The organism is Haladaptatus halobius (assembly GCF_020618475.1).
GTDB classification, from domain to species: Archaea; Halobacteriota; Halobacteria; order Halobacteriales; family Haladaptataceae; genus Haladaptatus; species Haladaptatus halobius.
The window spans coordinates 1,235,924-1,351,266 of sequence record NZ_CP085336.1 but is presented as its reverse complement, the minus strand read 5'-3'; the positions used below and the strand labels follow the sequence as shown (position 1 = coordinate 1,351,266).

Annotated in this window: 101 protein-coding genes and 4 pseudogenes (2 of these 105 running past the window's edge); 53 read left to right on the top strand and 52 right to left on the bottom strand. The window is 55.0% G+C overall.

From position 1 onward, the window contains the following. Together LIW51_RS23765 and LIW51_RS23760 are read left to right on the top strand one after the other, a co-directional pair. Window positions 1-1,077, top strand: partial view of a formate--tetrahydrofolate ligase gene (locus tag LIW51_RS23765; protein WP_227377558.1) — the 3' portion only. It extends 651 nt beyond the left edge of the window; 1,077 of the gene's 1,728 nt are visible here — the last part of the coding sequence; its start codon lies beyond the left edge, outside the window; its stop codon occupies window positions 1,075-1,077. A 58-nt stretch (window positions 1,078-1,135) separates the two neighbouring features. Beyond that, window positions 1,136-2,047 (top strand): DMT family transporter, encoded by a 912-nt coding sequence (locus tag LIW51_RS23760; RefSeq protein WP_227377557.1) that lies wholly within the window; start codon window positions 1,136-1,138, stop codon window positions 2,045-2,047. An 11-nt stretch (window positions 2,048-2,058) separates the two neighbouring features. Here the strand turns inward: LIW51_RS23760 and folE are convergent, their stop codons facing one another. From folE to LIW51_RS23745, 3 genes are all read right to left on the bottom strand, one after another. Beyond that, window positions 2,059-2,706: a GTP cyclohydrolase I gene (gene folE, locus LIW51_RS23755; RefSeq protein ID WP_227377556.1), complete on the bottom strand. Its 648-nt coding sequence runs from the start codon at window positions 2,704-2,706 to the stop codon at window positions 2,059-2,061. A 215-nt stretch (window positions 2,707-2,921) separates the two neighbouring features. Beyond that, entirely contained in the window at window positions 2,922-6,209 is a 3,288-nt protein-coding gene (fdhF, locus tag LIW51_RS23750; protein WP_227377555.1) for a formate dehydrogenase subunit alpha, read from the bottom strand. After that, complete coding sequence (locus LIW51_RS23745; protein WP_227377554.1) at window positions 6,206-7,729, bottom strand: NADH-ubiquinone oxidoreductase-F iron-sulfur binding region domain-containing protein; 1,524 nt, start codon at window positions 7,727-7,729, stop codon at window positions 6,206-6,208. Before LIW51_RS23745 ends, fdhF begins: the two co-directional genes overlap by 4 nt. A 184-nt stretch (window positions 7,730-7,913) precedes the next feature. On the opposite strand from LIW51_RS23745, the gene LIW51_RS23740 reads away from it, so the two are divergent. Next, entirely contained in the window at window positions 7,914-8,186 is a 273-nt protein-coding gene (locus LIW51_RS23740) for a DUF8113 family protein (protein ID WP_227377553.1), read from the top strand. A 32-nt stretch (window positions 8,187-8,218) separates the two neighbouring features. On the opposite strand, the gene LIW51_RS23735 is transcribed toward LIW51_RS23740, so the two are convergent. The 3 genes from LIW51_RS23735 to LIW51_RS23725 form a co-directional block, all read right to left on the bottom strand. Further along, complete coding sequence (locus tag LIW51_RS23735; protein WP_227377552.1) at window positions 8,219-8,599, bottom strand: Rid family detoxifying hydrolase; 381 nt, start codon at window positions 8,597-8,599, stop codon at window positions 8,219-8,221. A 156-nt stretch (window positions 8,600-8,755) separates the two neighbouring features. Further along, on the bottom strand, window positions 8,756-9,328 hold the full coding sequence (locus LIW51_RS23730) for an anthranilate synthase component II (protein ID WP_227377551.1): 573 nt from the start codon (window positions 9,326-9,328) through the stop codon (window positions 8,756-8,758). After that, the gene (locus LIW51_RS23725; RefSeq protein ID WP_368411812.1) at window positions 9,325-10,833 is read right to left on the bottom strand and encodes an anthranilate synthase component I family protein; all 1,509 of its coding nucleotides are present in this window, start codon (window positions 10,831-10,833) and stop codon (window positions 9,325-9,327) included. Before LIW51_RS23725 ends, LIW51_RS23730 begins: the two co-directional genes overlap by 4 nt. A 339-nt stretch (window positions 10,834-11,172) precedes the next feature. On the opposite strand from LIW51_RS23725, the gene LIW51_RS23720 reads away from it, so the two are divergent. Continuing rightward, window positions 11,173-12,066, top strand: coding sequence for a bifunctional methylenetetrahydrofolate dehydrogenase/methenyltetrahydrofolate cyclohydrolase (locus LIW51_RS23720; protein WP_227377549.1), 894 nt, complete (start codon window positions 11,173-11,175; stop codon window positions 12,064-12,066). A 160-nt stretch (window positions 12,067-12,226) separates the two neighbouring features. Here the strand turns inward: LIW51_RS23720 and LIW51_RS23715 are convergent, their stop codons facing one another. After that, a complete protein-coding gene (locus tag LIW51_RS23715; protein WP_227377548.1) occupies window positions 12,227-12,427 on the bottom strand; it encodes a hypothetical protein in 201 nt (66 codons plus the stop codon). A gap of 529 nt (window positions 12,428-12,956) precedes the next feature. Between LIW51_RS23715 and LIW51_RS23710 the strand changes: the two genes are divergently transcribed. Both LIW51_RS23710 and LIW51_RS23705 read left to right on the top strand, forming a co-directional pair. Next, complete coding sequence (locus tag LIW51_RS23710; RefSeq protein WP_227377547.1) at window positions 12,957-13,862, top strand: tetrahydrofolate dehydrogenase/cyclohydrolase catalytic domain-containing protein; 906 nt, start codon at window positions 12,957-12,959, stop codon at window positions 13,860-13,862. Between the two features lie 1,160 nt (window positions 13,863-15,022). Beyond that, on the top strand, window positions 15,023-15,214 hold the full coding sequence (locus LIW51_RS23705) for a helix-turn-helix domain-containing protein (protein WP_227377546.1): 192 nt from the start codon (window positions 15,023-15,025) through the stop codon (window positions 15,212-15,214). A gap of 322 nt (window positions 15,215-15,536) precedes the next feature. Here LIW51_RS23705 and LIW51_RS23700 read toward each other — a convergent pair whose 3' ends face one another. Continuing rightward, window positions 15,537-16,739 (bottom strand): cation:proton antiporter, encoded by a 1,203-nt coding sequence (locus LIW51_RS23700; RefSeq protein WP_227377545.1) that lies wholly within the window; start codon window positions 16,737-16,739, stop codon window positions 15,537-15,539. A 492-nt stretch (window positions 16,740-17,231) separates the two neighbouring features. Here LIW51_RS23700 and LIW51_RS23695 point away from each other — a divergent pair, with 492 nt between their 5' ends. Further along, window positions 17,232-19,520 (top strand): cation:proton antiporter domain-containing protein, encoded by a 2,289-nt coding sequence (locus LIW51_RS23695; RefSeq protein WP_227377544.1) that lies wholly within the window; start codon window positions 17,232-17,234, stop codon window positions 19,518-19,520. Between the two features lie 137 nt (window positions 19,521-19,657). After that, complete coding sequence (locus LIW51_RS23690) at window positions 19,658-20,842, top strand: inorganic phosphate transporter (protein ID WP_227377543.1); 1,185 nt, start codon at window positions 19,658-19,660, stop codon at window positions 20,840-20,842. A gap of 248 nt (window positions 20,843-21,090) precedes the next feature. Here LIW51_RS23690 and LIW51_RS23685 read toward each other — a convergent pair whose 3' ends face one another. From LIW51_RS23685 to LIW51_RS23640, 10 genes are all read right to left on the bottom strand, one after another. Beyond that, complete coding sequence (locus tag LIW51_RS23685) at window positions 21,091-21,390, bottom strand: type 2 periplasmic-binding domain-containing protein (RefSeq protein ID WP_227377542.1); 300 nt, start codon at window positions 21,388-21,390, stop codon at window positions 21,091-21,093. Window positions 21,391-21,416: 26 nt separating this feature from the next. Continuing rightward, window positions 21,417-22,145 (bottom strand): type 2 periplasmic-binding domain-containing protein, encoded by a 729-nt coding sequence (locus LIW51_RS23680; protein WP_227377541.1) that lies wholly within the window; start codon window positions 22,143-22,145, stop codon window positions 21,417-21,419. A gap of 559 nt (window positions 22,146-22,704) precedes the next feature. Then, window positions 22,705-23,859: an ABC transporter ATP-binding protein gene (locus tag LIW51_RS23675; RefSeq protein WP_227377540.1), complete on the bottom strand. Its 1,155-nt coding sequence runs from the start codon at window positions 23,857-23,859 to the stop codon at window positions 22,705-22,707. A gap of 2 nt (window positions 23,860-23,861) precedes the next feature. After that, window positions 23,862-24,788, bottom strand: coding sequence for a carbohydrate ABC transporter permease (locus tag LIW51_RS23670; protein WP_227377539.1), 927 nt, complete (start codon window positions 24,786-24,788; stop codon window positions 23,862-23,864). Then, window positions 24,785-25,780 (bottom strand): carbohydrate ABC transporter permease, encoded by a 996-nt coding sequence (locus LIW51_RS23665; RefSeq protein WP_227377538.1) that lies wholly within the window; start codon window positions 25,778-25,780, stop codon window positions 24,785-24,787. Before LIW51_RS23665 ends, LIW51_RS23670 begins: the two co-directional genes overlap by 4 nt. 23 nt (window positions 25,781-25,803) lie before the next feature. Further along, complete coding sequence (locus LIW51_RS23660; protein ID WP_227377537.1) at window positions 25,804-27,111, bottom strand: ABC transporter substrate-binding protein; 1,308 nt, start codon at window positions 27,109-27,111, stop codon at window positions 25,804-25,806. Window positions 27,112-27,448: 337 nt separating this feature from the next. After that, complete coding sequence (locus LIW51_RS23655) at window positions 27,449-27,880, bottom strand: TIGR03668 family PPOX class F420-dependent oxidoreductase (RefSeq protein WP_227377536.1); 432 nt, start codon at window positions 27,878-27,880, stop codon at window positions 27,449-27,451. 40 nt (window positions 27,881-27,920) lie between these two features. Then, on the bottom strand, window positions 27,921-29,069 hold the full coding sequence (locus LIW51_RS23650; RefSeq protein ID WP_227377535.1) for a pyridoxal phosphate-dependent aminotransferase: 1,149 nt from the start codon (window positions 29,067-29,069) through the stop codon (window positions 27,921-27,923). Window positions 29,070-29,247: 178 nt separating this feature from the next. Then, window positions 29,248-30,408, bottom strand: coding sequence for a M20 family metallopeptidase (locus LIW51_RS23645; protein WP_227377534.1), 1,161 nt, complete (start codon window positions 30,406-30,408; stop codon window positions 29,248-29,250). After that, window positions 30,405-31,514, bottom strand: a complete 1,110-nt coding sequence (locus LIW51_RS23640; protein ID WP_227377533.1) for a mandelate racemase/muconate lactonizing enzyme family protein — start codon at window positions 31,512-31,514, stop codon at window positions 30,405-30,407. The genes LIW51_RS23645 and LIW51_RS23640 overlap by 4 nt, the downstream gene beginning before the upstream one ends. 117 nt (window positions 31,515-31,631) lie before the next feature. Between LIW51_RS23640 and LIW51_RS23635 the strand changes: the two genes are divergently transcribed. Continuing rightward, the gene (locus LIW51_RS23635; protein WP_227377532.1) at window positions 31,632-32,786 is read left to right on the top strand and encodes a hypothetical protein; all 1,155 of its coding nucleotides are present in this window, start codon (window positions 31,632-31,634) and stop codon (window positions 32,784-32,786) included. Between the two features lie 125 nt (window positions 32,787-32,911). Here the strand turns inward: LIW51_RS23635 and LIW51_RS23630 are convergent, their stop codons facing one another. Then, entirely contained in the window at window positions 32,912-33,886 is a 975-nt protein-coding gene (locus LIW51_RS23630; protein WP_227377531.1) for an LLM class flavin-dependent oxidoreductase, read from the bottom strand. 142 nt (window positions 33,887-34,028) lie between these two features. Between LIW51_RS23630 and LIW51_RS23625 the strand changes: the two genes are divergently transcribed. After that, complete coding sequence (locus tag LIW51_RS23625; protein ID WP_227377530.1) at window positions 34,029-35,336, top strand: purine-cytosine permease family protein; 1,308 nt, start codon at window positions 34,029-34,031, stop codon at window positions 35,334-35,336. Between the two features lie 203 nt (window positions 35,337-35,539). Here the strand turns inward: LIW51_RS23625 and LIW51_RS23620 are convergent, their stop codons facing one another. Together LIW51_RS23620 and LIW51_RS23615 are read right to left on the bottom strand one after the other, a co-directional pair. Then, window positions 35,540-36,310 carry an ATP-grasp domain-containing protein gene (locus LIW51_RS23620; RefSeq protein ID WP_227377529.1) on the bottom strand — a complete coding sequence of 257 codons (771 nt, stop codon included), beginning with the start codon at window positions 36,308-36,310 and terminating at the stop codon, window positions 35,540-35,542. Window positions 36,311-36,358: 48 nt separating this feature from the next. Then, window positions 36,359-36,646, bottom strand: coding sequence for a hypothetical protein (locus LIW51_RS23615; protein ID WP_227377528.1), 288 nt, complete (start codon window positions 36,644-36,646; stop codon window positions 36,359-36,361). Window positions 36,647-36,798: 152 nt separating this feature from the next. Here LIW51_RS23615 and LIW51_RS39470 point away from each other — a divergent pair, with 152 nt between their 5' ends. From LIW51_RS39470 to LIW51_RS23595, 6 genes are all read left to right on the top strand, one after another. Then, window positions 36,799-36,957: a hypothetical protein gene (locus LIW51_RS39470; RefSeq protein ID WP_368411835.1), complete on the top strand. Its 159-nt coding sequence runs from the start codon at window positions 36,799-36,801 to the stop codon at window positions 36,955-36,957. Then, on the top strand, window positions 36,954-37,184 hold the full coding sequence (locus LIW51_RS40060) for a DUF7576 family protein (RefSeq protein ID WP_438267383.1): 231 nt from the start codon (window positions 36,954-36,956) through the stop codon (window positions 37,182-37,184). The genes LIW51_RS39470 and LIW51_RS40060 overlap by 4 nt, the downstream gene beginning before the upstream one ends. 932 nt (window positions 37,185-38,116) lie before the next feature. Then, window positions 38,117-39,220: a branched-chain amino acid ABC transporter permease gene (locus LIW51_RS23610; protein ID WP_227377527.1), complete on the top strand. Its 1,104-nt coding sequence runs from the start codon at window positions 38,117-38,119 to the stop codon at window positions 39,218-39,220. Between the two features lie 135 nt (window positions 39,221-39,355). After that, window positions 39,356-40,729 (top strand): branched-chain amino acid ABC transporter permease, encoded by a 1,374-nt coding sequence (locus LIW51_RS23605; RefSeq protein ID WP_227377526.1) that lies wholly within the window; start codon window positions 39,356-39,358, stop codon window positions 40,727-40,729. A 77-nt stretch (window positions 40,730-40,806) separates the two neighbouring features. After that, entirely contained in the window at window positions 40,807-41,631 is an 825-nt protein-coding gene (locus LIW51_RS23600; protein ID WP_227378256.1) for an ABC transporter ATP-binding protein, read from the top strand. Then, window positions 41,628-42,392, top strand: coding sequence for an ABC transporter ATP-binding protein (locus LIW51_RS23595; protein WP_227377525.1), 765 nt, complete (start codon window positions 41,628-41,630; stop codon window positions 42,390-42,392). The genes LIW51_RS23600 and LIW51_RS23595 overlap by 4 nt, the downstream gene beginning before the upstream one ends. Before the next feature lie 38 nt (window positions 42,393-42,430). Here the strand turns inward: LIW51_RS23595 and LIW51_RS23590 are convergent, their stop codons facing one another. Continuing rightward, on the bottom strand, window positions 42,431-43,696 hold the full coding sequence (locus LIW51_RS23590; protein ID WP_227377524.1) for an ABC transporter substrate-binding protein: 1,266 nt from the start codon (window positions 43,694-43,696) through the stop codon (window positions 42,431-42,433). Between the two features lie 383 nt (window positions 43,697-44,079). On the opposite strand from LIW51_RS23590, the gene LIW51_RS23585 reads away from it, so the two are divergent. After that, a complete protein-coding gene (locus LIW51_RS23585) occupies window positions 44,080-44,577 on the top strand; it encodes a right-handed parallel beta-helix repeat-containing protein (protein ID WP_227377523.1) in 498 nt (165 codons plus the stop codon). Between the two features lie 154 nt (window positions 44,578-44,731). On the opposite strand, the gene LIW51_RS23580 is transcribed toward LIW51_RS23585, so the two are convergent. After that, window positions 44,732-45,871, bottom strand: a complete 1,140-nt coding sequence (locus tag LIW51_RS23580) for a glycoside hydrolase 5 family protein (RefSeq protein WP_227377522.1) — start codon at window positions 45,869-45,871, stop codon at window positions 44,732-44,734. 571 nt (window positions 45,872-46,442) lie between these two features. Between LIW51_RS23580 and LIW51_RS23575 the strand changes: the two genes are divergently transcribed. Together LIW51_RS23575 and LIW51_RS23570 are read left to right on the top strand one after the other, a co-directional pair. Continuing rightward, window positions 46,443-48,272 carry a hypothetical protein gene (locus LIW51_RS23575; protein ID WP_227377521.1) on the top strand — a complete coding sequence of 610 codons (1,830 nt, stop codon included), beginning with the start codon at window positions 46,443-46,445 and terminating at the stop codon, window positions 48,270-48,272. A 104-nt stretch (window positions 48,273-48,376) separates the two neighbouring features. After that, window positions 48,377-49,237, top strand: a complete 861-nt coding sequence (locus tag LIW51_RS23570; RefSeq protein WP_227377520.1) for a Rieske 2Fe-2S domain-containing protein — start codon at window positions 48,377-48,379, stop codon at window positions 49,235-49,237. A gap of 59 nt (window positions 49,238-49,296) precedes the next feature. On the opposite strand, the pseudogene LIW51_RS23565 reads toward LIW51_RS23570, so the two are convergent. Further along, window positions 49,297-51,420, bottom strand: a pseudogene (locus LIW51_RS23565) (adenosylcobalamin-dependent ribonucleoside-diphosphate reductase). Between the two features lie 396 nt (window positions 51,421-51,816). Then, window positions 51,817-52,851, bottom strand: coding sequence for an RNA 3'-terminal phosphate cyclase (gene rtcA / locus LIW51_RS23560; RefSeq protein WP_227377519.1), 1,035 nt, complete (start codon window positions 52,849-52,851; stop codon window positions 51,817-51,819). A gap of 148 nt (window positions 52,852-52,999) precedes the next feature. On the opposite strand from rtcA, the gene LIW51_RS23555 reads away from it, so the two are divergent. Next, a complete protein-coding gene (locus LIW51_RS23555) occupies window positions 53,000-53,314 on the top strand; it encodes an MTH1187 family thiamine-binding protein (protein ID WP_227377518.1) in 315 nt (104 codons plus the stop codon). Window positions 53,315-53,431: 117 nt separating this feature from the next. Here LIW51_RS23555 and LIW51_RS23550 read toward each other — a convergent pair whose 3' ends face one another. Then, window positions 53,432-53,872 (bottom strand): ester cyclase, encoded by a 441-nt coding sequence (locus LIW51_RS23550; RefSeq protein ID WP_227377517.1) that lies wholly within the window; start codon window positions 53,870-53,872, stop codon window positions 53,432-53,434. A gap of 386 nt (window positions 53,873-54,258) precedes the next feature. On the opposite strand from LIW51_RS23550, the gene LIW51_RS23545 reads away from it, so the two are divergent. From LIW51_RS23545 to LIW51_RS23525, 6 genes are all read left to right on the top strand, one after another. Beyond that, window positions 54,259-54,543 (top strand): hypothetical protein, encoded by a 285-nt coding sequence (locus tag LIW51_RS23545; RefSeq protein ID WP_227377516.1) that lies wholly within the window; start codon window positions 54,259-54,261, stop codon window positions 54,541-54,543. Between the two features lie 175 nt (window positions 54,544-54,718). Then, the gene (locus tag LIW51_RS23540) at window positions 54,719-55,060 is read left to right on the top strand and encodes a DUF2267 domain-containing protein (RefSeq protein WP_227377515.1); all 342 of its coding nucleotides are present in this window, start codon (window positions 54,719-54,721) and stop codon (window positions 55,058-55,060) included. Between the two features lie 20 nt (window positions 55,061-55,080). Continuing rightward, on the top strand, window positions 55,081-55,299 hold the full coding sequence (locus LIW51_RS38715) for a DUF2267 domain-containing protein (RefSeq protein ID WP_255767533.1): 219 nt from the start codon (window positions 55,081-55,083) through the stop codon (window positions 55,297-55,299). After that, a complete protein-coding gene (locus LIW51_RS38710) occupies window positions 55,296-55,472 on the top strand; it encodes a DUF2267 domain-containing protein (RefSeq protein ID WP_255767532.1) in 177 nt (58 codons plus the stop codon). Before LIW51_RS38715 ends, LIW51_RS38710 begins: the two co-directional genes overlap by 4 nt. After that, on the top strand, window positions 55,469-56,341 hold the full coding sequence (locus LIW51_RS23530) for a CBS domain-containing protein (protein ID WP_227377514.1): 873 nt from the start codon (window positions 55,469-55,471) through the stop codon (window positions 56,339-56,341). The genes LIW51_RS38710 and LIW51_RS23530 overlap by 4 nt, the downstream gene beginning before the upstream one ends. After that, window positions 56,338-56,607, top strand: a complete 270-nt coding sequence (locus LIW51_RS23525; protein ID WP_227377513.1) for a hypothetical protein — start codon at window positions 56,338-56,340, stop codon at window positions 56,605-56,607. Before LIW51_RS23530 ends, LIW51_RS23525 begins: the two co-directional genes overlap by 4 nt. An 84-nt stretch (window positions 56,608-56,691) precedes the next feature. Here the strand turns inward: LIW51_RS23525 and LIW51_RS23520 are convergent, their stop codons facing one another. The 3 genes from LIW51_RS23520 to LIW51_RS23510 form a co-directional block, all read right to left on the bottom strand. After that, a complete protein-coding gene (locus LIW51_RS23520; RefSeq protein ID WP_227377512.1) occupies window positions 56,692-58,485 on the bottom strand; it encodes a ribosome biogenesis/translation initiation ATPase RLI in 1,794 nt (597 codons plus the stop codon). A gap of 381 nt (window positions 58,486-58,866) precedes the next feature. Continuing rightward, window positions 58,867-59,271 carry a DUF7548 family protein gene (locus tag LIW51_RS23515; RefSeq protein ID WP_227377511.1) on the bottom strand — a complete coding sequence of 135 codons (405 nt, stop codon included), beginning with the start codon at window positions 59,269-59,271 and terminating at the stop codon, window positions 58,867-58,869. 238 nt (window positions 59,272-59,509) lie between these two features. Continuing rightward, entirely contained in the window at window positions 59,510-60,460 is a 951-nt protein-coding gene (locus LIW51_RS23510) for a TIGR03557 family F420-dependent LLM class oxidoreductase (RefSeq protein ID WP_227377510.1), read from the bottom strand. 407 nt (window positions 60,461-60,867) lie between these two features. Between LIW51_RS23510 and LIW51_RS23505 the strand changes: the two genes are divergently transcribed. The 5 genes from LIW51_RS23505 (at window position 60,868) to LIW51_RS23485 (ending at window position 66,773) form a co-directional block, all read left to right on the top strand. After that, window positions 60,868-61,752 (top strand): NAD-dependent epimerase/dehydratase family protein, encoded by an 885-nt coding sequence (locus LIW51_RS23505; RefSeq protein ID WP_227377509.1) that lies wholly within the window; start codon window positions 60,868-60,870, stop codon window positions 61,750-61,752. A 183-nt stretch (window positions 61,753-61,935) separates the two neighbouring features. Beyond that, window positions 61,936-62,250: an MTH1187 family thiamine-binding protein gene (locus LIW51_RS23500; RefSeq protein WP_227377508.1), complete on the top strand. Its 315-nt coding sequence runs from the start codon at window positions 61,936-61,938 to the stop codon at window positions 62,248-62,250. Further along, entirely contained in the window at window positions 62,237-63,421 is a 1,185-nt protein-coding gene (locus LIW51_RS23495) for a thiolase family protein (RefSeq protein WP_227377507.1), read from the top strand. Before LIW51_RS23500 ends, LIW51_RS23495 begins: the two co-directional genes overlap by 14 nt. Before the next feature lie 822 nt (window positions 63,422-64,243). Further along, a complete protein-coding gene (locus LIW51_RS23490) occupies window positions 64,244-65,563 on the top strand; it encodes a carboxylate--amine ligase (RefSeq protein WP_227377506.1) in 1,320 nt (439 codons plus the stop codon). Between the two features lie 229 nt (window positions 65,564-65,792). Beyond that, the gene (locus LIW51_RS23485; RefSeq protein ID WP_227377505.1) at window positions 65,793-66,773 is read left to right on the top strand and encodes a polysaccharide deacetylase family protein; all 981 of its coding nucleotides are present in this window, start codon (window positions 65,793-65,795) and stop codon (window positions 66,771-66,773) included. A 440-nt stretch (window positions 66,774-67,213) separates the two neighbouring features. Here the strand turns inward: LIW51_RS23485 and LIW51_RS23480 are convergent, their stop codons facing one another. Beyond that, complete coding sequence (locus LIW51_RS23480; protein ID WP_227377504.1) at window positions 67,214-67,825, bottom strand: hypothetical protein; 612 nt, start codon at window positions 67,823-67,825, stop codon at window positions 67,214-67,216. 378 nt (window positions 67,826-68,203) lie between these two features. On the opposite strand from LIW51_RS23480, the gene LIW51_RS23475 reads away from it, so the two are divergent. Together LIW51_RS23475 and hpt are read left to right on the top strand one after the other, a co-directional pair. Further along, on the top strand, window positions 68,204-69,520 hold the full coding sequence (locus tag LIW51_RS23475) for an ATP-grasp domain-containing protein (RefSeq protein ID WP_227378255.1): 1,317 nt from the start codon (window positions 68,204-68,206) through the stop codon (window positions 69,518-69,520). Window positions 69,521-69,767: 247 nt separating this feature from the next. Beyond that, window positions 69,768-70,316, top strand: coding sequence for a hypoxanthine/guanine phosphoribosyltransferase (gene hpt, locus LIW51_RS23470; RefSeq protein WP_227377503.1), 549 nt, complete (start codon window positions 69,768-69,770; stop codon window positions 70,314-70,316). A 58-nt stretch (window positions 70,317-70,374) separates the two neighbouring features. Here hpt and LIW51_RS23465 read toward each other — a convergent pair whose 3' ends face one another. Continuing rightward, window positions 70,375-71,619, bottom strand: a complete 1,245-nt coding sequence (locus LIW51_RS23465) for a hypothetical protein (RefSeq protein ID WP_227377502.1) — start codon at window positions 71,617-71,619, stop codon at window positions 70,375-70,377. Window positions 71,620-72,382: 763 nt separating this feature from the next. On the opposite strand from LIW51_RS23465, the gene LIW51_RS23460 reads away from it, so the two are divergent. Further along, window positions 72,383-74,041 carry a putative glycosyltransferase family protein gene (locus tag LIW51_RS23460; RefSeq protein ID WP_227377501.1) on the top strand — a complete coding sequence of 553 codons (1,659 nt, stop codon included), beginning with the start codon at window positions 72,383-72,385 and terminating at the stop codon, window positions 74,039-74,041. A 57-nt stretch (window positions 74,042-74,098) separates the two neighbouring features. Here LIW51_RS23460 and LIW51_RS39465 read toward each other — a convergent pair. Next, a pseudogene (locus LIW51_RS39465) lies at window positions 74,099-74,256 on the bottom strand (YjiH family protein); the annotation flags it as partial. 191 nt (window positions 74,257-74,447) lie between these two features. On the opposite strand from LIW51_RS39465, the gene LIW51_RS23455 reads away from it, so the two are divergent. Then, window positions 74,448-74,948 (top strand): hypothetical protein, encoded by a 501-nt coding sequence (locus LIW51_RS23455; protein ID WP_227377500.1) that lies wholly within the window; start codon window positions 74,448-74,450, stop codon window positions 74,946-74,948. A 1,065-nt stretch (window positions 74,949-76,013) separates the two neighbouring features. Here LIW51_RS23455 and LIW51_RS23450 read toward each other — a convergent pair. Continuing rightward, window positions 76,014-77,651, bottom strand: coding sequence for a potassium channel family protein (locus LIW51_RS23450; protein WP_227377499.1), 1,638 nt, complete (start codon window positions 77,649-77,651; stop codon window positions 76,014-76,016). 343 nt (window positions 77,652-77,994) lie between these two features. Here LIW51_RS23450 and LIW51_RS23445 point away from each other — a divergent pair, with 343 nt between their 5' ends. From LIW51_RS23445 to LIW51_RS23425, 5 genes are all read left to right on the top strand, one after another. Beyond that, complete coding sequence (locus LIW51_RS23445) at window positions 77,995-79,026, top strand: NAD(P)-dependent alcohol dehydrogenase (protein ID WP_227377498.1); 1,032 nt, start codon at window positions 77,995-77,997, stop codon at window positions 79,024-79,026. Between the two features lie 102 nt (window positions 79,027-79,128). Further along, a complete protein-coding gene (locus LIW51_RS23440; RefSeq protein WP_227377497.1) occupies window positions 79,129-79,908 on the top strand; it encodes an SDR family NAD(P)-dependent oxidoreductase in 780 nt (259 codons plus the stop codon). Window positions 79,909-80,059: 151 nt separating this feature from the next. Then, window positions 80,060-80,314: a helix-turn-helix domain-containing protein gene (locus tag LIW51_RS23435; RefSeq protein ID WP_227377496.1), complete on the top strand. Its 255-nt coding sequence runs from the start codon at window positions 80,060-80,062 to the stop codon at window positions 80,312-80,314. 108 nt (window positions 80,315-80,422) lie between these two features. Next, entirely contained in the window at window positions 80,423-80,854 is a 432-nt protein-coding gene (locus LIW51_RS23430) for an MOSC domain-containing protein (protein WP_227377495.1), read from the top strand. Beyond that, window positions 80,851-81,126 carry a hypothetical protein gene (locus LIW51_RS23425; protein WP_227377494.1) on the top strand — a complete coding sequence of 92 codons (276 nt, stop codon included), beginning with the start codon at window positions 80,851-80,853 and terminating at the stop codon, window positions 81,124-81,126. The genes LIW51_RS23430 and LIW51_RS23425 overlap by 4 nt, the downstream gene beginning before the upstream one ends. A gap of 575 nt (window positions 81,127-81,701) precedes the next feature. On the opposite strand, the gene LIW51_RS23420 is transcribed toward LIW51_RS23425, so the two are convergent. Together LIW51_RS23420 and lipP1 are read right to left on the bottom strand one after the other, a co-directional pair. Further along, the gene (locus LIW51_RS23420) at window positions 81,702-82,862 is read right to left on the bottom strand and encodes a PrnB family protein (RefSeq protein WP_227377493.1); all 1,161 of its coding nucleotides are present in this window, start codon (window positions 82,860-82,862) and stop codon (window positions 81,702-81,704) included. A gap of 189 nt (window positions 82,863-83,051) precedes the next feature. Beyond that, window positions 83,052-83,978 (bottom strand): LipP1 family hormone-sensitive lipase, encoded by a 927-nt coding sequence (lipP1, locus tag LIW51_RS23415; protein ID WP_227377492.1) that lies wholly within the window; start codon window positions 83,976-83,978, stop codon window positions 83,052-83,054. Between the two features lie 85 nt (window positions 83,979-84,063). On the opposite strand from lipP1, the gene kynU reads away from it, so the two are divergent. After that, window positions 84,064-85,350, top strand: coding sequence for a kynureninase (gene kynU, locus LIW51_RS23410; protein WP_227377491.1), 1,287 nt, complete (start codon window positions 84,064-84,066; stop codon window positions 85,348-85,350). Window positions 85,351-85,473: 123 nt separating this feature from the next. After that, window positions 85,474-86,457: a BtrH N-terminal domain-containing protein gene (locus tag LIW51_RS23405; protein WP_227377490.1), complete on the top strand. Its 984-nt coding sequence runs from the start codon at window positions 85,474-85,476 to the stop codon at window positions 86,455-86,457. A 126-nt stretch (window positions 86,458-86,583) separates the two neighbouring features. On the opposite strand, the gene trpB is transcribed toward LIW51_RS23405, so the two are convergent. From trpB to LIW51_RS23360, 9 genes are all read right to left on the bottom strand, one after another. Next, window positions 86,584-87,756: a tryptophan synthase subunit beta gene (trpB, locus tag LIW51_RS23400; protein WP_227377489.1), complete on the bottom strand. Its 1,173-nt coding sequence runs from the start codon at window positions 87,754-87,756 to the stop codon at window positions 86,584-86,586. Window positions 87,757-87,842: 86 nt separating this feature from the next. After that, complete coding sequence (locus LIW51_RS23395) at window positions 87,843-88,616, bottom strand: enoyl-CoA hydratase/isomerase family protein (RefSeq protein WP_227377488.1); 774 nt, start codon at window positions 88,614-88,616, stop codon at window positions 87,843-87,845. Window positions 88,617-88,715: 99 nt separating this feature from the next. Next, entirely contained in the window at window positions 88,716-89,483 is a 768-nt protein-coding gene (locus tag LIW51_RS23390; protein WP_227377487.1) for an SDR family NAD(P)-dependent oxidoreductase, read from the bottom strand. A 60-nt stretch (window positions 89,484-89,543) separates the two neighbouring features. Then, the gene (locus LIW51_RS23385) at window positions 89,544-89,999 is read right to left on the bottom strand and encodes a MaoC/PaaZ C-terminal domain-containing protein (protein ID WP_227377486.1); all 456 of its coding nucleotides are present in this window, start codon (window positions 89,997-89,999) and stop codon (window positions 89,544-89,546) included. Beyond that, window positions 89,996-91,144, bottom strand: coding sequence for an acyl-CoA dehydrogenase family protein (locus tag LIW51_RS23380; protein WP_227377485.1), 1,149 nt, complete (start codon window positions 91,142-91,144; stop codon window positions 89,996-89,998). The genes LIW51_RS23385 and LIW51_RS23380 overlap by 4 nt, the downstream gene beginning before the upstream one ends. Then, window positions 91,134-91,556: a RidA family protein gene (locus LIW51_RS23375; RefSeq protein ID WP_227377484.1), complete on the bottom strand. Its 423-nt coding sequence runs from the start codon at window positions 91,554-91,556 to the stop codon at window positions 91,134-91,136. Before LIW51_RS23375 ends, LIW51_RS23380 begins: the two co-directional genes overlap by 11 nt. 212 nt (window positions 91,557-91,768) lie before the next feature. Next, window positions 91,769-93,922, bottom strand: coding sequence for an oxidoreductase (locus LIW51_RS23370; protein ID WP_227377483.1), 2,154 nt, complete (start codon window positions 93,920-93,922; stop codon window positions 91,769-91,771). Next, entirely contained in the window at window positions 93,919-94,791 is an 873-nt protein-coding gene (locus tag LIW51_RS23365; RefSeq protein ID WP_227377482.1) for an LLM class flavin-dependent oxidoreductase, read from the bottom strand. Before LIW51_RS23365 ends, LIW51_RS23370 begins: the two co-directional genes overlap by 4 nt. A gap of 68 nt (window positions 94,792-94,859) precedes the next feature. Further along, complete coding sequence (locus LIW51_RS23360; RefSeq protein ID WP_227377481.1) at window positions 94,860-96,536, bottom strand: acetate--CoA ligase; 1,677 nt, start codon at window positions 96,534-96,536, stop codon at window positions 94,860-94,862. Window positions 96,537-97,783: 1,247 nt separating this feature from the next. On the opposite strand from LIW51_RS23360, the gene LIW51_RS23350 reads away from it, so the two are divergent. Next, a complete protein-coding gene (locus LIW51_RS23350) occupies window positions 97,784-99,379 on the top strand; it encodes an N-acyl-D-amino-acid deacylase family protein (protein WP_227377480.1) in 1,596 nt (531 codons plus the stop codon). Between the two features lie 39 nt (window positions 99,380-99,418). Here the strand turns inward: LIW51_RS23350 and LIW51_RS23345 are convergent, their stop codons facing one another. Then, on the bottom strand, window positions 99,419-100,543 hold the full coding sequence (locus LIW51_RS23345) for an alanine racemase (protein WP_227377479.1): 1,125 nt from the start codon (window positions 100,541-100,543) through the stop codon (window positions 99,419-99,421). 233 nt (window positions 100,544-100,776) lie between these two features. Here LIW51_RS23345 and LIW51_RS23340 point away from each other — a divergent pair, with 233 nt between their 5' ends. Then, window positions 100,777-102,297 carry a sodium:solute symporter family protein gene (locus tag LIW51_RS23340; RefSeq protein WP_227377478.1) on the top strand — a complete coding sequence of 507 codons (1,521 nt, stop codon included), beginning with the start codon at window positions 100,777-100,779 and terminating at the stop codon, window positions 102,295-102,297. Window positions 102,298-102,304: 7 nt separating this feature from the next. Here the strand turns inward: LIW51_RS23340 and LIW51_RS23335 are convergent, their stop codons facing one another. Further along, window positions 102,305-103,114: a creatininase family protein gene (locus LIW51_RS23335; RefSeq protein ID WP_227377477.1), complete on the bottom strand. Its 810-nt coding sequence runs from the start codon at window positions 103,112-103,114 to the stop codon at window positions 102,305-102,307. A 112-nt stretch (window positions 103,115-103,226) separates the two neighbouring features. Between LIW51_RS23335 and LIW51_RS23330 the strand changes: the two genes are divergently transcribed. Both LIW51_RS23330 and LIW51_RS23325 read left to right on the top strand, forming a co-directional pair. Then, a complete protein-coding gene (locus LIW51_RS23330) occupies window positions 103,227-104,516 on the top strand; it encodes an amidohydrolase (protein ID WP_227377476.1) in 1,290 nt (429 codons plus the stop codon). A gap of 43 nt (window positions 104,517-104,559) precedes the next feature. Then, on the top strand, window positions 104,560-105,936 hold the full coding sequence (locus tag LIW51_RS23325) for a CapA family protein (RefSeq protein ID WP_227377475.1): 1,377 nt from the start codon (window positions 104,560-104,562) through the stop codon (window positions 105,934-105,936). A gap of 307 nt (window positions 105,937-106,243) precedes the next feature. Here LIW51_RS23325 and radA read toward each other — a convergent pair whose 3' ends face one another. The 5 genes and pseudogenes from radA to LIW51_RS23305 all read right to left on the bottom strand — a co-directional run bounded on the left by radA (window position 106,244) and on the right by LIW51_RS23305 (window position 110,006). Next, on the bottom strand, window positions 106,244-107,272 hold the full coding sequence (radA, locus tag LIW51_RS23320; protein ID WP_227377474.1) for a DNA repair and recombination protein RadA: 1,029 nt from the start codon (window positions 107,270-107,272) through the stop codon (window positions 106,244-106,246). Between the two features lie 341 nt (window positions 107,273-107,613). Further along, window positions 107,614-108,021, bottom strand: a complete 408-nt coding sequence (locus LIW51_RS40055; protein ID WP_255767550.1) for a 3-keto-5-aminohexanoate cleavage protein — start codon at window positions 108,019-108,021, stop codon at window positions 107,614-107,616. Further along, window positions 108,013-108,285: pseudogene (locus tag LIW51_RS40050) on the bottom strand (3-keto-5-aminohexanoate cleavage protein); the annotation flags it as partial. The pseudogene LIW51_RS40050 and the gene LIW51_RS40055, both read right to left, overlap by 9 nt. Window positions 108,286-109,031: 746 nt before the next feature. Beyond that, window positions 109,032-109,577: a DNA starvation/stationary phase protection protein DpsA gene (gene dpsA / locus LIW51_RS23310; protein WP_227377472.1), complete on the bottom strand. Its 546-nt coding sequence runs from the start codon at window positions 109,575-109,577 to the stop codon at window positions 109,032-109,034. 276 nt (window positions 109,578-109,853) lie between these two features. Continuing rightward, on the bottom strand, window positions 109,854-110,006 hold the full coding sequence (locus tag LIW51_RS23305) for a hypothetical protein (protein ID WP_227377471.1): 153 nt from the start codon (window positions 110,004-110,006) through the stop codon (window positions 109,854-109,856). A gap of 555 nt (window positions 110,007-110,561) precedes the next feature. Between LIW51_RS23305 and LIW51_RS39450 the strand changes: the two are divergent. From LIW51_RS39450 to LIW51_RS23265, 7 genes and pseudogenes are all read left to right on the top strand, one after another. Then, a pseudogene (locus LIW51_RS39450) lies at window positions 110,562-111,098 on the top strand (DUF7437 domain-containing protein). Further along, on the top strand, window positions 111,095-111,463 hold the full coding sequence (locus LIW51_RS23290) for a PIN domain-containing protein (RefSeq protein WP_227377468.1): 369 nt from the start codon (window positions 111,095-111,097) through the stop codon (window positions 111,461-111,463). The pseudogene LIW51_RS39450 and the gene LIW51_RS23290 overlap by 4 nt, the downstream one beginning before the upstream one ends. Further along, entirely contained in the window at window positions 111,393-112,367 is a 975-nt protein-coding gene (locus LIW51_RS23285) for a Gfo/Idh/MocA family protein (protein ID WP_227377467.1), read from the top strand. The genes LIW51_RS23290 and LIW51_RS23285 overlap by 71 nt, the downstream gene beginning before the upstream one ends. A 157-nt stretch (window positions 112,368-112,524) precedes the next feature. Beyond that, complete coding sequence (locus LIW51_RS23280; RefSeq protein WP_368411834.1) at window positions 112,525-112,770, top strand: nucleotidyltransferase domain-containing protein; 246 nt, start codon at window positions 112,525-112,527, stop codon at window positions 112,768-112,770. Beyond that, on the top strand, window positions 112,700-113,209 hold the full coding sequence (locus tag LIW51_RS39445; RefSeq protein ID WP_227378252.1) for an AAA family ATPase: 510 nt from the start codon (window positions 112,700-112,702) through the stop codon (window positions 113,207-113,209). The genes LIW51_RS23280 and LIW51_RS39445 overlap by 71 nt, the downstream gene beginning before the upstream one ends. After that, the gene (locus LIW51_RS23270) at window positions 113,206-113,361 is read left to right on the top strand and encodes a hypothetical protein (protein WP_227377466.1); all 156 of its coding nucleotides are present in this window, start codon (window positions 113,206-113,208) and stop codon (window positions 113,359-113,361) included. The genes LIW51_RS39445 and LIW51_RS23270 overlap by 4 nt, the downstream gene beginning before the upstream one ends. Before the next feature lie 181 nt (window positions 113,362-113,542). After that, window positions 113,543-114,457 (top strand): alpha/beta hydrolase, encoded by a 915-nt coding sequence (locus LIW51_RS23265; protein WP_227377465.1) that lies wholly within the window; start codon window positions 113,543-113,545, stop codon window positions 114,455-114,457. A gap of 195 nt (window positions 114,458-114,652) precedes the next feature. On the opposite strand, the gene LIW51_RS23260 is transcribed toward LIW51_RS23265, so the two are convergent. Beyond that, window positions 114,653-115,343: the 3' portion of an alpha/beta fold hydrolase gene (locus tag LIW51_RS23260; RefSeq protein ID WP_227377464.1), read on the bottom strand. 113 nt of this gene lie beyond the right edge of the window; the window shows 691 of its 804 coding nt (coding positions 114-804); its start codon lies beyond the right edge, outside the window; its stop codon occupies window positions 114,653-114,655.

The window sequence follows — 115,343 nt, the reverse complement described above, 5'->3', positions numbered from 1 at the left end:
GTCCTCTGTTTAGCCAATGACCTCGCCGATCTCAAAGAGCGCGTTGCTCGCATCATCGTCGCATACAATGAGAATGGCGAACCGATCACGGCCGACGACATCGACGCGACCGGCGCCGTCACGATGCTACTTCAGGACGCGATCAAGCCCAACATCGTCCAGACTATCGAGGGCACGCCTGCGTTCGTCCACGGCGGACCGTTCGCGAACATCGCCCACGGGACGAACTCGCTCATCGCCGACAAGACTGCCTTCGGGATGGGCGACTACCTCGTAACTGAGGCTGGATTCGGTTCTGACCTTGGCGCGGAGAAGTTCATGGATGTCGTCTGCCGAATGGGTGATATGACCCCGAACGCGGTCGTGCTCGTCGCTTCTATCCGTGCGCTTAAATACCACGGACTGGATCAGTGGCCGGTCGACTACGACGAGATCGGCGAAGCTGGCGTCGACGCCGTCGAGGCGGGCTTCGAAAATATCGACAAACACGTTCGAAACCTCCAGAAGTTCGGCGTTCCGGTCGTCGTCTCGGTCAACCGCTTCCCCGATGATACCGACGAGGAGGTTCAGGCAGTCTTGGATCACTGCCGGAACGACCTGGACGTCAGAGCCGCAGAGTCGACCGTCTTCGCCGAGGGCAGTGAAGGCGGTGTCGATCTCGCTGAGAACGTCGTCGACGCAGTCGAGGTCAGCGACGAGGACGACTTCGAGATGCTGTACGATGACGATGACTCGATCCAAGAAAAGATACACACGGTCGCGACGGAGGTGTACGGTGCGGAGGACGTGAAATACACTGGGAGTGCGTTAGACGACATTGAGCGGATGAAGGAACTCGGCTTCGATAACTATCCCGTCGTCATGTCAAAGACGTTCCACTCACTGAGCGACGACTCAAGCCAGAAGGGTGCGCCGAAGGACTGGGAACTCGAAATCAGCGAGATATACCCCTCAGCAGGTGCCGGGTTCCTAGTCGCGCTCACGGCCGACGCGCTGACCATGCCGGGACTCCCGGCCGACCCCGCTGCTGCCGAGATGGACATCGACGAAGACGGCAACATCACTGGATTGTTCTGAGAGCCGAACAACACAGCCCTACCCGCGGTATCTCCAAAACCTCCCCCACAATTGATCAATGGCTCGGTTCCGTGATGCTGTAGCGTTCTTTACAGTCGCTTGTCTATGGGGCTTCGGAGTGGCCGCAGCTGAGGTAGGGTTTCGCTCGTTCCCGCCACTATTACTATCTGCGTTTCGCTATTATATAGCAGGTGGACTCCTCTTAGGCTACGTGGGCCTCGCGACCGACGTGTGGTACCCGAGGACGCGTGCAGATAAGGTCGCAATTTGTGGCGGCGGTGTCTTCTGGATCGCGGTCGGAAACGGTGTCTGGTTCGTCGGGCAGAACCTCACGTCCAGCGTACTCTCGGGGTTGATGATGGGTTTCACTCCCATCGTAACCGTAGCGATTTCCTGGATTCTGCTTCCACAGGATCGACTGACGACCGTTTCGCTGGTCGGATTGTTCATCAGCTTCGGTGGCACAATCCTGTTAGTCTGGCCGACCCAAACGGCCACAGTCACCACCGCGCTGATCGGAAAGGCACTCCTGTTTGTCGGTGTCTTCGGTCTAGCGGCCGGAAGCGTGCTGGTTCGGTGGGCTACCACGTCCCTCCCGAGCACCACGTGGACTGCGTGGTCGGCACTGGTTGGTGGGGTTATCATTCACGGATTGAGCGTCCTCTCCGGTGAGCAGTGGGCGATGAACGTGACGATGACTGGAATCGCGTCGCTGCTTTATCTCAGCGTCGGCGCAACTGCTGTCTCCTACATCCTTTTCTTCTTCTTGCTCGACCGGCATCCGGCAATCGAAGTCACGCTCATCACCTACCTCGTTCCCATAATCGCAGCGGTCACGGGGTGGGCACTGTTCGACGAACGGATTTCGTGGCGGATGGCCGCGGGTCTCCCCATCATCGTCATCGGATTCACCATTATGAAGCGGCACGAACTCCGCGCCGAAGTTGCTCGGATCCAGCGTCCGGACTGAACGGCCTTCGCCTAGAACGAACCGCCAGACTGCTCGGCGTCCCGCCGTATCGAATTTCGGAACCGCCTCCGGTCGACATCTGTAATATTTCCGACTGTTTCCCGCGTTGTCGTCGCCGTTTGTGTCTCGACGCCCCGCATCGCTTCGCACATGTGCGTTGCGGTGAGTTCGACGAGCACGCCGTTAGCATCCAATTCGGCTGCCAGTCCCGTGGCGATGTCCCGCGTCAGTTCCTCCTGCGTCGTCAGCCGACGTGACCGCCATCGAACGTAGCGAACGAGCTTTGAGAGGCCGACCATCTCCTCATCCGGGCGGTAAGCAACGTGTGCGCTACCGTGGAACGGCAGAAGGTGGTGCTCACAAAGGCTGTACAGTGGAATCCCCGTCTTGACGATTAGTTCGTCGCTCTCGGCGTCGAACATCCGTAGCATCGGTTTTTCCCCATCCCGCATGCCCTCGCTCAGCGTCTCGAGCATCTTGGGGACACGCCGGTTCCACGTTTCGTACAGCTCCGCCTCGTCAGGGTTCCGCCCGATCGCTTCGAGGAGGAGGCGTACACCGTTTCGAGCCTTCTGTTCGTCGAATCCACTGGGGGACTCGGATTCCGCGCCCATCCCGGACTCGTATCGATAGCTCGCTGGCTGTTCTTGTAAATCCATCTGTCAGTACTACATCGACGAACTTGAAAAAACTGCTGTTTCGGGGGTTCGACGGCCTATCTGAAGGTATCCACAGCCATCGGTCACAGTGATTGGGTGTTTGATACGATCTACTGAGCCACGACTGTTCGGATAATCTACATCATCTGTTTCATCGAATGTCGAAACGGGAGCAAACGCGACTGGACAGTGCCGTCCGGACGTAACTGACCTCGTCAGTTGTCGCGGATTACTCCACTCCCGCCGACGTCACGGGTGCGAAGAACCGACTCATCCGTCTCAGGGCCGAGACCCTCGATGCGGACGCTGGACACCTTGTATTCGGGAATGCCAGCCTGCGGATCGAATGTGTTCTGCGTGAGTTTGTTCACTGCCCCTGCAGCGAAATGCATCGGAATGAACAGCGTGTTCGGCCCGACTCGATCGGTGACCTGGGCCTTGACGACAATGGATCCACGCCGAGACTCGACGCGTATGTACTCGGCGTCTTCGACGCCGAGCTGCTTCGCCGTCTTGGGATTGATCTCGACGAAGCTCTCGCCGACGTGGCTCATCAATCCCTCGACACGACGAGTAATCTGGCCGGTATGCCAGTGGTAGAGCACACGACCACTCGTGAGTGTGTACGGGTATTCTTCGTCTGGGAGTTCACCGGGGTGGCCGCCATCGGCGGGGACGAACCGCGCACGTCCGTCGTCGAAGTTGAAGTTCCCCTCCTCGTAATCGTAGAGGAACGGTGTGCCTGGGTGTTCTTCGTCCCAACAGGGCCACTGTAAACCATGCTCGCTCCCTTCCTCCAAGCGGTCGTAGTCGACACCGCCGTAGATGGGAACGAGCGTGCGTATCTCGTCCATTATTTCACGCGGGTGGTCGTAGTGCCAGTTGTATCCGAGGCGATTGGCCAGAGCCTGGGTTATCTCCCAATCCTGTCGGGCTTCGCCTGGTGGCTCCGCACTTGGCCGTACCCGCTGGATGCGGCGCTCGGTGTTGGTGAACGTCCCGTGTTTCTCCGGCGATGTCGCTGCAGGAAGGACGACATCGGCATGTTCGGCAGTCTCGGTCATGAAGATGTCCTGCACGACGAGGAAGTCGATCTCCTTGAGTCCCTCGTCCGCATGTTGGATATCAGGTTCGGAGAGCGCGGGATTCTCGCCGACGATGTACATCCCGCGGAGGTTCCCCTCGTGTATCTCGGTGAACATCTCCGGCACCTTGAGACCAGGCTCTTCCGGCGGCCGCTCACCCCACGCTTCGGCGAACTTTTCACTGACCTCGTCGTCAGCCGGGTTCTGGTACCCCGGGAGACTCCCAGGTAGCGTTCCCATATCTCCACCGCCGCCTTGCACGTTGTTCTGGCCACGGAACGGGGAGAGACCAGAACCCTCTTTGCCGACCTGTCCGAGCGTGAGTGCGAGATCGGCCATCGCAATGAGGTTCTCGGTGCCGTGGCTGGACTGGGTCATCCCCATCGCCCATCCGAACACGACATTCTCGGCCGCTGCAAGCGTCTCGGCGGCCGTGATTAGTTCCTCTGGTGGGATGCCCGCCAACTCCTCGACTCTCTCCAGGGTGAACGCTTGAACCTTCTGTTTGACCTCCTCGAAACCTGTTGTGTTGCGCTCAATGAACTCCTCGTCGTGGAGGTCTTCTTGGATGAGGTACCGAATCATCCCGTTTAGCCAAACCACGTCGTAGCCTGGCCGCGTCCGCGTGTACTGGTCGGCGTGTTCGGCGATGCCGACCTTCCGGGGATCGAAGACGATCAGGTCGGCGCCGTCGTGGACGTTCTGCTTGATTCGAGTCGCCAGTACTGGATGGGACTCGGTCGTGTTCGACCCGCTGATGAGATAGGCGTCGGCTTGACCGATGTCTTCGTTGATGCGGTTGGACATCGCACCGAACCCGAGCGTCTGCTGGAGTGCCGCCACCGTCGAAGAGTGACAGAGACGGGCGCAGTTGTCGATATTCTTGGTGCCGAGCACTTGTCGGGCGAACTTCTGGACGAGGTACGCCTCCTCGTTCGTGCCCTTCGAGGACGCGAGACAACCCACCGCGTCGACGCCATGATCCGCCTGGATTTCGGCGAGGCGTTCCGCCACGTAGTCCAGTGCCTCATTCCACCCAGTCGGTTCGAGTTCGCCCTCCTTGTTGCGAACGAGCGGTTGCGTGAGACGCTTCTTGCTGTTCGCGAATTCGTGACCGAACTTCCCCTTCACGCAGGTCGAGAAGTTGTTCGCCGGCGCATCGTCCGGGTCGTCGACCGGGACGACACCGAGGGCTTGGCCATCTTTCCCCCACATCTCGAAGCGACACCCGACAGCACAGAATCCACACGTCGTCTCCGCTTTTTCGATCGAGTCCAACCGGTAGTCGCTGACTTTGCTGGCGATGTCGAACAGGTACCCCTCCGGGAGCGTATTCGCCGCGATGCCTTCGGCGGTGTGTTCGCCGACCAGCATCGCTTTCCGGCCAAGTTCGCCACCCCGGTGCTTTACCTGATCCATGAATCGGGCGAGACCGGTCTTCTCGTCGCGATCCCCGGTTTCGTTAACGCCGAACGACCTGTTTGGAGCGGTCGTGTCGTCTATCGTCTCGACATCTTCGTGTTCGATGACCTCCCCGACGGAGTTCCGTTGGGTGAACCCAGGAAGGGGAATCGTCCCGGCCCCGTCGATGCCCTTCTCGGTTAGCGCACCGGTCGGACAGACTGTCGCGCAGTGGCCACAGGAGACGCAGTCTGAGTCGTGCATCGTCTCAGCGTCGGACTGGAATCCGATTCGAGTGTCCTCGCCGTGCCCTTCGATTCGGAGAACACCTTCTACCTGGACGTCGTTGCACGCATCGACACACCGATTGCAGAGGATGCACTTGTTGCGGTCTATCTGGATGAACGACGAGGAGTCGTCGATCGGCTCGTACTGGTCGCGCTCGTCGAAGACACCGTACCGCGGATGGTCGACGTCCTCGCTGATGGCTGTGTCCTGCAGTTCACATCGGCCGTTGCCGTTACAGGTCGTGCAACGGAGATTGTGGTTCGAGAGGACGAGGTCGAGGTTGACACTACGACACTCCTCGGCGTCTGGCGAGTCCGTCCGCACAGTGAGGCCGTCTTCGGCCGGGAACGAACAGGCGGGGACGAGGCCGTGGGCTTCCGTCTCGACCATACACGTTCGACATTCGCTACGGGGGCCGATTTGATCGCTACAATCACCCTCGTGGTCGTAGTAACAGAGCGCTGGTACGTCGGCGTCATCGTCGACGCCGTCCGCGCCCGACGCGGTCGTCACAGTCTCGTCGCTGACGGATTTCATCGCATCGATGATGGTCGACCCTGCTGGGACGGTCACCGGTTCACCGTTGACTGTTACCGTCGTCGATGTATCGCCATCGGTGCCGACGTCTGGGTCGTTCGCAGTGCCTGTCTCGAACTCAGCCGTAACCGGCGTGTTCGGACGCGGGTCAGCAATATCTGGTACGCTTGGGAGTGGGTCTTCGGTACTCATAGTTTCTCCATACAGGTGCCGCTATCACAGCGGCCGTCGGTGTGTGCGCGGAACTCCGGTTCGAACTCGTCGATAGCAGTCGTCACGGGCCGAGGGGCGTGAGCCCCAATCTGGCAGTTGCTCGACCGGCTCATCACTCGGCCTAGTTCCCGAATCTCGTCGGTTTCGAACGACCCTCGGTAGACGTCGCGTAGTAGTTCGACGAGTTGTTTCGTGCCTTCGCGGCCAGGAACACAGCGACCGCTGTTCTCCGTTGCGGCGAATTTAGCGCGTTCGCCGGCAGTCGCGACCGCACACCGCTTTTCATTTAGGAGTTCGACGACTCCATCGGTGCCGAGGTCGGCGGCACGCAGGGATTGTGCGGTCGGAGCGATGTCGAGATCACGGGTGATGCCACCGAGGATGCCGCCGACACAGGCCAATTTGAACGTGCCCGTCATCTCGACGGCGTCCAGCGTCGCCTCGAGACTGCCGCCCGACGCCAGTTCGATAGTCGCGGGACTTGCTACGTCGCCGGCGACGGTGACCAGTCGGGTTCCGGGGTCGGCACATTCCGCATCGAACGCGTCCGGCTCCCGGATAGCACGCTGAACCTGGGCAAACGTCCGGGGCGTGTGAACCACCGTCGGGCGGCCGTAGAGTCCGTATTCGGCGGGGGGTGGCGGCTGAAGCCGCGGTTCGATGCGGTCTGCGCCCTCGAGCGCTTCGAGTGCGGCCGTCGGCGCACCAGCGCGGTACACGTCGGGTGCAGCCACCAACTGTGGAACGACCGGTAGCTCCTCAGCGGCCGCGTTGACGGCCTTTTGAAGGAATCGATGCAATTCGACGTCCGTCTCGTTTAGGTAGAGAACGGCGTCATCGGCGCCGACGTACTCTGCGACGGCTGCCATCCCGTCGAGGACTGCCATGGGCGCACCGGCGAGCAACGTCCTGTCGGCCCGTGGCGTATCGCTGGACTCGTTCGCGTTGACGACGATAACCGGATCTCCGTCCGTCCTCCGAGCCGCCTCCCAGACGTCGGTGACCGGCTTGTCCGCGGCAGCATCACCGCGTCCGCGGCCGAGGAGTCCAATGTCGGTTACCGCTTCGGCCGTCTGTTCAGTTGCGACGAAGGTCCACTCCGTCGAGTTCAGCGGGTCGAGCCATCCACACGGGCCGAGCACAGACCGTCGACCGACCGATAGCGGTCCAGTATCCGGAACTGGTAGCGACGTGGTTTCCGGGTCGTGGTCGACAATTGTATCCGCACCGACTGTCGGAATCGACCCTGTTTCCAGCGTGTCGACCAGATCACTGATTACGGATGGTTTCGGATCAGTAAAGAACGCTGTCTGTCCCGCTCTGCTTGCCATGACGAGCGGATCGCTCTCCGTGATACCGGTCGCCCCCGTCCTAATTACCGGTACCGAGTCGGCCGTGTCCCGTGCCGCGGTGATGATCTGCTTAGAGTTGTTCGTTGCTGCCTCGGTCGCGACGCGAACGACGGGCGAGCGGTCGACGGCATCTTTACCCCTTGTCATTGCTTCGAATGTGGAGCCGAGGGGATAAAAAATTCCGTACTAGTCCGATGCCGATGGTACGTGTCTCACATGACTGCCGAGTAGTCGCAGCGACCACAATCAAACACTATCCGACACGTCGGGGGTACGACTTGCGCACACTCCATCAAAGAGATTAGGGTTCTCTAGCTCGGTGTCTGATGTGATGGCGAACCCACGATTCGAGGAAGTTAAAATGGCGGCGGCGTCTGCAGTCACTGGCGAAGACTTGCATTCGGTATACACCGGCCTCGTTCACAAAGACGGCCGCCACGAGTACTATTTCGGCAACGATACTGAAGCGGCCTCTGAACTCCGCGAGGCCGCCGCGGTTCAACTCGGTATGCTGTTGCGTGTGCTCGCCGACTACTCCAACAGCGACATCGAGGAAATCACCGACCTCGCCGTCGAGCGCGCCGAGCAAATGAAGCAGCGGTGAGCGCACCTCGATGAGAACGAGCATCTCGGTGGCTACAGGGTCGTCACGACGGCCTCGATCTCCACCGCCGCACCCTTCGGCACCGCAGCAACGCCGACGGCGCTCCGTGCCGGGAAATCATTCTGAAAGAACTCGCTGTAAGCCTCGTTGAACTCGTCGAAGTCGTCTATGTCGTCGAGAAAGATCGTTGTCTTGAGTACGTCCTCGAGCGCTAGTCCTTCTGATTCGAGAATCGCTTTGACGTTTCTGAGACACTGCCGCGTCTGCTCACCGACGGGTTCGTCTGCGAGCAGCTCACCGTCGGTCGTCAGTGGCAGTTGCCCGCCCGTAATAAGAACCTCGCCGTTCGTCGTCGCCTGGCTGTACGCACCGACCGCAGTTGGTGCATCGTCGGTACTGACTGTGTGCTTCACATTCAACTCTTTCTACGCCCATCCCTTAAATCTCGGCCGTAATATCGATCCTGACACATTTTGACAGAATACTTTCCGATTATGGGACGTCACTATGATTCACTCATACGGATAGGCGATGCGAGTAGCGGGCGGTTGCCGGGTTCGCGTCGTTACTCAGGCGTTGGCAATGGTCGCACAGAAGTTCTTCACGATGCGCTTTCCGGCATCAGTGAGGATGCTCTCGGGGTGGAATTGCACGCCGACGTGCGGCAGATCGGCGTGCCGCACGCCCATCACGACACCCTGTTCGTCGTTGGTATATGCCGTCTCGGTCAGTTCGGCTGGCAGATCATCGTCGTCGATGGCCAACGAGTGGTAGCGCCCGACTTCAAACGGATCGTCTACGCCGTCGTACAGACCGGTTCCGTCGTGACGAATCTCGGACGGCTTGCCGTGAACCACCTCGGGAGCGTGCCTGACCGATGCCCCATTTGCTGCACACAGAGCTTGGTGACCTAGACAGACTCCGAGAGCGGGGTACTCCATTTCGGCGAAAATGTCGATCGAAACGCCGGCGTCGGCCGGCGTTCCCGGTCCGGGGGAGACGACGATACCGTCTGGATTCCGTTCCCGTATATCTGCCACGTCGATCTCGTCATTGCGCCACACCGTGACATCGTCGAACTCCCCGACGTACTGAACGAGGTTGTACACGAACGAGTCGTAGTTGTCGATGATGAGTATCATCTGACTCCCTCCATCGCGTCAGTGCTGGGTTCAACGGCGAACGACCCTTGTTCGCCTAGCGCCTCGTCGACGGCTGTCACGAGCGCCCGTGCCTTGTCCAGCGTCTCCTGATACTCCTTCTCTGGTATAGAATCGTGAACTACGCCGCTCCCGACGCGCAGTCGGTACTCGCCTTTGTGGCGAACTAACGTTCGAATGGTGATGTTCAGCGTCGCTCGGTCGTCGAACCCGAAAACGCCGATACTCCCCGTGTAGGGCCCACGACTGGTCGTCTCGACTTCGTCGATAATCTCCATGGTTCGGGGTTTCGGTGCACCGGTTATCGTCCCGCCCGGAAACATCGCCGCAACGGCGTCTGCCATACTTACGCCGTCACGCAACTGCCCTTCTACCAGCGAGACGAGGTGCATCACCTCCGAGTAGTGATCGATGCGGCGGTACTCCGTTACCCCGACGCTGCCGTACTCGCTTACCTTCCCGAGGTCGTTACGCTCTAAGTCGACGAGCATCGCGTGTTCTGCACGCTCTTTCTCATCGGTGCTGAGGTCACGTTCCAACTCCCCGTCCTCATCGGGATTGCCTCCACGTGGCCGCGTCCCGGCGATGGGTTCGGTGAGCAGTCGATCACCCTCGACGTCCAATAACAGCTCGGGACTGGCACTGACGAGATCAATGTTTGGGAACTCCAGAAGCCCGGAATAGGGCGCGGGATTCACTCGTCGCAGCGCATCGAAGGTCTCGACTGGGTTGACCGCCGCAGGTGCTACTAGCCTATGCGAGACGTTCGTCTGGAATGTATCGCCATCCTGGATGTATCGTTTAATCGTTTGAACGCGGTCAGCGAACGCTGCCTCACCGCACTCGCTCTCGAATGTCGCCTGGCGGTTCGGGGATGGAGGTGGCTGAACGTGCCTCTCCCCATACAGCGCTGTCTCGGCGAGCGCTATCGCTTTCTCTCGCCCTTCTTCATAGGCTGCCACTGGCGACTCTTCGACGATGGGGCACGCAGTTACGTGAACCTGGACGTCGCCGTCGTGTGGCTCCTCCCAGGCAGCAACACGGTCGAACACTCCGAGCTGGAGTCGGGGGAGTCCGTCGCGAATCGTCGTCGCCGGGAGTTCCTCCAATTCCCGAGCGATATCGTAGGCCAACCACCCGAATGCGCCACATGGGTAAGGGACATTACAGTCCCCACGAACGAGCTGTTCGCGGTCTAGTAATGAGTTAATAGCTTCGATGCTGGGACTTTTGGCGTCTAGAGGTATCGCGTCTGCGTTCACTTGCAGGCGCTCGACCGGCTTGACGCCAAAGTAACCCCACCCGGACTGCCCGCCGGTGGTTTCGAGATAGAACCCGTCGGTGTCGGACTTGTGAACGCGGCGATATGCGTCGAATGGATCCGAGACGGTAATGTAAACTTCGACCGGTATTCGAGCCTCGGATGGCGCCGACGTTGCGGTCTTCATGAACGATTCTTCCTTCGTAATGACGTTAATCCCTTTCATATGACGTGATGGCGCTTGCGAGAACCGGTGTGCGATTCTCTATGCTATCATATAGTCCTTGTATTAGTCCCGATAAAAACGTTATGTGGATCGTCGATACGGCCACTATGGTGTCGGTTCAGTCGCGAATAGATGGCGAATTCGAGATAATCACTCGTCTCTACTTCAAGGGGTTAACTATTCCTCATCTCCAACTATATCGTTCGAATCCGAGATTGGAATCTAGAGCGCGCCCGGCAGGAGACTGCCTCTGAACAGCGCATCGGCATCCGAGTCTCTACTCGAACGATGTAGAGAGCAAGCCCGATAGCGGCATTCACAACAGCAATAACACCAACAATGACTACGATAATCGATGGTAACGAGATTGCGGACCAAATCAGAGCCGACGTGAAAGAGTGTACGCAACACTTGGACGACGAGGGTGTGACGCCAGGGCTGGCGACAGTGTTGATGAGCGACGATGGGGGAAGTGAAACGTACGTCTCGATGAAACAGCAGGCCTGCAAGGAAATCGGTATCGAGGGAATCCACCACGAGATTGATCCAGACGAACCAGCGGAAGTTCTGTTCGACCGAATCGACCAATTGAACGAGGATCCAGTAGTTCACGGCATCCTCGTTCAGATGCCTGTTCCCGACCATATCGAGACGCGAGCGGTTTTGGAGCACATTGACCCGATGAAGGACGTCGACGGCTTTCATCCGGAGAACGTCGGGCGACTAGTGGCAGGAAATGCCCGATACAAACCCTGTACTCCACACGGGATTCAGAAGATATTGGCGGCCTGTGATATCGATACAGAGGGCAAGGATGCCGTCGTCGTCGGTCGGTCTGACATCGTTGGCAAACCGATGGCAAATTTATTCATTCAGCGAGACAAGGGTGGCAATGCGACGACGACAGTCTGTCACTCCCGGACGGACGATCTCGCCGAAAAAACTCGCAGTGCCGATATCGTCGTCGCCGCAGCTGGAGTCCCTGAAATGATAGATGGCGAGATGCTCTCGGAAGACGTAACCGTGATCGATGTTGGTATCACTCGCGTCGACGCCGACACGGAAAAAGGATACGAACTCGTCGGCGACGTCGACTTCGAGAGCGCAAAGGAGAAGGCGGGCGCCATCACGCCCGTCCCAGGTGGCGTAGGACCGCTCACCATCGCGATGCTTATGTACAACACCATCAGAGCGGCGAGCCTACAATCGGGTGTGCCTGTCGACCTCCCTTAGAGCCGGAGTTACATTGCAACGATGAGTCGTAGCAAAGGTAGTCTGATTCGCAGTATTGACGACTATTCAACGATCCACGTTAATCTCTCCCGTGAAGATCCCCGCGAAGATGGACTCCTCTATTAGAAAAGATTCGAAAACTATTGACGGACGGTGATTATCAGTGTATTTCGACGGCACCGCATTCCGGGCAGGTTATCTCGACTGTGGCTGTCGACTCTGTCCGTTCCTGAATAACGTTGTGACTCTCTCCGCACCGCTTGTGCATGTATACTTGGTGATCTGCGTGATCGTCCAGCAGGATGTCGTCGTCCTCGTCTGTAAGCACTATCCCGCGACAATAGTAACATTCACTCTCCATAAATTTGGTATCGCAGTTCACCGTGAAATAGGTATCACCGGTATAAGCAGGAGACCGGTCTCAGACGGTTCTGCCAATCCCCGACTTAAACATCCAGATTGCTGCCCACCACATCGGTAAAACAACCATGGGAGCCAACGGAAATAGCCGCTATACAGTACGTCTATGCCGGCGACGCACACCGTTCACTGATTCGGTGGAGTGCTCGCGCGCTCTACGAAGTGAAGGCGCCCGAGCACACCCGCGAACTGGTAAGTATACCAGGAAGGTGTCTAGTATCGATAGTCTTTCGGGCGCCAAAATCGGCGAATACTTCTTCACTAAACAGGCGACCGGCGTCGTCATCGGTGAGACGGCTACCGTCGGAAAGTAATTCGTATTTATCAAGATGTGATCCTCGGAGCGTTGTACTTCGAAGGGGACGAAAGATTCCAGTTACTTACGCGACATTGCTGGCAGTCCTCGCTGCTAGGCTTTCGTTCTGCGAAGGATATTTTTCTCCACCTTACCAAGGTTGCATTCGATACTTATGACAACCACGACGCTAATGTGGGGACAACCACTCGCGGAGGACTTGCGCGCAGGAGTCCGTGAGGATCTCGCCACCCTCCGAGACCAAGGCATCAGACCGACGCTAGGGACGGTTCTGATGAGCGATGACAATGCAGACGAGGCGTTCATGGATCGGAAGCATGAGCTCTGTGAAGCGGCCGGAATTCCGACCAAGCGGGTCGACATTCGGCCAGACGAACCAGCAGAGGTGCTCTATCGTACGGTCGAACGGCTGGGCGCCGACGACGACGTGACGTCGCTTTTCGTGCAAGTACCACTCCCCGACCACGTCAACGCTAGCGCGATAAGAGATCGTGTGCCACCGGTGAAGGATATTGACTGCTTCGCCCCTGAGAATCTGGGACGCCTCGTCGTCGGTGATTCATGGGTGACACCTGCCACTCCCGCCGCCGTTTTACGTCTTCTCGAAGCCTATTGTATTGAGACGGTGGGCAAGGATGTAGTCGTGGTTGGACGGAACACCGCTATCTGCAAGCCGCTCGCAAACCTGTTTCTTGCTCGTGGCCCAGGTGGAGACGCGACAGTTACGGTGTGTCACACGGCGACGACGGACTTGGCTGCTAAGACCCGTCGTGCCGATATCCTCGTAACGGCTGCCGGTGTTCCGCATTTAGTCGACGAATCAATGGTTTCAGCTGGCGTCTCGGTCGTCGACATCAGCGTTAACCGCATCAGGGCCGATACAGAGAAAGGGTACGAACTCGTCGGCGACGTCGACTTCGAGAGCGTCAAGGAGAAGGCGAGCGCCATCACGCCCGTCCCGGGCGGCGTGGGGCCACTGACACTAGTACTGATTCTGCGCAATATTGTCGACGTTACTGCAAGACAGGCGGGCATCAAGGTAGCGCTTGATCGAAATTGACGGAAAACGGTACAATCAGGCAGGTACGGTTTATAAACAAATCGTAGATGATATGAATGCAATGTCGGGAATATCCTCGTACGGAGGACCTCCAGCATTTTCTATCGATCGAATTCCGCAAATACGGGGTCCATAGCTTTGATACTATATTACACGAAGAGTCCTTCACTACTATTCTGATGGTCACGCACGCCTTCTGCAACCACTTTCGTTCTGCACTCTAACTTCAGTTGTTCTCCTCTCCCATTACTCAGAGGATATTTCTATGATCTCCACAAACAATAAGATACCCGACAATTTGAGTGTGATGAGCTGTAAGCGCTGGTCTTGGTTGAACAGCGCGCTCGCCACTCTATCCCCACGGTTGAACGACCGAAAGAGGAGAAATGAGTCCTTTTCCTGTTCTGCCCCGGTGAAATTCCTGCCTGAGGACGCTCTGCACAAACTCAACTTCTAAAGAAAAAACATAATGTGGAGATGGGCGGTGTGGATAGGAATAGAATCACTTGAAAATGCCGAGGACTCTCCCCTTGCACCCGTTAAATAGGTCAATTATATTTCCTTCGATTTTGTCAATGTAAATCTACGATCTTCGCGCTCCGCTTGAATCGTTTCCGGTTACGCTTCTAATGACTCTTATTCAGCGTCAAATCATTACAACAATAGGGTCGTAATGCAGTATGACGATTAAGAATGTGAAGGTGATACCTTCTAGTTAAATTTTCGATGAGGCGGAGTCGCAGAATATTTCGAATTTACTTCACCACCTCGCAGTCGCGGATACAGATCGAATGTCTTTCCAAGTTCAGAAATCAATTGTTCGATATTCTCTTATGTCGGCCATCGCCTGACTTGAATGTGACAACCTTTGCCCGACGAAATAGGACGTTGTCTATCATGGACAATATATTGTGGACATATTTACTTTTCCCTTACGATTTTGTGACTGTTCCAATTGTCTTGCTCCCCTAAGCAATGAGCTGAACTCTTCCACGACAGAAATACTACTATTGAAGGCCTAATTCATCACTGCATATTCATCAAACTATGACTTACTTCTTCTGCTTCCTTATTGTACTGCCGTCTTTGCCCAACTGACCAAAACTAATTACCCACTCTTTTCGTCTTCTTCCGTGATGTGATACCTAGAGAATGTCTTGATGACTGAACTCCAGAATACACCCGCTGAGGTGGATGATGTCCAAGCAACGAAGCAGCACATGGTCGTGATTGTCTATACACAGGGTAACTCACAAACGGACTTGGCCGAATGGTATGGATTCTCCCGCAAGACCGTATATTTCTGGCTCCAACGATTCGAGAAGAGTCGGTTCACGACGCAGTTCGTGTAAGTCCCGCCCAGGTCGCCACCGAACTCGGTCACGAAAGACCAAGCTGAGTCTCTCAACAACTGCATGAGATACCTTCGAACGCCAGCTACAACTCTGCAGAATGGGATATTCCACTTGTGCAACGCCTTTTAGTCGAATAGCTGTCACATATTCGTGAACGAGTACGTACCGTCTATGTTCGAAAGTCGAGTAGTTTATTTTGAAATATTTGTCTATCTCAGGAGAGTAGGGCATCGATACCATCAGTTTGTCGGTAGCAGACTCAAGCAATTGATGTTTTCACGCTGAATGACGTCAGCAGTAGCAAGTATAGTAAGGTAGTTCACGCGAAGGTATCGAGGCGGGACAGAAGCATTGGGATAAGCCATCCTTCTATGAGAAGGGTAATAAGAACCATACCGAAGACTGTTTCTGCTAGAATCGGTGCTGACTCCGGAGAGAGTCGTTGCAATCGTAAAACAAAGAGAGTAGCGACGCTAGTAGGAATTAGCCAGCGCGGAGCAATGAAACTCAAGACTCCGTTTTCCCGCCAAGAGAACTGACCGGCACCGGTTGAAGCGAAGACTGCAACTGGCCTGATTATGACTATACAGCCAATGACAAAGAGTAACACCTGAAATCCTCGTAATCGCATTGAATTAAACGAGATCAAGGACGTGAAAATGATGAAGATGAAAGAGAGGACAAGAAGCGTAATTTCGTCCTCAAAGTCACCAAATTCCTCTTTATAAAGAATATCGGTATTTCCTACCAATATCCCGGCTGTTACAGCGGCGGTGATACCGGCCTTCCCAGTAATCAATACTGCACTCGTATGAGCGACGATTGCACCAGCTATGAGTATCAGTCGGGTGTATTGAGGGGCATCGCGATATGGGTAATCAGAGGATTTGAATAATCTCCGTAAAAGCAGTGCGATAATTCCGCCGATAATGAGTCCTATCCCAATGCGGCTTAAAAGCGCCTCGATGAATGCGGTGAGCGTCGCCTCTGAAAGCGTAATGGCTTCGAATACCATTACTGCCACGATCGGTACCGTGACGTCGTTTATGAGACCTTCCTGCTCCAATATCGCTTTGACGTTGACGTCACTCGGAAGAGAATCTCCAAAAGAAATGATGATTGTTGGGCCAGTCGCCATTAGGATCGTTCCAACGAGGAGCGCAGTATCCCAGCGTGCGCGAAGTACCGCACGAACTAGGAGTGTCGTCCCGATAAGCGTGATTAGCGCACCAAACGTGACGAGGCGAAGGGTTGCTGGTCGAATCTGCCGGATTTGCTCGAAGTTTAGTTGGAACGCTCTCTCAAAGACGAGAATCGCAACGCCAGCACCGACGAGCGGAATGAGTGTACCAGAAAATAATTCCTGCCGGACAATAGAGAATCCTTGCGGCCCTACAATGAAGCCGAAGATAATAAGGAGAAGAGCGCTCGGAATCCGGAGGAAGGTAGCGAGTAGATATGCTGCAATTCCGGCGCTGACGATCGCGACAACCAGGAATAATAGCGTTGTGTGAGAACTCATTATCTGGTTAGGGTGTGGAAACTAACGACCGTGACGCGATGAATTTTCAGCCATATTACCATCGCCACAAACCCCGCCTAATCGGTGACTGCTCTTCAAAGACCATAGACAGAGAAGTACGCCAAACGATATTAATCCAGGCGACACTAAAGAAGCACCTCACTGTTCAATTTAGGATGATATCTAAAAGGTATACTCGTCGTAGAGTTCAAAAATAACGGAACCTCCAGTACGATTCACCATCTCGCGGGAAACTCAGTTAATTCGCGCGTTTCATCCGCCTATCAGAAGCCAATTACTTTATATTGATTCACAGCTACACTTCATATGCGCGGAATAGATTGGCATAGCTACATTATGGTGCCGATGTGGCGCTTTGGCATTCGATGGCGATGGCGTTGATGTGAGTTCCAACACCGGTTTAGAGTATGAGAAGACAGCCCACCCGTCAGCCTCACACGCCTGTAAACAGGAGAAATGATAACGTAAGGAATGGTGTCTGAAGTCCTTCCCCCGCTCAGCGAGCATCAACTGCTGCTATTATTCGCCGAACTGTTCTTGCTCCTGTTTACAGCGCGAGGACTCGGCGAGATAGCAAAACGCTTAAGTCTCCCGTCAGTGCTGGGCGAGCTGTTAGCCGGCATCGTGATCGGCCCGTCGTTGCTCGGCGTTTTGGCGCCGGGTGTATTCACGGCAATCTTTCCGCCTGAGGCGAGTCAGTACCACTTGATAGAAGCGGTATCGTGGGTCGGTCTCCTGATGCTTTTGGTTGTCACCGGTTTGGAAACCGATCTTGAACTCATCATCAGCCGAGCGAAACCTGCGACGTACACCGCATTCACTGGCATCGTGATTCCGTTCGCAATGGGCTTCGGACTTGCATATCTGTTGCCGGGGGAGTTCCTTGCGGCGGACAACCAGCGGTTCGTGTTCAGCCTCTTTCTCGGGACGGCGCTCAGCATCTCAGCGATTCCAGTAATCGCGAAGGTCTTGATCGATATGGACGTTATCGGGCGAGATATCGGTCAAATCACAATCGCATCGGGGATGCTTAATGACACGATCGGTTGGATTCTGCTAGCCCTCGTTGCTAGTCTCGCACGTGCTGGCAGCGATCAGGCGCTCAGTACCGCCGGAGAAACGATCCTTTGGCTCGTGATTTTTCTCGGCGTTTCGTTCACCCTCGGCCGTCGACTCGCCGAATGGAGCATGCGCTGGGTCGATACCAATTTCGGTAGTGACGACCTTGCGAAGACGACGGCGGTGATGATTCTGGCGTTGGGTGTCGGAACGATAACGCAGTATCTCGGATTGGAGGCAGTACTCGGAGCATTCGTCGTGGGCGTCCTCGTCGGTCAAGTACGGCGATTTGATCAGGCTGCACGGCACACGTTTGAGGTGATCACGATCGGCATCTTCGCACCTATTTTCTTCGCGACGGCAGGACTTAGGGTCGATTTGACAGCTATGGCCGATCCAACGGTCTTGCTTGGTGGTGTAGCCATTCTCGGCGTGGCTATCGCGGGGAAGTTTATCGGAACGTACGTCGGTGCGAGAGCCGCCGGATTATCACCTTGGGAAGGGATTGCAATGGGTTCCGGTCTCAACGCACGTGGCGCACTCGAAATCATCGTCGCGACGATCGGACTCAGCGTTGGTATTCTTACAACCACAACCTACACAATCATCGTAATGGTGGCCATCATCACGTCACTTCTCGCTCCGCCATTGCTTCGGGCATCGCTATCTAGGATCGAACTATCCGAGGAAGAAGCTATACGGTTGGAACGCAAAGAACTGGAACGCCGAAGCTTTCTCGGCGATGTCATCCGTGTTCTCTTACCTACTCGCTGTAGCACCAGTTCACAGCTCACGGCCCAACTGCTCGGTCATATCGCTCGAGAGCGTGACATCGAAGTTACGAGCATGTACGTCGATACCGCTGGAACTGCACCGAGCGGAACCTCACTCATCCGTCGTACGAAAAGGGCTATTGCTAGGCTTCGAACCATCGACGGGCGAGCACAGAGTGATGGTGGGATGCTAGCGGCGAGAAACAATCGTGAGAGTGCCGAGTCGTGTCTCGAAGTGATCGATTCCCAACTCGGACTCCCACAGAAATACATCCGAGATATCGTCCGGTCAGCCCGGCTGAGTACGAGCGAGACAGTGCTCGCCGAAGCCGGCGAAGGGTACGATTTACTTGCTCTTGGGGCGAGCGAACAGTCAGTTACCGAGGACGGCCCGTTGTTCAGCCTAGCAATCGACGATCTCATCCGGCGAACGCCATGTCCGATGATGGTCGTCGTATCGGATATGGATCCCCGTCCACGTCCGCTTCCTGAAGTTCCGATACGGCGTATCCTCCTCCCCACTGTCGGAACGCAGTACAGCCGCCGCGCCGCGGAGATAGCATTTGCGATCGCAACTAGTTGTAATGCCGTCGTCGAAATCGTCCACGTCGTCAATCGACCGCAAATCAACGAATTGTACGGCCGGAATGTAAACCTCTCGAAGGCGATCGATCTCGGCGAAGATATCGTCGCAAAAGAAGCCGATCTCGGCCGAAAAATGGATGTCGATGTCATGACGGAGGTGTCTGCAGGTGAGAAGCCTGAACGCAACATCGTCGAACGAGCGATGATCGATGACGTTGACTTGATCGTCATCGGGGGTGAAATCCGGCCTGCTACGCGCCGAGCATTCTTCGGCCACCGGGTCGAACACATCGTACGGAATGCACATTGTCCGGTTGCAGTCATCAGTTCAGCGTCGCATTGATCGTAGATGTGCTGTAAGGGTTCGAGTGAATGTACACGACGGAGCCATCTCGAAGTACTCTGACGCGCGTCTGCCTTTCAAAACTCCTGCCATAAAGTGGCCATGTCAGTCAAAAGGATCGCCGTGGGAATATTACTATGGTAGGATTGGGGACGCTTGTCTTGGCTGTGATTGCGGGTGGAGCGAGTTTGTTCATGGCTTGGACGATCGGTGCTGGGTCAAGCGGCTCTACACCATTTGCCCCAGCAGTTGGTGCACACGCACTTCCAACCATGCGTGCCGCCTTTCTGGTGGGTATATTTGCCTTCATTGGAGCCGTGATGCAGGGAACTAGCGTTGCTGAAGCGATGGCTGCCGGTATGATTCGTGGTGTCAGTCTAACACCGCTTGCTATTGTTGTCGCGCTTTCCGTGGCCGCAGGTCTTGTGGTAGTCGGCATTTTTACCGGCTATCCGATCGCAACGTCGTTCACGGCGACAGGGGCAGTGATCGGCGTTGGTCTTGGGCTTGGGGGTATTCCCGCGTGGACGAAATATCAACAAATCGGTTTGCTTTGGCTTCTCACACCGATTCTTGGCGGGGGCACTGCGTATATCACCACTCGGTTGCTTCAGACAGAGCTCCTTCCTGATCGTTATAGTATTCCGACTCTAGGTGGGGTTGTCAGCGTAATAATCGTAAATATCCAGTTTCCGTTTTTGGGTACCTCTCCAGAAGGCGAATCGGTCGTGAGTTGGTTTGCAGCGCACATTTCGATATCACCACGAGCCGAAATCGTTATCATCTCTTTGATTTTCGCGCTTCTCGCGATGACCTTGGTACGTCGTGATCTCCAGCAGGATGCGATTGCGGCACAGCGTCGATTCCTCTTTCTTCTCGGTGTCATCGTTGCATTTTCCGCCGGCGGTAGTCAAGTTGGACTTGCAATTGGCCCGATTCTTCCACTGTACGACTCGCTCGCAATTCCGGCAGTTGCAGTGCTTATCGGGGGTGGTCTCGGACTACTCGTTGGTGCGTGGATGGGTGCACCGCGGATGATCAAGGCAATTTCTCAAGATTATGCTGCTCTCGGCCCGCGTCGTGCAATCGCTGCTCTCATACCTTCATTTGCTATCGCACAAGTAGCGATTTTATACGGTATTCCCATGTCTTTTAACGAAATCGTCGTGAGTGCAGTAGTCGGCAGCGGATTTGCTGCGGGCCAAGCACGGGTAAGTCAAGGAAAACTCCTGTATACAACCGTTGCTTGGATCGGTTCTTTCACGCTCTCCATCCTCCTTTCCTACTTGATTTTGCGAGTACTCCGATTCGTGCCACCCTAGGATGTGATAGCGTAGTTCTTCGGTGTGCTACGTAGGTCTTAGATTCCCGTCTTCATCGGAAACACCCTCGGCGGAGTATTCGGGGGTGCGCCGGTTCACTACGCCCCACGTGAACGAAGACTGTTTACAGGAAACCCTGCAAGTCAGCTGTGATTCCTCGAAAATGGTTCGCTGGATGGCAGGCAAGGCGACCGTATGTGACAACTGAGAAGGATAAAATTTACAATAATTCAAAACACGAATCAATATCATGTTTCGTTGTAGTTTTCGATGAGCCGTAGTTGGGATTCCAACTCGGCCATCGCTTGCTCTGGTGAAGTAAGTCCGGAGTATGCTGCGTGAACATTCTGAGCGATCTTTTGTGATTCCTGTACCCAAGCAACCGTAACGGGGCGTGGAAGCGCGTTCTCTCCTGCAATGCGCAGCGAGTCCAAATATCGCCCCATCACTGGTACTTGCTTTGCTTGCTTCGATTGGAAGAGCGTTTGATCCGGTGGCAACAACCCGATATTTCGGAGGAGTGTTAGTTGGAAGTGTTCTTGCGTCATTGCTTCGACAATTTGTAAAGTTTCTTTCAATTTTTGGTGTGAGGATTGACTGCGACGTGCCACCCACCGAGCGCAGCAGTCGGCCCACCCGTCCCGGGATATTTTACCTGTTGCTCCGTGACTGCGTATGGAATTGGCATAACCCCTAAATCGGTACCGAATGCGCTCTTATCACCAGCACTGAGGATGGCGTACGGCCAATTGCGATGCATCACAGCATTACCATTGAGAAATGGCCCCAGCGACGTATCTTCAATCCAGGACAGGACTGCTCGGGGAACGATCCCTCCGGCATACCCATCGAGTGCGACTTCGTCGTTCTGTCCATTCATAAATGTCCTAATCATTCGCAGCGAATCGATTGTTGGCTGGGTGTTCACGGTGATTGGCCTCTTGCCAACTGGTCCGAAGAGGTATTTCCGACCTCCAAAATATGCACCACCCCAACTCGTCATAAATTCGTTAAAATCACAACAGGAAAGTCCTTCGTATTGGCTCGCTTGGAAGGTGAAGCCATACGGGATGTTCTTGTTGCGGTCAAGTACATCACGAGTGACGCGGGAGAATTGCTTCCACCTGATGGAGTTCGTCGCCCAGTTTTCTCCATCTGGATCGTACCCCGCCTTTTCGACCAAGTCTTTTCGATACAACATCGTCGGAAAGTCGGGATAGAGCGGAACTGCGTAGAGGTTGCCGTTTGGCCCTTTCGCCGTCGAGAGGCTCGTCTCGAAATAGTCGGCTTCAATTCGTTTCACCAGCTCGTTGGGAAGATGTTCGCTCAAATTGAGCAGTTGTTGTCGGATAATGAGATCTAGCGTCAGCCGCTATCCGTCATTAGAAGGTTGGGTTCTTCTAAATTGGCTGAAAGCCACCGTGTGTATTGTTGCTCAACTTCAGTAGTTTCAGCTGGCCCAGGGAGGATTTTCGAGCGAAATGCTCCTATCCAATCCAGACTCCTAAAGTGCGTTCTGAAACGTTTCTGTAAGTTCCCAGAAATCGGTATTCGAAGCCCATTGTACAGTTGTTCCGCCCTGAGCGGCGCTGGTCGATGCGTAACTTCCTGCGGTACCGACTCCGCTTAGTGCACCAACTGATCGCACGAACCTCCGCCGTGTAACGCGAGGCCTTGAACCCTGGTGATTGGTCGAATACTCTGAACTCATTTTATCTCCCATACTAGATACTCCTTGAACGGATATCAATGAGAGGGTAGCTTACTAATGCCCGCTTCTGCCAACTAAGGCTTGTATCGGAGGTGGAACTCTTGTTCGGATCATCATTATCTGAGGGTGATTGTCATTCCGCACCTACGTATTACGTAGATGTAACGGAAAGATCCTCTGTCAAGATTCTATGCCGAAGAGTTTCGCCAGTTTGTGCGTCAAAGATGTTGATGGCGTCCTCCGGAATGTGTACGGCAACTGGCTGACCGGCGCTGATCTGCATGAAACCGTCAACGGTGACGATGAACGTTTCAGGGGTCTTTGTGTCGCTGTCGAACGTCAGATAGATGGTGTTCTCGTTCCCCCTCGGCTCGACGACGTCGACGACGGCCTCGAACGTATGAAACCCATCGGCGTCTTCGGTCACGTCGATGTCCTCCGGACGGATTCCGAGAACTACTTCAGTTCTCTCGTCAATGGCTTCCCTCGTTTCATCTGAGATGGGATATTCGAATCGACCGTCAACCGTCTGCGAGATGAGCCGCGATCCCTGAACCTCCATATCAAAGAAGTTCATCGAAGGACTTCCAATGAACTCGGCGACGAACTGGTTTGCGGGCGTGTGATAGCACTCGAGTGGTGTTCCGACCTGTTGGAGTTCACCGCCGTTCAGAACGGCGATGCGATCTCCCATCGTCATCGCTTCCGTCTGGTCATGTGTGACGAACACTGTCGTCACGCCTAGTTCCTCTTGGATACGTTGGAGCTCTGTACGCATGTGTGCACGGAGTTTCGCGTCCAAGTTCGAGAGCGGTTCGTCGAGCAAAAACACCGCGGGATCGCGAACGATGGCACGCCCGAGTGCGACCCGCTGTTGTTGTCCACCAGAGAGTTCCTTGGGTTTTCGATCGAGTAACTCACTAATATCAAGCAGTTCCGCGGTCTCTCGCACCTTCCGATCTATATCGGCGTCCGAGATGTCCGTCGACTCCTCGAGACCGAACCGCATGTTTTCACGCACGGTCATGTGCGGGTACAGCGCGTAATTCTGGAACACCATCGCGATGTTCCGGTTCGTTGGGGACTCGTCGTTGATGACCGCACCGCCAAGACGGATCTCACCACTGGTGAGCGATTCTAACCCCGCGATCATCCGTAGCACCGTCGTCTTTCCGCAGCCGGATGGACCGACAAGGACGAGGAACTCACCGTCAGCGATATCGATGGACACGTCGTTGACGGCGACGATGTCTTTCTTGCTATCCGTGAACGTTTTCGTGACGTGGTCAAGTGTGAGTATTGCCATAATTACGTTTCTCCTGTAACCCCTTCCGCGAACTGTTCGCCGAACAGGATGTATATGAGCAACGTCGGGAATGCGGCGATGAACGCGCCTGCCATCTGGAGATTGTACTGTTGCACCATCGACCCCTGGAACTTGTTCAGTGCGAGGGTGATGACTTCGTTCTGTGGATTCGAAACAAGCACTAACGCAAACAGGAGATCGTTCCAAATTTGCGTGAACTGATAGATGAATACGACTGCGAACATCGGCGTCGAGAGCGGGAGGATGATCCGCCGATAGATTCGGAACGCGGAGGCACCGTCCAATCGGGCTGCCTCCAGCATCCGCTCGTCGAAGTTCGAGTAGTACGATCGAAACAAAATCGTACAGATCGGGATGCCGTACGCCGTGTGCGTGATGATGAGTTCGATTAGTTCTGCCCGGCTGGCGAGGACCGGGATTGCGGAGAGAAGCGATGGCATGTCGACGATGGTCCAGAACCGCGTCAACGGGACGAGTACCGATTGGTACGGAATGAACACGCCAGCGACGAACAGGAGGAACACCGCCGTTTGGCCTCGCCAGTCGAGGTTCGTTAGGCCGTATCCCGCAAGCGAGCCGAGGAATCCCGAAAGTATCGTCGCCGGAATGACGAGGACGAGGCTGTTCACTATCGCTCCGCGCACGTTCCCAAGTGGCCCTTGAAGCTGACCCCACGCCTGATACCACGGTTCGAGGGTGAAGCCGGCAGGCGATGGCGGTACGAACGGTGTCGACGCGAAGAACGCCGCCTGGGTCTTGAACGCGGTCACAAATCCACTCTCTAGCGGCGCCAGATAAAACAGAACCATCCCAACCAGTATCGCATACAGGGCGACGCGCCAGGACGTGATGTGCGTAATCCACTTTCGAACCCGCTTACCGCCTCTGAATCGCTCACCGAGGCTCATAGCTCCCCCTGTCGATACTGGAATAGTAGATACGGGCCGATGATAACGAGCGCCATGACGAACAGGACGGTCGCGATGGCAGAGCCGTAAGCCCAGTTCGTCGAGCTGAACGCTTCGCGGAACATCATCACGGCTAGGATGTCCGCCGACGGCCCCGGCGTATCTCCGAACATGACGAACAAAAAGTCGAACGCCTTGAGCGCGAACACCATCAGCACTATCGCCCCGCTTAGCGTCGACGCTCGAAGCTGCGGGATGATCACCCGTCGATACATTCGAACCGTACTTGCTCCGTCGATCCTGGCAGCCTCGAACTGTTCAGTCGGAATCGCTCGGAGGCCGGCCAGGTAGACGACCATACAGTAGCCGCTGAACTGCCACATCAAGGCGAAGATAACCGCCGCGAGCTTCGTTCGAGGATCGCTGATCCAATCGTTCGCAAAAAAGCCGAGCCCAACGGAACGGAGCAGGACGTTAATCATTCCGCTCGTCGGATTGTACATCCACGCCCAGAAGATGGCGGTGACCACGAACGAGAGGCTCATCGGCAACAAGTAAATCGTCCGAACAGTGTTTTTACCTCGAATGTCCTGGTCGACGAGGATCGCGAGTACGAGTCCGACCCCCAACGACACGGCCGTGAACGCAACGAGCAATACGAACGTATTGCGTGCGGCACTGATGAACGAGCCATCCGAAACCATTCGACCGTACATTTCGAAATCGAGCGAGCCGTAATCGGGCGATCCGAATCCTGCCCAATCGGTAAGTGAGATAAGCGCGTTCCAGCTAACCGCACCGTACACGAACAGGCCCATCAGCAGGGCTGGTGGCAGCCAGAAAACGAGCCCGCGAACGAAATCACCCTTCACCACCCCTCTGAGATCCGAGACCGAGAATCGCGTCGACTCTGTGGGCACCGCTCCGCCATCGGTTTGAGCATCGTCGCGGTCGGAGAATTGGCTGTACAGCCAGGCGAATACGCGGTTCATAGTGATCGGGTTGGGAGTCAGGCTTACGCCTGGAACGCGTCCCTGATGCGCGTGGCGGTGGAATCGATGTTCCAACTCTCGGTGAAGCCCGCGAACGCCTCTTCCATGTTGCTCTTCACTTCAGGAACGACCGCCGACCCGTGCGCGATTGTCGTCGGCTGACTCTGGGAGTTCTTGAAATCCTGAATCTGCGCTTGGAGGAACGGACCGAACGGATCCGTCGGAACGTCCGTCCGTGGCGGAATCGACCCCTTGACGGGGTTAAAGCGCCTCTGTGCGTCGACGGTCGCACAGTAAGTGAGGAACTTCTCAGTCGCGTCCGGCGAGGGATTGCTCTTCGGGTAGACGAACGAGTCCATCACCATGGAGTACACGCCGTTCGTTCCTGGAAACGGTACGTAGTCCCACTGCTGCTGGAATCCGAAGTTTCCGGCGGCCTCGTACTGGCCGGCCGCCCAATCTCCCTGCTGGACGAACGCAGCCTCCCCGTTTATGACCTTGCTGTTCGCCTGATCCCAGGATATGGAACCAGCATCTTCGTTGAAGTGCGTGCGATACTGCTTTACCTGTTGAAGCGACTGTCTAATCTGGCCTTGATGCTGCCCGACGTTCCCGCTAGTGAGATCGAGGAAGGCATTACTTCCGTGCAAACCGATGAAAACGGTTTCCCAGAGCTGGAGTGTCGTCCACGCCTCTTGGGTCGAGTGAGCCAGTGGCGTCGCGTTCGTTTCCGAAGACACCGTATTGAGTGCATCGTTTAGCGCCGCTGGATCGGTAATCGATTGGGGATCGACGCCTGCCTGCCTGACGATGTCCGTGTTATAAAAGAGGTTGTTCAGGCGGTGAATGTTCAGGGGGACTGCGACGTAATCGCCCGCCGGCTTGGCCGCATTTCTGACGCTCTCGAGGTACGCGTTCTCGACCTGTTGAGTCCACACGCTATCGCCGACGTTGTTGAGAACGTTTCCCTGAACGTACGGTGCGAGCGATTGTCCAGGCCAGATTTGGAACGTGCTCGGCGGATTTTGGTTGAGAACCCTGTTTTTGATCACCGTGTCGAGTGCACTTCCCGCTCCTCCCGGTGCTGGATTATTCTGCACCTGGACGTCCGGATATTTGTTCGTATATCCGTCGAGCAGCGCTTGCAATGCCTGCTTTTCCCCGCCGGCCGTCCACCAGTGCACGATCTCCAGCGTGTTGGAACCGTCTCCCTGTTGCCCGCGAGCCGTACAGCCAGCAAGCAAAGAGACTCCGACAGCACCTGCGCATCCCGTGCCTTTCAGATACGCTCGCCGTGAAATACCGCTTTTCTCCATGGTTGGTTGAGTCATTTTGGATTCCCCCTCCCTAGCAAACCCCTAGGGAAATGTTAACAAATAGTTGTCCCATGAGTACAAATATATTTTGGCCGATACGTTGAAACCGATTGACCCCGGCTTGAATCCGTTATATTCGCGAAAACGTCGGGAAACACTCGTGCTGAAGCGAGACGATTACTGGAAACCAAATTTGTGAGTTTATGGATCATGAGTAATGTAACACGGTTTCATGCTGGTCGTGGGCGACAGCGACTGGATGGTTCGACTTGCTTCTTACTCAAGACACTTGGCGTACCAATGTCCAGTAGATACGCACGGAGAGCGCCCCAACGCGTGACCCTGAGATGTTTCACGAGGGCCGTAGCTCTCCCCATGAGACGATCGTCTGAGGTTCGATTACGATAAGCGGGCGTTCTTCAAGACGGTGGTCGTTGTACTGGGGGTACTTTGCTCGGAGCGAAAGAACGGCCGAATCGAGCATCGAATTGTGCGATTCCTGTATCGATGCCTCGCCCCGAATCTGTACCCATCCCAACCGGGACCAGTCGTCAGTGTAGTGATCAACGACGAGCGCGACACGCGGATCTCGTCGGATGTTTCGCACTCGCGTCAGCGCGTCTTCGTCGACGGATTTCGGTTTTTCATCGATAGAGGAAACGAGCCGATCGCCAACGAGTGCGAAACAGAGTGGGACAAGGTGCGGCGATCCGTGTTGATCGAGGGTGGCGAGGCGGGCAACGCGTGCGTTCGATACGAATCGTCTCTCTTGTTCGGAGAACATACTAGCGTAAACGCGATACTTGGTACCGAGTGTTTCGCCGCTATTCTCTCTCCGATGTAACCATCGTCTCGATGCGATCGCAGCCTCGTTCTACGTGTTCTAAACCAGTCGCAAAGCTCAGTCGCAGGTACCCCTCGCCCGCGTCCCCGAATCCGTCTCCCGGTGCCGTCACGACGCCGTGATCGTAGAGTAGCCGTTTTGCGATTTCGAAACTCGACCCATCGAGTGCGCTCACGTCGACGAAGGCGTAAAACCCGCCTTCCGGACGAGGACATGAGATGTGAGGAATGTCGGCGATGCGGTCTACAAGGTAGTCTCGGCGCATTTCGTACGCATCCTTCATCGCACGTATCGGCTTTTGAGACCCTGTAAGCGCTGCGATCGCTGCGTGTTGCGAGACGCTCGGCGCGCAGGCCGTCGTACTTTCGTGGAGAACGGTGGCGGCTCGAACGACGCTCTCCGGCCCAGCCAACCAGCCGAGTCGCCACCCAGTCATCGCGTATTTTTTCGAGCACGAGTTCACGCTCAAGACGGTATCGAAGTGGGCGGGTTCTGCAGCAACGCTTCGTGTGGAGCCCTCGAAGATGAGTCCTTCGTAGACTTCGTCGATAATCACGTACGCGTCGTGTAAAGCCGCAGCTCGAACGATTGTTTCGAGTTCGCCAAAGTCGTACACACGACCAGTCGGATTCGAGGGCGTGCAGATGATTACCGCCGCAGTCGCGTCAGAGATCGCGTCAGTAACTCGGCTGGCATCCATCTCGAATCCCCGATCCGCAGGAAGCGGGACGTATACCGGCACGCCCCCTGCGAGTCGAACTTGATTTCGATAGTTCGGCCACCCCGGAGTTGGTATGACGACCTCATCGCCGGGAGCAACGACGGCTTGGAGTGCGAGATACAACGCTTCCATTGCCCCATTGGTGACCGTGACCTCCCGATCCGGATCGATTTCGACTTCGTTTTCCGTTGCCATCTTCGTCGCGATAACCTCTCGAAGTGCTGGAAGTCCAACGTTTGAAGTGTAATGGGTGGCACCAGCATGTGCGGCTTCCGTCACCGCTTCTATGATGTGCGTCGGTGTATCGAAGTCGGGCTCCCATATCTCAAAGTGGATGAGATCCTCGTTATTGGCCTCTTGCGCCAAGTCGTACATCACGCGGATTTTCGAACGTTCGATAGTGCTCACTCGCTCCGCCAGACGCATGTTGGAATGCGGAGGTGGCTGATTCCCATTCATCGTAGATGATCATTCGTCTCTCGAAACCAAGTAGATTGGTATTACTCAAAAACGACGCTCCGCCCGGAACTGTCACTCGGGCCGAGAAGCAACCTTGGCCGAGAGAACGCATGTTGGCACCTTCGATTCACGCGAGTAAATGACGAATCGACGATTCGTAGACGCGGGCCGTCGTAACCAAGTCCTCGATAGCAATCGATTCATCGACAGTGTGTGCATCCTCCTCGATGCTTCCGGGGCCAAACAGTACCGTCGGAATTCCCGCATCGTGAATTAGGAATCGTGCATCCGTCGCCGCATTGAAGCCAACTGTGTTCACGTCCGTGCCCGCCTCCTGCGCTGCCCCGACGACGGCGGTCGCGAGTGCGTGATTGGTCGGGATTTCGGCGGCCCGAGCAAACACGAGACGCTCATGGGTCACGTCCACTTCCTTGCCGTCGACTGACACCCCCTTGAGTGCATTTGCGAGCATCCTATCGTACGCTTCGACTCTCTCGTGACGACCGGGAAGCGTCCGCCAGTCGATCGTGGCGACGGCGCGGTCGGGAACGACGTTCGGCCCGATTCCGCCTTCGAATTCGGTGACGGTGATCGTTTCGGGCGCTAATAATTGATGCGAGGTCGTTCGGCGGACTTCTTGATCAAGTTCTTCAATTCGGTCAAGCACCCGGCGCATCCCAGTAATGGCGTTCACACCGCGATCAGGGCGGCCAGAGTGGGCACTCATCCCTCGGACGGTAAGTTGGTATCGTACGACTCCTTTCTGCGCGACACACACCTCCAAGTTTGTTGGCTCTCCGATGATGGCGTGGTCGGCCGTGATCCCTCGTTCGACGAGCGCTCGCATGCCTGCGCCGTTCCACTCCTCATCGACGACGAACGCGAGGATGACTTCTCCGTTGACCGCCCCAGCCGAGAGTACTGCCTCGGCCACGAGCACTTTGGCGGCGATGGCGGCTTTCATGTCGGATACACCCCGACCGACGAGTCGCCCCGTCTCTTGTCGGAGTGCGTAGGGATCGCCGAACCACTCGTCTGAATCCGCGGGGACCACGTCCGTGTGTCCTGCGAGGAGCATCGTTTCCCCGTCGGCGTTGCCGGCACGCGCGATGACGTTCGGGCGGTTCGGTTCGACCTCGAATCGTTCGACGTCGAACGACACCGGAGACGAACGCAGTCGGTTCGCGAGGAAATCGGCGACTGCACGCTCATTTCCGGGTGGATTCTCGCTCGCCCGCTCGACCAGTTCCGCGGTCAAATCGACCAACCGTTCTTCGTCGACGCTCATGATTCAAGTTCGATACGCTCGCTTCGGAGCGACCGCAGTGCCGTTTTGTCAACGGTTACCCCAAGTCCGGGGCCGGACGTCTCGATTTGTGGCGTATTTATGTCCAAATCGGTGATTCCCTCGGTTGTCATGAACGGGCCGACCATCTCGTTCCAGACGACGTTCTCGAACGCCGCCGCGAAATGGATTCCTGCAGCAGTTCCAACGTTCCCTTCGACCATCGACCCGAGTTGAGTCGGGCGATTGTCCGCCTCAGCGACCGCGTTCAGTCGTATCGCTTCGGTGATGCCGCCGGTCTTCATCAGCTTGATATTGAAGACGTCGCCTGCCCCTCGCTTGATCAATTTCAGCGCGTCGGTCGCCGTTTCGACACTTTCGTCCGGCATGACTGGAATGTCGAGGTGATTGCGGAGGAAAACGAGGTCGCTTACGTTCTCCTTGGCGACGGGCTGTTCAATTACGTGGAGATGATGGGCCATCCCGGTGAGCGCTTCTATGGCTGTCTTCGCGTCACCCCACCCCTGGTTTGCATCGGCTTTCAGGCTGACTTCATCGGGAACGGCTTCTGCGATAGCGGTCACGCGAGCAACATCTGTTTCTGGGTCACGACCGAGCTTTATCTTGAGTTGGGTGTAGCCCTCGTCAACGGCGGTGACGGCGTCGGTCGCCATCTCATCGGGGGATTTGATGCTGAGAACTTTCGGAACGGTGAGAGACGGTTTTTCGGCGTTTCCGCCGAGCAATCGGTAAAGTGGTTGTTCGGCCGCCTTCCCGCGGAGATCCTGGAGTGCGATTTCGAGAGCAGCGTGTGCGCTCGGCGCACCGTCGACAAGCGCCCGCATCCGCCGAACATGGCGCTCGATTGCCAGCGGATTTTCTTCTATTATGAACGGAGCCAATACGTCCGCGAGTACGGCAGCCGTTGAACCCTGGGTTTCGCCGGTCACCTCGTACGCAGGTGCACCCTCGCCGAGGCCAATGAGTCCGGTATCCGTTTCCACTTCAACCAGTACGCGTTCGAGTGCGGGAATCGGCCGCAGGGCGGTAATGAATGGCTCTTTGAGCGGGATTTCATACTGGTGGATGACGATGCGTGTGATTTGCATACTTGAAGTACAGCGGAGTACGTCATCAATTTGGTGCGTGTTCTCCGAGTGATTCAGTTGAAGACGTATCGATAATATTCGAGAAAAGGGTATGCAACACGCTGGCGTTCATTCCCCATGGACTTCGCACTGTGGATGTACCCGTGGGACGTGCTTGACGAGGGAGTCACCACCGTCGTTGAACGACTCGACGATATCGGCATTACGGAAGTCAACCTCGCTACAAACTATCACACCGTACAAGCGTTTCTCCCGCATAATCCCGTACGGAAGACGTTCTTCGCGCAGGCGAGTAGTTATTTCCAGCCCGATGCCGGATATGTGGATTTGAAGCCGACTCCGAACGAGACGATGGGCGAGAACGATTGGGTTCGGGAGATCGCCGATGGGCTAGAGGGAACCCAGATTGCGCTTACCTCGTGGACTGTGGGCTGTCACAATTCGCGCCTCGGGCTGCAGCACCCAGAGATGACGATTCGAACTCCGTTCAATGACTCACTTGCGTTCGGGTTGTGTCCTTCGAATCCTGCGGTTCAGCAGTACCTTCTCGATGTTCTTGAGGAACTCTCCGCTCGCGAGGCGTTCGACCGAATCGAACTGGAGTCGTTCGATTACATGTACGGTACCGGCTTCGGTTGGCACCACCAGAAGATTCACGCTCGGCTCGGTACGCTAGGGGAGTTCCTCTTTGGGCTCTGCTTCTGCGACCACTGCCGAGAGAACGCCGCAAACAAGGGAGTAGACGTCGACCACGCCGGTCGTGTGTGCCGAGAAACAGTTCTACAATTAGTCGAGGGTCGGCTCCCATCGACCATCGATCCGTACAGCTGGCTTGCCACACATCCGGAGGTAGACAAATACGTCAATGCACGAACGAGTGTGCTAATGACTCTGTTCTCCGACTGTCGGGAAATCGTCGATGCGGAAATGGGTTACTATCTCGGTCTCCTTGACGTTGAGGACGCTTGGATGCATGGCGCTGATCTGAAACGATTGGCCGAACCTCTGGATTACTACACCGTTATCGCGTACGAATCGTCCGGTTCTGCGGCCGCGGCCCGGCTCCGGGTGGCTGATAGCCTTACACCTGATATTTCGCTTCACGTAGGACTACTACCCGGGCATCCAGCGGTTGATGACGCTGCGTCCGTCAGCGAACTCGTCGACGCGGTCGTCGACGCTGGTGCGGAACGCGTCTCCTTTTACAACTATGGTCTATTGCCGGAGCGAAATCTCGACTGGATACGAGAGGCGATACGTGAATATGTGTAGTGACACGGGTAGGAACCGTGAGTCGACTCCTCTCGTTTCCGCATTGGAAGGCACTACCCAAGCGGTATTTCTGCTCTCGGTGTTCTACGCAGTCCCATAGCCACGTTCAAACTTCCTTCTGAGAGTCACTGAAACTGCGGCATCACGTCCTCGCCGAATCGCCGGATGCTTTCGAGTGTCGCCGCTTGATTCATCCCTGGAAACTGCGTCCGGAATATGAGGTGGTCGACACCGATATCGCGGTAGTGCGCGACCTTTTCGGCGATGTCGTCGGCCGTCCCGACCAGCACTTGAGCTTCGACGTCGTCCCACGTCGGTCGTCGCTGGAACTCGGGGTTCCCCCACCGAATGTATTTTTCGTGGAGGTCGAACATGTACGGTTCGAGCGCCTGACGGGCGACGTCAGTGGTTTCGCCGACGTAACCGTCGACCATGATTGTGACCGACGTCTCGTCCGGATTTTTCCCCGCTTCCGCCACTGCTTCGTTATAGCGCTCGATATCATTGACGAGCGTCTCAGGGACGGTGACGGCAGCGGTAAAACCGTCGCACCGATACGCCGCTCGCTTAATCGCGACGGGCGAACTGCCACCTCCCCAGATTCGTGGTCTCGGTTCTTGAACCGGTGTGGGTCGGACGAACGCGTCGTCGAACTGGAAGTAAGTCCCGTCGTAGCTGAACCTCTCCCCCTCCAGTAACCGCTTTAGGATGTCGATACTCTCCAGAAAACGGGGAACACGGTCGGCCATCTCGACACCGAAATTACGGAGTTCGTTTTCCCGATATCCCAAAGAAACACCCCATCGTGTTCGTCCACCTGTCAAGTGGTCGAGCGCCGTGATTCGTTCAGCGAGGTGTATCGGGTGATAAATAGGAAGGATGAGGATGTTCGCCATGATATCCAGCTGCTCGGTTCGCGCGCCGAGCGCGGATAAGAAGGTCAGCGGCTCGTAGAATCCCTCGTCGTAGAAATGCCGCTCACCCACTGCAACGGTGTCGTAGTCCAAATCCTCCATGAGTGCCGCTTGTTCGAAGGCATCCTCGTACGTGAAGGGATGTCGCTCATCGTCGTACTGATTGAGGTAGATTCCGAATTCCATGCGTCGAATATGCGGGATGGAACCTAAAGGGTGACTCATAATACCTTTTATCCTAAATAATTCGCAGATTATTTTTGTAATTTGGGATAGACTTGGCGATTTTGCGCAAAATACTTACACCCTTGCCAGCCAATCCCATACCATGGGGTTAATCGAAACGGAGGGGGTAGACGTTATTCCAGCGGAGAACAGGACGAGGGGATTTTGGAAGATATTCACGATTTGGGCGGGATTTTCGATCGTCATCACCAACTTCCTGCTCGGGTCGCTTACGCTGGGGGCAGGAGCGCTCCTCGGCCTCACGGCGGCGGTAGTTAGCATCGTTTTTATTGGAGTACTGGTGTACTTCGGAACCAAGATTGCCACGAAGGAAGGGACGGCCGGAACGACCGCAATGCGAGCTCCTTTCGGAATTCAAGGACGGGTGATTCCCTCCCTTGCGATGGTCATTGCAACGGTTGGTTGGTTCGGCGTTCAGACAGGCATCGTCGCACAGAGTTCGAAGGCAATCTTAGCCAACTTCGGCATCGACGTTCCGTTCGCGCTTCTCGCAGGGGTACTGGGCATTCTCATGGCCTCGGTCGCCATCTTTGGCTATCGGTGGATCGAGTGGTTGAACCAGCTCGCCGTGCCGATTATGACAGTCCTCCTCGCGCTCGTCGTCTACCAAATCGTGACGCAGTACTCCGTCACCCTACGCGGCGCGGGTGGTGGAAGATTGAGATTCTGGGCTGCATTAAACATCTTTCCGGCTGCGACCGCGGCATTCCTCATCGTCGCAATGGACTACGGACGATACGGGAATCCGCAGCGACCGGAAGGCCCGAGCTGGGGTGCGACTATTGCGTGGATTACTTTCGGAATTGTCCTCGCTGGTATCGGCGTTCTCGCTGCGGCCGCGGCCGGAACTTGGAATCCGGTAACTATCATGGTCGAACTTGGCCTTGGCTCGCTGGGACTCGTCCTGCTGATTGCTGGGTCGTGGACGACGAATGTGACCAACGTCTATGCTGGCGGCATCGCGCTCTCCCAAATTACTGGGTTAAAGCGAGTCTACATGACGACGGTAACTGGATTAATCGGAACGATTCTGGCGATCGCAGGAATCTTTAGTTATGGAGGAATCTTAAGCTTCCTTGAGGCGCTTACCGTCACGCTCGTCCCGACGACGGGGGTTCTCCTCGTTCACTACTACCTGCTCGAACACGACTTCGATACGAGTGAACTGTTCGAACGAGGCGGTCGGTACTGGTACCTCCGTGGGTGGAACCCCGCAGCCATCATCGCTTGGGTCATTGGTGCGGTGTACGCGATTCAAGCTCCGGACTGGCTCGTCCCCGCGCTCTCAAGTGCCGTAGTGGCCGGTGGAATATACTACGCAATCAAGTCGCCGGTTGATGCATGGCTTGCTAGACGGACTCCGACGAGAGCGGGAGAAGCTGCCGACTAAGTATACACGAGAAGCGACCTTGATCACCCTCTTCACATTACAAATCAGATTTCAACGAGCTGTGTGAAGACGTCAATCAGGTTATTCCCATCGTTTGCATACCATTCTGAACCTCTTGACAACGGTGTCTGCTTCGAAGGCAGAATCACAGTCGCGGAGCGTCGAAGATTCGCGGAAGAGTAATCAGTAGCGATGCGACTTTATCAGTGTGAGATAGCCTCACGAAGACAGGTTTCGTACAGTTGGACAGCATCCGATATCCCTTCCAAGCTCACAACAGGATTCACATCGATTACGTACGCTGCCTTATGAACCACAATGTCGAGTTCGAAGAGGGAGAGATCAAAAACGTCGGCGACTCTCCGTGTCAATTGTCGAAAATTCCTTGACGTGGGTCTTTCAAGCGATGTCCCATCTTTCCAATGATGTTTCGCTGTCCGTATGGCTTCACCAATCCGAAATACTTTGTAGCTTTGTCGGGGCACGATATATCGCTGCACGACCTTTTCCCCATCAAAAATATAGTCGTCTGTGAACAGAGAATCGAATTCATGACCGTGGAAGTCCAGTTCGTTGCGAGGCTTGACGAGAACTGGTGGATTGAGCGTGATCTCGTCGTCAGTTCCGAACTGAAACTCGGGAACAGTAATACCCGCTTCTTGCAATCGCCGTAGTTTCGCCAACCGATCGGTCGTGACGGATACCCCTTGATAAGAGTTGATAGTTGCGGCTCCGTTCTGACTCGCTCGCTTCAAGTCCTGGATAGCTGCGTGATGCCAGTGAGCCATGTGGTAGAGATCCAATTCCATTGAAGACAGATTTGGATGCGTAGTATCAGGACGAAGGATGTGTACCGTCGCCCACGACCGAAGCCGGTGAATTAGCCGGTCGAAGAGGTTTTTGGTCAACGGAGGACATGGATCGACAAACACCGAAATGCCGATCGTCGGCGAATGATCGCCTACTGAATCCATGTTCTCGAGAGCGTGCGACGGCTAGCCATATAACTTTGCGGCCGGCAACTACTCGCGTCTAACGTCGGTCACCTCGCCGAGTGTCTGCCAGTCTTTTTGGTTCGGCTCGTACTTGCGTGCCTGCGGCGCAGTCCACTCCCCGTCGATTCGTTTAGCCCGTACGTCGTATCTGATCCGCTCGTCCTCGTTATCCGGCTCGAGTTCGACGCGCAGTCGCTCCTCAGGATCGAAGTCAATGACGGTCGCCTCTCCGCCGATTGTCGTCCCATCTACGGTCCGCATCTGAACGGAATCTCCGATTTCAAGTTCGTCGAGGGTTCTGACGGTGTCGTTCATCAATCAGACGGATAAAGGGTTTTGAGGCGAATAAATCGCACGGCCTAATCACCCTCGGGCTGCTTCGATGGTATCGCGGTGAACACCGCTCGACAGCGGGAATTTATTTGCTCGTCACGGTTCAATGGTAGTTGGGGGACTGGCACCGCAGGATGCGGGACGAGGAATCGCTCGAATTGGTCGCTCGGCGGTTCGACGAGCAGCCAGTATTGAAAGGCGACACCGTCCGAGTAGCGTTCTCTCGAAAATCATCAGTCACTCTGCAGCAGGCCGAAACCGCCATACGGATAGTCGTTGACAATAGGCTATGATTGAAAAGAGAACGGCGGTAGAGAGTGATAAATTCGAGGCTCAGTACGTTGGTTGTGTCTACTGTTCAACTCTTATCGATCTCACTGAATCCCATCCCGTGATTTTTCGAGAGGAGTCGAATGAGTTTGATGAGAGAGTCTCGGTATCATGTCATTTTTGTTCGAACCATTGTCGAACACAATGGAAGCTTGCGAAAGGGTATGACCCCGATAGCGCAGCTTATTGATTTCCATACAAACAACGTCTCAAGGTACAATCGCAGGCAAATGCCCGAAATAGAACTGACAGATTCGGTGTCGACTGAAGCTAAGCCGATCCACACGAAAAGAAGAGGAAATAGTGTGCTAACCCAACAAGCGTACGTTCAATTCGATTGGTCGTCTGGTTCTTGGGAAGATTCTGGAACGCTGTGGGCGAACGATTTGCGTTGCGAAGGCCAACGGTATACTTTACAGTGGTAGGCGTGTAATGGTATGTTACTGATTGGTAATCTCCCCTGATTTCTAAACGACTGACGTTGTTCTTAGAAATAAGCAGTCTGTGACGATTCTATATGAAATAGAGTTGATATTCACTACAGCCTAACGTTCCTGTCATTAGACTAGGTTGCCGTCTGCTACTAAAGGACGGATATTTCACAACGCAACGCGAAAATGAATAGCTTTGACTACTTATGCGCCTCTTTTCCTATCCCGAAAGTAGCGTCGATAAATCGATGATGATCCTTATCAGTATGAGGGAGGGACTGAGTACCTGACCATCTATCGGATATACCTAACTGAATTTGTAACGTATCATGTGAAGTGGCGGAAAACGATTTATCGCTACACATCAAATTAGGTATGGGGTTACGGCCAACTCGATTACGACCGAAGCCAGCGACCTCATACCCATGAGATCAAGTTGGTCGACCCCCCAAGGGGAACTCATCGCCTTGATAACTCTCGATTCCCCTTGTGAAGGTAACGTGGTTTTGCTGGCGAGAGGTTACACACTGCCGGTAGGGCTGTGAAGCGATACCGAGTACCCTTACTTACCGTTAGGGATTCCAATCGAAATCATCCGACACGATGTGGAGTAGATTGCAAGGCGAACTGACCCAGATTAGTGCAAAGATATTTACTTTTACACCTCTCTTCCCTTTGTGAGGGAGTTCCAATGAAAATGGGGGAAGCGTATATTCAGGGAAAACAGATCTTCGTAGAGCGATCACTCGAAATCGGCATCATACTAATCGGCGCTTTGCTCATCTTTGATCTCGTCTCGAAGCTCATTTCTGGAACCGTAACTGGGCTCACGCTTGCTCTCTTTCTGAAAGACGGGATCGTCATCGGGCTCATCATCGGGCTCGCCGGAATCGGACTATCGATGACGTACAGCATCCTCAACTTCGCGAACTTCGCCCACGGCGATTACCTCACTGCCGGTGCGTTTGCCGGTTGGGTGACGACGTATCTAATTGCTGGGTTCGGTAGAATACCTGCCGGCGATTTATTCTTGGTCGGTGTCACCGGAGGTGCAGACGCGGGAAGCGTGGGTGCAAGTGCTGTCGCAACACCAATGGCGGTTCTCGCCGGATTCGTCGTCGCAGTTCTGTTCGGTGTCGGGCTTTCGCTTGCGATCGATCGTATCGTCTATCGACCCATGCGCGGCCAGAACGCCATCGCCCTGCTCATCGCGAGCATCGGCGTGGCGCTCGCGCTTCGATATATTTTCGCGATCGTCTTTGGAACTAGTCGCACCGGGGTCACGGGTGGGACGCTACCGACGTACACCGTGCCGGTAATTAACCTTATCATCAGCGCACACGAACTCGTGTTGGTAATCATCGTGTTATCGATGATGGGGGGCGTCCACGTGTTACTCCAACGGACGAAGCTCGGCAAGGCAATGCGAGCGATGGCCGACAACCCCGATCTCGCGCGTGTGACCGGTATCCAGACCGAACGAGTGATTCGTGCGACGTGGATCATTGGCGGAGGGCTGACGGCCGCTGCAGGCTACCTGGTTGTCCTCGAAACCGGCACCATCTCGTTCGATTACGGATGGACACTCCTCTTATTGATCTTCGCGGCGGTTATCCTCGGTGGAATCGGTTCAGTCTATGGTGCGGTACTTGGCGGTCTCACGATTGGTATCGCGAGCACGCTGTCGTTGATCTGGCTTCCCTCCGAGTTCACCTACGCCGCTGCCTTCGGTGTCATGATCATCATCCTCGTGATAAGACCGTCGGGGCTCTTCAGCGGGGTGACGACGGCATGATCGCAATCGATTCATGGAGAGGCGTCCTGGGTCGCTCACATCGTCTTCGTCACGACGACTGGGAGACGAGCCGCTCGTACAGAACTATGACGTTCAGCTGGATAAGACCGTACGCATCTGGCGAGGTGGTGTGTGATGAGTAAGAGCACTGAGCGCGGGCTAATCCGCATGCCTGGAGGTGACGCTGGATTGATTCTCGGCGTGCTATTCGCGCTGTATGCCGGATTTACGCTGATAGGCGTACTGCTAGGGCTGGATGCCAATGGGTTAGCGAGTACTCTCCAACGAATCACCTTCTTTGCGGCCGTCTATGCACTACTCGCACTCGCGCTCAACCTTCAGTGGGGGTACGCCGGCTTGTTCAACATTGGCGTCGCTGGCTTCATGGCTGTCGGCGTGTACACGATGGCAATGCTTACCGCGCCAGTGAACCCCGAGGCCGGAGGGGTTCCCGGTCTCGGACTGCCCCTTCTCGTGGGAATCGTTGGCGGAATGCTCGCCGCAGCACTCGTCGGGGCAATTACGGCGTTACCCGCGCTTCGGTTGAAGGCTGATTATCTTGCGATTGTCACCCTCGCACTCTCGGAGATCATCCGAATTACCTACAATTCAACGAGTCTTCAGACGTTCTCGGTCGCTGGAATCAGGCTTGGAACCGGCGCTTCCCAAGGAATGCCACTGCCGTCGAATCCGATCAACGCATTGTTCTACAGCAACGCGAGGAGTCCCGCATCGCCGCCAACTCTGCTCGGCGAAGCCGTATTCGGGATTTTTGGACCGTTAGGTATCGAAGGGACGACCGTCGTCGACTGGGCGTACACGTTCGTGCTTATCGTCTTCGTTGGCCTATTCTACGTGGTGTTGAGTCGCGTCGGCAATTCGCCGTTCGGTCGAGTGTTGAAAGCGATCCGCGAGGACGAACTCGTCGCAACATCTCTCGGGAAACGTACTAGCCGCTTCAAGATCAAGGTGTTTATGCTTGGATGTGCGTTCATGGGTCTGGGCGGAATTCTCTGGCAGGGTAGCCAGTCGTACGTCAGTCCGACCAGCTTCCTACCGACTTTGACGTTTTATATCTTCATCGCCCTCATCATCGGCGGGGCAGGCTCCAACACCGGCAGCGTAATCGGTGGCGCATTGTTCGTCGGCCTCCTCTTTGAGGGGCCGACCTTTGTTAGGCGGCTCGTCGATCAGCTACTCTCCCTCGGTGATGCCCCGAATACGTTTGTCGCTGCCGTCGCGCCGTTAGCGTCTCTCGACGTTGTCCCGCTGTTTTCGTTTTTGCTTGCGAACCTCGCTTCGTTCCGCTTCGTGTTGGTGGGTGTCGTACTCGTCTACTTCATTCAAAACAGACCGCAGGGGCTGCTCGGCCACCGCAAAGAGATTGCCTCTAGCGTCGATCTGTCTCAACGCCAGCCTCAGCCTGGGCGGGCCGATGGTGGTCGAACGCTGAACCACTTCGGAGAAGATCGCCCAAGAGAAGAATTCAACGATGGTGAGCAACGATGAGAAACCCCATAGATGAAACTACGATTGAATCAACAAGAATCGATGAACAACGTCAAGTCGAGACGCCCACGATAGCGATGGATGGTGGGGCACGTACGTCGGAAGTTGAACGACCATCGGAGGATCTAACTGAGGTTCGCCCACTTCGGGTACGAAACTTAAAGAAACATTTTGGTGGGGTGACCGCCGTTGACGGCGCGAGCTTCGACGTAGACAGGAGTTCGCTGACTGGTCTCATCGGTCCAAATGGGGCAGGCAAATCGACGACGTTCGACTGCATCACTGGCGTCCATCGGCCTGACGCCGGTTCGGTTTATCTGTACGACGAGGAGATCACCGGCTTACGGCCGTACGCAACCGCCGAACGCGGTGTGGTACGAACTTTCCAAATCGCCCGCGAACTGAAGGAGATGACGGTGCTCGAGAACATGATGCTCGCGCCGAAGAACCAGCAGGGCGAGCGACTCTGGCGGACGATACTGCCTGGATCTCGTCGGAAGGTCAACCAGCAGGAGCGCGAACTTCGCGAGCGCGCGTGGGAAATGCTCGAGTTTTTCGAAATCGATCATCTCGCAGGGGAGTATGCGGGCAACCTCTCGGGCGGCCAGCGAAAACTGCTGGAAATGGCGCGGGCGCTTCTGATCGACCCAGACGTACTATTGCTGGACGAACCATTCGCTGGGGTAAACCCGGTCTTGGAGGAGAAGTTATTGGAACGGATTCACAACCTCAGCGAGCAGGGCTACACATTCCTCCTCGTCGAACACGACATGGATTTAATCATGAATAATTGCGAGCGCGTGATCGTAATGCATCAAGGCCGAGTCATCGCAGACGACGTACCCAAGGTAATCATGGAGGACGAGCAGGTGATCGACGCGTACTTAGGAGCAAACGTATGACCACAGGTAAGATCGAATCGAATAGTTACGAGCAAAGCGAGGACGGCCACGAATATCATGATAAACTCATTATCGACGGGCTCAATGCTGGCTACGGGGACTTACAAATACTCAGTGGTGTCGATCTCAGCGTGAGCGCCGGCGAGTACGTCGCGCTCGTCGGTCCGAATGGGGCCGGGAAGTCCACGGTTCTCAAATCGGTCTTCGGGCTCACAACCTACATGGGTGGACGGATTACATTCGACGGTGAGGACATAAGCGGCCTCTCTCCCGATGCGATCATTCGCCGGGGAATCAGCTACGTTCCCCAGAATGAGAATATCTTTCCGGCACTGACGGTTCGAGAGAACCTTGAGATGGGTGCATACATCCTCGATTCGGTGCCAGAAGGCGCACTCCAGGAGGTATTCGAGCGGTTCCCGATCCTTAAACAGCGTCAATCACAGCGCGCTGGCACACTTTCGGGCGGGCAACAACAGATGGTCGCGATGGGACGGGCACTCATGCTCGATCCCGATTTGTTGTTACTTGACGAACCCTCTGCAGGACTGGCACCTGACCTCGTCGACGAAATGTTCGATCGAGTCGACGTTATCAACGATGCCGGAACAGCGGTGCTGATCGTCGAACAAAACGCGAAGGAGGCGCTCAAACGGTGTAACCGTGGCTACGTGCTCACCCAAGGGCAAAACCGCTTTGCTGACACCGGCGAGGCCTTGCTCGCGGATGATGATGTTCGTCGAGAATTTCTTGGTGGATAAACTGAGATGAAGGGAAGCCTAAATCGACTATCGCCAACTTATCCTTGTCCTCCGCCTCCGCCTTGCCCTTGGCCAGCCTGGAATTCGATGAGGTCTAGTTGTCTGAGCTGACCGCCTTCCGTGAAGGTGAAGATCTCGTACCCGGCCGACGTGATGTCGCCGTTATCGTCGAAGGTGACGCTGCTCGATGCGCCCTGATAGTTGATCTCATCACCGTTAGCGGCCAACGTAAGCGCGTCGGGGAGGGTGTCGGGACCGACTTTTTGTCCAGGCGGATTCGCGACCGTCTGCATGTTGTCTCGGATACTCGGCCCGGAATTCTGCGCACCGCCAGTGATGTTCGCGAGAATCTGGATGGCGGTTGCGTCGTATGCTTGGGCAGTGAACACGCCCGGTGGCCCCCCGGTTTCATCCTCATACAGTTGCGTGAAGAACTGCTTGGCCGGTCCAGCAGCGGACGGCGCCGTTCCGATGACGTTCGTTAGGGGCTGACCGACGTTACCGGGTAGTGCGGTATCACGCAATCCGTCGGTCACGAGAATTTGCGTGTCGCGACTGTAGCTGGAATAGTAGTCGCGGAATAGCTGATTCCCGCTTTCGGGATAGGCGATAATCAACAGCGCATCTGGCTGGTTTGCCATCGCCTCCTGCAATTGGGCGGCGTATGACGATTGTGCCTGTTCGAAGGCGACCCGTGCCGGAACTTGCCCGTTGAACGACTGCGCGAAACTGTTCGCCAGCGCTTGTCCATAGGAGTTGTTGACGTACATAACCGACACCGACGATGCGTTCACGCGATCCGTGGCGACCTGTGCTAGTACTTGTCCTTGGATAGTATCGCTCGGGCACGTCCGCCAGATGAAGCCGTTATCCTGCAGCCCTGTAATCTCTGGTGACGTACTCGCGGGCGAACAGCCGACGACCTGGTTTGGGATTAAGGCATTCTGAGCGACTTGGATCGTCACTTCTGAAGACGCTGCACCGGTGATCGATGGATACCCGGCATCGACGAGCGCTTGTGCCGCGCTGATACCGGCCTGTGGATCGGTTTGGGTGTCTTCAGCCTGCGTGTTGATCTGAAAATTCGTGTCGGCGTCGTTCAATTGCGTTGCCGGCAATAGTGCAGCATCCCTGATCGGTCGGCCGACCGATGCTAGGTCGCCCGTTACGGGTTGTAATACTCCGACTCTGATTTGTTGTCCTTGTTGTTGTCCAGAGACGCTGCCGGCATAGCCAGCAAGGCCAATGGCGCTCGCTACCCCCACCTTCTTTAAGAAATCGCGTCGTTTGGTACTCTCTGTCATACCAATAGAGAGTAATGTCGCCTACCTCTATAAGTATACCTCACAAAGGAAAGAGAGCCAAAATAAAAATATAGTACTTCTATCAATATACTTTAAACAAATCTCCAATATTTGTATTATCACGTTAAGAAACAAGTAGCTATAGAATTTAGCTAGTCTGCTTACCAAGTCATCACAGTCGAAACTTGGCAAAAGCGGTGCTTTGGCGGGATGTGGTCGGCGGTATAGAGCTGATATCCGCAGGTGGCCGCTTCAATGATTTCGCCTTTTATAATTTATCGACGAGCTATCTGCAGACATTTCCGTTTTGAGAGACTGGTCAGAATACCTTTCCCAATTACAGAATAGATATGAGCAACAGCCTCAGAGGATAATCAACTCGTATGTCGTTCACGAAGCAAATCGATTCACGGACCCGAATCACACGGCCGGGAATCTACACACTTGGTCAGGATATACTGCGAGGAGGTGGAACCTATATCTCAGAATCCTGCATCCAGATCGCATCGGACAATGTCGTCTTGGATGGAGCGGGTCACACGATCGATGGTCGCGGAGTAAGTGACACGACGGGTATAGTGGCAACGGCCCCAACCGGACTCGAAAATATTCTCGTCACGAACGTAACGGTAACCGATTGGGATCGGGGTCTCTACTTCAAAAACGTCGCCCGTGGAGTCGTACACAACGTTCACATCATCGGCAATGGGTACGGCACCTCGTTCGAAAACGTCCGCGACATCGTACTAAATGACTGTCGAATCTCTGGCAATTTACTCGGGATTGGACTTGATTCGCCGAGCGACACTACTCTACGGAACATTACCATCGAGTCAAACCACGGCCGAGATGTGTTTCACCGATCTGACTGCGAGACATAAAGCAAGCGTTGTTGTGAACTCCCGACGTAAGCTGAGACGTTCAGCACCATCCGCGACCAGGTTCGGGTAGCTCCCAGAATTCGTCTCAGACGGTGGTGCCACCAACTTGCGGAAAATTCGAGCCTACAGCTCGCTCTTCGAAAGAAGGAGATTGTCAAGGCAGTTGTTCGGGTATCCGTGCCGCCCATTCCGGCCATTCTTTGCGTTCCTCTCCGTCAAACGCCGGATCGCCAGACATCGCCTTGAGTGCCCGTGCGTCGTCGAGACTCCATACGGCTCCGTCTTCGTGAAAGAGACCGCTAAGCACTCCATTCTTGCGCTGGGGTTGAACCCACGCTGGCTTGACCATCAGTGACCAAAAGAAGTTGCCGAGTCCGGCACGGTGAATTAGTGGGGCAAGGGATGAATAGTTAGGGGATTTCTCACCTGCCTTCGGCTCCGAGGTGAACCCTCGACCGTGCCGGGCTCGCTGCCATTCGGTTAGCCACACCGGTTCGTCGAGTTGCGTCGCCAATTCGTTTACCTGGCGGAGCATATCCCAGTAAGTGGCCCGGTCACTGGGAAAATTATAGTGAAACTGGATGATTTCACTCCCCCAATCGACGTACTCGGTATTGTTTGCGATGCTAGTCGATCCGACGGTTAGTGGGATGCTCGCTCGCCATCTTTTGAGCGTTTCGAACATTTCGTGGGCGAACCGCTTTCTATATGGTTTCCATCCCGGTTCGTTCATCACTTCGATACCGAGCAATCGGTCATCGTCGCCGTACACCGCCATGAACCAGGCGACAAACTGTTTCGGTGTTTCCCAACGGTGCGGGTTTTGAAGGACATCCTTTGACGGTGAACTGACACCGGTAGCTGTGATCGGATTGGTATTCGTCAGCCGTTTCTGCGTTGGATCCATTCCGACCCCATCGAAAAGACCGAGGAGAACCGAAAGACCGCGATCTTCCGCGGCTTCCAGGAAGTGATCGAGAGCTCTCTTCTGAGCGGTCGAATCCTCCACCCACGCCTCGTAACACAACCACGTCCGAATCGCATTCAGATTTACATCCGTTGCATAGTCGAAATCACGCTCAACGACTGCCGGTTCGTAATCGTGCCACATCTGGTATAGGTTGAATGCCCGTGCAGGGACGTAAATCGCCCCTCGGGTCCCAACCACGTCCAATTTTCCGTGCGGCGCCCCGCCCTCAGTACGAACTGCCTCGTCGGTGGTGTTGAGTCGAGAGACGCAGTTTTCGCTTTTCGTCTTCTCGTCGATACATCCAGCCACCCCTGAAAGGGTCATGGTGGCCCCTAATACGAGGGCATCTCGGCGAGTGAGCGAATTGACAGCCGGCTTACGCGGATGAGGTGGACTAGTCATGGCTTTTCGCCCCAGCTCCGTGTTCGGTATTGAGCTAAACTCCGACTGGCGATCGTAGAATAGTCTGATACCATCGCGAAGCTACCAGTGATGTTCATGTGTTAGGTGCCATACGGATCACTTGGGGAAGTTCGATCGAATGTTCGTGATGCTTTCAAAAAGGATTTCTGACCGGTTCGTCGAAAGATGTCATGTTCACTCCCTTTTCGCCAGAGCCCATTTGCTAGGTCATCTATGTGATGTTGATTCGTCGTGCGATTTGTTCGCTGGTTCCTCGTTGATTTAGGTAGTCGTGTGTTCGGTGGTGGGTATACAAGGTGTCGATGAAATCGCAATGATGAGATTGAAATCGCGGAATCACGAGTTAACGATGATTGAATGCAGGTGTTCGTACACTGCACAAGGTGCGACGACTTAGCCGGAGTTGCGTCGAATCACATCGCCATACTGAATCGGAATCTATTTAAATTGTACGCCATCATTGAAACTCGCTATGGCACGCGAGAAGGAGAACAACGAGCCGTTACTCAATCGACGCTCGTATCTAAAGACGGCTGGAGCGGTTGCGACGGCTATTGGGTCGGCAGGATTCACAGCTGCTTCCGTGACATCACCAGAAACGACCAGAGAAAAGTCGTCCGAGGTCACAAACGGAACTCCCCTTGAGAAGATAACGTGGGAGATTGATCGGACATGGCGTGACGTATTCCCCGAGGAGTTCGGAACGGATGAAATGCCAGCACTTTCGTTGTATCGGTGGCAGATGGACGCCCAACCATTCAGGAGTGCGGCAGAAGGTGCTGGCAATATGATCGGAAAGCATCTACTCACGGGGAACGACGTCGGTCAAACCATCAAGGCGGGCACGATGACTGTCTCGAACCGTTCGGGAGGCTTTGGAGCGATGGGTTATGAGCCTCGCTGTCATCCAATCGCGCCATTTTTCAGCGGAATGCTCCGCGTCGAGGAGTACAGTGGGACTCGCGGAACGGTAAGTGATGCATCGAACGCTGGTATCGGACTCGTTAAGGACGACAGCAACTATCTCTGGGTTGGGAGTGATGTGGCCGCTAACCAATTCCAGTTATTCGAGAAGCTGACCGACGACACTGGGACGACTCATACGAAAACAGTGGCGTTCGATACGGACTACGCCCTACCGTCTTCTCCGTTTGATTTGTACGTCATCTTTCAGGGCGATTGTGTCTCCTGTTTGGCCCGTGAAGCGGGCGAGAAGAACGGCTGGAAGTACTACGGAGACGCCCACATTGGGAAAGCTGGGACAAGTAACACGCTGTATGACTTCTTCGATAGGCCGACATGGGAGAGTTTCAACCCGTACGTCCATACGGCGTGTGGCGGTGGTGAAAGCGTCACGCTCAGTGATTTCGAGTTGTTCTATTCGTACCAAATCGGAGTCCGTGGCCCGGTTCCGGTCACCTACAAGGACGGAGCGCCACTCATCAAGGATGATAAGCTCTACTGTGCGCTCACACCAGGGGCGATTAACCATCGAGGATTCCAATCGATAGCAACCATCGATCTTGAGACGTTCAAAATCGAAATGAAATCTGTTCTCTTCGCGGAAGCCAAGACTGACTATATCTCGAATTACGTCGCGTCACACGTCATTTATGACGATAAGAACGACGACTTCACGATAATGTGGAGCGGATTCGGAAACGGCCCGAACGACCCGAAACAAGATGACAGCTTCCAGCGGATTTGGGTGACGCATACGGAAGAAAATATCCTCAGTGGGACACATTACTTGGAAGCTGTCGACTCAAACCTGCCGCGGAGCAATTCCGTGGGGAACGGGGGCTACCACGATTTCAACGGCATCTATGACGAAGATGCCGGGAAATGGCGTGCGGTCTTTAATTCCGGTGGAATCGACGAGGTGTCAATCGCCGAGACGACCGATGACTCGTTGACTAGTGGGTGGACGGTACTCGATTCATATCACGATTCGACGAATCAGATCGAGGGTGGCCGGATTGTTAGGGTCAACGGTGAGTACAAGGTATTGTACGCTGACCCCACGATGTCAGGTCAGATGGTGAGTTGTGACTACCCGACGGTCTCGACGAATCGGACGGGTTTCGACTTGGAAGTGGACACGAATGATGAAGCTCCGCATCCATCGGTCGTTCCGGTTCCGTATGATGACGGGACGAAGTACAAACTCATCACGATGGACGAGACGAAGATCTATGATAAGGCAGAGACGTCTCACGGGGCATTGTGGATGTACGAGGCGACGGAACAAGCTGACGGATACGAGTTTCCAGAACGGACAACACCAACGTTTGAGAACTAACACTTGGCGACAGCCAACCCTCTCGGTCTACTTTCAGCGAGCAATTTTGATGAACTGGTCACAACAGATTAGCTGTGATAGACGTAAGTACAGAGTGAACTACCATGTCTTCTGCAGATAAATATCCAGAGAGTTCGTCACGCCGTCGCTTCGTGAAGGGTGTGGTCGGAAGCGCAGCGTTAGTTGGTATCGGGACGGGAACTGCAGCGATGATGAAGACCGCGACTGCCCCAACTGGTGCTGGCGGTGGTCTCACACAGTACTATGGAGTTGAGAGCGTCGCAGGGCCTGCTCCGCGGGGGATGCCACAGATTCCCGTTGAGATAGACGACAACGGAGATTTGAAAGGTGTTTGGCCGGAAGTGAAGAAAATACAAAAAGGAGGCCGGACAACCACTGTCGCTGAGCAGAAATTGGGCGGTGTCACGTACTCTTCGGAGTGGTTCCAGTATTGCGGCGTGCAGACATATCCTGGCATTGAACCCGACGCAGACCAGGACAATTTCTTCCGGTACACGACGTCACAATACGAGTGGCAGTCGCAGGATGTCTCTGAGGGAGACAAGGTAAACATCGACGATTTCTCCGACTACACGACGTGGGGGAACGGCATTGGCAAGTCAGGACTCGGGAAACCGGCCTCTGCAACTTGGCGATCACAGGATGTGCCGGCAAGCGGAACGATTCCCATCCAAATCATTCGGAGTCCTCGAATCGAACAGGCCGCGAAAACCAATCAGTGGTTACAGGCCAGTACAGCTGAGGGATTCATTGCCATCTTGGACAAGTGTACGCACTTCTGTTGTGTCCCGCTGTTCAAAGCTGATCCTACGAGCGCGAAGTTCAACGCGGAAAACGAGATCTACTGTCCGTGCCACCAGTCAGTGTATGACCCGTTTTCCATCGAGAAACTGTCGTTCGTCGCGCTTCCGAGACCGACAGGTTCGACCAGTTCCGAAGTTTGATTGCCGTATGTAAGGGGCTGCGAGCGCCACCCGCCTATTGGCCCTTGTATAAGATGGATTCAGAGCGGACAGCAACGCGCTTCTTCCGGACGACCGCCGGATTGAACGAGTTCGTCGGGTCGGGTCGTCAGCACCTGAACGCGCCGCGACTGGTCACGGTAGGCAGTCAAACCCTTGCAACCGAGGTCGACCGCGAGGCAGAAAGCCTCGTCCACCGATTCGCGAGTCGCGTCCGCCGGGAAGTTGATCGTCTTCGAAATCGCGGCGTCGACGTGCTCTTGAAACGCCGCTTGCATGGGGACGTGGTCTGTGGGTGTGACGTCGGCTGCAGTGACGAACGTCTTCGCGATTTCGTCGGGAATGGAGAGGCTCTTCGGGCCGGTAAACTCGCCCGCTTGGAGCAATTCGAGTGCTTCCTCGGCGACCGCGTCCGCATCGAGGCCATTCGCCGTCAGCACTCGGAGGAAGTAGTCGTCGAACTCGACGAACGCATCCTCGCCGCGTACGTCCTCGGCGGCGTTCCGAAAGTAGACGACGTTGAATAGCGGTTCACAGCCGCCGGATGCGTCGGCGATGATGCTTGTTGTCCCAGTCGGCGCGATGGTAGTTGTGCTGTGATTGCGGAGTTCAAATCCATCTGGCCAGTTAGCAGCCCGCCGGCCGGTGTGGCGCTCGAACCACTCGGGATAGTCGATCGGCGTCGCATACTTCGACTCACTCCACGTCGGAAACGCACCGCGTTCCGCGGCAAGCTCGTGGCTCGCCATCGTCGATTCGGTGTTCACGTACGTCATCACCTGCCGGGCGACCTCGAACGACGGCTCACTTCCGTAGCGAACGCCGAGCTGGAGCAAGAGATCCGCAAAGCCCATGATGCCGAGACCGATCTTCCGGAGCTGACCTACGGTTGCCGCGATCTCCGAAAGCGGGAACTGGCTCGCCGTTACCACGTCGTCGAGGAATCGCGTCCCGTCGCGGACGACCCGTCCGAGCCGGTTCCAGTTGAGGGCCTGCTGGAGGAACTCCTGGACGACCGAGGCGAGGTCGTCCCGAATCTCCTCCCGAAAGTCGGGCCACGGCGTCGCGTCGTCGGCGACCATCAACGAGAGGTTGACGTGCCCGAGCGTGCACGCCTCGAAGTTCTCCAGTCCCTACTCGCCACACGGGTTGGTCGCTGCGATGGAGTGATCGGGACGGCGGTTCACATCGAAGGAGTGGTCGGCGTTAGTCGCGTCAATCATGAATAGTCCTGGTTCACCATTGTGCCAGGCGCCGTCGACGAGTAACTCCCAGACGAAGCCAGCCGGTAGCATCATCGGTTCGCCGACGGCGAGGTCGGTTTCGCCGCGGTACGCCTCGGTGCCGGCAATGTCGTCGGCATGGTCTCGCCAGAAGTTCTCGGCCACCATGGTCGGCGATGTGTCCTCGTACGCGGCGCTGTAGAACTCCGCCGTCCGCTCGGTCACCGCGTGCTGATCGCCGGTCCGCGGATTGATCAGCGGGTACCGATCGCCTGCTTCGACCGCCGCGTAGAAGTCGTCCGTGATGCCGACCGAGACATTGAAGTTGGCGAGTGCCTCCTCCCGGCGCTTCTCGACGCAGAACCGTCCCACGTCGGGGTGATCAACCCGGAGGACGCCCATTTGTGCGCCGCGCCGCCGCCCACCCTGGCGAACCTCGCCACAAGCAGCATCAAACACGCGCATGAACGAGACGGGCCCGCTGGCGACGCCCCCGTTCCCGACGCGGTCACCCGCTGGGCGGAGCTCCGAGAAGGAATAACCGACCCCGCCACCCGTCTGGAAGATGCGCGCAGCCTGGCCGACAGTGCTGAAGATCGAATCCAAGTCGTCTTCAGGTGAGACGACGAAACAAGCTGCCAGCTGTCCACGGTCGGTCCCGGCGTTCATCAGCGTCGGCGAGTTCGGTACGAACGCCAAGTCGGTCATCATGGTCTCGAACCGGGTGGCCCACGCGTCGGCGTCGCCGCCGTGCTCGGTTTCAGCCGCCGCGACACCCTCCGCCACCCGATGAAATAGTTCTTCGGGCGTTTCGTTGGGATATCCGGACGCGTCGCGGCGGAGATACCGCGCCGGAAGCACTCGCTCATACGCGTTGTCATTCAAACGCTCGCGGAGGGTGTCGCCCCGCACCCGCTTTTTCGGAAGTACGATGTCAGTCATCCCAAATCCCCAGTGCTCTGGCGTCCCGCACTAACATAGCCGTTATCCCCGAGGGTTGAACACCATCCAATGTCGTTCGTCGCCGCGCCGCCACAATTCCTCGGACTCAAAGGATCAGTTGTCGAGAATTGCCTTGGAAGTCAGAAAATTATGGTAATCAAACACTTGATACATTTACTTGGAATCTCCTCCAAAATATGCTCTCTGGAGTGGTCACTTGCAAGAAACTATTCGAATATATCTTCGTCATTGCTTAACGCGAGGTCAGTCCCGAGTTTTTCCGAGTAGAGTTCGCTCGATTCAAAAGTGGTTGTACCTATACTGACCGTTTGCTTCTCATGCTTTTAACCCACCAATCTAATCAACATACTAATTGATCTACGAACATTCTTCTGCTTAGATTCGACGTCGATTTGTTTTCGAACGTTCGAGAATGGCGGCGCCGTTTGCTTGGCGCGTCAGGCGAATGGCTCCTCCAAAGGCGGCAATAACATCGAGATTCGTCTCTACGTGATCCGTAACCCACGGAATAGTTACGATCCCACTGATGAGTGCGAGAAACACTTGAAGCTGATCCGCCATCTTCTCATCAACTACTCCATCACGCTCGTGAATGGCTTGGAAGCGAGTAACAGCTTCTTCAGCAACTGTTTCAGAGGGTTTTCCACGTTCGCCAAGCGCGTCAAATCCAGTCAGCGTCTCGTCGTATACTCCTCGAAGGAACACCGCCGATCCAGGCGAAGCTGTTTCGACATAATCGACGGTCGCTATCTGAGCGGGGAGAGTGAGGTTTTCCAGACGCCGGGCCGCTTCGTGGGCCTGTCGCTGTGCGACATTCCGAGCAGCCAACTCATTCGACGCCTTTGAATAGATCTCCACTGTTCGAAGGTCACCGCGTCGTCTGAGTTTGATTGGTGTGGGAGCGGCTGGATGCGTTCGAAGCGTTATGCGACCGTCACCGGCCGGATAGAAACCAGTTCGATGAACATTAATCCTTGCATCAAGCCCAAACCGAGAGAGAAGATGGAGTTTAACCCAACGGTGGTAGTCGACCGTCGGAGCCCATTTTACATCAGTCCCACCAGTTACTGTCAGTTCGAACGGGTTCTCGAAGGCAAGCGTGATCGGCAAAACGGTCTCAACAATCATCGTCACACTACCGGCTGTCGGCATCTCGACAGCAATATTTTCACTGTTGAGACTTCCCGGACGGAACGTCAATGATTGTGACCCCACAGCAGCTCCTTCGAATTCTGCGTTACAGAGCCTCGCAACCGTCTCGGTTGCGGTTACGTGCTGACGTTTGAGCCCTGGAAATGGTCGAAAGCGCCGAATATTACGCATCTGGAACGCCTCCCCATAGAGCGCCGAGAGGCTGAGTGCTGTCCTGAGAAGTTGTCCACCACCACGTTTGCCGTTGATCTGGATCATATGCTACCATTCCTCTATGGCCGAACACGTTTCCCCCGCGAGGATCACTTCACTTTGAAACCACAGCTCAGCCGGTGGGTTATCGTCTGCAGGCAGACGATCTTGAGTGGCCCTCACAGTTTAGAGTCTGTATCTCGTGACGGTGTGTATGACAGTCCTTGCATCACTCAGTGTGACGCCGATTCCGAAAGCCTCGATGGCCGAAGATGTCGCGGCGGCGGTCGAAGAACTCGATGAGTTCGATGTTTCATACGAAACGAACGCAATGGGGACAGTGATTGAAGCAGATGATATCGACGAACTATTTGCAGTGGTGAAAGCGGCCCATGAGGCTGTCGATGCCAAGCGAGTCAGCACCGTGTTGCAGATCGATGACGATCGAACGACCAATGAACAAGCGGATGAACAGGTGGAATCCGTCGAGGAGGAACTTGGTCACGAAGCAAAAAGTAACTCTGAATAGTAGTCTAACCACTATTCAGAGATACCGCTGAACTCATCGACAGGAAGGCTACGCAGGTGCATCTGCTGGATCTGTTTCAATGGCCTTCAATCTCGTGTAGTTTTGTGGATGAAACTGCTATGATCCCCCGGTTGGCGGCGTGATCGGTAGCTCAACGTCGAGCTGTTGGAGGAGTGTTGCAGAGTCGTAGACAGTCCAGACTTCGTTGATCCGACCGTCATCGACGCGCACGATATCAATGCCTGAAAGATGAATCTCATTCTCAGTCGGTTCAATACCCCAAAATTCACCTTCGTGGGTGCCTTCTGCGGTCCATCGGACGGCGACACCTTCATTCGTTGCAAATAAATCATCAATCGTGAATTCGACATTCGGAAATGCGTCATGGAATGACGTGTAGTAGTTCTCAACCCTGTTTCGACCTCGGATGTCGTCCAGATGAGGATCGTGAAGCACGATATCTACATTGAGAACATCGTCGAGGAGATCGTAGATTTCTTCACCAGTAGCTTCGTAGAAGTGACGGATCGTGTCTTGGTTTTGGTTGTTAGATGACATAGTGGGATCTCAATACGGATACTATGTTCGGAGATATAGTGATTTGGGGTGGTATGGCGTAGCAGCGACAACCGCAGACCCACCTGCTATAATACTAAATCAGCAATCGAAGATATTTTAATGTTGTCAATATCAGTCGGTTAATTTCCGTGTGCGTCGAGATTCGAATGTGCTTACCGTCGATCATATGAACGGTCGGCATTCCCATCTCGATTTGCAGTCAGCGCATCCTCCCTGTGCCGGGCAAACGCTCCAGAGTCTCTCTAACGTATTCTCGACGGACGACGACTGGCCCAAGAATCCTTGGTCAGTGGGTAGCCAGGGCTCTTCACCAGCGTTGTTGGCTAGCCAGAATCACCATTTACTGCGAATCCGTACTATTGACCATGGGGGACAGAAATGATACACAGGAAAACGAGGAGAATCTCTCGCCTGTGGGGTCGGGCAGGGTTGACGTCCTGTTCGACGAAATCGAGGCAACAATTGAAACACTCGACGGATTCAGTGACGAACTCGGGAACATTCGCGACAGAATCAAGACGAACGAGGGCGAAACATCCGGCCACGTTCGCAACCGCATCAACCAAGATGCAGATCAACTTGCTGAAGAAGCCGAAGAGGAAACCGAACGATTGCGCGAAGAACTGCAAATGTTGAAGCGGACCGTCTGAGCGCACCGACATCCGCGTGGAAACCAATCAATCCTGCATTCGGCCGAACACATGGATGAGAAAGCCCTATCTAATTGTCCGATTATTATTTATTCTTCATAGCGCTAGTAAGAGAAACACACTCAACTACCTTGATCGTGTAATCTCTGTATCGTCTGGATGGCGCATGATCATCATGAGGGAGGAGAATTTCTTCGAAGCTGTCCAGCAACGAGCGTATCTCGATTCAACCGCAGCGGTACGAGACGTAACCGTCGCTATACTCCAAACCTTGGGTGAACACCTCTCCGAAGGACAAGAAGACGACCTCGCTCCCGCCCTTCCAAATGAACTCACGGAGGCACTCATCGGTGCCGCTCCGCGACCAGCGGAATCGTTTTCGTTCGAAGAGTTCATCGAGCGGGTGAGCAACCGGGCGGGACTCGATGAATCAGATGCCCTGCAGCAGTCACGGGTGGTCTTCACCGTTCTCGCCGAAACTGTCGGATATCGAGAAATACAAGGTACACAGGAATAGTAACAGTCGAATTCGACTTGGTGTTCGAGGCAGGGCAAGCGCTAGAGGCCGACGAGTTCCTTGACCGAGTTCAACAGCTGGCCGGGCTTGACTCACAAACGGCGGCCCAAAATGCGACCATCGCAGTGCTGCACATGCTAGGAGGGCGGATTACCGAGAGAGAGGCGGTGGACCTGGCAACGTATCTCCCCAAAGAGTTCGCGGACGCAATGACTGAGTTCTCGGCTCACCCACGGTGACTTCCGATCTCGACGGGTTTGTTCGACAGGTAGCTGACCAAGAACGCATCGACGAGGACGATGCACGAGGCCACATTACAGCGGTGCTTGACGTGGCTGCCGCCGTAGCGGGCGACGATGCGATTCGAGACGCTCGGTTGCAACTGCCCGCCAGAGTTTACTGTCTTCTTTGAGACAGACGCGACAACCCGACGGCGACGAGTACAAGGGCGTCATCACGCGACGTCAACTCGCATTATCACACCACCACCATCACCCCGATGAGAAGGCAGGGTCTCGGGTGTGGACCGCACCAATGGTCGAACGAACCGAAGACGTGCGTGAGGTTGCTCGACTAATGGTCGGGAGCGACGCCAAGCAACTTCCAGTTGCGGATTACACGGGCCGGTTGATCGGCGTCGTGACGGCCGACGACCTGCTGAAGAAAGTCGTGCCCCACCTTAACGTCATCTCCGTTGAGGACGTGAGTAGCAATGACCTCGTCACGATGAAACCAGACGAAACTCTTGGCGATGCCCTTCACGTCCTCCGCGAACACAGGATTACACACATTCCTGTAATCGACGACAACGACCTCGTCGGAATTGTTAGTCTTCACGACATCAGTGGGTTCACGACGCGGGAGATACGAAGGAGACAGGGTGGTGCGCCAAGGGGGGTAAACCAGCACGGTGGCGAAGGCTCTCACAGCGGCTACCGGTCACATGGCGGATTAGGAGCACGGGAAGGCGATAAAGCACGCCTACTCAATTTACCAGTCCAAGACGTGATGACGGAGACCGTCGGGAGTGTTCACCCGGATCAGCCGCTTGACAAGGCCGTCGAGAAAATGTTCGATCTCACATGCTCGTCGCTCGTCGTCGTCGGGGAGGACGGCGACTCTGAGGGAATCGTCACCGAGACCGATGTGCTGGAATCGCTGACGTGGACAGACGAAGGGCGCCGCCCCGTTCAGGTGTTCGGCATCGAGTACCTCAACGAAATTACTTACGACGAGGTCACAGACATGATCGAAAGAGGGCTCGAAAGTACGGGGATATGAACGTCCTCGACGCAAAGGTTCACCTCCATGAGCACGATGAGACATTCCGCGGAATGCCACTCCTGCTCGCGCGAATCCGTCTGTACACTGACAAGGGGCATTTTATAGCCTCAAGTGAGGGGTTCGGTGCGAGCCACGCACTCCACCTCGCACGGAATGCGCTCGAGCGCAAGATACTCGAAGGCAAGACCTACGGTAAGAGCAAAAAACATCCCGAAGAGGAGTACTGGGAGCGGATGTATGGCTGGTGGCTTACTGGCAAGTAATCCACGGTCGTTCCCGATGGAGTACATTCGAGAGGACAGGACGGCGAGGGCCGGGCGGTAGAAGTCCTTTAACATTTCGAGGCGTTATACCGCATAATAGTTTCCCGACGCCTTCTGTTCTCGATCCTTCTGACTGCCGGGTTTGTTCGCACGTGGTCGGCCGGTGTTCGGATCCTTCCGAAATGTCACGTCCACGATTTTCAGGAACCGATTTATACCTTTGCGCACGGACTGCGGCGACCGACCGACACCGCTCACACCTGATTCACCCTCGAACACCATGGCCCGGTCCGAGACGTAATCTAGTAGTAGTAAGTCGTGATCAATGATGAGACACGGCGCTCCGTTTCGGTTGACGAACTGACGGAGAGTAGCCGCAAACGACATGCGCTGTTCGACGTCAAGATACGCAGACGGTTCGTCTAGCAGGTAGATGTCAGCGTCCCTCGCGAGCGCGAGCGCGATGCTGACACGCTGCAGTTCGCCACCCGAAAGCTCCCCAACAACAAGGTCGAACAGCGGTTCAAGGTCGAATGGCTGCTGAATCTCCGTTTCGAACGCTCGCGTATACACGTCGACCTGCCCAGCGAACAGTTCGACCACTGTACCGTCGAAGGACGAGTCGAGGTACTGTGGTTTGTATGAGATGTTAATGTCCGCGTCCACCCTGCCTTCGTCCGGTTCGAGGGCCCCCGCGAGGAGTTTGGCGAACGTCGTCTTGCCCAGACCGTTCCGACCGAAGATCCCGAGAATTTCCTTACCGAATATCGTTCCCGATTCAACTCCGAGAGAGAACGATTGGAACTTTTTCGTTAGCGCTGGAAACTCAAGGATGGGGATCCCATCCATCTCTTGTCGCGCGGACGGGCGAAGGAAATCAATAGGGGTGTCGCGAATTCGGACGTTCTCGTCCCGTAAGTTCCCCTCTAGGAACTGGTTGATGCCGCGCCGCGCCGAGAGTGGCCGCGAGACGACCCCGAACCCGGCGGGGTCGCCGAAGAAGGCGTGGAAGTCGTCTGACACGACGTCGAGGGTGACGAGATCATGGTCGACGACCAGAACCATTTTGTCCTCCACAAACTCTTCGAGCGTCCGTGCGACGCTCAGCCGCTGGCCGACGTCGAGGTATGAGGACGGTTCGTCCAGCAGGTACGCATCCACATCCGCGACGAGCGTCGCCGCGATGGCGACGCGCTGTAACTCGCCGCCCGAAATATCATCGACGAAAGCGTCGGCGATGTGTTCGAGATTCAGTCGTTCGATGGCCTTGTCGCGCAGGTTCCGCTCGTCGCGCACGATAAGGAGTTCCCGAACAGTCCCATCGTAACGGTCAGGAATTCGGTCTACCTGCTGGGGTTTGTACGCCGTCGAGACCCCGCCATCTCGAAGCTTCTCCAGATAGTTCTGAACGGCAGTCCCCCGGAACTCGCGGATGACAGTGTCCCAGTCCGGCTCGTCACTGACAGCCCCGAGGTTCGGTTTCAGCGTGCCACCGAGGATACGGAGCGCAGTCGACTTCCCGATGCCGTTCCGTCCCAACAGGCCGACGGTGCCCTTGACTGGCGCCGGCAACTCGTAGAGACGAAATCCGTTTTCGCCGTACTGGTGCACCAGCTCGCCCCGCTCAGCGGGGAGTCGAACGATCTTAATCGCATCGTTCGGAATCCTGTTTGCTACGATTTTGTGCTCCTCTATCACCGCTTCGTCGTCGATGTGGAGTTCACCATTTTCCGTCACGTGAAACCCTTCGCGTCGGCCAGCACGATTCAACGGATCGTACCTCAGTGCGATGTTCCGGACTTCGTCGGTAACTTTGTCTTGGTCGATGATGGCGACGTACTTGTCCTTCTGTGCCACCTGCGAGTGGCCGTCTCCCATACTGATGAGTAGTAGATTCAGACTCAAATGAATTCCGTGGTTTCGACGGCTCACGCGCAATACCAACGCTAGCAGGGTACAATGAGAAGTTTTAATGCCAATTCGCTACACTCTTTGTCCTACGTACGCTCAGTGTAGAGTACACCGTTCGCATGTCTGCCCCGGGATCGAGCGAATCCACTTGCGCGGCGTCGAAGTTGGACAACCCCAATTCGGTGCGTACCGCATCCATACCATATCATGAGTTCCTATCTGTGACAACGTATTGCGATTGCGAGTACACGCGTCGAAGTACCCCGACGGTTCGATATCGTTACCCCATACTTCGACGGTCATCGGATAGGCGCTTCTACCGACGACCGCGTCGATCCGATACAGATGCTATCTTACAGTTCTGGCACACAGTACAGCACTGAATAGAACAACGAGCGCAAACAGAACCAGCACCCACCGATGAAAGAGAAGTTCGTCTACGCGTGAAAGCCCCATGATGAGGGCGGGAGGAACTGCTATCGCCCAACCAACCGTGAGCACTACCATCGCTAGACCAAATACAAGCGCAGTGCCAGCGACGGTCCATGGTGACCATCGACCAACCAAGCCAGCGATGAATACGATAGCGGCAAACAGGGCTATTAGCCCGACGACTGGCGGACCGATGACGGTGATGTCATAATACGTATTCACACCCGTCGCTGGTGCAAGGACATACGGCACGATGATCGTGATGAGAACGGCTGCACAGGCCGTGATGCCAAGTATGAGGCCGAATCGGTTCCGCTGCATGCCGGTTGTTCACTCATGTTCAAGTTAAGTCCAGTGGCTCTGACTCTCCGCCGCTGGCCATTGGCCATGGGTCAGCGCGGAAATATCCAACTCGCGTTCGCCCGAAGAAGTCGGAACCGCATCGCTGATATTTGACTCTCGATAACGACCTGATCGATACCTGTTGCTGTGCCGTTTCCTTTCGCAAACGCACGTGGAGCGAGTGAACGCGAAGTCGTAAAATATGGTATGGGTTTTGCTACGCGAACTCCGATACAACCTCCTGCTGGAAGAATTCGATAGCCTCCTCTTGATTCACCCCGGTTTGTTGCAGGTAGATGTGATCGAACCCCGCGTCGAGGTACTTCTGAATTCGTTCGATGTACGGTTGTGGGTCGGGCCCGGTAACGACGGCGTCCGCGATATCCTCCGGGGTGACTGATTGGAGGGCATCCTCGAAGTGTTTCGGAGTCGGTAACTCCTGCCCCCCACCTTTGAAACCCGCGTTTGGCCACCACTCGTGGGCGTTGTTTCGCGCTTGCTCGTCGGTTTCAGCATACGATACCATCATTCCCCCGTATCGAGGGCCGTCTCCCCCGCCCTTCTCGAATTGGTTTACTAGCTCACCGTCGGGCGACGTGGCGATGAATCCGTCGCCGAGGCGACCCGCCGCCTTCGCAGCGCGAGGGCCCAGTCCGGACACGTGTATCGGTGGAAGTTCCTCGGGAAGCGTGAACACCTGCGCGTTTTCCACGGTGTAATGCTCGCCGTGGTGGGTAAGCATCTCGCCGGTCCATAGATCTCGAATCACCTCCAACGCTTCTTCGAGCATGTCGAGGCGAACACTGAAGGGTGGCCACGGGTCACCCATGATGTGTTCGTTGAGCCGTTCGCCCGTGCCAACGCCGAAGAAGAATCTCCCGCCCATTTGCACCTGTGCCGTAGCCGCTGCTTGGGCAGCAATTGCAGGATGAGTTCGAATCATCGGACAGGTAACCGAAGTACCGAGTTCCAACTCTTCAGTTTGCTGTGCGATCGCGCCGATCGTCCCCCACACGAAAGGACTGTTCCCCTGTTTTCTGGTCCACGGATGGTAGTGATCCGAGATGACGGCGAAGTCGAAGCCCGTTTCCTCGGCACGACGGGCGTATTCGGTCAGTTCGTTCGGGCCGTGTGTCTCACTTGCGAGGTTGAATCCGAATTCTGTCATACTTTGTCTCCATTTTTGATTATCACAGCTGACGGTCTATTCCCTCTGTTCGAGCCAACCGGACTGCTGACTGTCTCGCTCTTCGAACTCTGACCTGCTACGAAATGAGATCCATGCGAGGGACGTCACGGGTCAATTTGCCAAGTACATCTCCTCCAGTTCGCACGAATCTATCGTGCAGGTTCAACACCATTTCGTACTCCCGATCGGAGAGTGCAACTGTAGTAGCTAAAGGTTCTTTGGCCATGCTTCTGCCTTTCGAGGGTTTAGAACACCCTGAAACGGTTGATGAGCGCGTGCTCACTGACCAGAGCACGGTCAGAAGACAACTATCTGAAACGCCCGTTAGCTGTTGTCAACTTCAAAGGCAACCAGATACTTAGAATGCGAAGCCGAAATTGCACTGTATGAATATCCTTGTAACTGGTGGCGATGGATTTGTTGGTAGCAATCTGTGTCGTGAACTCGCAGATGACGGTCACGATCTCACGGTTCTCTCACGGTCTCCTGACCCGTCAGTATTACCCGATGGAACCGAGACTGTCGCTGGCGATGTCACGGAGTATGAGTCGATTGCAGATGCGTTCGCGGGACAAGACGTCGTCGTCCATCTCGTCGCCCTATCGCCACTCTTTCAACATCCCAACGAACCACGCCAGGAGACAGTCCAAGTTGACGGGACGCGAAACACGGTACGTGCGGCCATCGAACATGACCTCGATTATCTTGTGCAGATGAGTTCTGTCGGGGTGAATCCGAGCGGCGAGACGGGGTATGTTCGGGGGAAAGCGTGGGCGGAGTGGGTTGTGCTCACTGCTGATATAGATACAATTATATTCCGCCCAAATATCATGTTTGGTGATGCTGACGAGCTCAGCAACTTGACTGAACTGGGAACGTTTCCCTATCTTACTCCTTTGCCCGATGGTGGACGGACACCGTTTCAACCATTATGGGTTGGTGATACGGCGGCGATAATTGCAGATGCTATCGGAGACGACGACTATCTGAATGGAATCTACGAGCTCGCTGGACCGGAAGAATTGACCCTCGCCGACGTTACGCGGCGAATCTATCGGTCGAAAGGACAGCCCGTCACGATCCTTCCACTTCCCATGAAATTCGTAGAGGCAGGATTACTGCTCGCTCATTTCATTCCCCAAGTTCCCTTCGGGATTGACCAAGCCCGATCGCTGAAGATGGATTTGACGTCCAGTCGTAACGATCTTGTTGCATTCGGCCGCGACGAAAGCCAGCTTATGACGTTTGATGCGTATCTCGAACGATCCTAATTCGGGCGGGCGACCGCACCCTCTTGAGCACGCAGCTACGATTATTTTGTAGCTCCCTTCAAGTTACTCGAAGTTCGGACGGTGGTGTCTCGACTCTGGTGGTAAGTTCAGGAGAATCTCGTCTAACTGTACTACCCCCGATTGGCCCGTACGGTTTAGGAACTGCACCTTGTTACGATGGGCATGACAGTCATTGCATCACTCAACGTAACGCCAAGTCCGAAAAAGTCGATGGCAGAAGATGTGGCTACAGCAGTCGAAGAACTTGAGGAATTCGACATCTCGTACGAAACGAACGCTATGGGGACCGTAATCGAGGCAGAAGACATCGATGAATTGTTTGCAGCAGTAAAGGCTGCCCATCAAGCGGTCGATGCCGAACGAGTTACCACTGTCCTGCAAATCGATGATGAGCGAACCTCCGATGAGCAAGCTGATGAGCAGGTTGCGTCTGTTGAGGAGGAACTAGGTCGGGAAGCGACAAATGACTCCGAATAAGAACGTCGTGCTCGTGGATGGGGTTCGGACACCACATGGGACGCTGCTTGGCTCGCTCGCGGACGTGTCAGCCGTCGACCTCGGGAAAACCGTGCTCAACGGCCTGCTCGACCGCATCTCACTCGATCCGAACCAGATTGACTGGGTCGGGCTTGGAAATGCAATTCAGGCGGGTATCGGACAGGTTCCCGCCCGACAGGCGGTTGTGAAATCCAACCTCCCGAATACCACCGAAGTCACGACGGTCAATGAAGCGTCTGGCTCAGGAGTTCGGGCAATCACACTAGCTGCCGATCGAATTGATGCTGGTTGCTCCTCGTTCGCCGTTGCGGGTGGTTTCGAATCGATGACCAACGCCCCATGGATTCTCCCCAATCACCGGAAGGGGAAACGCCATGGGAACGTCACACTCAAAGATTCGATGATCCTCGACGCCCTCTGGGACGTCAACCTCGACATTCATATGGGTGAGATCGCAGAACGACTAGTCGACCGAGCCGGTGAGAAGTACAATCTCTCGCGCGAACGTCAAGACCGGTACGCCCTTGAGAGTCATCGGTTAGCGGCTGAGGCGATAGAAAACGGTACCTTCGACGACGAAATCGTCTCCGTGGAGACAGCAGCTGACACCGTCGAGCACGACGAGGGACCACGTCCAGAATCAACGCTGGAGGATCTCGCTCAGCTATCGCCAGCGTTCCGGGAAGACGGCACCGTTACACCCGCGAATGCTTCGAAACTCTCGGACGGCGCCGGGGCTGTTTTGCTTGCCAATGCCGATGCAGCCGCTAACGTTGGCCTTGACCCAATGGCACGGTTATTGGACTACGAACTCATCTACCGAAACCCGGATGAGTTCAATGAAGCGGTCGGCGATGTTGTCGAACGCCTCCTTGACGGTAACGATCTCAACGCCGACGACATTGGCGCTTACTGGATTAACGAAGCGTTCGCCGTCCAATCCGTCTACGTCATGGATCGAATCGGCATTCCACGCGAAAAAATGAATCCTCGCGGCGGCGCCGTCGCTTTCGGACACCCAATTGGAGCCTCGGGCGGTATGCTGATGGCCTCGCTCGCATATCAGTTCCAGCAGGAGGGGTTCGAGTACGGCCTCGTTGGTATGAGTATCGGCGGTGGTGGTGCGATAGTATCGCTGTGGCAGCGGTAGCAACTCGACGTGAATCTACTAGTCGAACGAGCAGTCTGTGATGAGATGTCTGTCATTGGGCTCGGTGCGAGACCGCTCAGCTAATCAATTTAACTGACATATTCGTGCGGGCACAGCAGCGACGTCCAATGCATGTGTTCGCGCCGGTCGAGTAGTCTCGTCGGAGTTTCGGGTATGTCATCAGTCGCTGCACGCGCACTCGCTATGAGCGTTCGCTGGTCAGTGATAGCCGAGACCAGCGATTGATCTGATCTGGATAAAAAGGCTGAAGCGAGGTTAGTTCGGCAGTGCTTTGCGACTTGCTTGCGCGCACGGCCAGCAGGGAGGCCACTGAGGCCAGCACAGTCACAGTTCTTTAGCTCAGATCATCCTTCGAGGGGAAGCCCTCGAGATAACAGCCGAACTGAAAAATGAGCGGGTCGCACCAGAAGCAGGAAACATCTGAATTGAGGTGCCGTATTAATAGAAGCTGCTCACAAGAGTACCCACCCTATATCGGGAGTAAAAGCGATTATGAAGCCTCAATCACGAAGCAGCTGTAGTGCGCGAAAACCTTCCTTAATTTATTTCCGAATTGATACTTGAAGAGGACTGCCAGGCTACGATTCAGTACGCGTTCTCTATCGTTGTCACAGTGTTCCATTTCTAAACGGAACACTTCTGCCGTGAAGAGGGACTGACGTTCAGGAAGTTACTCCACCTTTTTGAGTCTACTCCTCTTCATCGTTGACTGATTTTATCAATCGTAGGATATCGCTTCTACACAGAGACCTCGATAGTAATCACAATATGTTTATGGACTTTCAAGATGACGTTCGTTGCATGCCAATGGGGGAGCAGGAAGGGGACTCGGTTCTCGTACCAGCCGTTGACGCACCCAGTCCCACAGCTTGTTTGCGGTCGCTCGGTCGCCGTGGAGTCAAAACGATCGCGTTTTCGGAGCGGAAGAACGCCACGGCGTTCACCTCACGATACTGCGACGAGGTGGTCGTCGTACCGTCGCCCGCTGACGACGTGAGTCGATATAAGGACGCCCTTCTGACACTCGCTCAACGAGACGGAGTTCGCACGATCATCCCCATGCGAGAAGAAAATATTTACGTGCTCTCGAAGTATCGAGACGAGTTCGGAGAGCATGTCGCCCCGTTCTGGCCAACGTTCGAAACACTCCGAGACGTCCACGACCGAGTGCGCCTCATCGACGCTGCGGAGGAGGCCGGCGTCCCGGTTCCGGAGACACAATTACTTGATAATGTTGACGACTGGAGCCGTGAGCTAATCGCCAAGTCGCGGTACTCGGTTCTTACGAATGACTACGTTGATTCCATACCGCCAAGGAAAACCACTAAAGGAGGCTCAACGAGATATCTTCAACCCAATCAGGAACCCGATCTGGAAGCACTCCGCCACGAGATGGGACACGATCCCATCGTCCAGGAGTACGTTCCTGGAACCGAATATGCATTGTGGGCGCTCTATGATCACGGCGACCCGGTGGCGACGTGTCAGAAACACCAGATTCGAGCATTCAGTTACGCCGGCGGAACGAGCATCTTTCGAGAGACGATTTACCGCTCCGAACTCGAGCGATTAGGGCGAGCGTTGCTTGACCACCTGGATTGGCACGGGTTCGCATCAGTACAGTTCAAACGGGATGCGAACACGGGCGAGTTCAAACTGATGGAGATCAATCCACGAGTATGGGTGTCAATCGCGTGCGCTATCCGGGCAGGCGTGGACTTTCCATACTACTACTGGCGACTGGCTGGGGGTAGGCCAGTGCAAATCACCCGTCAGTACGAGGAGGGGGTCGCCACCCATCGCATCGGCGGCGAGGCGATGTACCTCTACAGCGTCTTGTACGAAGACAATCCATTCGTCGACCCGCCGCCGTTCCACGAAGCTCTAGGGGACGTTGTCACATCGTTCGGAACCCAACCTCACTTCGATTATCTCGAACTGGAGGATTGTCGGCCGTTTGCTCGTGACCTCGTTAACTGGATCACGAGACAAATCAACGATTCCCAGACGCGTTCTCGTTCGACTGAGAGACATGCTCCTCATACGCAGGTGGTAGATAAGTTGCGACAGAACGACGTTCGCCTTGGTGACTTAGTTCGCATTCCGTTTCGCCAGCGCTGAGTCAGCTGCCAGTTCTATACCAAATTACCGTTCATGCAGAGGAACACTAGACAAGGTATATGAGTCACGTATACACGCTATAATAGCTAAGTAACAATATACCCTTGGCTTGTTGACCAACGAAAGCAAGATGATTAAGGCATTGATTATATGACTATTGAAATAATTTTTCGCCAGCAAAGCGACGTAAAGCGCTGCTGGCGAACAATAGGATCATGGTGAGTGCGTAATGGGAGGAGTAATTACGATAAGTCTGGAAATCGAGCTTGGGTGGGGATATCATGATCTTGGACAATTCAACCGGTTAAGTGAGAATCGTAGGAAGGAGACGAAGACGATCCAACGGTTACTCAATGTGTGTGACAAATATGATATTCCTCTCACGTTCAATATCGTTGGCCATCTCCTCCAGAAACACACACCATCATCCGAGACTCCCCATATGGATGGATGGTTTGATTCTATTCCAAGTAAGGGCGACCCGCTTTTTTACGCGCCTGATATCGTTCGGGCCATCCAGCAAGCGAATACCGACCACGAAATTTGCACCCACACACATTCACATGTGATATGTGGGAAGGCCTCTGATCGCGTTCTAGATTGGGAGCTACAGCAGGCGAAAAAAGCGCATCGAGAAATCGGAGAACCGAAACCAGTATCGCTCGTACCGCCTCGTCACTCACTTCCATCAAAAGACAGACTCAGGCGGAATGATATCGAGATCATTCGCCGAATTGGTTATGCTCCCGCCCTGACGCCATTCCATAAGTTCAATCAACTCGTGTTTGAACCCCCTGATCCAATTGAACCGCGACTTGTCGATGGAATCGTCGAAACCTATTGTAGCAAATATAGTACTCTCTCTGCTGCTACGCTCCCGTCTGGAGCTGAACCGCCACTTCCAATGTTTCGTGCCGTACCGACAGCTGTTCGCCAACGACTCCATCGTCGATATTTAACACGGGCAATGAACAAAGTAGCGGAACAGGATTCTTATATTCATTTGTGGAGCCATCTTCATAATCTTGCAAATGATGAGCAGTGGCAACCAATACGTTCATTTTTGAAAACGCTCGCAGACCGACGCGATTCCAACGAACTGACTGTGATGCCAATGAAGGTGCTTAACAAGCACGTTCGAGCACAAAACACAAAAACTCCTAATGAGACCCTGTGTCAACCAGAAGCCAAATCACTCATTGAATGGTAAAACAAATTTGCCTGCTGAGAGTATATTCTGGGGTAGGATGCACAGTGCGTCATGCGTGATTTTCCCGGCGTCCACGGACGCTCTACTGTTTGATAGATATTCAAGTGCATAGTAGACTCCGTGGATCGGTCTAAATGGGGCTGCAACTAGTATTCTTCACCCTATTCGAAAGAAAGTTTGACTGGCAATCGCCAACGTTCACTCCTTGCCCTCATCGACGAGCTACACTAGCATCGCGATTAGGCCAGTTCGATCAGCGCCCTTGGCTAGGATTGCTTCGCTGGGATCGTCCGGTCACTAGTTCAAATACGTCTTCAGAGTAGTCAGCTACTCACAAGGGAACTTCCCGAACCGGCGCAAACGTCGCCAGTTCAATAGTATCAATTTCACCCATACGCTAAAGTTTGACCTCAAAAGTATGTATCTAGAAAAGTGTTAATTTACTGGTATCGCTGTTCGATTTTGAGCGCCTGGTAGACAGCGTGATCGAAACGTTCCCGCAACTCTTCGCTGAAGTTCTGAATGTGCTCATCCTGTTGGACAACTTCTAATGAATCCCAATTCTTAGGCTCCGTTGCCGCGAAAAATTGAGTGAACTTCTCTCCGTCGTTTCCGTAAACGACTACGACCACATGAGGTTTCGGCATCTTAATTTCCTCGACAGGGTGTTTCTCATTCTCTTCATCGATTTCAGTCACGCTTACCCGATCGAATGTCGTCAATTCGACGCTGAATTCCCCACCACCAAGGCGTTGTACCAACCATTCTCGCTCCCATTCCTGGGAATCACCAGTGTCGATATCTGTTCCGGTTACGGTGTCGGTGGAGATCGATTCAATGCGCCATCGCGTGAGTTGTGGGCCCCTCATTTCTTCAGACGTCCTTGTGCGAACGTCACCTTCCTGAATGAGGTCACCTTCTCGAACATGAATGTAACGGGGATCTGACGCTGGAATGTCGATAAATATCTCTCCTGGATTTGTGTTGACTAGTGCCTCAACTCCTTCGATGGTTTGAACGACCATCGTTTGATTAGTCTCTTCTTTGTTCATTGTTTTCCTCTTACGAGATATCGGAACCAGAAACCAGCAAGCAGTGTTTAATCCGTCACTTGTGCGCCACTCGATGATGAATATCAGATCAACGAACGCGTCGGTCGTGGACACTGCGTTAGTTGCTGTTCCAAGCCGTGATTCTCCGGTTAACCTACTTCTCCTAAATAGTTCACTCTGTCGTTTGTTGTCTCATAATTGTGGTTTGTCGAAGCAGGTACCTACCATACCGACGATCATGTTTCACTGGGTTAACCGCTAGACAGTAGAAGTGTCTCACCTCGATTCATCGCAGAGCTCCGAGATTTTTGATAGTTGGGGTTTAGAGCGCCGTCACCTTCTCGCTAGCTGCGAACGTAGAGAATGGTAGTGCACGACATGACGACCAATAATTCCGAGGTAACTGTGGGTGTATTAAGCCTACACAAGAGCAAAGAAACAAAGGCGATCCTGAATGCTGTTGATGCGCTTGGATACGATACGGAATGGCTTCGCCAGGAAAATACGGCCGTTCGCGTCCAGGGAGATGAGTTCACGTGTGAGCCGACTGTGGACATCGTCATCAACCGCCTCCTTGTTTCAAACACCGATCAACCGGCTGAGGCGCTCGGATTAGCTTGTATCTATGAAGATATCGTACCGGTGCTAAACACACCCTGTGCAGTTCTGAAAGCAATCCACAAGGTCGCAACCGCCTCCACGCTGCATTCCGCGGGTATTCCGATTCCAGATGCCTTCCTTGGACTTGACCCGTCCCGGCTTAACGAGGCACGGTCGTACTTTACAAACCAAGCGGTCTATAAATCGGCGATCGGGACTCACGGCGGTGGGACGTGGCTTATTGAACTGGATATTCCAGTCCAACCCAAGGTTGGCAATCGGCAGGCATTCCTTCAAAAATTCATCAAAACAACAGGGGATAGACATTTCGATTATCGCGTTTATGTCGTCGGTGAAGAAGTCATTGGAGCGATGAAACGAACCGCAGTGCAAGGCAAGTTTCGAACGAACGTAGCAGAAGGTGGTGAAGTAAAAGATGCGACGGAAGAACTCCCACATCACGTCCGTGAAATAGCGCGAGATGCAACAACTGCCGTCGGACTCGATTACGCCGGCGTGGATATCGTTGGCGGGGACGACGGATGGTACGTGCTCGAAGTGAACCCGACAGCAGGCTTTCGAGGGTTCTTCCGAGCGACTGGCATTAGTCCTGCACCGTACATCGCGCAGCTCGCAATCGAGCGCGTCGGTGGCGAGGTTGATGACGACCAAGTAGCAACCCTTGCCATGCAGTTAGACGATTCGATGCCTGGCTGTACGCCTCAGCCTACGCATGAACGTCGTCGAGAACCATCGCTCATTGGTTATACGGAGCGAGTAACTGTAAGTGGGGCTCAGGGCTCGGAATCTGTCCTTGCAAAATCGGACACAGGAGCAACTCGAACGAGCATCGATCTCGGGTTGGCTGCACAACTCGGGGTCGGACCTATCAAACAACGAACACAGGTGAAATCTGGCATTTCAAAAACAACGACAGCACGACCAATCGTCGATGTAGTTCTTGGAATCAAGGGGGATTGGCATACGGTGACTGCAAACGTTACCGACCGTGGCCACATGAAGCATCCAGTTTTGCTTGGCCGAGATGTCCTTCAGTACTACGCTGTTGACGTCACTCAGTCTCTTGAAGAGTAAGACAACATCCGTTGCGAATGATGGCAAGATGATTGTTTCCGTGACAAATTCCAAATCATCTGTATTTTGGTCTGCCACTGATAATCAGTTGCGCTATTCGCAAGTGTCTTATCCCCTCAGATGATTGATTCTGAGTCTATTTTAGATATTTAATTTGGTACTTTCATAGTATCCTTGGCGCTAGTAGCGAGTTTACTGTTCGAATTTGGCCGTAAGAGCGAATCAGGAGAAACGCTTATTGGTAGAGATGGAAACACTCCGCCGAACTCTTGAGGATGCTCCTGTCATCACCCGTGGTGGGTACGAGTATTTCGTACATCCTGTAACCGATGGTATTCCGCTCGTCGAGGCAGACTTGCTGCGCGAGATTGTCGACGGAATCTTGGAACTCACGACAATCGATACCGTCGATAAGATTGTCGCTCCTGAATCAATGGGAATTCACCACGCGACAGCCCTAACCCTTGCGACTGGCGTCCCATTCTCTGTAATTCGAAAACGACCGTACTACTTTGAAGATGAGGTCACGGTTGAACAACGAACGGCTTACAGCGAACAGGAGCTGTATATTAACAACATTAGCGCAGGTGATCGCGTTCTCGTTCTCGATGATGTCTGCTCAACCGGTGGAACGCTCACAGCGATTTGTTCCGGTCTCCTCGATATCGGCGCTGAAATCGTTGATGCGATCGTCGTCATTCGGCGGAGAACTGACTCTCGTTGCAATGTTCCCGTCGAGGTGAAGAGTCTCGTCGATGTTGAAATTACTGAGGGACAGGTCGTCGTCCATTCGTGAATGACTTGGAGCTTTCTCCTGCGTACTCCGGAATTCTGTGGTTTCCCTCCGTTCGCAATCAGCGAGACGACCACCATGCTTTCGTCAGTAACAGTCCCCCGACGATCCAGAGAATGACGGCGACAAGTACCATAAGCACGTGTAGCTCAGAGACCCAAAATGGAACCGGGACTACGTGCCGGGCACCCGTGAGCAGCGAAGATAAGATTGGAATTTCGGAATTAGGCTCTCCGAGTACGTCATACTCCCCTTCTAATCCGTAGGGTTGGCCAAACGATTCACCGTACGGAACACGGTCGGCCTCGTATGGGAGATCGGGAACATCATAACTAGTGACTACGCTTCCGTTTTGCGTTATCTCGACCACTCGATTATTTCGACTATCCGTAATAAAGGTATTACCGTTTGGCAGACGGTCAGCGTCGCGAGGCCAATCGAGGTGAATTCCATCGATCGCGTAGACGACCCATGCTTCCTCCCACTGTCCCGTCGACTCATTTTTGTGCAGTTCGACAACGCGATGGTTCTCCGAGTCTGCCACGAGGACGGCTCCATCGCCGAGCCAGTGTGGATTATGTTGTTTGTTAAGAAGCGTAGGATCTCGATTCTTATTTACAACCTCGACGACACCTCTTCCGCGCTCGATGATGATGAGTTGGTTCGTGTTCCGCACCGAAACGAGAAATCTGCCCGGAGCAATCCGATCTACATCGTTAATGTGTAGCCAGTCGGATCTCGTGGGGTCTGCCGGCGCGTCGTAGTACTGGCTTGCGTTCCAGACCCACGTTTTTCGCTTGCTTGAGAAGTTATACGTATAGATGCTCTCGTACTCCATGTCGGCGACAAGCAGTTCACCCGAGGGAAGCATTTCGGCGTCGTGAACTTCGCTGTCCTCCCGCGTGCGAACCGGGTAGCTCCATTGACCGACAATCCTCGCCTTCGGTTGGGGGTCGATAAACCGCACGCCCGTTCGCTTACATGGCGGTTCGAATGATCCACACCGTTGGTACGGACCGTCGGCAAAGGTCGCTAACACAGTTCCGTTTTCGAGGTATGAAACGCCTTGATAACTGATGGCACTCCCGACACTCCACCGCACGCTTCCGTTGCTGTTGAGCGCGGTTACGTTCCCATTTGGCCCTGGGCCTTGCACCCCGACAAGGACAGTCGTGTTGGTTTGCGATGTTAACTTGTTCGTGTTCGGCGCGAGTGCCCAACTTACGCCGAACGTCAATCCGACGAGCAGTATGCCTATAATGAGCAGTAGGATACCGAGCCTTGACCAGTCTCTCCGTAGTTGCATACTCTTTGTTTCTCCTCATTCAATCTCGAACCAACGAAGATGAGTGATTGATCGCCCCTTTACCTTTAGCTGCATTCTCATCTTCGTTGGAGGACTACTGTGAGTTTCCTGACCGTCATCCTACGACAGGAGGCATAAAACCGAGTAACCGTTCGTATGAACACTACAAGGAAGGAACATCTTAGCGATTACTTACCGAATCGCCTTCAATCGCTATCTACCGTTGAAAGAATTGTTTCCCTTCATTTCGACCTACAATTAGTTTTCAATACGATGGATATACGTGGTTGAGAGTAAGTCATTATGAAAATATACATGACATTTATAGAGGCATGTATTCCTTCCACGATTACTTAGAAATCGTACTTCACACCGTTACTGAATCGATGTCAACGATTCTATGACGTAATGCTGTCTTATTGGTTTGTACAATCCTGTGATTCATAACGTGTGAAGGTGTTTCGGTGAATATGTCCAACACTTCCATTTCGGCCCTCTCCCGAACAGCCTGTTATCATCACAAAACCCCCTACTCAAGGTTAACTTCTTATCACTATTATATATTATCACTTAGTCGGCTGCAGGATTTAGCCGATACGTACAGAATTGGCGCACGGTCTCTGCCCTTAAGCTCACACCAGTTGGTATCGTATTGCAACTTCGTCTCGCCTGCGGAATTTCCGATGAATGACTGGCGATGTAGGTTGGTTTTGCCGAGCCATTTTTGCTCTTGGCTATGGATTAATATTCGCATTTTCATATAATGGCAAGAGATAGTCGTTTCACCGAGCAGTCTCAAGATGAGCGGGAACAAACCCACTTCGAACAGGCCATTTCACTGCTCACCACAGCCGTCACGAACGACTGGGTCTGGCTAGTAGCTGCGTTGAGCGTCGCAGCTATCTTGGTTGCAATTTACTACCAGTCCCATCCGTACCCGGCGTATGGGGCTGGCCTGTACCTTTCAATCGCCGAGAAAATTCTTGCCCACGGTTATCGACCACCGACGAGAATCCCTGGTTACACCGCTGAGGGTGTGCCGTTTGCCTATCCCCCACTGGGGTTATACGGAACTGCTGTGCTGCTTGATTTCGGTGCCCATCCGATAACGCTCACCCGCTTACTTCCTGGCTTCATTACGATGATCGCCGTAATTCCGTTCTATTACTTGGCGCGTGAGATAGTCGGTTCATCATTCCGGGCAGGCGTAATAACCATCTTGTTTGCAGCGACGCCAGACCTATTGCAGTGGCATATCTCAGCAGGCGGCATCGTGCGCGCACCAGCGTTCCTGTTCACCCTTACTGGGCTCTATTATGGAGTGAAGTTATTCCAATCCAAGAACCGCCAGTCGCTTGTGCCGGCAGTAGTCTTGTTCGGGTTGACGCTGCTAACTCATCCGACGTACTCCGCTTTCTTCGGGGCGAGCTATGTGCTTCTGTACGTATTCTACGACCGCTCATTAATTGGGCTGGTCTTGGGAGCCGGCGTCGCCGTTGGTGGATTCGTAATCGCTCTGCCTTGGCTAGCTTACACCATCTTAATTCACGGCATAGAGCCATTCATAGCAGCAGCTGGCACCCATGGCGGGCTCTTTCAAACACCCTCACCTTTCCGTCTCCTCTCCGAACTGGGTCGGCCGATCGCCGCCGGCCACACCATGTCGGTCTGGTACCTTCTAGTACTACTTGGCGGAGGCTACTTGATTGCTCAGCGACGGTTTTTTCTCCCAGTTTGGTTCCTGTTATCGGTGTTGCTCCTCCATGAATCCCGATTCTCGTTCATCCCCGGGACGATGGTTATTGGCGCTTGGTTAACCGTGCCTCACAATGTCGGCTCTGATATAGTACACCACTATGCCACTCGGTGGTTATTGCGGGGAGTGACCGCTGGACTACTATTGCTGATGGTCACAATGGGCGGATTTTATGCGGCGGGCACACCGCTTCCTGGCGGCACGTCCCTGCCCTCGTTCATCGACAACGAAGATCTCGAAGCGACAGCGTGGGTGGACAAGGAAGTACCAACGGACGCCGAATTCGTTGTTATTGGCGACGCGGCTGAATGGTTCCCTTATCTCTCTAATCGGACAATCGCTGTAGGATTATGGGGCGTCGAATGGAACTCTCCAGCGGCGTATCAACACCACCTCCGGATGTACCGTCGACTTTCACACTGCCACACTCAGACGTGTCTCTCGAACCAGTTGCGGAAAAACAATGTCCAACCAGACTACGTGTACGTTCCCAAGGGCTCATACACAGTTCGAGGCATCAGAACGCATCAACTTCCGCGCATGCGTCGGTCACTTCTTCACTCTACTGATTACCTTCTCGTATACGAAAATCAGGGAGTAATGATTTTCCGAGTAAACAGTCTCAGTAACGAGACCGCCAGTTCCTCCCGTGTGTCGTTAAGATAGACTTATTCCACTGACTGAGACCGCGTTATGTGGTACATGTACCGAACGTGATTTGGTTTAGAGCAGCCTGAGTACGTTGACGAGATGAGTGAGTGCACGATAAGTGAGACGAGATTGACCATCCGCATCACGAACAGTACCACAAGTTCCCGAAACCGAATGGACACATCGTTATACATATCCATCATTATCGGGCCGACGCTGGAGAAGAAGATGGAGATCTTCCATTAGCTGTCGACAACTAGACTACATTCAACAATTGGGAGCCGATCCACCGACAAAATCGCCAGTACAACAAGCGGTATTCCCGATTACCGCCACGACGTTGCCGGTAGGATTTTCGTGAAAACGTGAACCATCTGTAGCCTTCATCGTGGCGCTCGCCATAGGGAGAACAGGTGAGAGAATGACTGACCGAGACCAACAAGACACAATCGACGTTGAATCGGATGATCGCCGATCGCTCATGAAGAAGGGCGCACTCGCCACGGGTGCGCTCGCACTTGGACTAGGCAGTGCAGGCAGTGCGTCGGCGCAGGGCCAGAACGTGCTGGTATACACGTACGACTACCACCCGGGCGTGCAGTTCCGCGTCGTCCAAGCACTCGAGCAATCAACAACGGTGGGGCTCCTTTCACGACCGGGTGGGGGCACCGTTCCCGAGATCAGCCAACCAGACGACTACAACGCGTACATCATCCGCTACCAGTTGGGTGCCGGGCTTCAGGGTAGTCGAGGACAGATCACCACGTTCGTGTTCGGACGTGACCTCTCGTTGAATACGGGGAGCACCCGTCGGTTCTCGGGTGACGCGTCCGTCTTCAGCAGCACGCTCAACCTGCTCAGCACCACTGTCCAAGGAGGCGGTGGCGGTGGTGGCACCACGACGACCACGACTACAAGCTGAAGGTCATCGTACTCCCTTCCCCCGATTTTCATCTAGTTCGGCAGCGGTTCCAAGAACGATGTTACTCGCCGTCAGTCGTTGACGTCCGAATCCTCACGTAACAATTACCTCCAATGATTCGAGGTCATTCCCGATGGCCCACACGAGTGGTAAGACTTAGTCAATGCTGTGGGCGACGTCCCGCTCAATATCGAATTCGACATGGGGCGCCTTTTCGAGCGTTGCTCCTCATGCGAACTCCTGTGTTGGTAGGTCGGCCTAAGCGATGATTCCCATCTGACTCCACCATTCGATGACTCTCGGACGCCCTTGCGAACAGCGTTGTCGGCAGTATGGACTATTGCTCACTGAATTACGGGACTTACACCTTCAGTATGTCGAGTATGGTGGCAAGCGTTTTCACTGATGATCCACGCCACTGTTGCGAAGTTATCAAATCAATTGCCATCGAACCCTTGTGCTACCTGTACTTCAACGACAAATTCCCCCAGAGTGACTCCAAGAGGGTTTCCTTCAGACGGAATCGAATGGATCCTTTATCGTCTGTCGAAGTATAGGAACCAACAGAGGAAACCACTCGATGATTCAATTGGTGGTACCTATAGAACCACATCACTTGCCAGGAGAAATTCGGAGTCTCTAGAAAGTCAATGCGTTCATGATAAACACGAGGTCGCCTGTCGTTCGTGAAAATCGATGTCTGGAGTGGCGTCTGCGATGAGTCGGCGGAGAGCGCTTTGACGTCCACCCCGAATTCTGATTTAATCCCCCTGTCGGGCATCGCCTGACTGGATGTGACAACCTTTGCCCGACGAGATAGGATACCATCCATCATGGCTAATCTGTTGTGACCAACTCATCAAAATTGCTCATTGAGAAGGATATTCCGAGGCGGAGTGTGGACGAGCATCACTGGTAACCGTGGGCACTGTGAACTTTGCAGTTTGTGTTCACTCTCCACCTTGCTGTTCGAATAGTCATATAGTTCCTGAAATAAATTTGTTTTCTACGTCGAGTAGTTTCACAACTCTGGCCGTACTACCAGAAAAAACGACCGAATATTAATCATGTGCTGAATCGGCGTTCGAACCGCGTGATATTCTCATCAAGCCCTGCGATGATAACATCGTCGTCGGCCACAAACCTGAAATTTGCCGGATCGAAGTCGGTAATCGTCTCACCGTTTCGAATGATTGCAACGACCGTACAACCTGTCACCGTTTGAACCGCTGTATCCGCGAGTGTTTTTCCTTCTAATCTAGGAGCCGGGAGACGCACGATGCTAACTTGCTTGTTGTACGCCAGCAGTTCCTCGTCCTCGAACACCGTCGAGGCCAGCATACGGCCACTAATCGTCGCCAACGATTGCACGTAATCCGCCCCTGCTCGATACAGCTTCTGTACATCCTCCTCCTCGTTCGCCCGTACCACGATTTGAAGATCCGGATTCAAATCACGGGCGATCAATGTGGCGAAAATCGCCGTCTTGTCATCCTCGACCGTGAGCAGCAGTACTGACGCCTCCTCAATTCCTGCATCTACTAAGACGTCTGGATCACGTGCGTCACCAACCACGTCCACGCGATCTTTCTCTTCGATGTCGAGAACGGTCAGCCTTGAGCTGGTAGTAGCGAGCGCCTCATAAGCCGCCTGGCCGGTGGCTCCGTATCCAGCCAGGAGGATTCGTCGAGGAGAAATTTCGCTGACAGTAGTGGCTGACGCATCTCGCAAAGCATCTAGCTGATCGGACTTGCCAGCTACGAGGAGCCGAGTCCCGGCAACCAGTTCGTCGGTTGGATTGACTGGTGTTATAAAATCGCCGTTAAACCATACCCCGATTACATTCACCCCAAATCGCTCGTGAAGTTGTGCTTCGGCGAACGTAGTATTGCAGAGGTCACTTTCTGCCTCGATTGAAAACTCACCCAATTCGAAATCATCACTAATCTCGACACCTTGCTCGACAGTCGTAGTAATAGGGGTTGGAACTTCACCTGCGATACTCTTACCTAATAGCTGACGAGGGGAAAGAACGGTGTCCGCCCCTGCTAACTGTTGATACCGGGCCAATGCTGCATCCTCGACTAATGAAATTACTCTCACATCCGGGTCGGTTTCGAGTGCCGAGAGAGCAATGCTCGCGTTCGTATCATCGGCGGCATCTGCGATGACGGCACTTGCCGAGGTGATTTGCGCATTTCCAAGTACGTCAGTCGATTCGGGGTCGCCGTGGATGACGTGATATCCCGCCTGGTGAAGGTCGCTCGCTATGTCCGCATTCGGTTCGATGAGGACATACTCACGGTTGCGAGCGTCAAGTTCCGTGATTAAGACATCAGTGCGAGGCGTATACTCGCAGATAATGACGTGGTCATCAAGCCCGAGAAGCGTTTCCGGAGCGGTCGGGGTAAGCGCATTACGAAGCCAGGGAACGGCGAATACATCCACGGCGGTGAGAATGAGTCCGATTCCGGCGAGTTGCATCACGACCACTAGAAGATTCATCTGGAGGGTTCGCCACGGTGCATCTTCCCCATACCCGGTGGTGGTGAAACTTTGGATGATAATCTGGAGCGAGTGATAGAAGGGCTGCGGACGATTCTCCCAGATGGCCATACCGGCATTGTAAGCCACCGTGAAGATGAGGGTCGTTACGATGACCAATGCGAGGTAGTAAACGGTTCTGCGAGTGCGTAACACCATACAGAAGAGTACGTCTCACAGGTAATTATCAACGAAGGGTCTACACACGTTGGTTGACCCGTGGACCAACACGAGCATCTCACCACAGGTTCTGTCGGGCCATCGCAACGACCTCGAACTACTGCTGGCCCCCTTACGAAACGACCTCCGAAACGGCGCGAGTTGGGCCGATGTCGATCGGGAAACCGGTGCGCTTCGTGTCCTTCAGAGAGTAAGCGCAGACGCACGTCAACTGGTACTACCCAGTCTGGCACCACGAGGACGGCAGCGTCACCACTCGACGACGCTGCCGTGAATCGGGAGCATCCCTATATTTTTGTGGGTTCCGTCCGTTCGAATCCGTATGAAAGCCGCCGTGCTAGTCGAACCCACCGAGTTCGAGATTCGACGACGCTCCGACCTGTCGCCCGGCCCAGAAGACGTCCTCGTCGCAGTTCGGGATGTCGGTATCTGCGGGTCCGACGTCCACTACTACGAACACGGGCGAATTGGCGATTACGTCGTCGAAGACCCACTCGTCCTCGGGCACGAAAGCGCCGGCGAAGTCGTCGAAGTCGGCGAGAACATCGATGACCTCACGCCCGGCGACCGAGTCGCCCTCGAACCTGGTGTTCCCTGTCGCCGATGCGCCCACTGCAAGCGAGGAGACTACCACCTCTGTGAGGAGGTCGAGTTCATGGCGACGCCGCCGCACGATGGCGCGTTCGCGGAGTACGTCTCGTGGCCGGCCGACTTCGCCTACAAGCTTCCGGAGACCGTCTCGACGACGGAGGGGGCGCTTTGCGAACCGCTCTCCGTTGGTATCCACGCGTGCCGACGGGGCGACGTGGGAACAGGGGACACCGTTCTCGTCGCCGGAGCAGGTCCGATCGGACTAATGACGATGGAGACGGCGTTCGCCTCGGGTGCGACTGACGTTATCGTCACCGACGTCGTCCCGGAGAAACTCGATTTCGCGAGCGAACGCGGTGCCGACCTGACCGTCGACGTCTCGGAGATGGATCTCGAAACGGCCGTCGCGGAGTACACCGACGGTGTGGGTGCCGACGTCGTCGTTGAGGCGTCCGGCGCAAAACCGTCGATACGTTTGACCATCGACGCCGTCCGTCGCGGCGGCACCGTCGTACTGGTTGGACTAGCGGACGAAGCGAACGTTCCGTTCAACGTTCTCGACATCATCGACAATGAACTCGACGTTCACGGGTCGTTCCGCTACAAGAACACGTACGACGCGGCCATCAGCCTTCTCGAAGACGACGCCGTGGATGTGGAGGGCATCGTCGACTTCAAATCATCGCTCGACGATATAGACGACGCTTTCCGTCGTGCGATGCAACCCGGCGTCGTCAAGGGGATGATTTCGTTCGATGATTGATTCGATTCGTCGGAAGTTCACCGCCACCGCTCGGCGGTACTATCATCTTTCTCGTGTGAATAGAGACGAAGATTTTTGTGAACCTCAGTCAGCGGTACTATCGTGACAGTACTTGATGCGTTCGACCTCGATGGACAGACGGCAATCGTGACTGGTGGTAACCGCGGTATCGGCCGCGCCATCGCGAACGCCCTCGCAGAGGCGGGGGCAAACGTCGTCATTGCAAATCGCGATGTGGCGTTGGGAGAAGAGGCGGCGACGAAGATTGCCGACACGACCGGGACCGATACGTTCGCAGTGGAGTGCGATGTAACCGACGAGGATGCTGTGGAGGCGATGGTCGAGGCGACTGTCGAGCGATTCGATGGAATAGACGTGCTCGTGAACAACGCTGGTATCGTCATCCACGAGGCCATCGAAACGATGTCGCTCAAGGAGTGGTCCACTGTCCTTGAGACGAATCTCACGGGCGCGTTTATCTGCTCGCGCGCTGCCGGCCGTGAAATGATGCAGAACGGCGGCGGTGTCATCCTGAACGTCTCCTCGATGTCTGCGTTCATCGCCAACTATCCCCAGCGACAAGTTGCCTACAACGCCTCGAAGGCCGGGTTAGAGGGGTTCAAGAACCAACTCGCCTCGGAGTGGGCCGAGTTCGACATCCGCGTGAACAACCTCGCACCGGGATACGTTGCCACCGATAACGCGGATCAGGGTGCGCAGGTCGCCGAGAACGCTGTCGATACTTGGGAGGGCGAAATGTTATTAGATGAGATGGCGACGCCGGAGATGCTCGGTCCGACGGCGGTGTACCTCACGAGCGATGCTTCCGCGTACATGACCGGGGAGACGATCGTTCTCGACGGTGGGTACACCGTACGCTAGCCGAACCGATGACACGGAACGCGGATACTCGTAAAGGAAAGTCCTGATCCTGAATCGGCGTTCGCGGTGGCTTGTCTAGCCGACAGGGCTAACGCCTGCCCCTTGAGAAAACGATCCGCTTCTCGGGAATCGTCTTTGTCTGAAAAACGATGTGACGTTCCGAGTCACCCCGCTCAGAGACGCAGCAGATCACGAAACGACGGACGTCGTGGGAGTGTCCGAGAAACGGAAACGGTTGCTTCGGATGGCCTACCAAGAGGGCTATTACGAGATTCCACGCAGAATTTCGCAGGACGAATTGGCCAAAAATCTCGATATCTCGACATCCGCTTTTTCGAAACGACTTCGCAGAGATACGGAACAACTCATCGGAAACACGCTCACCGTCAAGAAGAATCACCGATAAGATTGTACCTCTGTTCGTCGGTATATATAACTCACATTCCCACGAAGAGAGTTCATGGGAACCGGTCGAGTTGCGCAGATTCATATTGCTTCCGACAGTGGTGACCCGATGCAAGCACGACAAGAGGTGAAAGCTGTTGCTGAACGGGAACTCCGCGGTGACCGATACTTCGATGGACGTGGCCTCTGGAACTTCCTTGACGATGATCCGAATCGAGAGGTAAAGGAAGCAAGTGATGTCACCTTCATCGAAGCTGAGGCACTGGCGGCGGTTAAACGGGATGCGGAAATCGAGATTCCGCCGGGTGCACATCGCCGGAATGTGACAACCGCAGATGTACCGCTCAACCATCTCGTCGGCCAGACGTTCACAGTCGGCGATGTCGTCTGTGAAGGTATCCAACTGTGTGAACCGTGTGGCTATATGCAGTCGCTCGTCGGGGAGGAGGGTCTCTCCGAATCGCTCGTTCACCGTGGTGGATTCAACGCATCTGTCGTTGAGTCCGGGCAGTTTGCCGTCGGCGACGAGGTTCGGTGGTGACCGTGGTCGTCATCGATTTGGACGAATCGTTGTCGGTCACGATGACGACAGGGACGTCGAAGCCGTGCAGTTACACTATCATCTATCAGGGCGAGGAAGTTGCCCAGTATGAGACGAGTGCGGATCCGCGAACGGCCGGTGGGCGTGTTGGCCTTCGAAACATCGTCTGCAGGCGCGTTCCGAATTATGACAAGGCGGTGGTCGATGAACAGCTGACGACAAGCATCGCAGAGCACGCGGAGGCACTGACCGAAGAATTCGGGTCGCGATAACGCGGTACTCCTGCTCGGGCCAAAATCAGAACAGGGCATCGTGGGGCGCCATCGATTGGCAACATGGCGTACTCCGTGTGCTCTGCATGAATCATATCGAGTATGCACCGCTCCTTGAGGTTGTCCAGAAGCCACTTCGTCGAATGCAGGGCGAACTCGAGCCGGCAACCTCAGTATTTCCAGTGTTTCCACAGAGCATCCGCCGTCAAAGTATCGGGTGGTTCTGTCGCAAGTCCCAGATGGGGAGGACGCACATCTCGACGCCGTGATTTGCGAGCACGAGGTCGTGCTTCCTGTGATATCGACCGAGGGTGCGCTCAGTGATGAAGCGGTTGTGTGAGGAAGCAGACCTTGATGTCAAGGGCGACCGTCAATGTTGGGTGCGCCACTGACCTCGTCGTTCACTCCGGGCGTCTCTCGGGAGGACGACCGGCATGCGATCTAATCGTCAGATAGAGACAGCCATGGCGAGCATTTGGTTCTGAAGGATATCCTCAAGTGTGGTTTTCGTCACGAACGCTGCAATGGCATAGAGAATAGACAATAGCGGATATGGCTTCAACGGAGCGAAGTCCTCACTCCGCCGAAGACGATAGCCTGCAGTTTTGCGTATCGTCTGTGAATGACCCAAGATAGCGACCGTACGGCGTTCCACCAGTTCCTTTCTGTTCGTCAAGCGGCTTTGTCAAGTAGGTCTCGACGATGTCGATGTGGTGATCGCGGAAGGTAACCATCCGGTCGATACAGTCATTGTATGCATTGCGAAGGCTGTCATCACTGTTCGCAGCGTAATCGTGGAGGTTTGGGCCCTCTTCAACCGCCTCGATGAATGCTCGGTGAGCGGGAGGCATATCTCCCCGTAGGACATGGAGATGGTTCACGAGCGGGTTATCACCGTGATCAATTCCCAAGGCAGCGTCAAGCGCTTGGAAAAGACTTGACTGCGCTCCGGACGCGCCTCGGTATGATTGGGGCCCGTTGAGCTCAGTGACACCTTCGTACTTGACGCTCGTAAGCGATTTCAAATACGGTCGAAATCCCTGTCCATATTGCTCTGGATCGTTGTGCTCCGGCATTCTATCGAGAACCGCAGTAATATCGTGTAGCGCGTCTTCTATCGTTTGAAGGGCGTGCGTAACCCGAGTTAGGTCATCTTCGATGATTCCTTGTTGTGCATCGCTGATCGCGGCGATCGCCGGCCCTGCTGCGCTCTCGATGGCGACGTGGATAGCGATGAACCATTGCTCGTCACGCGGTTCGAAGAAATTTGTGATGGTGTCTACGTTCGGTGGCGTCATTGCACGGTCGGTGTCGGTTAGAGTCCAGTTATGAAGGACGTATGCGTCGTATGAAAGGACTGGCGTGCGGCCAAGGCGCTTCGTCGATTCATAAAGCGGGACGGCCACGCCGGTTGGAATGGTAGTGGCGGACGGTTCGTTGGGTTTATGCACGTACGCATTCGCGAGGAATCCGGTGACACTGTATACGCGCATCAGTTCGCGTTCGGTCAGCTCGTCAAATACATCTGGAGATGGCGCCTCAAGGTTTTCCACCGCCGATCTGAGCTGGTCGTTCTCAATGAGGCTAGGGAGGCCATCTCCTAATTTGTCGAGTGATTGGAGATGCGGATGTGCGTCCGTCCCGAACGACATGAGTGGTTCGGTATCAGGAAGAAATCCGTGTTCAGGGCTGATATCGAACCGATTGTAATCGAGTGATTCAACGCGTTCGGTCATCGTGGGTTTCACTAGTACGCTAACTATCTTAAAGCATGAAGTTCGTTCCTACTGTCAAATATGGCGATTGGATTCCTAAATCGTACAATAGCAGCCAAAGAGACTCACTCTCGGTGAGAATTGAGTATCTCTCGGACGCGCGTGCGACAGTTTCGGATTATATAGCAGAAAACAGATAGAGGTTGTCTCTTACCAGATATTTCCCGCCACCGCATCCAACGCTTCGTCAGCGACGGTCACATCGTCACTCAAACTGAGAAACCCGTGAGCCATCGCTGGATAGTGAAGGTGCTCGACATCGACACCGTCGTTTGCCAGTTGGTCAGCGTAGGCGGCCCCCTCGTCACAAAGCGGATCGAACCCCGCGGTGACGACCGTCGCTGGTGCAACCCCTGAAAAATCGATCATCTGCAACGGTGACGCAAAGGGGTTATAGCCGTCGACAGGACTCCGAAGGTACTGATTCCAAAACCACTCCATATCGGCGTGGGTCAACAGTGGTCCGCCTGCGTTCGCCTGATAGGAATCGGTATCGAGTGCAAAGTCGGTGATGGGATACAGGAGCAGTTGCCGCGTGATGTCTGGGCCATTTTGTTCCCTGGCACGGAGAGCAGTTACGGCGGCGAGATTGCCTCCAGCACTGGTGCCACCAACAGCGACGCGTCCATCCCCCCCGAGAACGTCGGCGTTTCGGATAACCCACTCGAGGGCAGCGTACGCATCGTCGACTGCAGCGGGAAACGAGTGCTCAGGTGCGAGACGGTAATCCACCGAGACAACAATGCACTCTGCACGCATTGCAAGTTCGCGACAGATGTTCTCGACGGAGTCGAGTGTTCCAAGTACCCACCCGCCACCGTGGTAGTAGACAAGAATTGGAAGGGGTTGGTCGGCAGCAGGGCAATACACACGAACTGGAACTTCGCCTCCAGGGCCGTCGAAAGCGAGATCGCGGACGACCTCAATCTCGGGGCCCCCACCGGTCGTGAACAGTTCGTCCTCGATGCGCCGAGCACTCTCGACCGACAGTTCGTGCCATTCTGGAATCCCCATCGCTTCGATTTCCTCGATGACGGCGGCTAGTTCGACGTCGAGTTCGTCAGCACGTGTTGACATGAGTGGTGTGTTTCGTCACTCCGTCTTGACTGTTCCGGTGGTCACTCTCCGAAAAATACACCCTGCTGGAGGTGTCATACAACCTATGGACGATGAAATCGAACTCGGGTGCGAATATGCTCAGCAACGTGACGACGCAGCCAGTGTGAATCTTCGCGATCGGTTCTATCTCCCCGACGATCTCTATCTCGACGGTAACTCCCTTGGCCCACTCTCGACGGACGCCGAGCGCAACCTCCAACACGTCGTCGACGAATGGCGCGAACGTGGGATTCAAGGCTGGACTGATGGCGAACCGCCGTGGTTCCACTATGGCGAACACCTCGGCAAGCGTCTTGCACCAATCGTCGGGGCCCGCGAGGATGAGGTCGTCGTGGCGAATTCCACGACCGTCAATATTCACACGCTCGTCGGTACCTTTCTTGATCAACGTGCAGAGTTGGGCCGCGGGCAGAAGGTCATCGTGAACGACCTTGACTTTCCGACCGACCACTACGCGATTCGCGCACAGCTCCGTATTCGTGGACTTGACCCCGACGAGCATCTCGTCATCGTTGAGTCTCACGACGGACGGACGCTCCGCGAAGACGATATCGCGGCTGCACTCGACGAACACGATGACGTGGGTATCGTCTTCATGCCTTCCGTCTTCTACCGCTCTGGCCAACTCCTGGATATTAAATCCATCACGGACCTCGCACACGAACACGATGCGTTTGCAGGCTTCGACCTCGCGCACTCCGTGGGAGCGATGCCTCACTCACTGGCCGAGAACGATGTCGACTTCGCTGTGTGGTGTCACTACAAGTATCTCAACGCCGGCCCTGGTGCCATCGCAGGATTGTACGTCCACCGCGACTATCACGGTGAATTGCCTGCGCTAGCAGGTTGGTGGGGCCATGAGAAGGACACGCAGTTCGAGATGCAACTGACTTACACGCCCGCGCATTCAGCAGGGGCTTGGCAGATCGGTACGGTTCCCATCCTGAGTGCCGCCCCGCTTGCGGGCGTATTGGATATCATCGACGAGGTTGGTATCAAAACACTACGTGAGCAGTCAGTGGCACTCACCGAATACCTCATCTCTCTCGTCGACGAACGCCTCCCCGAGTGCACGTTGGGAACGCCGCGCGACCCGGCTCAGCGCGGCGGCCATGTGGCCATCGAGCACCCAGAGGGATACCGGATCAACGAGGCGCTCAAAGCACACGGCGTCATCGTCGATTTCCGATCGCCGAACGTCATCCGTATGTGCCCGTCACCACTCTACGTTAGCTTCGAAGATGTCTGGGATGCTGTCGAACACCTGCGCGAAATCCTCGACGAACGTGTGTACGAGCAGTTCGAAGAACGCGGTGGCGGTGTGACCTAACGTGCCTGTGACTGGGACGGACAGGCTAGTAGAGATTTCGTTGCCCTGTGTACAGAAGAACACACATAGCCAACAGCCCTTACGGACAACACTGCTTTACGGGGAGCAATCGGTCGATTGTATATGCATCTCTCCAAATACACCCACACGCCCGGCGCCCACTGTGGTTCGGCGTCGCTTCGAAATCTAGCAGACTACTACGGCTGGGGATTGAACGAGTCACTCTGTTTCGGACTCGGTTCCGGCCTCGGATTCGGCTATTACGAACACGGCCCAGCAAGTCGCATCATCATGGGGCGGAACGGACAACTGGAGACGGGATTTTTCGAGACGCTCGGAATCGACTATCGAGAAGCCAGCGGGCAGACGTGGGAAACTGCGTGGAACGATATGCAGGCCCACATCGCCGATGATGCCCCAGTGATGCTGTTCGTCAATCTCTTCTATCTCGATTATTTCGAAACGAGTACGCATTTTGGCCCGCACGTGGTCCTCTGCATCGGAATTGACGATGAGGAAGTTCTCTTCTCCGACAGCGAGTTCGATTCCGTACAACGACTGCCAATCGCGCACTTACAGGAGGCGTTGAATTCCGACTACGGGTTCGGCCCTCTCGACAATCGGTGGCTCGTCGTCACCGATTCCACCATCGAAAACGATTGCACCCCGGCGAGCAGGCACGCGGTTCAGCGGGCGGTGAAAATCATGCTCACACCGGAGGACGGCCACTGGAAATCGGAGGGGATCAAAGGTATTCGACGATTTGGGGAGGATCTTCCGACATGGACGGCGTTGGAGGACACGAGTTGGTGTGCTCGATTTGGCTATCAGAACATCGAACGACGCGGAACGGGCGGTGGTGCGTTCCGTCGGTTGTACGCCGAATTTCTCGAGCAAGTAGCTCCCGACTTGGGATTACGGGATGAAATCCCGGAACGACTCTACGACATCGCGGACGACTGGACTGGCTTGAGTGGAACGCTCAAAGAAGCGAGTGAGGCTGAAGGCCGACAACAGGAACGACTTCTCGAGCAAGCGGGCGACCAAGCGATGGCGCTGGCCGACCGTGAAGAGCGGTTTTTCACTCACCTCCAAGAGATGATCTAGGTCACCTCTCTACCGCAAATGGGCCTCCCGATGCACTATCCCTCCTACTCGCGTTCGCTCATTCTGTGGGAAGGGAAATAGTGCCCGCGTCTAATAAAACGGGACTCTGGAACCTTGAAAGTCGATTCAGCTCTTCGAGAGATACTCGTTCGCTATCTTGTCGACGTCCTTGTCACCTCGGCCACTCAGGTTCACAATGATGACGTCGTCCGAATCGCGTTCTGCGGCGAGTTTCTTTGCGAGCGCAACGCCGTGGCTCGACTCCAACGCCGGCACGATTCCCTCGAGGCGGCAGAGGTCTTGAAAGGCGTCAAGCGCCTCATCGTCGACGACGGCTTGGTACTCACAACGGCCGACTTCACGGAACATCGCGTGTTCGGGTCCGACGCCGGGATAGTCGAGGCCCGCAGCGATGGAGTGAACTTCTACGTCATCGTCGAGAACGCGGGTTCGCATCCCGTGGATGACGTCTTCCTTTCCGGAAGCAAGCGGCGCAGCGTGGCGTTTCGAATCGGATCCTTCGCCACCACCCTCTGCTCCGAAAAACTCGACATCGTCATCGCGGAAGGCATGGAATAGTCCCATCGCGTTAGAGCCCCCGCCGACACACGCAACTGCAGCGTCAGGGAGTCGCCCTTCTTTCTCGAGGATCTGTTCACGGGCCTCGTTGCCGATGACAGATTGGAAATCGCGAACCATCCGTGGGAACGGATCTGGACCGACGACAGAGCCGACGAGATAGTGCGTGTTATCGATGTTCTCGATCAAATCTTCGAGTGCGACATCGACAGCGTCGGCAAGCCCCTGTCCCCCCTGCGTCACTTCATTGACGTCTGCACCCATCAATTCCATGCGGAAGGCGTTCATCTTCTGACGCTCAAGGTCTTTCTTGCCCTGATAGATTACCGTGTCGAGTCCCAGGAGCGCACCGACGATAGACGTAGCCGTTCCGTGCTGACCAGCTCCAGTTTCGGCGATAAGACGCTCCTTCCCGGCGTGTTTGGCCATGAGTCCTTGCCCGAGGCAGTTGTTGAGTTTGTGCGCACCGCCATGGAGCAGATCTTCGCGTTTGAGATAGATTGTTGCCCCGTACTCGGCCGACAGTCGATCGGCGCGATACAACGGTGTTGGTCGCCCGGCGAAATCTCGCTGCAGCCGCTGTAGTTCGGCCTGAAAGTCTGTATCATCTTTCACGCTATCGTAGGCATCAGCTAACTGTTGCAGGACGTCTGCTAGCTCATCAGGAACATATCGTCCTCCGTACGATCCAAATTCATGCTGCTGGCCTTTCTTAGCCATGGTCTCTCACACCACACGATAGATAATAAACATACTGTCTTGTAGTCGTTCCTACAATAAGTCACAAAAGAACGTGAGTCACTTGGCTACGCCGGCCAATCGGGGTCACGTCGTTCAAGTTGAGCGTCGACGCCCTCCCGGTAATCGGGATCGGTACGAGCCGCCTCCAACGAGACTGCCTCCAAGTGTGCTTTCGCGGCCGTTGGTGACATATCCGTACTCGCATAGATACCTTGCTTAAGTTTTTTGAGCACCCGCGGACTTTTGGCTCTGAGCGCGTCGAAAACTGCCTGAACCGTCGCATCCAACTCCTCGGTAGGAACGCTTCTCGCTACGAGACCGATTTCATCGGCGCGAGCGCCCGTGATCGGTTCGCCAGTCATGAGTATATCCATCGCCGTCGGAAGGCCGACCCGCTCCAACAGTTCTGGTGGCGAGAAGTGATTGACGATACCGAGCGCCGACTCCGGTTGGCCGATTTGCGCGTCGTTCGCGGCAATCGGAATATCGGTGTGTAAGAGGAGATCGAACCCACCGCCGTACGTATGCCCATCGATCTTCGCTACCGTCGGCTGGGGGATCGTCCGCATTTCGGTGAACAATTCCTCCCACGTCTCGGTGAACGGTTCGAGGGCGTACTCGCGATCTTTTACCTCCTGTAAATCGCCGCCAGCGCAGAACGCATCGCCTGCACTCTCAAAGAGCACCACTCGCACGTCATCCCGGTCACGATACTCACGAAGTTGGTCGGTGATCACCAGCTTCGTCTCCATATCGACTGCGTTCAGCTTTGCTTCGCGCTGAATCTCGATGCGAGCGATACCGTCTACGACGCTGAACTCAGCGTTGACGTCATCCATGATATAATTCTCACGTCCTACTCGAAAAAAGCTACCCTCAGAATCCCCCTCACAGGCCTCCTCTTTCGTTGAAGGCGAGGCCTGTGCTTGACGTGCACGTCACTCGGCGATCCACCCACCGTCCACGACCAGACACTCACCGGTTACGTAGGATGCCATCTCACTAGCGAGAAACACCACAGGTGCGGCGACTTCGTCGGGGTCGGCGAAGCGTTTCATCGGCGTTTGGTCGAGCAGACGTTGGTAGAGATCCTCGTTCTCACGGATACCGTCCGTCAGGTCGGTGGTCACATAGCCGGGAGCGACAGCGTTCACGCGAACGTCTGGCGCCCAATCGAGCGCGAGACTCTTGGTCAGGCCGACAAGCCCGTGTTTCGATGCGACGTAAGGATGCTGGCGCGGGATACCGACAACGCCGCCGACACTGGCGATGTTGATGAGCGAACCACCCGACTTTTGTAACGCTGCACCTGCTTCCCTGGCGCAGGCAAATGCACCGCGGAGATTCACGTCGACCGTCCGGTCGAACTCGTCGACGTCGATTGTCTCGGGGCGACCGAGTGCGCCTCGGGGATTGATTCCCGCATTGTTGACGACGATGTCGATGCGCCCGAACTCGTTTTTGACCTGTGCGAAGAGCTTCTCGACTGCCTCCTGGTCGCTTACGTCGGTGGGGACGACGAGTGACTCACACCCCCGCTCTTGGACAGCCTCGACGGCCTCAACGACGTCGTCTTCGGTGCGAGAGGTCGGCACGACATCGGCACCAGTTTCTGCGAACGCTTCAGTTATCGCGCGTCCAATTCCACGAGTGCCGCCGGTCACGACGGCCATCTGCCCCGAGAAATCCGGTGTCAGATCGGTCATCGCTTCGAAATGAGATGGCGTGGATAATCAAGGTGATGTCGGTTCGCAGGCCGTCATCTCTCACTTCCGCGCGACCAACACCCGCTTGGTCAGCTGCAGTACGGGGTCACCGTCGTCCGTTCGCATCTCGAGTTCGAATTGAACGGTACCCCGCTCTTCGTTCCACTCTTCAAGACCGACGATTTCCGCATCGGCATTGAGAACATCGCCGGGTTTGATGGGACGCCTCCACTGGAGGTTCTCGACCTCGACGCCTGCGATGATGGCGATTCCTGCCTTTTCGACGATGCCATCCACGAATCGCCGCATACTGATCGCCGCCGTGTGCCAGCCACTGGCGACGAGCGTGCCGAACATCGACTCGGCAGCTGCCTCGGGGTCGGTGTGAATCGGTTGCGGGTCGTATTGCTCGGCGAAGGAGATGATCTCCGCTTCGGTGACCGTTTCTGCCCCGAGATTGAACGTCTCACCCACGGCGAGATCTTCGAAATAGCGTTGCGTCGAATTCTGGTTCATTCGTATAATCGCTTGCTTACAACGAGTCGGTTCACCTCGTTCGTCCCGTCGTAGATCTGCGTGCCCTTCGCCTCGCGCATGTACCGCTCGACGGGGTAGTCCTGCGAGTATCCCCGTGATCCCAGTACTTGCACTGCCTCCGTTGCGATGTCCATTGCCGCGTCCGTAGCGAAGGTCTTGGCCATCGCTGCGTCCTGCGTCACGCGTTCCCCCCGGTCACGGTTTCCGGCGGCGTACATGGTCAGCAGCCGTGCCGCTTGTGTTCGCGTGGCCATATCTGCGAGTTTGAATCCGATTCCTTGGAATTCGCGGATAGGCTGGCCGAATTGCTCTCGCTCGTCGGCGAACGCCTTCGCCGCATCGAGCGATCCCTGCGCGAGACCGACACCCTGGGCGGCGGTGCCGATTCGGCCGATATCGAGCGCTTCCATGACGTAGCGGAACCCGCGTCCTTCCTCGCCGACGAGATTCTCGACAGGAACACGGACATCGTCGAATCGAATCTCGCTTTCGATAGCGGTGTCACCTTCCATGCAGGGAATGTTCCGGACGAACTCCACTCCGTCACGGTCGCCGGGATTGGGGATGCCGATCAGGCTCAATCCCCCGTGGCCCTCGTCACCCGTACGCGCGACGATGAGGAGGAAGTCTGCGGCTTCACCGTTGGTCGTCCACACCTTGTGGCCGTCAATAACCCATTCGTCACCCTCACGTTGAGCAGTGGTTTCCATCGCGGCGGCATCACTCCCTGCGTCGGGTTCGGTCATCGACAGCGCAGGAATGGATTCTCCCCGACAGATCGGTGCGAGCCACTCCTCACGGTGGCTGTCGGTGCCAAACTCGGCGATCGGGTAGCCCACCAGTCCGCAGGCGATGTTGACGGCACCCGCGACGCATTTCCATGCTCGCGAGAGTTCCTCAACCGTGACTGCGAATGAGCGGTAGTCGAGCCCGCCCCCGTCTACCTCTGTCGAGAAGGGAACGCCCGTCAACCCCGCTTCGCCGACCCGTCGGATGAGTTCCGCAGGGAACTCCCCGCGCTCTTCGTACTCTTCGATATGCGGTAGTATCTCCTCCTCGCAGAACTCGCGTACCGTCTCACGGTGCGTCTCGTGGTCAGCGGTGACGGCAAATTCACCGAGCATCGTTCGTTCCCTTCTCGTCGATGACGGCGAACCCTTCCAACTCGACTAATGTCTCTTCTTTGAAGAAGCCGCTCACCTCGAAGAGTGCGAGCGCCGGATACTCCTCGAAATATCGGCCGAACACCTCGCCCAGCGGCTCGAGGTTTGAACGATACTGCTCACGGTCTGCGACGAAGATATTGAGTTTCACGATATTTTCACTCGCACCGCCAGCTTGCTCGACGACCGTCGCGAGGTTTTCGAGCACCTGTTCGAACTGGCGGACAAGGTCATCTGGGGCGACGATGTTTCCGTCTGCTCCCGTCGCGTCCTGGCCCGCGAGATAGAGTGTCTTCCCGCCCTCGACCAGCACACCGTGATTGAATCCACGGGGCTCGGCCAACTCCGGCGGCGAGACGATTTGCCGTTTCATGTGTGAGAACAACTGGCGCAGCTATCTTAAGAGCTGTCCTCACGATGAAATCTTTCGGCCACGCGAGGACAGCAATACTACTACACGGAGAACGTTCTCGACTCATCCGGGAAAACGACTTCTTGTCTGGCACCTCCGATTGTGCATTCCTCTACTAAGTACGACGGTTCCGTCCTCCACGAACAAGCGAAGCGAGTTGAAGGGCTAGTTCACTAGCTGGATGCGGGAGTATTCGGATGGAACAACACCAAATCCGCCCGGCCTCCACCGACCATCGTGTTCACCTCGTCGTACGTCGTGAGGTAATTTGTCGAGAGTGTTGGCATCTCGACCTCGTTACGAAACTGTTCGCTAAACCGGCCCAGTGTATCGGTGTCGAACTGCGGGCGTTCCCGAACGGAGGCTTGCCCAGCCACGATCGCAAGGAGGTCACAGTCGCGTTCCTTGAGCGATCGAGCCACCGCGTATGCCTCGTGCGTTTTGAGGCCGTTTAGATTCCAATCGGTCGCTTGGAGGGTCACTCCGAGGGATTTCTCCTCCGGCCACGCGTCACGAACGGCGTCAAACACCTGGAGCGGGTAGCGCATCCGCTCCTCTAGCGACCCGCCATACTCATCGTCACGGTCGTTCGAGAGCGGTGAGAGGAAACTCGACAGGAGATAGCCATGCCCCGCGTTGAGTTGCAGATGATCGAATCCAGCCCTCTCAGCACGCTCCGCTGCAGTGACGAACGCTTCACGAACCCGATCAAGGTCGTCGGTGTCCATGGCGGTCGGTGTCGGACTTGCAGGCCCGAATGGTTTCGCCGAGGGTGCCAACAGTTCCCACCGTTCGTGTTCCGGAAGCGGACGGTCGAGGCCGCGGTCGCGGGATTTGGTCGCGCCACGTCGACCGGCGTGGAATAGGTGGGCACCGACGATGGGTTCCGCCGCCAAAGCGTCGCGGACTCGAGCAATCGCATCGCCGAGGGCGTCGGTGTGGTCGTCGGCGTAGAGTCCGGGCGTGCCAGTTGTTATCCGTCCGTTGGGTGTGACCGCGAGTGGGTCGGTCAGCAGCATACCGGGTCCCTGTTCGCCCCGTATCACTAACTGGTCAAGATACGAGTCCGCGGGCTGGCCGTCGGTTGCCGTCTCTGTGGGTGGGAGCGTCATGACCGTGCGGTTTGGTATCCGCACGTCTCGCAACGAGAGGTGTTTGAACAGCGGCGGCGTCGCTACTGCCGTCGCTTCCTCACCCTCAGCTGCAGTAAACCATTGGTCGAAGCGATCGACGAACGACGGATCGCGGACGCGGAGGTTATCGTACGTGATTCGTCCACTCCGCGTCAGGAGGTTAAACGCGAACCGACGTGGGCGGAGATTCTGATAGCGCTCGACGTTCTCGAAGTAGTTCTCACTTCGCTCGGCGGCCTCTTGGAGCCCTTGGACACGCGGACGGCGCTCTTTCTCGTACCAGTTGAATGCCGCCCGAATATCCCGACCGTGTTCCTCGAAGGCCTCTTGGAGGGCGATCGAATCTTCCATCGCCATCTTCGTTCCCGACCCGATGGAGAAGTGTGCGGTATGGGCCGCGTCGCCGATCAGAACGACGTTCTCGTGCGACCACGTTGCGTTTCGCACGGTCGGGAAGTTCCGCCAGGCGTAGAGCTTGGACTCGAGCTTGTAGTCTCCCAAGTGATCTGCAAAGAGCTCCTCGAAATATCCGAGCGCCTCTTCCTCGGATGCTTCGTCCATTCCGGCGGCCGCCCACGTTTCCTCGGTGCATTCGACGATGAACGTACTCTTCCGCCCTGGGTAGGCGTGAATACGCCAGAGCCCGTGTTCGTTCTCTCGGAAAATGAATGTGAACACGTCGAACGGCTTCACGGTTCCGAACCACGCGAACTTGGCGTTGCCCGCATTGTTGTTCGGCCGGAACGCCTGGTCGTATGTCTCTCTGACGGTGCTGTTCAGACCATCTGCGCCGATGAGGATGTCGGACTCCGCTCGAAGCTGCTCCGGATCGTTGATCGGCTCACCATGGCGTAATTCGACACCAAGTTCGACTGCACGGGTCTGGAGAACCGACAGGAGATCTGAGCGCATAATGCCGGCGAAGGAGTGTCCGCTGCATCGGAAGTACTCTCCGTCGTAGTAGATATCAATCGGATCCCAGCGAACGAACGCATCAGTGATCCGTTCGTGACTGAGTCGGTCTGCCTCACGGAGTGACGAGAGGGTGGCGTCCGAGAAGACGACCCCCCACCCGTACGTGTTGTCCGCGGGGTCGCGTTCGTAGACGGTCACCTCCCACTCTGGGAAAGACTTCTTGAGCAACAGGGAGACGTACAATCCCCCTGGGCCGCCCCCGAGTATGTCCACGTTCACGCATTCTCACTCCCGTTCCACTTTGTGCCGAGGGTATCGGCCAGCAGATCGAACTGTTCAGGGTCGGCGACGGTCGGGAACAGTATAAGTTCGTCACATCCTTTGTCTTCGTAGCTTCGGACGAACTGCGTGACCTCCTGAGGCGTCGTGAGAAGACTCTCGGCGATCCGTTCGGCGAACGGCCCGGTGAACTCGTAGTAGTTCAGCAGGTAATCGCGTCCCTTCTCGGCTGCTTCGTCACAACCGAGCGCGTAGTACCCGTGGCCCCAGATTTCGGGGCCGCCCGGGCGTTCGCATTCAGCCCACGCCGCTTGTGCACGTTCTGCCTGCCGAGCGAAGGCGCGTGGCGGGCCCCCACCGTGGATGTAACCGTCCGCAAACCGTCCAACTCGGCGGTACGTGTGATCGCTATCGCCGCCCACGAGAATCGTCGGCCCTCCGTCCTGTATGGGGTCGGGGCCGATATCGTCGCCTTCCCAATAATCACGAAGTTCCGCTAATTGTTGGTCGAAAAGGCGACCGCGTTTTTCGAATTCGACACTGACAGCGTCGTAGTCTCCTTTCCGCGCACCGAGGGCCATACCGAGCGTGAGTCGGCCGTTCGAGAGGACATCAAGCGTTGCGGCCGTCTTTGCGAGCGACGCATTCCGCCGAAGCGGTCCGGCGATGATCGACGTTGCTAACTCGATTTCGTCGGTGACTGCCGCACATGCAGTAAGCGTTGCCATCGGATCAAGGCCGTGATAGCGCAATCGATCGAATACCCCAAGGCTTGTGAACGGACCATCGTCTGCCCACTCTGCCCACGACAATATCAGCTCTCTGTCGACTCCTTTCAGTGTGTTCGGTAGGCCGATTCCTACTTGCATATTATGTGTTATTCGACTGGTAGCAACACCCTATAACTATCGGTGAATGGTACCGTTTAGCAAATACATCAGGGAGTATTGGCGGTGCCACTCTCTTGCTCACGTTCCCGAAGAAGATTGCGCCGTATCTTCCCTGTCTCCGTTTTCGGAAGCTCTGAGACGAATTCAATTCGGCGTGGATACTTGTAGGGAGCAATCTGGCTTTTGACGTGATCCTGTAGCATCGACGTGACTTTCTCGTCGGGTTCGACCCCGTCGATGAGGACGACGAACGCTTTAACAACCGTTCCGCGCTCTTCGTCGGGACTTCCGACGACAGCAGTTTCGTAGACTTCATCCCGTTCTTGAAGCACCGACTCGACCTCCGGGCCCGGTATATTGTACCCGCTGGAGATAATGAGGTCGTCACGGCGTGACTTGTATTCGAACCGGTCGTCCTCAGTCCGAACGAAGACATCTCCAGGAAGGCTCCATCCACCGTGTACGGCCAGCTCTTGTTTCTCTGGCCGCCCCCAGTAGGTGACTCCCGTTGAACCGCGGACGGCGAGCAGTCCAGCTTCGCCGTAGTCGAGTTCCGCACCCGTATCTGGGTCGATGACCTTACATTCATAGCCCGGAACGGGGTAGCCCGTCACCGACGGATCGATATCGTCACCGATTCGGTGGCTGACGAAGATGTGGAGCATCTCGGTCGACCCGAGACCGTCGAGCAGTTCGATACCGAACGACGATTTCACGCGCTCGAACGTGGACGGCGAGAGGGGTTCACCTGCGCTAATGCCGAGACGGAGTGATGAGAGGTCGGCCGCCTCGATCTGGTCGGCGTGTTCGTTGAGCATCTGATTGTAGGCAGTCGGTATCGATCCAAGTACCGTGACACCGTATTCGTCGATCGTCTTGATGAGATCCAACGGCTCTGCGTTCTCGATGATGACGGTGCTCGCCCCGAATCGGAGTGGAAATGCAACGAGAACGCCATACCCGAACGTGAATGCGATGGGTGGATTGCCAGAGAAGACGTCGTCCATGGTCGGTTGGAGACAGTACCGTGCATAGCCGTCTACGATCGCAAGCATCTGCCGATGCGTATGAATCGTGCCCTTGGGTCGGCCCGTCGTCCCACTCGTGTATGCGAGCATCGAGAGGTCGTCGCGGTGGGTTTCCGCTGCGTTCAGTTTCGGCGCGGCTGCTGAACAAAGGTCGTCGTAATCGTGGTAGTCGTGTGCGATGCCTTCACGGTCGGCGACGATGATCGTTTGAAGGGAATCACACGTTTCGTTTGCGGCTTCGACCGGTTCCAATAGTCCATCATGCACGAGGGCGACCGTCGCACCGGAGTCTTCGATGACGTAGGTGCACTCTTTCGTCTGCAGGAGTTTCATCGACGGGACGGGAATAGCGCCGATTTTCTGAACCGCGAGGCACGAAACTGCGTATTCTGGCCGATTCGCGAAGCGGACGAAAACTCGCTCGCCAGGTTCGACGCCGAGATCTTGAAGCGCGTTTCCGAGTCGGTTGACTCGCGTTTGGAGGTCGCGGTATGTTATCGGTTCATCCTCGAAGTAGATAGCGACATCGTCTCCCTTGCCTGCCTCTACGTGCCGATCGACGAGTTCGACGGCTGCGTTGAGAGATTTCGGATAGTGGAGTTCGGGGAGTGCATAGAAGAGATCTGCTTGTGTTTCAGTCGGTGGGAATTTCCCTGCTGGAACGTGTTCTCCTTGGATGCTGTTCTCACGTAGCATACCCCCCTTTCAATGTCATCAGTTATATATCCTGAGAAAAATTTCACAAGAATCGCTTGAATGTCTCACGGTGTGACACCGACCTCTCCTACAGTGCCTCAGAATCCTCCAAATCACCGAATCGGAGATAATCTACCGCAGTCGAGATGGCACGAGTTCACACAGGAGGAAGTCGATCAAGAGGATATTAGACAGTATCTCAGAGGAGTATTCTTTGAACTTCTATGGCTATCCACTCACGGGCGCACGGAGTCTCTCACTCAATAGAGCGGGATCTTCCAAACCTTGTCGGGAGCACGAACAGCGATAGGCGGGGGACGCTGTCAATCAGTGTTTGGTGTATCGAGTGGCTCTACCTCAACTGTTAGATTTGCTGTGACAACGACATGGCATCCTGCGTACTGGAATAGAACTATTTCACTCGTACGTGGCGTGCCATGAAATGTCGATGCGAACAGGGCTTCGAGGTTCGATCGTTCCTCGGGCAGTATCTGTCGTGTCTGCTGACGAATTTCGATAGCGTCTTCCCCCGCGCCTTGAAGTTGGTTCCACGAGAGTGGTGACTATGTTGCCGCTCTGCCTCTGAGACCTCCTACAATCTCGGTTCCAAACTCATCCGCGATACTGTCTAGTGGTGTTTCGTTACCGTGCACATCTTCCCAGTGGTCGACTGTTCACAGGGTGCGAGAGTTTGTGAGCGATGACGTGTTATTGGGTGGCTGGTAGGCGTGGACTGGGCGGTTATCGGGGGATGAGGTATTCAGCTCGTCTCGATCGTCCAGTAGAAGAGAACCGATAGTCAGCATCGACTTTGAATGGCGCATACGTTAGTATTTGAGCTATTAACCAGACATGTGCTCTATATCCGGGGCAGGAGCGATGGTAAAGACTCAAGCAGAAAGCAGCAGTCTGTGAAGATTTTCCGTTATCGCGAGAACCACTTAAGACGCTAAACGTGAAGACGACAAAAACCAGAATGAGAAGCGCAGGGATACCCACGAACAGTAGCCACCGAAGAAAGTTACGCCGAGATACCCTTCAAAGTATTCCAGTCACTGTCCAGCTCACGCTGAACCAGGGTTACTCATCGTGTGAAGTTCAGAGCGTGAGCCAATTGGTGCAGTCACGATAGTGAGTACCGATATGCGCTAAAGTCGTAGTCAATAGATGGAAATTGGATGATGTTTACAGGGATAATTCACGAGTAAAATAGAGGCTTTATTTTATATCGCCCCATGATGGGGGATATGAGGGCTGAGACAGTTATCAAGGACGCACGAATCATCGATGGAACCGGTGCGCCTTGGTTCAGGGGTGCAATCGCTATCAATCGCGGGAAGATTGAGGAAATACATCGGGGAAAAATATCGCAAATCGACGCTGATACTGAAATCGATGCGGAAGGGATGGCTGTTTGTCCCGGGTTTATCGATACTCATTCCCACTCTGATCTCCAACTATTTTCGGACCCGACGCTTGCCCCGAAAATTCGACAGGGGATCACCACGGAGGTTCTGGGCCAAGACGGCTTTTCGATGGCGCCACTCTATGATATCGAGACTGATGCTTGGGAGACACATCTAAGCGGTATCGCCGGTCGACCCGACGGAGAGTGGACGTGGGAGTCTCTCGGGGAGTACCTCGAAGCAATTGACGACCACGGAATCGCTCCGAACGTCGCGACGTTGGTAGGACATGGAACAGTTCGATTCAACGTCCTCGGATTCAGTGATACGGCACCGACTGAGGACGACCTGGGTCAGATGGCAGACCTCGTCACAGAGGCGCTGGAAGAGGGGGCATTTGGCTTCTCGACAGGGCTCGTCTACACACCCGCTCGCTACTCGGACACAGGCGAAGTCAGGGAACTGGCCGCCCAACTGGCGCCGTACGGTCGGCCGTTCGTTGCCCATATCAGAAACGAGCGCCGCCAAATTTGGGAGGCTCTCGATGAGTTTGTCGACATCGGAGCAGAAACTGGTGTTCCACTTCATCTATCTCACTTCAAACTCGCCGGGCCGGACCAGCAGGGGAAAGTACGTCGTGCCGAAAGCATCTTCGAAGCAGCACGAGAGCGAGGCGTCGACCTGACGGTCGAACAATACCCCTACACGGCGGGAAGCACGACGCTCACGAATGTCCTACCACCGTGGGTTCAAGCTGAGGGGCCAGAGCAGACGCTCTCATATTTACAAGATGACGATGCCCGAGGGAAGATTCGGCGTGATATCTCCAAGTGGCGGATCGACGGCTGGGAAAACCGTGGTGCCTATACGGGGTGGGAGAACATCGAAGTCACAAACGTTGCGTCCGAGGCTAATCAGTCAGTCGAAGGGAAGAGCATTGCAACAATCGCTACAGATCGCAATACCGATCCAGTTTCAGTGGTTTGTGATCTTCTTGTCAAAGAAGAACTCGAAGTCGGGATGCTGTTACATCAACTGACGGAATCTGATGTCCGGGAAGTCCTCACCAATGAGCGGGTGAACATTGCAACAGATGGATTATTCGGTGGACGACCGCATCCGCGTGTATTCGGTACGTACCCGAAGATTCTCAGTCGGTATGTTCGCGAAGCAAATATCCTCACGCTTGAGGAAGCTATTCGGAAAATGACGTCCTTGCCTGCACGTGCGATGGGTCTTGAGACGAAAGGTGTGCTTCGGCCGGGGTTGGACGCCGATCTCGTCGTCTTTGATCCTGCCACAATCGATACAAACGCCACGTACAATTCTCCACACCAATTCCCCACCGGAATCCATCACGTGATGGTAAACGGCTCCTTCGTGGTTCGTGACTCCGTTGTGACCGGGGCTCGTCCCGGAGCAGCGCTCACGAAATAATAACTGAGAGTCGCGCGTCGTGATACCAATCGAATCGTACTATTTTACTTTTCCTCGAGCTTGGACATCCCAGAGTTCTTCGACGCGGCCGTCTCGAACTCCGACGATCGTATCGTGGAGATTGATTGTGGCACACACATGCGGGACGATGAACTCGATTCGGTCGCCGACATCGACTGATTTCTCGCTGTCACTAGTATCCAGCCACCCGTGCTCTTCGGATGCGTTCACGTACGTTATGTCCTCGCGGTACTTAGGTACGGGAAGCTGTGGTTTATCCATCGAGAGGGTCTTGCTGCCAGCGTCGACGACGGCCCGATCCGCTGTTGGTTTGGAGATCACCGTCGAGATGATGGTCGCCGCACAATCGTCCTTATCGACATCGAACGGTCGATGTTCGAGCTCTCCGACGTCCATGAACGGATACATCCCGGGGTTAATCTCGGTCACGGCAGGATGTTCGCCGCTATACTTTGAGGTTGCTGTCCCGCCGACTTTCACCTCCTCCACGGGGATACCCTCTGCTTCGAGGAGTTCGACTGTCTCCTGCGTTCGGTCCATGGCTTCGGTGCAGTACCGTTCGTACTCTGTACGTGTTTCGGCCTTCGATTTGACGTGCGCCTCGTACGCAAGAAGACCACAGAAGTTCAGGTGCGACTGCTCCTGGATGAGTCGTGCCATCTGGAGCGCTGATTCCCCTAGGGGAACTCCCGTTCGATGCAGACCGACGTCGACTTCGAGGATTACGTCGATGGTCACATAGTGGTCGGCGGCGACAGTCTGTAGCGGCGCGATATTCCCCGGCCCGTCGACCGTCGTCGTAAATCGGTCGAGTTTTTGCGCCAGCCAGACCAGCCGTTCGAGTTTCGGCCGTCCGACGACTTGGTAAGAGAGGTAGATATCGTGGATGCCGTTCTTCGCCATGACCTCAGCCTCGCCGAGTGTCTGGCAGACAATCCCGCCACCACCGCTGTACTCATTCTGGAGGTGTGCAATCTCTGCGTTTTTGTGTGTTTTAATGTGCGACCGGAGTCGGACGTCATTCTCGGTCGCGAACGAGGCGTAGTCCTGGATGTTCGCCTCCATCGTGTCGAGATCAACCAACAGTGCAGGTGTCTCTACCTCATCTACTGATGCATAAAGTGATGGTTTCAGTTCTGTCATCGTTGAAATGGGCATAGATGCGATTCAGGTAATAACGGTAAAAGTCTTTGCTACACCCCAATAGCGTGCCGTTATCCGAGAGACAAATATCCAACTGATCATGGTACTAGATACTATTTTGGTCATTTTCTGACGGAAACAATTGCCTTTATTAATGTAATAGCAGAATATTTACCAGCATCACTGTTTGGTTCCCGAATTTATTTACTCGCTCCAGCTAGGATAAAGGTGACATGGCACGGGAACTCATAGCAGGGATCGTATTAGTGTACGTAATTGGAATGCTCGGGGTCGGGTACTTCTTCCACCGGAAAGGGATGAAGGACCTGGAGGACTACTTCCTCGCCGGTAAAGGCGCGCCGTGGTATCTTGTCGCGCTCTCATTCTTCGCCACGGCAATCGGTGCCGGTGGGACGATCGGGCTTTCAGAATCAACCTTCACCTCCCAGAGTATCACTGCGTTTTGGAGTTACGGAATCGCTCTTGCGAGTTTCTTCGTCGTTGCTGTCCTACTCGGACACAAACTCCCAGGCACGAAAAACATCACCATCCCCTCGATGCTCGAGGACCGGTACGATGAGAAGACCCGTATCGCTGCGGTTCCCTTCTACCTCCTCCGGTTCATTAGCACACTTGGCGCACAATGGTTAGCAGCGGGGACGATTATCAGTTTCCTGCTCGGCGATATGATTACCGTTACCCAGGCCGCGATCCTTGGCGCGCTCATCATTACAGCCTACACTGTGATGGGCGGCATGTCCGCAGTGATGTGGACTGACTTCATTCAGGGTATCATCCTGTTTGTCGGTCTCTGGATACTCACTGTCATGGGTATCGCGGAATTCGGCGGCTTGTCGGCCATGACGACAGAAGTAACGGGCGTCGCACCGCAAGCGTTCGACCTCTTTGCGATGAAATGGACGCTGATCGCCGGGTACGTCGTGACTCTCGTGCCGACAATGCTCGTCCGCCAAGGCTACCTCCAGCGTATCATGTCCGCTCGTAGTGATCGAGATGGATTCATTGGAACGACGCTGAACGGGATCATCGGCTTCGCATACATTCCGATTCCTCTTCTCATCGGCGCAATGGGGCTCGTGATGTATTCGAACATCGACAACCCCAAGCTAATCATGCCGCAGATGGCGATGGACATTCTCCCGAGTTGGCTGGCAGGTCTCATCCTCGCCGCCTTGGCAGCGGCCGTGATGAGCAGTGGTGACAGTTTCCTCCTGTCCGGTTCGTCCAACATTGTCGACGACATTTACCTTCGGTACCTAAATCCCAACGCAAGTAACGAACAACAGCAGACGATTTCCCGAATTACGGTCATCGGCCTCATGGTGTTCTCGCTCGGCCTCGCACTGGTCGTGCCGGGAATTATTGACCTGATTGTCTTTGGGGCCGTTGCCCTGACTGGCGGTGTGCTGGTTCCGTGGTTGGCCGTTTTCTACTGGCCGCGCGGAACGTCAGATGCCGCCTTCTGGAGCCTCGTCGTCGGTGCGGGGATGACCGTCGCTTGGTGGTGGGCTGGATATTTCGCCGATACCGCCGAGTTCATGGGTCTCCACCCAGTCTTCATTGGGCTTCCGCTTTCGATCATCCTCTTCTTCGCTATCTCATTTGCGCAGGAGCCGGAGTACGAGAAGGTATTAGAGACGGCCCGCAAGCACAACCTCGAGTCGCTGGAAAAGCGAACTCGCAACGCAATGGACGAACAGAGCGGTGAGCCAGGAACCGTCGCGGACGACTAACTAGTCGCTACGCGGTCCTATCGTTTTGCGCGTAGATCTCACAGAGGAGTTCCCCGAGTTCCGTTTCTAAACACTCGAAGAACTGTCGGCCTTTGTCCGCCGACGCGAGTTCCGGTGCGCCGATGGCTCCCGAGGGACTGTACTCGTCGAACGTCCTATACACAGAAAGGGGACCGTCGGCAAAGAGGTCTTGGCGGCCATGTTTGTAGGGTTCATCGCGGCGAGTGCCCTCGACCCGGTCTTCGTTGACGAGGTCTGGGTGAAGGTGGAGCATGAGGGACGTTTCGAACTCACCTCCATGTGAAATACCGCCGACGTCGCTCTCGCGTACCTCCGCGACAATCTCGTTGGCGAGGTGAAAGTACGTCAGACCGAGAACCTCACGATCAGGATGGTCGTCACCGACTCCACTCACTGCATCAGCTATCACCGACATATTTCCGCCATGGCCATTCAGAAACAGCAACGCGTCGAAATCGTTCTCAAACGCCGTCTCCGCGACTTCTGAGAGTACATCGAGCAAGGTCGTCGTGTCCAGTGACACCGTGCCGCCAAAAGGAAGATGATGTGGCGAACGGCCGGACCAGATGGTCGGCGTGACGAGGACGGGGAGCGATTCTTGGACGTGTTCAGAGCCAGCATGGGCAACGGCTTCGACGAGGAGTGTATCTGTCGAAACCGGGAGATGGTAACCGTGTTGTTCGAGACTCCCAACAGGAACAATCAGTACTGATCCGTCCTCTGCAGCGGTTTCGACAATTTCTGGATATGGTTTTGCCATCCATGCGACCGGCGAGACGTTGTGTGAGGCGTTCATAAACGAAAGTACTTCTGCAAGCAATCAAAAACCCGATGGTGATTACTGAGAGCTGCCCTCGTATGTTACCTGTTGGCGAGTGTTTATTGGTGACAATCGGTACATGCTCTCTATGGCCACAATAAGTGAACTTTCGTTACCAGAGCTACGACGCGACCTCCACAAGTATCCTGAAGCGGGCTGGAAGGAGTTTCGCACTACGTCACTCATCGCTGAAGAACTCGATGAGAGAGGATATACCGTGCATCTCGGTGCTAGTGCACTCGACGCTGAGGAGCGCCTTGGTGTGCCGAATGACGATGAAATTGAGCGGGCTCGCGATCGAGCCCGAGATGAGGGAGCACCCAAGACATACCTCGACCAAATGGGTTCGGTCACTGGCCTCATCGCTGAGAAGACGTTCCATGAGGGAAGCGGCCCGGTCATCGGTGTTCGCGTTGATATGGACGCACTTGAGATGACCGAATCGGGCGACGCAGATCATCGGCCTGCAGCCGAGGGCTTCGCCAGCTGCCACCCGAACGAAATGCATGCATGTGGGCACGACGGCCACACGACAATCGGCGTCGGCATCGCACGCAAACTCGATGTCACTGACGACTTCACTGGGACGGTCAAACTCTTCTTCCAACCGGCTGAGGAGGGCGGGCGCGGTGGGCTTCCGATGAGTAAAACGGCACACCTCACTGATATTGATCACTTCGCCGCGCTCCATCTCGGTTTGGACAACGAAACGGGGAAGATAATCGCGGGCTATGAGCGGCCGCTCTCCAATGCGAAAATCGATGTGGAGTTCCATGGCGAATCGGCGCATGCCGGAAAGGCACCGAACGAAGGTCGGAATGCACTCCAAGCAGCGACGACGGCGATTCAAAATCTCTACGCAATTCCCCGACACGAAGAGGGTGCGACCCGTATTAACGTCGGACAAGTGCACTCACCGAATGCGCAGAACGTGATCGCCGGCCATGCCCAGATGCGAGTCGAAGTCCGCGGTGAAGCGGCTAACTTGAATGAATACATGCTCGACGCTGCGAACCGGGTGTTAGAACACGCTGCTGGAATGCATGCCGTCGAGTACGATACTGATCTCTACGGCAAGACGACGACCTTCGAAGCCGATACCGAGCTTGTGACGGCAGTTGCTGATGCAGCTCAATCCCTTGACGCCGTGACGAACGTCGTTGAACGCGAACCGATCGGCGCAAGCGAAGATGCCTCGTACCTGATCAAGCGTGTTCAAGCAGAGGGTGGACAGGCGACGTACGTCGGTATTGGTGCCAGCAATCCATCTGGCCATCACACATCGCGATTCGATATCGATGAAGATGCACTCGAAATCGGTGTTGACGCCGTCATCGAGACGCTCAAACGCCTCTCCACGACGTATTCCCAGCAGTGATTCGAGAGCGAAATCCCGAGAACCACTATCGAAAACTCGATTGATGAACCCTATATACGGAACTGAAGGCCAGAATCTCACGCTCGCGCCTGTTGGAGACGCACTCGTTACGCGGAAATTCTCCATGTACGAGGATCCTCAATTCCGAGCGCTAGTCGATGAGATTCAAGACGCAGATGTATCGTTTGCAAATCTCGAAGTACTGCTTCACGATTACGAGGAGGGGTATCCCGCGGCTCAGAGTGGCGGAACATACATGCGTGCCCCACCGTGGATTGCCGACGAACTCAAGTGGGCTGGCTTCAATCTCTTTGCGGCTGCGACTAACCATGCGGGTGATTTCTCACACGGAGGGATGGTGGCTACAATGGATACACTCGAGAATCGGAACCTCGCCTACGCCGGTCTCGGGCGAAACCTCGCTGCCGCCCGAGCACCCACGTACATTGATACTCCAGCGGGTCGAGTCGCGTTAGTTGCTGCCTGTACCACGATCACCCCAGGGAGTATCGCCGGAGAGCAACGATCAGATATGCAGGGACGGCCAGGGTTGTCGCCGCTTCGATTGGAAACGCGATATACGATCCCAGAGACTGTCTCTGAGTCTCTTAGAAACCTCAGTCAAAAACTTGGATTAGAGGCCGCCAAAGAACGCAGAGAACGCCTTGGCTTCCCTGTTCCTGGCGAGGACACCGATGGATTCACACTCATGAATGTTGGCGGGGAAACGGACATCGATTTTGAAGTCAGTGACGAATTTGCGATCCATCGCGAGGTGAACGAAGACGATGCGGAGGCGATTCACCGCCAAATCGCTGCTGCACGTAAACAGGCAGATTGGGTCATCATTAGCCTCCACGCTCACGAGGGAACGGATGCCTTCTTCAATGATGACTCTGTCCCCGAGTTTCTCGAGACATTTGCACACGACTGTATCGACGGTGGTGCAGATGCGTTCATTGGGCATGGGCCACACGTGCTCCGTGGCATCGAAATCTACGACGATGCGCCGATATTCTACAGCCTTGGCAATTTCTTCATGCAGAACGAAACGGTGACGCGACTTCCTGCTGAAATCTACGGCCGGTATGACCTTGACCCCGCGGAGTCGCTCCCTGCCGACCTATTCGACGAGCGAATTCAAGACGCAGATGAGAAGCGAATCGGATTCCTCTCAAAGCGGTCGTTCTGGGAGACCGTGCTTCCGATCTGTGAATATGAGAACGGTCAACTAGAGACTATTCGCCTGTATCCGCTCGATCTCGGCTATGAAGAACCACGCCCGCGCCGCGGCCGGCCAGTGTTAGCCGATGATGACACCGCGGAGCAAATTCTCGAGTCGATAACTGAGCTCTCGGAACCGTACGGAACGACAATCGAGTCTCAGGACGGATACGGCGAGATAGCCGTGAACACGTAAGACCGTCTCAACTCGAACCGCAGTCGCTGACGATTCTAGTATCGTTTCTGAGAAATTCATATACAGCCGACCAAAGAAAAATAGCGTGTTTTCATCGTCTGTTCGGTAGTGGATGCGATGGAGACCTGTTACTCTGCTCTCACCGAGAAGCAGGTTGATGAAGCCAGATAGAAAAGGGAGAAATAGCCAATTCCAGTTTAGGCTATTTTGAAGTAGGTTATTTGGGAGCATTATTCTGACTCAGGATTGACGTCCTCCACGCCCTTTAGGGCGGGGAATCCGACAACACATACTCTACCCCATGGGGCTATTCAGGCTTCAGTCCCGATTCTACGATACGCATCACAGCTTCACCGTCAGGGAGGTTCGGCGCATCGACTAGCCGGACGATACGTTTGTTCCCTTTCGATTTTCGGAGGTAGATGCGAACTGTGCTGCTGTGTCCAAGAATATGCCCACCGATGGGTTGCGTCGGATCGCCGAAGAACGAGTCAGGGTTGGAGGAGACCTGATTCGTCACAACGACTGCCGCATTATGCAGATTCGCGAGCCGTAATAGGTCGTGGAGGTGCTTGTTGAGCTTCTGTTGACGTTCGGCTAGTTTCCCTCGACCGAGGTACTCGGCCCGGAAGTGCGCGGTCAGCGAATCCACACAGACCAATTGAATAGGCCACTCAGTATCGGCGTAGTCGCTGGCGAGTTCTCGAGTCTTTTCGGCGAGTAGAATCTGGTGAGCTGAATTGAAGCCCTTTGCAACGTGAATCCGATTCAGAACGTGATCAACCAACTCGTCAAGCGCAGCTTCGTCGGCGGTGTCTCCCTCAATACCACGGTCGACCATCGTGGCCGCAATGATGTCGTCTGGCAGCCCCCGGACGATATCGTCGATACGGTCGGGGCGGAACGTATCTTCGGTATCGATGAAGATGGCACGGCCGTGGAAGCCACCGTCGGTCTCAGGAAGCTGCACATTGACGCATAGTTGATGGGTGACCTGTGACTTGCCAGACCCGAACGCGCCGTAGAATTCAGTGATCGATTGTGTTTCGATACCCCCACCCAGTAGTTCATCAACCTCGTCAATCAGCAAGCTGAGCTTCCCAATCTGATCACGCTGTCGTCGCACCGCGACTCCAGTTTCGAAGTTGCCAATGTTGGCGGCCTCCCGTGCTGCCTGAATGATGGCAGTGGCGGTGCTCTCACCGATATCAGCGGTGTTGGTGAGCTCACCGGGACTCGCAACGGCGAGCGCCTGGTAGGAGTTGAAACCAGCTTTGAGGAGCTTGTCGGCTGTTGCTGACCCAACTCCCGGTAATTGGTCGAGCTCTGCTGCCATATGTGACCAAAGCACGTGCATCCTCATAAACACTCGTTAACAGGCTAGTGGAAGTGAACTATCTATGGGACAGTGGTTTCTTCCAATGGAGCGTGAGCAGGGCTGATAACTGACTTGCCGCAGGCGATTTTTTCCGTCTACGAGGCATACTCACCGACGAGCCATGCACAACCGCTTGGGCCGACAGCACCGCCACTCAACCCACGGTAGCATCACTCCGTTTCTACTCCTAGCGCCATTAGGACTGCGGGAAATCGCTCGAAACGCTACTCGACTAACGATCCGGTAGTGGTTTTTGTATTCAGAAACCGAACTACTCTTGACTCTATGAAAAAGCGACCCTACTCAAGCAAAGACGCAGCGGCTGCAACCAGTTCCCTGTTGTCTCTAGCCGGGCGTCCGTCAGGGAGGACCGTTGTATCCTCTAGCCCAGTACGGATACCGTGGCCGCGTGCTACAGCACGTCGATTGACCGCCCATGAGGCGATGCCGTCGCCGTGATGGACCTGCTCAAGTTGAATGCCGCCAGCATCGAGCGTCTGCTCGATGGACTCGGCGTGAGCGACGGCGTCATTGGGGTCGGGGTCCAGTGGCTCGACCAATACACGCTCGCAACGTGATGCGATTTCCGACTCGACGAAGGTGTACGCGTTGTCCAGCGATAAGAGGCCCGCCTCGATCCCGATACCACGCTCAACGAGTAGCTCGCAAAGACCGTGAATCCCCTTCTCACCCTGGTTAGCCGTCACGAGGTCCGGGAGCTCTGTCCAGGCCGCAACGAGCTTATGTCGCCGCTCGGGGTCAGGCTCGATATCTGCTGAAGTGCTGAGTGAAATTGGAACTCTGGGACAAGTATTGCGGACTGTGCGCAACGCTTTGGCGCACGACTCCGCTGCAAGTGTTTGGCGGCCGTTCTCGTCGAACGGGTGAAGATGTAGAGATTTGGCCCCGACAGTGACTGCCGCGCGTGCCTCCACGGCAAGCTCTTCCGGCGTACGAGGCACTGCAGGATGTTCACGCCCACCGTTTAGCGCCGCCTACAACAATTTGTCTCTCCTTGTCATGATATGTATTTCTTCGGTTCTAGTCAGATTAGAGTTTTCGCAGCACGTTCGGGACTTGACCAATAGCTACCTCATCTGTACTGAACGATCTACCGTTTCACTGATTATGTCGGTCTCGGGGCAATCCATCTTCCGAGGTTGTGAACGTGGGCTCTCCTACGTTGTTCCCAAGCGGATGTACACGAGCAAGAAAGCCCAAGCTCGCCAATTATTGCCGACTGATAGATGATTGCAAACTGAGGTACAACAGCTATAGTTAACAATACTGGTAATTCTTATCCCTATAGCCACGGTAGATTCTCAAAGATGAACTCGCCAAGCGGTTCTCAACACAACGACCATCAGCGATGCAACTGTCATGTTGTGAAATCGATGTGACTCAGTCAATAACCGAATCTTTTTGTTTTAGGTCTGCCTAAACTCCCTCTATATGGCAACTCAGTCACAATCGGAGTCGGCGAATTTGCAGAAGCAAACCGTTGATGCTATCTCTGCGATTTCAGTGTGTGAAACCCGTCCTGGTCGACTCGTCTTTTTGGAAGCCGGAAACACTGACGGTTGGATTGCGACGGACACCACTGAAGAGATTAACCCTTGATGGTCTCTCCAGCGAACGAGCGAGTCTCGCCTCTCAACAGGTGAACGTCTTACGGAGCTCTATTGGTTCAAAAATGGTCTACTTAGCGTACCTGGCATCAGTGCGTTGCTGACTCGAGTACCAGGGTATCGTCCTCGAGGTAGTGATCGATGACGTGCGCATGCTCCTCGAGCTCGATGAGTTGTTCGCGAAGCATTTCACCGGTGGCAAAGTCACCGAGGCCATCGGCGAGTTCGATGTGTTCACGGTAGCTTTCGATGATATCGCCATAAATCCCAAGATCGTGCTCGAAGGAGGTGCGAATGTCATAGACATCCTCATCCTCTGATTCTACCGTCGCGGCGTCTGCGAGCGCAGTCATGCTCGCATGGGGAACGCCACCGAGAGCCTGAACGCGCTCGGCGAGTTCATCTGCCGCCTCCTCAACATCTTCGTAGGCTTCCTGGAGGAACACGTGAACATCAAGGTGCTCGGCGCCTGCAACGTTCCAGTGATGCTTGTGGAGTTGGTGATACAACACGTACGCATCGGCCAAATCCGTATTTAGCGCGTCAATGATCTGCTCGGCCTTGTCTTGGTCAAGTCGGACGGGATTTTCTTTAACGGTACCGGCTTTCTGACGGACGATTTCTTGGGTACTCATCGTAGCCAGTAGTAAGTGGGCTATCCTCTTATAACCTCACACTATACGAATAATTCTTCGGCGGACCTAAAAATATACTCCCGATCTCGTAAATGGCTAGAATTATAATTTTATTGCTGTTTCCGTTATAGAGCCTGAATGTCTTACACTGGTTGTGTTGCTACTATCTCGTCCGTTGAGAGAGTATCCGTCCAGGGTAGTACCATCCCGAACAGCGTGGGCGGGTTCGCGCCCATTGGGAGAACTACTAAGGACAAGAACGAGACCTCGACGACGCTATCCGAACTGGTTCGAATCTTCGCCTGAGAACAGGAGTTGCACTGCAGGAGCTTCCCCGTCGAGAGAGGCGAGTCCGGTATCTAAAATTCGATAGTAGGCTGCATCTTCGTCCTGGACGTCCACGAGGTTCTGGTCTGCCAGTTGCTTCATCACCATGGTTTCGTCGAGGCACTCGTCTCGACAGTACCAAGTTCGACAACGAGATGCCGCCAGTTGGTCGTGGTGGCAGCGCGATTCGCGCCCTGTCAGGCTCAGCAAGGGCAGCAAAGAATTCGAGAATCGCGTCGTCGACGGACGTCTCCTGACGGACGATACTGTCGCCGTGAGCAAGTAGCGTGGGAAGGAAGCTACGAGCAAAGCGTGAAAAGGATGCCAGTGGGAGTACTCTCACAACCGGGCTGTGACGACAACAATGGATGCTGATGGCGTTTAACAGTGTACTTGTTCTTGGGTGCTAGGCGAGGGTGGTTGTGAAAGCCCATCTCAACCGTGAGGCGGAACCGTAAAACGCATTTCGGAAACATAAACCTTGAGTGTAGTTATGGGCATGCACCGGTCAACTGGCCCAGCTACTGTACCCGTTCTCATTCAATCACTTCATCCCGTGAGTAATGGCTGAAGGCTCCTTGTCCATTGGTTGAATAACTGGTATAGGTACATATATAATAGAAATATTATACTAATTGTGGATGATTCATGATTGAGATAGCGCATTCACTCGCTCGGTCAGACCACCCACCCATTCAGCAGCTCCAGACCGTGGCTGACCGCCTCGAAACACCCGCACTCGCTCGTCTCTACGCCTACGTATTGCGGAACGATTCCGTAACCGTTGCCGATATCGTCGCTAACCTCGGCATTCCGCAGGGGACGGCCTACGGTTATGTCTAGAAGCTCGACGCCGCTGGCTTAGTAACAAAGATTCAGGAGCAACGCCCGTACGAATACACTGCAGAATCTATCTCACTCACGTTCTCGACGGATGGCGAAACGCAGACGATTACGCCAGCGCTGATCGCTGCTGTCGCCCGACGAGACGAAAACGAGGACATCGACGTCTACATCGAGCGACATGGGCTCGACGGCCTTGCGATCGCCCTTGAGTACGCCTTCGAGCACGTCGACGGGACGGTCAACCACCGCATTGCGGCTCGCGAACTCGATCTCTCTCCGCTTGAGGCCGAAATCATCCTCCAAGCGCTCGAACCAGTTGCCACCGAGTATGCCGACGCTGCAGAATGACGATGGTCTACATCTCCGATACGAGTGTCTTCGTCCGGTGTGGTGGCCCGTACAAGGAGAAGGTTCAACGGCTTCGTCGTGCGTTCCGGCAGGCCGATATCTCGCTCCAAATTCTACAACGCGTCTACGAAGAACGTGGTGGCGACCCGGCAGCCGATGAGTATCCATCAGGCAATATCCCGTATCCCGACGGATTCGAAGAGGGGTGGATCGCCGTCGCCGATGATCTCGACTACACCAACCCACTCGTAGTTCGGCAGAGGAGTCTTTTAGGTGCTAGCATAATTAACCACCATGGATTTTGGAGTAATCGGGACAGCGACGATCGCACAAGAACGATTCATCCCTGCAATTGCGAAAACTGATCACACTGTCATCGCAGTTGCCTCTCGAACGGAAGAAAAAGCACAGACCGTCGCTGCAGCCTACGATATTCCCGATGCATACGGAGACTACGATGATCTCATCCAGAATGCAGAGATCGATGCGGTATATATTCCGCTTCCAAACAGTGAACATGCTCACTGGATACGTAAGGTAGCTGACCAAGGACTTCATATCCTCTGTGAAAAACCGCTTGGCGTAACTGCGAGTGAGGCGCGTACCGTCGGAGAATATTGTGCAGATCGCGATGTAACACTAATGGAAGCACTCATGTATCGGTACACTCCTCGCACCGAACGAGCACTTGAACTCGTCAATGAGGAACTCGGTGAGATTCGATCCGTTGCAGCAACGTTTCATTCGGAACTACGCGGATTACCAACCGGAATCCGGTTCGACCCAGATCTTGGCGGCGGAAGCATGCTCGATGTGGGAGTCTATGCGGTTGATGCTGTTCGGCTGTTTTTAGGAACTCCTGATCGTGTGTCCGCAACGACGCTCGATATGCACGACAGTGGTGTCGATACCCAGATGACTGCAGTCTTCAAGTACGATGAGAATGCGACTGCAACCGTCTCATCGTCATTTGATACAGCCGAATCCCAATACTATCACATCATTGGTACCGAAGGTTGGTTGACCGCTGAGCCCGCCTTCTCGTCTCCAGATGTGAACACCTCGATCAACTACGACATCGATCACCGACGAATTGCTGAGACATTCTCTCCAACAGACCCTTATAAACGGGAAATACAACACTTTGTCGACTGTGTCGAAACGGGTCGTTCGCCCCGAACCGATGCGACAGAAGCAGCGAAGACCTTAGCGATTCTTGATGCAATCCGAGAAAGTGCCGAAACAGATACCATCGTAACAGTGAACTAGCAGTTTATTTTCTTCTACAGGTTTAAATAACCAAAGACGCCGACGAGGTGCTTGAGTGTACTGTAATGCTGGGATGAATCGGTATAACTGCGTCTATGATTTGGCTCCACCTGAATAGGAATAATTATTGGAGTAATAATCGAAGTCCAGACCTGGGATTATTCTCCTTTTCTATTCGCTCTGCCGCGATGCGGACATCGACTTCGTGATGATGTTCGGCTCGCATGTCACGGGCACCTCACGTCCGTCGTCCGATCTTGATCTTGCCGTCAAGTTCATCGACATCTCTGACATTGAACCACTCCCGATTGACGTGGCGCACAACGCCGTCAATGGTGTGTTCCTGTGCGGCGACGAGGAAGCCTTCCGCCAATTTAAGGGTTTCACCACCAAACAGAATTGACCTATATGGCCCACCAGGCGCTGGAAAAACACATTTCGCCAGGGCCATCGCCGGTGAACTCGGCCACCCATACCTCGAACTGAGCACTGGCGATATCAAGAGCAAATGGGTCAACGAGTCCACGGAGAAGGTCAACCAGTTGTTCACCGAGGAAGAGCAGTTCGACCGGTGTGTGATCTTCGTCGACGAGATCGACGCCCTGCTCGCTGGTCGCGGAGACAATCTTCACCGTGAACACGCCCAGGCGGCCAACGAATTCCTCGCCCACTTGGATGAGGTCGACCCGAATTTCCTACTCATCGCCGCGACGAATCGGGCTGACCTCCTTGATGACGCCGCCACGCGCCGTGGCCGATTTGACCAACGATACAAGGTTTCTCTTCCTGCCATGAAGGCACGAAACGGATTTTCCGCGTGCGACTCCGTGAGCTCCCATTGAATCTAAGTGAAGACGATTATGAGATGCTCGCTGAACGAACAGCGGATTGCAGCGCGGCGGATATCGTTGGACTCGTTGATGACGCTGCGATGCGTGCTGCCGAACGCGACGCCGAGGCGATCATGAGAGACGACCTCCTCGATTGTTGTTGAACAAATTGGGATATTCTGTCTTGGTCTTGCTGATACCCTCACTCCGAGATAGGTTTCAGTGGCCGTGCTGAATAGAGGGCGCGTATCTTGCACCTTCATCAGGAACGAAGTCGGCGGTAACTACTCGCCAGAAGTGCTGGTCTGCCAAGAATATATCCTCGAACGTCTCGTACAGAGGTACATGAGACGGGATGTGAGATTCAAATCGGAAGGGGCAGAGATGAGTGGCTGGTTCTATTCGCCCGATTCGTCGCCGCCGTGGCCGCTGGTCGTGATGGCCCATGGATTCTCCGCTACCAAGCAGATGGTAACTGATAGGTATGCGGAAGTTTTCGACGAAGCGGGGTTGGCTGTGTTGCTGTTCGATCATCGGGGCTTCGGAGAGAGTGGTGGCGAGCCGCGCCAACAAATCAACCCTTGGGTTCAAGCCCGGGGGTATCGGGACGCGATCTCGTTTGCGACCACACTCGACGAAGTCGATCCGACTCGTATTGCATTGTGGGGAGATAGTTTCAGTAGTGGTGCTGCGCTGGTCGTGGCCGCTCTCGACGACCGGATTGCGGCGCTGGTCGTCCAGGTTCCCGCGCTCGGAGAGGAGTTGCCCCCGGACGATCCCGATGGGTCCCACTGTGAATCGATGAAACAGATGGTTCGCTCCAGATCTGTCAAACCAGCTGAGGACGAGATCTTCGGTCCGATGCCTGTCGTGTGGGACGACCAGGATCGCCGTCCATCAGCGCTCAAACCTGTGACGGCATTTCGGTGGTTCACCGCGTACGGGAATTATCCGGATACTAACTGGATGAACGAGGTCACGCTCGTCCGTCCAAAGAGACCTATCCAGTGGTATCCAGGACTGTGCACTACGGACGTGTCTTGTCCAGCAATGTTCGTGGTGGCTCCCGAGGACGAGATGCCTCGGTCCACGCCTGCGGTGACACGCGACGCCTACGAGCGACTTGCCGGGCCAAAAGAATGGGTGGAGATTCCCGGCGGTCATTTTGGGCTGTTGTACTACCCGAGCGAGACGTTCGACCAAGCGTCATCCACTCAATCACGGTTCCTCACGGAGAATCTTCTATTTGAGAGTGACTAAACCCCAATTACGTGGCGACACTCGACTCGGGTTCATCTGCGTGGCAGGAAAATCGCATTATCGCTGAACGACTTATTGAGTGGCATTCAGTGTCCAGAAGACGTTTTGCGTCCGTGTCTCTCTTTCCCTCTTTGTTGAAATCTTCAAAGAGGGATATGTTTTAGCGCCCTCTATTGACTACAGGTCGCGTATTCGTCAAAGGGAGTTGATGAAATCACTAACTATTTGATTGAACCGCTCGGGCTCCTCAACGGTGATGCAGTGCCCGCTGTCTTCGAAGAGTTCGAATCTGGAATTCGGAAGGAGTTCCGCGGCATATTCGACGGACTCAATACTCCGCCACTTCTCATCTGCCCCAGCACACACTAACGTTGGGACGTCAATCGCGGGGAGCACGTCCCGGTAATCGCGCAATAGCCATAGCCCGAGGAGCATCGCGCCCTGTATTGGTGGGGGAGTTCGGGACCCCTCGTCGAGTATCATAGTTCGCACCTCACGAGACGGGGGTTCTTTGAGCATAGCCTCCGCTTGTTGGTCCAGAAGTTCCAGAGGGTCCGTCTGAATACTGATGAAAACCTCCCTCAGTTCCTCCACATCGTGGCTCCCGTAATCGTAGTCTTCCCGTTTCACTGGTGACGGTTCCATGTCAACGTCAACTAATGCACGTACTCGATCCGTGCCGAACTGATCGGCGTATTCCCACGACACGATCGCACCCATCGACCACCCAACAATGACGACGTCATCGAGATTGAGATGGTCGAGGAGGGCCCTTAGGTCACGGGCATGCTGTGACACCGTGTAGCCCAGTTCTGTCTTTTCCGACCGACCGTGGCCTCTAAAATCGAACGCGACCGTCCGGTACTCGTTCGAGAGTTCCATCAAC

Bases quoted from the DNA above. Each gene is read 5' to 3' on its own strand.
- LIW51_RS23745 (WP_227377554.1), bottom strand. From the start codon at position 7,729: ATGACAAGGGGTAAAGATGCCGTCGACCGCTCGCCCGTCGTTCGCGTC.
- LIW51_RS23690 (WP_227377543.1), top strand. From the start codon at position 19,658: ATGGTAGGATTGGGGACGCTTGTCTTGGCTGTGATTGCGGGTGGAGCG.
- rtcA (WP_227377519.1), bottom strand. From the start codon at position 52,851: ATGATCCAGATCAACGGCAAACGTGGTGGTGGACAACTTCTCAGGACA.
- trpB (WP_227377489.1), bottom strand. From the start codon at position 87,756: ATGGCTAAGAAAGGCCAGCAGCATGAATTTGGATCGTACGGAGGACGA.
- LIW51_RS23625 (WP_227377530.1), top strand. From the start codon at position 34,029: ATGGGGTTAATCGAAACGGAGGGGGTAGACGTTATTCCAGCGGAGAAC.
- LIW51_RS23330 (WP_227377476.1), top strand. From the start codon at position 103,227: ATGGCCACAATAAGTGAACTTTCGTTACCAGAGCTACGACGCGACCTC.
- LIW51_RS23360 (WP_227377481.1), bottom strand. From the start codon at position 96,536: ATGCTACGTGAGAACAGCATCCAAGGAGAACACGTTCCAGCAGGGAAA.
- LIW51_RS23635 (WP_227377532.1), top strand. From the start codon at position 31,632: ATGGACTTCGCACTGTGGATGTACCCGTGGGACGTGCTTGACGAGGGA.
- LIW51_RS23405 (WP_227377490.1), top strand. From the start codon at position 85,474: ATGCATCTCTCCAAATACACCCACACGCCCGGCGCCCACTGTGGTTCG.
- LIW51_RS23465 (WP_227377502.1), bottom strand. From the start codon at position 71,619: ATGCAACTACGGAGAGACTGGTCAAGGCTCGGTATCCTACTGCTCATT.
- LIW51_RS23685 (WP_227377542.1), bottom strand. From the start codon at position 21,390: ATGACGCAAGAACACTTCCAACTAACACTCCTCCGAAATATCGGGTTG.
- LIW51_RS39445 (WP_227378252.1), top strand. From the start codon at position 112,700: ATGGTGTGTTCCTGTGCGGCGACGAGGAAGCCTTCCGCCAATTTAAGG.
- LIW51_RS23365 (WP_227377482.1), bottom strand. From the start codon at position 94,791: ATGCAAGTAGGAATCGGCCTACCGAACACACTGAAAGGAGTCGACAGA.
- LIW51_RS23590 (WP_227377524.1), bottom strand. From the start codon at position 43,696: ATGACAGAGAGTACCAAACGACGCGATTTCTTAAAGAAGGTGGGGGTA.
- LIW51_RS23740 (WP_227377553.1), top strand. From the start codon at position 7,914: ATGGCGAACCCACGATTCGAGGAAGTTAAAATGGCGGCGGCGTCTGCA.
- LIW51_RS23670 (WP_227377539.1), bottom strand. From the start codon at position 24,788: ATGAGCCTCGGTGAGCGATTCAGAGGCGGTAAGCGGGTTCGAAAGTGG.
- LIW51_RS23450 (WP_227377499.1), bottom strand. From the start codon at position 77,651: ATGGTGTTACGCACTCGCAGAACCGTTTACTACCTCGCATTGGTCATC.
- LIW51_RS23730 (WP_227377551.1), bottom strand. From the start codon at position 9,328: ATGATACTCATCATCGACAACTACGACTCGTTCGTGTACAACCTCGTT.
- LIW51_RS23555 (WP_227377518.1), top strand. From the start codon at position 53,000: ATGACAGTCCTTGCATCACTCAGTGTGACGCCGATTCCGAAAGCCTCG.
- LIW51_RS23340 (WP_227377478.1), top strand. From the start codon at position 100,777: ATGGCACGGGAACTCATAGCAGGGATCGTATTAGTGTACGTAATTGGA.
- LIW51_RS23420 (WP_227377493.1), bottom strand. From the start codon at position 82,862: ATGACCGAACGCGTTGAATCACTCGATTACAATCGGTTCGATATCAGC.
- dpsA (WP_227377472.1), bottom strand. From the start codon at position 109,577: ATGAGTACCCAAGAAATCGTCCGTCAGAAAGCCGGTACCGTTAAAGAA.
- LIW51_RS23705 (WP_227377546.1), top strand. From the start codon at position 15,023: ATGACTGAACTCCAGAATACACCCGCTGAGGTGGATGATGTCCAAGCA.
- LIW51_RS23575 (WP_227377521.1), top strand. From the start codon at position 46,443: ATGGCACGCGAGAAGGAGAACAACGAGCCGTTACTCAATCGACGCTCG.
- LIW51_RS23285 (WP_227377467.1), top strand. From the start codon at position 111,393: ATGGATTTTGGAGTAATCGGGACAGCGACGATCGCACAAGAACGATTC.
- folE (WP_227377556.1), bottom strand. From the start codon at position 2,706: ATGGATTTACAAGAACAGCCAGCGAGCTATCGATACGAGTCCGGGATG.
- LIW51_RS23520 (WP_227377512.1), bottom strand. From the start codon at position 58,485: ATGGGAGACGGCCACTCGCAGGTGGCACAGAAGGACAAGTACGTCGCC.
- LIW51_RS23570 (WP_227377520.1), top strand. From the start codon at position 48,377: ATGTCTTCTGCAGATAAATATCCAGAGAGTTCGTCACGCCGTCGCTTC.
- LIW51_RS23350 (WP_227377480.1), top strand. From the start codon at position 97,784: ATGAGGGCTGAGACAGTTATCAAGGACGCACGAATCATCGATGGAACC.
- LIW51_RS23595 (WP_227377525.1), top strand. From the start codon at position 41,628: ATGACCACAGGTAAGATCGAATCGAATAGTTACGAGCAAAGCGAGGAC.
- LIW51_RS23445 (WP_227377498.1), top strand. From the start codon at position 77,995: ATGAAAGCCGCCGTGCTAGTCGAACCCACCGAGTTCGAGATTCGACGA.
- LIW51_RS23485 (WP_227377505.1), top strand. From the start codon at position 65,793: ATGGGAGGAGTAATTACGATAAGTCTGGAAATCGAGCTTGGGTGGGGA.
- LIW51_RS23380 (WP_227377485.1), bottom strand. From the start codon at position 91,144: ATGCTCGGTGAATTTGCCGTCACCGCTGACCACGAGACGCACCGTGAG.
- LIW51_RS23715 (WP_227377548.1), bottom strand. From the start codon at position 12,427: ATGGAGAGTGAATGTTACTATTGTCGCGGGATAGTGCTTACAGACGAG.
- LIW51_RS40060 (WP_438267383.1), top strand. From the start codon at position 36,954: ATGATTGAAAAGAGAACGGCGGTAGAGAGTGATAAATTCGAGGCTCAG.
- LIW51_RS23430 (WP_227377495.1), top strand. From the start codon at position 80,423: ATGCAAGCACGACAAGAGGTGAAAGCTGTTGCTGAACGGGAACTCCGC.
- LIW51_RS23460 (WP_227377501.1), top strand. From the start codon at position 72,383: ATGGCAAGAGATAGTCGTTTCACCGAGCAGTCTCAAGATGAGCGGGAA.
- LIW51_RS23760 (WP_227377557.1), top strand. From the start codon at position 1,136: ATGGCTCGGTTCCGTGATGCTGTAGCGTTCTTTACAGTCGCTTGTCTA.
- fdhF (WP_227377555.1), bottom strand. From the start codon at position 6,209: ATGAGTACCGAAGACCCACTCCCAAGCGTACCAGATATTGCTGACCCG.
- LIW51_RS23550 (WP_227377517.1), bottom strand. From the start codon at position 53,872: ATGTCATCTAACAACCAAAACCAAGACACGATCCGTCACTTCTACGAA.
- LIW51_RS23500 (WP_227377508.1), top strand. From the start codon at position 61,936: ATGACAGTCATTGCATCACTCAACGTAACGCCAAGTCCGAAAAAGTCG.
- lipP1 (WP_227377492.1), bottom strand. From the start codon at position 83,978: ATGTCAACACGTGCTGACGAACTCGACGTCGAACTAGCCGCCGTCATC.
- LIW51_RS23390 (WP_227377487.1), bottom strand. From the start codon at position 89,483: ATGACCGATCTGACACCGGATTTCTCGGGGCAGATGGCCGTCGTGACC.
- LIW51_RS23545 (WP_227377516.1), top strand. From the start codon at position 54,259: ATGGGGGACAGAAATGATACACAGGAAAACGAGGAGAATCTCTCGCCT.
- LIW51_RS23375 (WP_227377484.1), bottom strand. From the start codon at position 91,556: ATGAAACGGCAAATCGTCTCGCCGCCGGAGTTGGCCGAGCCCCGTGGA.
- LIW51_RS23720 (WP_227377549.1), top strand. From the start codon at position 11,173: ATGACTACGATAATCGATGGTAACGAGATTGCGGACCAAATCAGAGCC.
- LIW51_RS23510 (WP_227377510.1), bottom strand. From the start codon at position 60,460: ATGACAGAATTCGGATTCAACCTCGCAAGTGAGACACACGGCCCGAAC.
- LIW51_RS23585 (WP_227377523.1), top strand. From the start codon at position 44,080: ATGTCGTTCACGAAGCAAATCGATTCACGGACCCGAATCACACGGCCG.
- kynU (WP_227377491.1), top strand. From the start codon at position 84,064: ATGGACGATGAAATCGAACTCGGGTGCGAATATGCTCAGCAACGTGAC.
- hpt (WP_227377503.1), top strand. From the start codon at position 69,768: ATGGAAACACTCCGCCGAACTCTTGAGGATGCTCCTGTCATCACCCGT.
- LIW51_RS23630 (WP_227377531.1), bottom strand. From the start codon at position 33,886: ATGGAATTCGGAATCTACCTCAATCAGTACGACGATGAGCGACATCCC.
- LIW51_RS23605 (WP_227377526.1), top strand. From the start codon at position 39,356: ATGAGTAAGAGCACTGAGCGCGGGCTAATCCGCATGCCTGGAGGTGAC.
- LIW51_RS23660 (WP_227377537.1), bottom strand. From the start codon at position 27,111: ATGACTCAACCAACCATGGAGAAAAGCGGTATTTCACGGCGAGCGTAT.
- LIW51_RS23580 (WP_227377522.1), bottom strand. From the start codon at position 45,871: ATGACCCTTTCAGGGGTGGCTGGATGTATCGACGAGAAGACGAAAAGC.
- LIW51_RS23395 (WP_227377488.1), bottom strand. From the start codon at position 88,616: ATGGATGACGTCAACGCTGAGTTCAGCGTCGTAGACGGTATCGCTCGC.
- LIW51_RS23655 (WP_227377536.1), bottom strand. From the start codon at position 27,880: ATGTTCTCCGAACAAGAGAGACGATTCGTATCGAACGCACGCGTTGCC.
- LIW51_RS23665 (WP_227377538.1), bottom strand. From the start codon at position 25,780: ATGAACCGCGTATTCGCCTGGCTGTACAGCCAATTCTCCGACCGCGAC.
- LIW51_RS23265 (WP_227377465.1), top strand. From the start codon at position 113,543: ATGAGACGGGATGTGAGATTCAAATCGGAAGGGGCAGAGATGAGTGGC.
- radA (WP_227377474.1), bottom strand. From the start codon at position 107,272: ATGGCAGCAGAGCTCGACCAATTACCGGGAGTTGGGTCAGCAACAGCC.
- LIW51_RS23385 (WP_227377486.1), bottom strand. From the start codon at position 89,999: ATGAACCAGAATTCGACGCAACGCTATTTCGAAGATCTCGCCGTGGGT.
- LIW51_RS23725 (WP_368411812.1), bottom strand. From the start codon at position 10,833: ATGAAAGGGATTAACGTCATTACGAAGGAAGAATCGTTCATGAAGACC.
- LIW51_RS23640 (WP_227377533.1), bottom strand. From the start codon at position 31,514: ATGCAAATCACACGCATCGTCATCCACCAGTATGAAATCCCGCTCAAA.
- LIW51_RS23335 (WP_227377477.1), bottom strand. From the start codon at position 103,114: ATGAACGCCTCACACAACGTCTCGCCGGTCGCATGGATGGCAAAACCA.
- LIW51_RS23645 (WP_227377534.1), bottom strand. From the start codon at position 30,408: ATGAGCGTCGACGAAGAACGGTTGGTCGATTTGACCGCGGAACTGGTC.
- LIW51_RS23495 (WP_227377507.1), top strand. From the start codon at position 62,237: ATGACTCCGAATAAGAACGTCGTGCTCGTGGATGGGGTTCGGACACCA.
- LIW51_RS23325 (WP_227377475.1), top strand. From the start codon at position 104,560: ATGAACCCTATATACGGAACTGAAGGCCAGAATCTCACGCTCGCGCCT.
- LIW51_RS23455 (WP_227377500.1), top strand. From the start codon at position 74,448: ATGACTGACCGAGACCAACAAGACACAATCGACGTTGAATCGGATGAT.
- LIW51_RS23345 (WP_227377479.1), bottom strand. From the start codon at position 100,543: ATGACAGAACTGAAACCATCACTTTATGCATCAGTAGATGAGGTAGAG.
- LIW51_RS23525 (WP_227377513.1), top strand. From the start codon at position 56,338: ATGAACGTCCTCGACGCAAAGGTTCACCTCCATGAGCACGATGAGACA.
- LIW51_RS23620 (WP_227377529.1), bottom strand. From the start codon at position 36,310: ATGGATTCAGTAGGCGATCATTCGCCGACGATCGGCATTTCGGTGTTT.
- LIW51_RS23695 (WP_227377544.1), top strand. From the start codon at position 17,232: ATGGTGTCTGAAGTCCTTCCCCCGCTCAGCGAGCATCAACTGCTGCTA.
- LIW51_RS23480 (WP_227377504.1), bottom strand. From the start codon at position 67,825: ATGAACAAAGAAGAGACTAATCAAACGATGGTCGTTCAAACCATCGAA.
- LIW51_RS23600 (WP_227378256.1), top strand. From the start codon at position 40,807: ATGGATGGTGGGGCACGTACGTCGGAAGTTGAACGACCATCGGAGGAT.
- LIW51_RS23540 (WP_227377515.1), top strand. From the start codon at position 54,719: ATGAGGGAGGAGAATTTCTTCGAAGCTGTCCAGCAACGAGCGTATCTC.
- LIW51_RS23675 (WP_227377540.1), bottom strand. From the start codon at position 23,859: ATGGCAATACTCACACTTGACCACGTCACGAAAACGTTCACGGATAGC.
- LIW51_RS23290 (WP_227377468.1), top strand. From the start codon at position 111,095: ATGACGATGGTCTACATCTCCGATACGAGTGTCTTCGTCCGGTGTGGT.
- LIW51_RS23505 (WP_227377509.1), top strand. From the start codon at position 60,868: ATGAATATCCTTGTAACTGGTGGCGATGGATTTGTTGGTAGCAATCTG.
- LIW51_RS39470 (WP_368411835.1), top strand. From the start codon at position 36,799: ATGCGGGACGAGGAATCGCTCGAATTGGTCGCTCGGCGGTTCGACGAG.
- LIW51_RS23610 (WP_227377527.1), top strand. From the start codon at position 38,117: ATGAAAATGGGGGAAGCGTATATTCAGGGAAAACAGATCTTCGTAGAG.
- LIW51_RS23305 (WP_227377471.1), bottom strand. From the start codon at position 110,006: ATGAAGCAACTGGCAGACCAGAACCTCGTGGACGTCCAGGACGAAGAT.
- LIW51_RS23615 (WP_227377528.1), bottom strand. From the start codon at position 36,646: ATGAACGACACCGTCAGAACCCTCGACGAACTTGAAATCGGAGATTCC.
- LIW51_RS23700 (WP_227377545.1), bottom strand. From the start codon at position 16,739: ATGAGTTCTCACACAACGCTATTATTCCTGGTTGTCGCGATCGTCAGC.
- LIW51_RS23710 (WP_227377547.1), top strand. From the start codon at position 12,957: ATGACAACCACGACGCTAATGTGGGGACAACCACTCGCGGAGGACTTG.
- LIW51_RS23515 (WP_227377511.1), bottom strand. From the start codon at position 59,271: ATGCAGCGGAACCGATTCGGCCTCATACTTGGCATCACGGCCTGTGCA.
- LIW51_RS23490 (WP_227377506.1), top strand. From the start codon at position 64,244: ATGCCAATGGGGGAGCAGGAAGGGGACTCGGTTCTCGTACCAGCCGTT.
- LIW51_RS23475 (WP_227378255.1), top strand. From the start codon at position 68,204: ATGACGACCAATAATTCCGAGGTAACTGTGGGTGTATTAAGCCTACAC.